This is a genomic window from Flavobacterium piscis (assembly GCF_001686925.1).
GTDB classification, from domain to species: domain Bacteria; phylum Bacteroidota; class Bacteroidia; order Flavobacteriales; family Flavobacteriaceae; genus Flavobacterium; species Flavobacterium piscis.
This window is the reverse complement of sequence record NZ_LVEN01000046.1, coordinates 230,686-346,028: the sequence shown is the minus strand read 5'-3', so window position 1 is coordinate 346,028 and position 115,343 is coordinate 230,686. Positions and strand designations below refer to the sequence as shown.

Sequence of the window (115,343 nt, the reverse complement as noted above, 5' to 3'; positions counted from 1 at the left end):
AACAATTGCTTCGGCAGGAATGGATTTACGTGCCAATTTAACAGAATCAATCACACTAAAACCGTTAGAAAGAACCATTGTAAAAACGGGTCTTTTTATTGAATTACCAATTGGTTACGAAGCACAAGTTCGACCAAGAAGCGGATTAGCAGCAAAAAGAGGAGTTACAGTTTTAAATTCTCCTGGAACGGTTGATGCCGATTATAGAGGTGAAATAGGTGTAATTTTAGTAAATTTATCTAATGAAGAATTCGTAATCGAAAATGGAGAACGAATCGCACAATTAATTATTGCCAAACACGAAAGAGCAGAATGGATAGAAGTTGCAGAACTTTCTGAAACATCAAGAGGCGAAGGCGGTTTTGGAAGCACTGGAGTGAAGTAGTTTTAGTCGCAGTTTTCAGTTTCAGTAATCAGTTTCTGTACTTTGCGACCTTAAAAATGAAATAAATAAACCTGGCGATCTTCGCGAATAACCTTTTGCGAACTTTGTGGTTAAATAGTTTTCAGTTGCAGTTTTTAGTCACAGTAATTAGTTTCTGTACTTTGCGATCTTAAAAAATGAAATGAATAAACCTGGCGAACTTTGCGAATAACCTTTGCGAACTTTGCGGTTAAATAGTTTTCAGTCGCAGTTTTTAGTCACAGTAATTAGTTTCTGTACTTTGCGATCTTAAAAAATGAAATGAATAAACCTGGCGAACTTTGCGAATAACCTTTTGCGAACTTTGTGGTTAAATAGTTTTCAGTTTCAGTTTTCAGTCACAGTAATCAGTTTCTGTACTTTGCGATCTTAAAAAATGAAATGAATAAACCTGGCGATCTTCGCGAACAACCTTTGCGAACTTTGCGGTTAAATAGTTTTTAGTCACAGTAATCAGTTTCTGTACTTTAAAACAAAACAAATAACCTTTGCGGTTAAAATTAAGAACCAAACTAAGAGGATTTTTATAAATCTTCCCATTAAAAATAAAGATATAATGAAAATAATCGTTCCAATGGCTGGTCGAGGATCAAGACTTAGGCCACATACTTTAACTGTTCCAAAACCATTAATTCCTGTTGCAGGTAAATCTATTGTGCATCGTTTAGTCGAAGACATTGCTAAAATATTAAAAGAACCTATTGAAGAAGTGGCTTTTATTTTAGGAGACCCTGCTTTTTTTGGAGATGATCTTGTGGCAAGTTTAGAAGAATTGGCTGGAAGTTTAGGAGCAAAAGCATCTATCTATCGTCAGGATTTAGCATTAGGAACCGGTCATGCTATTATGTGTGCAAAAGAATCTTTATCGGGACCTGCAGTTATCGCTTACGCGGATACTTTAATCAGAGCAGATTTCGAACTAGATCCTGCTGCAGATGCTGTAATTTGGGTAAAACAAGTAGAACAGCCAGAAGCTTTTGGTGTTGTAAAACTGAATCAGAATAACGAAATTATAGAATTGGTTGAAAAGCCAAAAGAGTTTGTAAGCGATTTAGCCGTTATCGGAATTTACTATTTTAAAGAAGTTGGAGATCTAAAAAAAGAACTTCAGGGCGTTTTGGATAATAATATACAGAATGGTGGAGAATATCAAATTAATGACGGAATAAAAGCGATGATGGCCAACGGAAAAGTTTTTAAAACCGGAAGCGTTGACGAATGGATGGATTGCGGAAACAAAGATGTTACGGTTGAAACCAATTCAAGAATGTTAGGTTTTTTACATAACGATGGTGAACATCTGGTAGATTATGATGTAACGTTAGAAAATTCAACCATTATTCCTCCTTGTTATATTGGCGAAAATGTAGTGCTAAAAAATGCAACAGTAGGACCAAATGTTTCTTTAGGAAAAGGATGTCATGTTACTGATAGTTCTATCAAAAATAGTTTAGTGCAAACCTATTCTCAAATAAAAAATGCTAACTTAGACAATGCTATGATAGGAAATCATGTTGTTTATGATGGTAAGTTTACCAGTATCAGCATTGGCGATTATTCGGTTTTAGAATAATTTTAAGCTTAATAGTTTCGTTTTTGTTTAAAGATTAAATTTTAGAGATGATACAAAAAGGAGTTATAGTCATTTTATTTTTCGTTTTGTTTGGCAATCCAATTTCGGTTATGGCACAAACAGAACCGGAAGATATTGCTATGGCAACCGATGAATATCAGGATGCTTTTTATGAATCATTAAAACAAAAAGGAATTGAAAATTATGATAAAGCAATAGCATCGCTGGATAAATGCGTAAAACTAAAACCAAATGATGCCGTAGCTTATTTTGAATTAGGCAAAAATTATTTATCTCTTAAAGATTATAGAAACGCGCAGGATTCGTTTGAGAAAGCAACACAGTTAGATCCCAAAAATAAATGGTATTGGTTAGGAATTTACGATGTAAGTTACGAAACCAAAAATTATCCTTTGGCGATTGAAACAATTCAGAAAATTGCTGTTTTTGATGAAGAGTATAAAGATGATTTGATTTCGTTGTATATGATTACCAGTCAGTTTGATAAGGCGCTTGTAACGATCAATGAAATGAATGATAAATTCGGAAAATCAGAAGATCGCGATCGATACAAAATGCAGATTTTGTCTCAGGGAAAATATCAAAATGCTGAAATTTCAAACCTGATTGATCAGATAAAAAAGAATCCGAAAGAAGAATCGAATTACATCAACCTGATTTTTTTATATTCGAAAGCTGAAGAAACAGACAAAGCATTAGAAGTTGCGAAACAATTAGCAAAAGAAGTGCCAACATCAGAGTGGGCACAAGTAAGTTTGTTTAAAGTTTATATAGACGGAAACCAGGCAGATAAGGCTATTAAGACGATGAATGTAATTTTATCAAGTTCAAAAATTGATTCAAAAATAAAGCATCGTACCTTAAATGAGTTTTTGATCTATGTCAATAAAAATCCACAATATGCTCCGGAGTTAGAAAAAGCAATTGCTTATTTTGATAATGATAAAGAAATTGATGTTGCAAAAGAAATAGGAAAATTTTACCACAGTAAAGGTCAGTTTGAGAATGCAATTAAGTATTATGAAAAAGATTTAAAATCAAATTCAGATACAGATCGTGAAACCAATTTGTTGCTGCTTGAGGCTTACACACAAGCGAAACAATTTGAACCAATGACAAAAAGAGCAATGAATATGATTGAAGTGTATCCTAGTCAGCCGCAATTTTATTATTATGCCGGCTTAGGAAACAATCAGTTACAACAATTTAAAAACGCAAAAACCGTTTTAGAAATGGGACTCGATTATGTAGTTGATGATAAAACGCTCGAAGCAAATTTTAATATTCAATTAGGAGAAGCACATAATGGTTTGGGAGATGCTAAGAAAAAAGAGGAATACTTTTTGAAGGCAAATGAATTATTAAAGAAAAAAAAGTAAAAGATTAAATTCAGATGAAAAAATATATAGCACTAATATTAGTGACCGCTTTTATGATTTCTTGTAAATCAAAGGCAGTCGCGGTACAAAATAATAACGGCAGCACAGAAGTTGTTGCAAAAGAAGATAAGAAAGCAATCGAGAAACATTACGATAATAAGTTAGATTTCTCTACTTTATACATAAAAGCCAGCGCTAGATATGTTGACGAAAAACAAAGTCAAAATGTTACAGCCGACATTAGAATCGAAAAAGACAAACAGATCTTAGTAAGTGTTCGTTTTTTAGGAATTACAATGGCAAAAGCTCTGATAACATCAACAACGGTAAGTTATTATGAGAAAATAAACAGTACCTATTACGAAGGCGATTTTACCAGCTTAAGCAAATGGTTGGGAACTGAATTGGATTACAGCAAAGTTCAGAATTTATTAGTAGGAGAAGCACTTGACGATTTAAGGAAAGGAAAATATACCCAGACAATTGTAGAAAATCTTTTTAAGTTAGAAGATCTAAAGGAAACTAACATAAAGAAAGCTTTCTATCTGGATGCAGAGAAATATTTATTGCAAAAAGAAGAGATTTCGCAGCCTGCAGAAAACAGAATGTTGCAAATTTCGTATGGTGACAGTAAAGTTTTTAATCAGGGAACGGTTCCTACTAGTATCGAAATCAATGCAATGCAGCCCAAAGGCAAAACCAATATTAATTTGAATTACAATAATATTTCATTTAATGAAGAACTTTCTTTTCCATATAGCGTACCAAGTGGTTATAAAAAAGTTATAATTAAGTAAATTTGCAAAAAGAAAACATAAACATGCCAAAATTTCTCCTAAGCCTAATTTTTATATGTGCCACGACATTTATGTGGGCGCAAGATGATTCGCAACAAGAAAAACTTGAACAGCGTAAAGCGCAGATTCAACAGGAAATTAGAGACAACGAAAAAATGTTGCAGTCTGTAAAGAAAAAAGAAAAATCAGCAGTAAATGTTTTTTTGATTCAGGCGAATAAAATTAAACTGAAAGAGAAACTGATTAATACTACAGCAAAACAGGAAAAACTTTTAAGTAATGATATGTATATTAATCAGGTTAAGGTTAATAAATTAAAAAAAGAACTTGAAGTTTTAAAAGCAGATTATGCAAAAATGATCTTAAAATCATATAAAAGCCGATCTGAGCAAAGTAGAGCCATGTTTATTTTATCATCAGAAAGCTTTTTGCAAGCGTATAAAAGAGCACAATATTTAAAACAATATACAAATTTCAGAAAGAATCAAGGTTTAGAAATTCAATCAAAAACTGCTCAATTAGTTGATTACAATGCTAAATTGGACGGGCAGAGGCAGGTTAAGAAAAAAATTATTGCCGAAAATCAGAAAGAAAAGCAAAGCTTAGAAGTTGAAAAGCAAGAACAGCAAAAATTAGTTAACTCAATTAAAAAAGATAAAAGTAAAATTATTGCCGATACAAAAGCGAAACAACAGGAATCTAGAAAAATCGATGCTAAAATTAAGGAGCTTATCCGTGAACAAATTAGATTAGCGAATAAAAGAGCCGAAGAAGAAAGACGTAAAAGAATCGCAGAAGGTAAAGCCAGCGAAGCAGAGAAAGCAGAAGCGTCATCACCTAAAACTTATTCATCTGATAGAATTACATTAACACCGGAAGGTAAAATTCTGGCTGCCGATTTTAAAGCCAACAGAGGAAAACTGCCTTGGCCGGTAGAAAAAGGATTTATATCTCTTGGTTACGGAGATCAGCCGCATCCCTTATATCCAACACTTACAGTTCATAATTCCGGAGTAGAGATTACTACAGAACAAGGAGCAAGTGCACGTGCTGTATTTGAGGGAGTAGTATCAAAAGTGATAGCCTTGTCGCCTGTAAACAGAGCTGTTTTTATTCAGCATGGAGATTACTTTACAGTATATCAAAACCTAAGTTCGGTATCTGTTGAGCAAGGTGATAAAGTAAAAGTGAAACAAGTTCTTGGAAAAGTAAGAACAAGTGGAGACACCGGAAAAACAATTATTAAGTTTTTGATTATTCAAAATACATCAAACAACAATCCTGAGGGATGGTTGCAAAACAGATAATAAAAAAGGGAGCTCAATTAGCTCCCTTTTTCGTGGGTTGGTTTATTGGTTAATCATATTGTTCTAAAAAATACCTTAAAATATCAGTTGTAGTAACGATACCTTTAAGCTCACCATTATCAACTACCGGAAGAGCGTGAAATTCTTCTTTCACAAAAATTTCTGCTGAATCTCTAATGATCGTATCAGATGATATTGTTTTTGGTTTCGATGTCATTACCTGAGCAATGGTAAGCATATCCAGGATTGCTTCATCGGCACCTTCTTGTCCTTCAAACAAAGCTCCAAAAGTCAATCGATTAATATCTGTTCTGCTAATAATGCCAACTACATCTTTACCACGAACAATTGGAATATGACGAATGGCGTGTTTTTTTAACTTTTCAACTACTTTTTTAAGGTCGTCCTTTTCATTTACGGTTACGACACTCTTAGTCATTATATGACTTATAGGTTCTCTTTTTTTCATAATTGATATGTTTTAAGGTTACATCAAATATGTCTCAATTTTCTCATAAATAATATGATTTTTGTCAGCTATGAAATATCGTTTCATTTAATTTTAAACACCTCATTTTTTATATTTTTATAGAAAATGACATTCGAAATTGTAACTTTATAAAGGATTAAATAAATTAGAAGATAAAAATCATTCTATTGTTCATTTGAAATTGTATCGATTGAAATTTAAAATAGTATTTTTGCACTATGGAAACAAATAGACAGAAAAAAATAGGCGGTGTCATCCAGAAAGATTTGGTTGATATTTTGCAAGGTGAAGTGAGAAAAAACGGAATTAGTAATTTGGTAATTTCGGTATCCAAAGTTAGTGTTACCTCAGATTTATCTGTAGCAACAGTGTATTTAAGCATTTTTCCTCAGGATAAAGCCAAAGAAACTTTAGAAGGTATAAAATCAAATTCAACTCTAATTAAGCACGATTTGTCACAACGTGTTCGTTTGCAATTGCGTCGTGTACCAAACTTGGTATTCTTTATTGATGACTCTCTTGATTATATCGAAAAAATCGATAATGCTTTATCAAACAGAGAAAATCCAATTGAAAATCGTGATCTTTTAGAAAAAAGAAGAAAATCATAAATTGAATTTCCCCCTTTACATAGCCAAACGTTATATTTTTAGCAGAAGTAAAAACAATGCTATCAATATTATTAATCGCATTGCCAGCATGGGAATTATTGTTGGCACAATGGCTTTGTTTGTGGTTTTATCTGTTTTTAGCGGATTAAAGGTTTTTAGCCTTTCGTTTACAAACGAAATAGATCCCGATCTTAAAATTACCAGTACTTACGGAAAAACATTTTTGATTACGCCGGATCAGGAAAGTCAAATTAAAAAAATTGACGGTGTTGTTTTGTATACCAAAATTATCGAAGAACGCGTTTTATTTTTATTTAAAGACAAACAGCAGGTTACCTACTTAAAAGGTGTCGATCGAAATTATCCTGTTGTTAATGACATTAAGAAAAAACTCTTTAACGGAGATTGGCTAAAACCGGATACCTATCAGGTTGTTATTGGTTACGGAATTGCTCAGGATTTTTCGATGGGAATTCTTGATTTCGAAAATCCTCTTCAAATATTTGCACCAAAACCAGGAAAAGGAGCAATCGAAAATCCGGAAGAAGCATTTAATAAAACAGATGTTTTACCAGTTGGAATTTATTCGATCAGTGAAGATTTAGATTCAAAATATGTATTTGCAGATTTAGGTTTAGCGCAGGAATTATTGATGTACAAGCCGAATCAAATTTCTGGAATCGAATTTAATCTGAAAGATGGTGCTAATGAAAATGCAATAAGTGCCAAACTGAATACCATTTTCAATAATAAAATTACCATAAAAAACAGGGCACAACTTAATGAGTCTTTGTATAAAATGCTCAATACAGAAAACATTGTAGTTTACCTTATTTTTACCTTGGTAATTATTGTAGCGCTTTTTAATTTAGTTGGCGCATTGATTATGATGATTTTAGAGAAGAAAGGAAATCTTAAAACCCTTTTTAATCTGGGAACAGAAATTAATAGTCTGCGAAAAATATTTCTGCTTCAGGGAACTTTGTTAAGTATTTTTGGAGGTGTAATTGGTCTCGTTCTCGGTATCATTTTAGTACTATTGCAACAACAATACGAACTCATTATGATCACGCCAACTCTGGCATATCCCGTAGTTTTCAATCTTGAAAATGTACTTATAGTTATGGGAACTATCGTATCACTTGGTTTTGTGGCTTCTTTAATTGCCAGCAGCCGTGTAAGCAAAAAGTTATTGGATTAGTATATCGTACTAAAAAATATTACTTATATTTATCCTCTTAAAAAACTACAGTTTATGATTGTTTCTGCCTAATCCTATTTTATTTTCTTGAATAATTAGGATACTTACGTTTATTTTTCTTCAGTTCAGATCATTGCATCTGGACTAATTTTATCATTTATCCTAACACATCATGACAGAAACAACAATACAGAAAAGTTTATTTTCTAAAGTTTTCACCACATTAAAACAAGCAATCAAAGGAGACGAATCTTTTGATTATACCGTAGGCAGCATCAAAAAAGCCGTTATTCTATTGGCCATTCCTATGGTTTTAGAAATGATGATGGAATCTGTTTTTGCCTTGGTCGATCTCTATTTCGTAGGACATTTAGAGCACAGCAGTTTTGCCATTCAAACCGTTGGCTTAACAGAGTCTGTACTTGCTATTATATATTCAGTCGCAATTGGTATGAGTATGGCTGCAACAGCAGTTGTAGCTCGACGTATTGGCGAAAAAGATCCTGTTGCTGCGGCAAAGGCAGGAATGCAGGCGATCATAGTGGCATTTGTAATTAATACCATAATTAGTATTCTGGGCGTTATTTATGCCAAAGAAATTCTGATTTTGATGGGTGCATCAGAAGACGCGGCTGAGCATGGTTACATTTTTACACAAATTATGATTGGCGGAAGTTTATGCATTATGCTTTTATTTCTGATTAACGGAATCTTTCGTGGGGCTGGAAATGCTGCAATTGCCATGAAAAGTCTTTGGTTGGCCAATATCTGTAATATCATTTTATGTCCCATATTAATTAACGGTTTTGGTCCGGTTCCGGCTTTCGGATTAACAGGAGCTGCTATTGCTACAACATTAGGAAGAAGCATTGGAGTATTATATCAATTGTATCATTTATTCTTTGGTAACGGAGCTTTAAAAATTAAAGTTTCATACTTCATTCCAGATTTTTATCAGATAAAAGCATTGGTAAAAATTGCTGCTCCGGGAGTTTTACAGTTTGTTATTGCTTCTTGCAGCTGGATTTTTCTGGCGCAATTGGTAGCCACAACAGGAGGTGATCACGGATCAGCAGGATATCAGACAGCACTTAGAATTATGATGTTTTTTATTCTGCCGGCTTGGGGATTAAGTAATGCCGCAGCTACTTTGGTTGGACAAAATTTAGGTGCCAAACAAATCGATCGTGCCGAAAAATCAGTTTATACCACAGCAAAATACAATGTCATTTTTATGGCAACAATCATGGTAATTACACTATGTTTCGGAAAGTATATTATTTCGTTTTTTACTAATGATGAATTGGTAAAAACAATAGCCGTCGAAGCCTTACAAATTATGAGCATCGGATTTATCTTTTACGGAATAGGAATGGTTTTAATAAACACTTTCAACGGAGCAGGAGATACCTGGACACCAACCGGAATTAATTTCTTTGGATTTTGGTTGTTTCAGATTCCGTTAGCATATGTATTGGCGAAACATTTTAATATGGGGCCAACAGGTGTTTTCATCGCGATTCCGGTTGCAGAAACTGCGATAACACTTGCAGGGATTTTCTTTTATAAAAGAGGGAAGTGGAAACGTATTGAGGTTTAGGCTTTTGTGCAATATTTCTTAAAGTTATTCGTTTGAAATCTATAACCCAAAAACAAATTTAATATGAAAACCAAGTTTAAAGTTTTGATGCTTTTAGGAGCCGCAGTTTTTTTAATAGGATGTTTTGCATTTAAACCAGTAGAAGCGAAGAAGATTGTCGTAATTGATGCTGGCCACGGAGGACACGATTTAGGAGCAAAAATATATGATTTTGACGAAAAGACAATTGTAGAAGCGATTAGCAAAAAAATTAAAGAGTCAAATAAAAATGAGAATATAGAAATTGTTTTGCTTCGTGAAGGTGACCATTTTATGGAATTGAGCGAAAGAGTTTCTATCATTAATAATCTAAAACCGAACTTAGTTATTTCTTTGCATGTTAGTTCTACTTTAAATGATGGGAAAAAGGATCAAATGGATGCTTATGTTTCGAGTAAAAATGAAAAATTTAAACAAGAGTCAATAGAATCTGCAGAAAAATTGTTAAGTAATATTTCAAATGAAAGTTTGACAAAAGGGAAAGTTAAAGAAGCTCCTTTTTATATCATGAAAAATTCAGAGTGCCCATCTGTATTACTTGAATTAGGATATTTAACAAACGAAAAAAATAGAGATTATATAACTAGCGCAAAGGGACAAAAGGAAATTGCTTCAAAAATCTTAGAAGCTGTAAAGTAAAAAAACTTATATAAAAACGAAAGACCTTCAAATTTTGAAGGTCTTTTTTTTGTATCAGCATCTTTGTCAAAGCTTTAAAATTTGACAAAGATCATTATATTCTAAACAAATTCATATCCCGCATAAACCTGTTCGATTTCTTTCATAATTGCAAAAAGATTTTCAGGTTCATCAGTCGTAACTAATTTTTGTTTGTATTCTTTAAACGAATGAATTCCTTTAAAATAATTGGTATAATGACGTCGCATTTCAACAATTCCTAAACGTTCACCTTTCCATTCCATCGACCACATAAGATGGTTTCTGGCGGCTTCTACACGATCCGCGACAGTTGGAGCAGGCAAGTGCTCCCCCGTTTTAAAGTAATGCTTGATTTCGTTAAAAATCCACGGATAACCAATTGCGGCACGACCAATCATGATTCCGTCAATACCGTATTCGTTTTTATATTTTAGTGCTTTTTCAGGACTGTCGATATCGCCATTTCCAAAAATAGGCATTGTAATTCTGGGATTATTTTTTACACGTGCAATGTGTGACCAGTCGGCGTGACCTTTATACATTTGTGAGCGGGTTCTGGCATGAATCGTCAAAGCCTGAACACCAATATCCTGAAGTCTTTCAGCAACTTCATCAATGTTGATCGAGTTATCATCCCAGCCTAAACGTGTTTTTACCGTTACAGGCAAATCAGTACTTCTGATAACCGCTTTAGTCAAACGAACCATCAAATCTACATCTTTTAGAACTCCGGCTCCTGCACCTTTGCAAACTACTTTTTTTACCGGACATCCAAAATTAATATCCACTAAATCAGGTTTTACAGTAGAAACAATTTTAGACGAAAGTGCCATTGCTTCTTCATCACCACCAAAAATCTGAATTCCAACCGGACGTTCGTAATCAAAAATATCCAGCTTCATTCTGCTTTTGATAGCATCACGAATCAATCCTTCAGACGAAATAAATTCAGAATACATCATGTCAGCACCGTGCGTTTTGCATAATCTGCGAAACGGCGGATCACTAACATCTTCCATCGGTGCGAGTAATAAAGGAAATTCGGGTAATTCTATGTTGCCAATCTTGACCATCTTCAATATTTTGTGCAAAATTACAACATTTAGTTTAATTCACAGCAAAACATTCATAGTGAGGTTCAAAGGGTTGAAATTAAACCATATAAGTTATATAAGTTCATTTAAATAAAATGAGATTAATAAAAACTTTATGATGATGAAAAATAAGTCATATAAGTTTGTTTAATAAAATCATATAATACATAACCACAATATGAACTTATATTTTCCTCTAATAAAAAATGCGATCAACACAAACTTTAATATGTACTTATATGACTTATATGGTGAAAAAAAAATTATATGGTAGTTTTCCTGTAATCAAAAAAGCGAATAGGTTTTCGACTCATTGGATTAAAAACCAAAGGATTTAAAGTTTCTTTTGAGGCAAATTCTATTTTTGGAGTTACTCTTAATTTGGCTCTGAAGTGATCTTTTATTTCTTGTAAAAATTCAGCAGATTGATTTTTTGCGGCAATTTTTATCAGGATTTCATCTGTTCCTAAATCGTTGGTCGAGATTTCGATAATATGATTTTCGATATTGTCAAAACCACTCAAAACATCGTTCATCGCTGGTGGATAAAGCGTTGTACCTTTGTATTTGATCATTTGTTTTTTACGACCCACAACCGGACCAACACGCAATGTATTTCTTCCGCAGGCACAAGGACTAGTGTGTAACTGCACAATATCTCCGGTTTTAAAACGCAATAATGGCATGGCTTCAATCCCTAACGTAGTAAAAGTCAGTTCGCCAATTTCTCCGTCTTTTACAGGAATATTATTTTCGTCGAGAACTTCAACAATAATCAATTCCGGATGATGATGACCACCAACTCCATGCTCACATTCTGTAAAAGCAGTGCTCATTTCTGTGGAAGCATAAGTCGAAAACAACTTGATATTCCACTTTTCGGTGATTTTATTGGATAAAATGTTCATCGAAAAATCCTGATTTCTTAGCGATTCTCCAATGCAAATTGCCCCTTTTATGCTCGAATTATTATAATCAATTCCGTGTGCTTCAGCGTATTCAATTAACTTTAATAAAAACGAAGGAACGGTAATTAAATAAGAAGGTTTATATTTTAAAATAGAATCCCATTGCAATTCCGGAATTCCGGCGCCAACGCGAATAACACCCACTTTTAGTTTTCGTAATCCCAGAAAATAAGCCAGTCCGGCCATAAATTTTCTGTCGATTGTTGTCATTAATTGTACCACATCACCTTCAGCAATTCCCGCGCAGGCAAACGAAATCGCTTCATTATAAGCCAATCGATCCAGATCAGAATCGGTTAAACCAAACGTTACCGGATCTCCTAAAGTTCCTGAAGTCGAAGCATAATCAATGATTTTGTTTTGCGGAACACACAAAAAATCATCGTTGTATTCCTGTAAATTTTCTTTTGTGGTTACAGGCAAATATTGTAAATCTTCGAGTGTGTTAATTTTCGAAATATCAATATTTTGTCCTGCAAAAAGACGTTTGTAAAAAGGAGAATTTTGACTGATATATTGTAAAAGTTCGACTAATTTCTGCTCTTGAAAATTTTTAATTTCTTCTAAAGAATCTTTTTCTATTAATGGAATCATTGTAATTTTCTTTTGATTTTTTTTAAATATTTTTCAATTGCTGTTTTATCAGGAACTGTAGTAATTTCTTTGGTTAATGCTTTTTCAAAATGAGCCTGAGAAAGCTTGTATTCTTTTTTTTGATAAAAGTACAACCCTGCTTTGTAATACACAACCCAATAATCAGGGTTTAAGGATTGATATTGTTGAATAAATTCAGGACTAATAACTTGTTTGTTTTTCAGATATAAATCTATTTTATCGTCTTCAATTCTAAATTTCTGATAGTTTTTGTATTGAATGGTTTCCAGAAAAGGATCTTTGGGAATGTCTAAGTTTTTTTGTTGAAAAGAAGAAACGATCGGATTCATTTTTCTTTCTTTAAAAACAGAATCCAGATTATAACAAACAAATTCTCCCAATTGATACGGATTTGCCGAAACCCAAACCAGTTTTTCTTTCGGTTTAAAAATAACACCATGATGCGCCATCAGTTGATTCAGTGCTTTTTCGTTGCCATAACCCAAAGGAATGTTTTTTAAACCGTCTTTATTTCGTAGAATTTCGGAAGCAATTTTAGGATTGATTTTCGGGTTTTCTGCAAAAAGTTCCTGCATTCTTTCAAAACGATATTCCGAATGACTGTTGGCAATTTGCAACTCATTTCGCTTTTCATTTTTTAAATTTTCTCCCTGAAAATGATTCGCACAAAATAGCTGATCACTATTTGGAACGTCGTAAACATCCATTTTTTTGGGTGAAACTTCAATCAAAATTGCTTTGTTATCATGTGCACTTCCCACCATAATAGATTCTGAAACAAAAACTTCTCTTTTTTTTGCAATGGCGATCGCTTCGTCAATGTTTTTGGCGTGTTGTAAAATTTCGCGTGTCAGGATCGAAATCGGCGTTTTGGCAATCAACGGAATTTTAGATTTCGAAGCATTTATTGTAACGGTTAGACCTTCGATATTCATTCCGGAAACGGCACCAACCATTCCGGGCCAGGTGACCATCATAAATTGGTGACCCTCTTTCGGATTTATAAACGCGACGATTTTATTTTCCGCGAAAGCGTCATTCACATAAAAATCAAAATTACGCCCAAGGATTAAATTTCCATCTTCAGATTTTTCTCCCCAGGCTGCAAAAGAGGAGCAGCCCACCAGAGCCAAATCCTGCAAAGCGTGACCAATATCGTGTGCAGCATGCAAATACAAACTGCGCTGATATTGTGGTGCAATGTTGTCAAAATCATGAGAGGTATATTGCGAAACGCCAAAAATCTCCGTTTGATATTCTTCAGGAACATTCGTATATAATTTCCTGTTGTACCATTTTAAAAAATTTCGAAGAAGTCGCTGCTGAAATTTTGACGGAACTATATCTTTTATTTTAGAGAAAAAAATATGTTCCTGATTTTTTAAAAGAGAATCAGATAAAGCTCCTGTGTTTAGGCCAATTTCAAGAGGATCGCCTTCAACGTATAATTCCCAAAGACCTTGTTTGTTTTTTAAAAGTGAATTTTTTCCGGAAGCAAAAACACTATCCGATTGTTTGGCTACAATTGGTTTTGTATTATTATATTGAGAAGTTTCAGGAAGATGATGCATGGATTTTGATGTTCCGCAAGACGCCAACATCAACAAAAAAACAACGAAAAAAAATAAATTAATCCGGCTTTTCATATTTATACCTATCCAAGAATAATGAACTCATTCATTGCTATCTTTCTCATAACCTTCATAGTAATATGATTGTTCGATTCCTTTAAAAATAACTTCTCTATTGTTAACTTCGTCAGTTAAATTTTCCTTTAATAAAGTTCTTAATTCCAAATCGTTAATAGGACTTCTTTCCATTGACTGCAAATAAAGAGTTTTGTCAACGAATTGCCAGTTGACAACTTTATTGAGTTGTTTTTTTAGAATCATATCCAGCCATATTCTCATAGATCTGCCATTTCCTTCCATAAAAGGATGAGCAATATTCATCTCAACATATTTAGCAATGATTTCTTCAAAAGTGTTTTCTGGCATTTGCTCAATCTTCACTAGAATTTCATTAAGATATAATGCATTTGCAAATCTAAAACCGCCTTTTGAAATATTGAGTTTTCTTATTTCTCCGGCAAAATGATATAAAGGATGAAATAAATAATGGTGAATTGCCTTAAGACCTTTGGTTGTACCTACTTCTATTTTGTCTATATCATTCGATTCAAATAATCGATAGGCATTTTCTAAACTGTTCTTGTCAATATTTTTCATAGAGATTTTGTACCAAATTTAAGTCGAAATCAAAATTACAATTTAATTCCTAAAATTCGGAATTTAAAGTTTTCGTTTCGGAGTCATGTTCTGATGAATTACATATCAGATGCTTCATTAATTTTAGTTACTAAATATTCTTTTCCAAGAATTTCTGAGCAGGTTACAACCGCGCCAATTGTCACGCCAAGAACACCATGCATATTAATACTTTGGCCCGTAAGATATAAATTATCCAGCTTGGTTTTTGACGGAATCAGGGTTTTCATCGGATTATTCGAATCTTTAACATATCCGTACATATTTCCGTTGTCCCCGCCTATATAATCGCGATACGAAAGTGGAGTAGAGGTGTGAACAGATCGAATACAATCTCTGATACCGGGGAATTTTATCTCGATTTCATCCAAAAATTTAGCTGCTTTTCTGGATTTAAATTCTTCATAACTTTCTCCGCGGTCATTTTCATTAACCGTTGTATTAAAAGTTTCGATCCAGGGGGCAACATCGTCATATTTCATGTAGGTGATGAAAGTCATTCCTTCCGCCCATTCTTCTTGTTTTTTTGAGGCATTCATAGAAGCCATAAAAGCTTTTGGCCAGGAATTTTCATCATAATCATGAGCGGTCCAGACTTCGCTGCTTTTCTTAAAATGATAATGATTGTGATTGATGTATTTAAAGGTTTCCGGTTTAAAAACAATGTATAAACTGAAAGCCGAAATGACGCCTTCGAGACTTTGAACTCTGCTGTAAAATGATTTTCTGAAGTTTTCTTCGCCAGCCAGTTTCAAAGTAGTTTTGGGTTCAATGTTCGAAATAAAATAAGAGCCTGAAACCTGAGTTCCGTCTTTCATTTCTACGAAAGTAACCCTGTTGTTTTCTACATTAAATTTCGTAACTTCTTTGTATTTATAAAATTCACCACCGTATTTTTTAAGCTGTTTCAAAAGCTGCTTCGTGATTTGACTTCCGCCATTGATACAACGCCATGAACTTTGAATATAAGAGTTTACAGAAAGCGCATGAACGTAAAAAGGCGATTTGTCAGCAATACCCGCATACAAAAAATTAGAACCCGATAAAACGGCTTTTAGCTTTTCATTTTGGGTACATCCCTCGATTGTTTCTTTGGCGTTAAGCCCTAAAATTTCGTTGTCATATTTGCCTTCCCATTCTAAATTATAAAGCGGAAAACATTCGCAAATAGCTTTTATTTTTTTACAATATTCTTCGATATTGGTTTTTTCATCAGGGAAAAATTTCACTAACTGATTGGCGAAATTATCGTAACCCTGGGCATGCGGATATTCGTTTTCATCATCTTCAAAAGAGATAATATCAAAACCATTTTCATCTAATTTTTTAAGATTGAGATGATCTATGATTCCCAAATACTTAAAATATTTGTATAGATTTTGCCCTTCCTGCAAACCTCCTATGTAATGAATTCCGGTATCAAAAATGGTTTTATCGCGCACAAAAGTTTGAAGATTTCCGCCGTATTGATTATTTTTTTCAAGCACACAAACGCTGTATCCTTCTTTTGCCAGAATAATTGCCGAGACCAATCCGCCTAAACCGCTGCCTACAATTACTACATCGTATTGCTCTTTCATGCTAATTTTTCTTTAATACGATTATAGAATTTTCTTCTGCAACTGATTGAAAACCAAATTTAATTAAAGTGTTTTTTAAACCTGAACTATTGATTAAAATAACACAAGAAGTGATAGAAATGATTTTCTCCAGATCCTCTTTATAATTTTCATCAGAAATTAAAACAACGTCATATTGATTTTCTAAAGACAATTCGAGATGGTCCAAATAAGAGATTTTTCTCTTTTTAAGGAAATAATTGGTTTTGGCAACCGCTATTTTTTCTTCGTCAGCAATAAAAGAAACTACTTTTCGCTGTGGTTCCTGCAAGGTTAATAAAACGTCTAGTTGTCCGTAATCATTGGCTAAGTGCAATATTTTGGCTTTCGCCGAAAGGTGCTTGTTGAGACGATAATAGGTTTCTAAATTATGTTTTAAATCGCTTTTGACACTGTTGGTGATTTCAATTTCTTTGTAATCATAACTGTGAATGACCATTTTTTTGAAATAATCAGGACCTTCTAATTCCTGACGCACTTTATGAAATTCTGCTTTAAAATAAGCGCTTAATAGTTTCGTTCTTTCGGCATAATTTTTCCCAAAAGAAAGATTATCAGGAGTAATTCTCTCTAAAATAGATAGCGTAACATGACTATGATGAATGACAAAATCGCCTTTTGGAATCGCTTCTGAAGCACCATGAATTAAAACAGGAAGAATATCCAGATTAAATTCTTCTGCCAAATAAAAAGCACCTTTATGAAAACGATTGATCTGATTGCTTGTAGAACGTGTTCCTTCCGGGAAAATCATAAGCGAATATCCTTCGTTTACTTTTTGGCGCAAATGTTCAACGCCACCTTCAAGACCTTCAGAAACCGGATAAAAACCTGCTTTTCTAACTGTTCCGCCAAAAATAGGAGAATTGTAAACCCAGTCGTTTACCAGAAATATAATTTTTGGACTCAACATTCCCATTGCCAGAATATCGATAAACGACGAGTGATTGGCAATAATTATCGCTGGTTTTTCGAAGTTTTCATTCAACTTATTAATGACTTTTTTATGCAAAAACGGATTCGAATACAATACGGAATTCATGAATCTTGAAATGCAATAGCGGAATGCTTTCATTTTCGTTTTTTCCTTAATCGGAAGAATCGGCATGATGGTGATACTGAAAAGAGACATCAAAATACCGCCAAGTCCGTAGTAAGTAAACGAAATAATACCGTGTATAAAAGTGCGCAATACAAAAGGAGGATTTCCTTTTTTCGCACGATTGGATATAAAGAGTTTAAACAGAATCGGGTAGAAGATAAACGTGATAATCAACGCGGCAAAAACCCCAATTAATGAAACAGACGAGATAGAGCGCAACGCCGGATGACGTGCAAAAATCATGGCACCAATTCCTAAAATGGTCGTGATAACCGCCAGGATTATTGAAGTTCTGTAAATCGCAATTTCGTTTTTTCCGTTGGTATATTCTTTTTGAAGTGCGCTTGTTATGAAAATACTAAAATCGACACCGTGCCCAAAAATCAGCGTACAAACAATCATGCTAAAAATGTTCATTTGAATGCCAAAGATGCCCATAATTCCGGCCGTTACAATTCCGGTTAAAGCAATCGGAATACAACTTACAATGACCAATTCGACTCTGCGGAAAAAGAAAAACAAAATCAGGATTACAGCAACAAACGAATAATTAACCAGCGAATTAAAGTCGGTTTTTAAAGTACTAAAAAACGTCTCGTTCATTTGCTGACGATCAATTGCAATCAGATTATTCTTGGCGGAAGCCGATTTTACAAAAGCATCTCGTTGTTCCGGCGTTACTTTTACCAAAGTAGAAATCGTGAAGAATCCATTTTTTTCGGTTACAAATTCTTTCAATTGCAAAGCCTGAATTTTCAGATATTCTAAAGCTGAAATAGGTTTGAAATTAAAATTTAAATGATCAAAAAAGGCAGAATAAGTGGTCGGTTTGAATCCAAGTTTTGAACCTTCGGCAATCAATTCAGATTGTAAAAGTTGTTTTTTATTATTGTCCCAAAAAGAATTCCATTTTTCTATTTTTTGTTGTTGTGCCGCCTGCGAAAGCATAATGCCGCCAACGGAACTGAAATTCAATATTTTGTTGGTTTGCTTTTCCTTTGATAAATCGGCAAAAAGCTGAGAGTTGTTTTGCAAAACTTCTTCCATACTTTTTCCGTATGAAGCCACATAAATGGTTTTGGATGTTAAACTCGTGCTTTCTTCCAGATCTTTTTCGGCTGCTTTGATTTCCTTCGGAACAAAATTCAATTGCGATAAATCGTTGTTGAAACCCACATTATTATAGGTAAAACAGCAAATAATGGTAATTATAACACAAAAACCAATGAGATATTTATTGTTGTGAAAAGAGAAATGTGCCAGTTTATCGATGACATTTTTCTTGTGTTCGAAATTGTTTTCTTTTGGTTTATATAAATGCGGAACGATCAAAAGAGAAAAAACACCCGTTACCATAACAATTACGGCGGCGAAAATTCCCAGGTCATTTAGCGCATCTGACTTTACAAAAAGCAAACATAAAAATGCAACAGCAGTTGTAGAGCTGCTCATAATAACCGGCATTGTAATGTCTTTGTATAACGTTTTTACATCGCTGTTATGTTTGTAATGCGTGAGAATATGTATCGAATAATCGATCGTGATTCCTAATAAAATAGAACCAATTCCGAGAGAAATGGCTGATATTTGCTCTTTTACAAAATATAAAAAGGCCACCGCAAACAAAGCACCAAAAATCGTTGGAAGAAAAATAATCAGCGGAATCAACACTTTTCGGTAGAATAAAATCAAAATCAACATGAGCGTAATCATCGCAATTGTTGTGGTTAAGATGATATCGCTTTTGATTTGATTGGCATTGGCAACCGCAATCAAAGCCGAACCAAAATAACTTATCGAGGTTTTGCCTTTGAATTTTGTATTTAGATTCTCCTGAATTGATTTTAGTTTTTCGGCAAAAATCGTATTCTTTTCCGTTTCGCTAGACGGAAGATTTGAGGTAATAAAAAGCAACAATTTCGTTTTGTCTTTGGTCATAACAAAACCATTGTTGAGCGTAAAATCGTCACCAATATTTAATTGCTGTAATTTTTTTAAAGCGATAAAAGAAATCCCTAACGGATCTTGCAGAATAAAATCTTTGGTTACAAATCCCGATGGAGAAATTATCGATTTGTAATTTCCCTGAACCGTTGCTGCAATACTGTCTTTTTGAAGCTTGTTCTGAATCGCCGCATAATCTTTATTCTCCAGAAAAAGCGGTAAATTATTGTAGACAAAATCTATGGTTTCCTGAATGTTTTCTTCATCAATTTTTCCCTGAATTCCGGTAACGTAAGATTTACAGGATTTGGCAACACTGTCTGAAAAAATAGTGGCCATTTCTTTTAAATCTTCTTCAGTACCGTTTTTATCAAGCTTGAAAATGACGGTGATTTTATCGGCAAAGTTGAGTTGTTTCAACACTTTTGCCGTAACATCTGCCTTATCGTTTGTTGGAATCAATTTGGTAATGTCTTCTTCAAATTTAATTCGGGAAGCAAAAAATCCAAATGCCAAAAGCATCAAAATAGCCAATAACACCGATAATTTTTTTCGTCGGTTTACAAACAAGTGAATGGCGTAGAAGTATTGATGCATAATTATTTATTGTTGTTTTTGCCTATTGTTTTTTTCGCCACGAATTTCACGAATTTTCACTAATTACTTCGTGTCTAATTTTAAATGTTTAAATCATTTTAATCCTTTAATCTGTGGCATTTTTTTCGTTGCGTTTCCGTAATCTATTAAAAATTAATTCGTGCTAATTCGTGAAATTCGTGGCAACCCGACACAGATTATAAAATTATTTTAATCCCTTTAATCTTTGGGACAACCCTTTAATCATTGTTTTTCTTAGAACTAAAAGCGGTTAAAAGTAAATAACTGATAAAGCCAAAAGTCAGTGCCAAAACGGATGCTAAAATAAGACTTCCCACGATATATTGTGTAGCATTTTTTTGAATATCATCGAGCGTAACCGAACTGTCTAAAATTAAAGGCGCATCATTAGAAACAAAGTAACTTCCCATTTTTAGCGAACCGTAAATAACAAAAGGAATAAACGGCGGAAAACTTACATTCGAAGCCAGATAAGCTATGACTTTATTGAGCCTGAATAAAGCTGCGAAAGTAAAAAGCAAAACGGTTTGAAATCCCCAAAAAGGAGAAATTCCAATAAAAATACCCAAAGCAATTGCAGCTGATTTTTTGAAATTAGAATCAGAACTTTCTAAAATATCTTCAAGAAAGAATTTTTTAAAACCTTTTTTTTTTGCTCTTCTAAAAAAATCTCTTGGCTTTATGTACAACAACGCGTTGAGAACCAAAACGGTATTTAGAATACTGATTCGGGTAAAATCTTTAAATGGTCGAAAATGCGAAACACGTTCTGCGGGATCATACAAAATCTGGATCGGAATATTTTTTACTACAATACCTTTCCAGGCAGAACGCACAATAACCTCAATTTCGAACTCAAATTTATTGGTATAAAATTGTTTCGGAATAAGCTTTAACGGATATAATCTAAATCCGGATTGTGTGTCTTCAAGAGCAATTCCGGTTTCGAACTTGAACCAGAAATTAGAAAATTTATTACCAAAACTACTTTTCTTTGGTACATTTTCCTGAGTCATATTCCGGCTTCCAATCAATAAAGAATTGGGTTCGTTTTGAATGGCAGCAATAAAGTTGGGAATATCAGAGGCAAAATGCTGACCATCAGAATCGATCGTGATGGCATATTCGAAATTCATTTCAATCGCTTTTCTAAAACCATTTCGGAGCGCTCTTCCTTTTCCTATATTTCGAGGATGATGAATTTGAGTAAGCTCCGAATATTGTTTTAAAATTTCGTTTGTTGTATCTGTCGAACCGTCATTGACGATGATAATTTTAGAAGTAAAATCTAAAATAGAATCCAGCACTTTTTTCAACGTTTTGTGATTATTGTACGTGGGCACAATAACACAAAAATTGGTCGAATTAAGTAATTCCTGCTGAGATAAAGTTGGTTGCATTGGGATTTTTTTCTTGACCTACTTTACAAATTGCTTCTCTTTTTCAGAGAAACTTTTCGATTGTAAAACAAAGTTTTTTAGGTATTCCTTTAAAACACCACTTTGTTCAGTGTAATGTTCTGTAATGAACTTTTTATCTTCTTTAATGTTTTTTTTATAACCCGTAATTCCTGGAACATCTTCCTGAATACTCAATCGAATCATTCTGATTTCGATATTGTTTGGGTCACTTTTTAAAGTAGCTTCAAGAAGTTTTGCACCTTCTTTAAAACGGGAAATTTTACTTCCTATTAAGTTTTCAAATTTAGAATCTACCAAAATTGAAGCTGCTTTATAAGCCACTAAAATTTTCTCATCGTTGTTTGAAATTCCGGAAAGTTTTTCTGTAAATTCTTTAGCGTTTGCTTCTGATTTTGCAACATCAGGATATACCTTTCGAATGGATGCCAAATCTGGATTTCCTGCAAAATTTATCCATAGAATTATTGATAATAGTAATTTCATAATTATAGTTTTTTATACACATTGCTTAATTTTAAAGCAACGGTATCATTAAAATATGTGGTATTTTTCACCTTTACCAAATCATCCTCTGTGGTTGTTATATCAAGTTCTAAACGCAATTCCGGATTTGTTTCCGGATTGATCAATGCCATAAATTTTACATTCGTAAGCGTCTGAATCATCAAAGTACTTTTGGTAATCGATTCTGTAAGTTCTTTAATGATCTGAATCATGCAAACGCCTGGCATAATTGGGTTTCCTGGAAAATGACCTTTAAAAACCTCATGATTGGCATTAACTAATATACGAATATTAAATTTAGCATCTCCTGTTTTTTCTTCTGAAAGCACTTTATAAAAGTCTTTTAAAACCATATTTGTATTTTTTTATTTCGTTTCAAAAGAGTAAGAAATACCTATTTGAAAATTCATATTAGTATTATAACTGCCAAACAAGTAATGACTATTAGAATTATTATGATAGTAATCGCTGTCTAAAACATCTGAAAGACCTTTTTTAAATCGAAACTCAAAACCAATGCCTGAAGACATCTTATAGGCAATACCTGCAAGAAGCGAAAGATCATTATATGTTTTTGTAACGGCTAAATTATCGCTTAAAAGAACATCTAAAGTTGGCCCAAACAGTACTTGAAACTGATTAAATTTTAATTTATTAAGCAGGCCAATCGACAAATAATTCATTTTTAAATCCTGAGAAATTGTTCTTTCTGTTTGCGTATCCTGATCAAAAAAATTACGGGAAACATTATTAGATCCTTGTCTGATGTAATTTATTTCGGGCTGTAATGCATATCGTTTCGTGAAATTTATTTCTCCAAAACCTCCAATATAAAAATCAGGTCTGTAGTTCGCATGCATTTCTGAAATTGTTGAAAGAGACAAACCTGCTCTTAAACCTGGTTGAAAGCTCATTTGCGCCTGTACTTTTGCAAAGGCAAAAAAAACGAATACGGCAACCGCTAATTTCTTTGTATACATTTATTTTACTTTAAAAGTGTAACTAATACCAATTTGGAAAACCTGATTCAGGATAAGATCATTATAGCGATAACCATTATCGTCATACTCAACTCCGTCGTATCCATAAATATCAACTAAACCTTGTTTTAATCTTGCTTCAAACGTTAATCCGTTTGGCAATGTATATCCAACTCCTCCAACAATGGCAAGATCAAAACTTTCAGGATTACTGTTGATATAATTATCAGAAATTTTAAAATCTACAGACGGACCTCCTAAAATATGAAAAGCTTTACCACCAATATTAAATTTTGCCACCGCACCAAGTGTTAAGTAGTTCAATTCATAATTTATAGAACGATAATTATTATAGCCGTTTCCAAAATATTCTCTTCCTTCATCGCCTTGTCTTGAATACGTTAACTCAGGCTGTAACGAAAAATATTTATTAAATTTAATGTTCACTAATCCGCCAACATAAAAATCTGCTTTAGATCTATTATCATCAATATTAGTTAATGTTGATAAATTTAAACCGCCTCTAAGCCCGGGACTAACTCTTACTTGTGCCTGAGAAGATTGAATTCCAAGAAATAAAACAAAAGCAATTACGGTTAATTTTTTCATTTTGGTTTGATTTAAAGTTTATGAATAGTTTAAATTTTTTATTCTGATTTAAAATAATTCAGTTCAATTTTCAATTTAATATTCTGATGAATAATCTGAATCTTTTCGGCAAAAATATTGTTTTCTGAAGTAAATGTCAGCGTAAATTTTTCTTTTGTTTGGGATGAATGAACGACTTTCTCTAATCGATGATCTTTTTTTGAGATGAAAAGATAATTGTCGCGTTTTCCATCTTTCGATTTATAAATATTATCCGAGTCATTTTCAAATTGTTCCTGAATCAGATATTCTTTTTTGAGCAATAATCTAAAATCTTCTTTTAAAGTATTGATGAGTATTTTTCGATCTAATTCTGAAACAATTGAGTTAACTTTGAAAGTGTTATCAGAGATTTCAAAATCTAATAATTTGTTCCCAAATTCAGTTGTGAAAACGATGCGATGAACAGTGTCATTTATTTTTTTGGCAATAAAAATTCCGCTGATTTCATTTCCGTAAACCGTGATGTTTGTTTTGTAAACATAATCGGTTTTTGAATCTGAAAAATAGGGAACTTCATAAGACGTTTTGTCTAATTTTTTAGGCGTATAATTTTTGGTGACCGAGCCACACGAAACTAAAATAATTGCCAGAAAGCAATTAATTAGTAAAAACTGAATCGTCGATTTTTGCATTGATCACTTTATTTTTAAGTACAATTCGGGTATAATCTTCAGATGATTCTAATAATTTTACCTGAACAACGGTGGCTTCTTCTTTATCAAAAGTCAGTTCGATTTGCTTAATGTATTTTTTCAGCGTAGCATCTTTCGGAACAAATTTTGCCAGATTCTGACCTTTTACTTTAAAGTACGAAATCGTAAATTCTTTGTCGTCAAACATATTTCCGCTTACGCTGCCCACGATTAATTTATTGATGCGGCCAAAGATTTTGCTGTTGCCAATATCAACCGCGCTTTTCTTGCCTTCGTCATTAATGAGGATTTTTCCGTTTTTAAAAACAATACTATAATTGTACGGTTTTTTATATTGCCATTGCAAAAGACTGGGTTCTTTAAAAATCATTTTGCCAGAAGTTTCAATGTCTTTCGATAAAAAATCCAAATGTTTGTATTGCACGAAATCAGTACTTAAGGTTTTGATTTTTTTCGAAACTACATTTACATCTTCTTTAAAAGAAGCAATTTCTGCAGCAGTCATTTTTTGTTCCTGAGCAAACAAATTGCTCGAAATAAATAGAATAAGTAGAGCTATTTTAGTTTTCATATTTTGTAAAAATTGTGCTTAAAATTTTTTGCCACTCCCGATAGCTATCGGGATAAATGAGTAACACTGATTATCATTAAATTGAATAAAATCCGTTTTCATCAGCGTTTTCGCTTTAGCGAATCTGCTTTATTCGCGTTCCATATTATAAGCTTTAAGATTCAAAAGTTCTTCGGTCGAAATCACTTTATAATTGTTTTGCTGTAAAAATTGCAAAAACCGTTCCAGTACCAAAACAGAGTGTGATGCCGTGTCGTGCAAAAGTACAATTCCGCCGGGAGAAACCCGTTTTATAATGCGATTGAAAATCAATTCCTTATTTTTTGTTCCGCCATCAAGCGATCGAATGTTCCAGCCAATCACTTTATGTCCGGTTTGTTGCAAAGCTCTTCTAATCGAAGGCGTTGTAACTCCGTAAGGCGGACGAAAAAAGTTTGTTTTTTTGGAAGTATATTTTTCTAAAAGAAGATCAGTTTTCTCAATTTCTTCCCGAATCTTTCCAGCATTATAAAAATCAAAAAATTTAGAATGAGAGTACGAATGATTTCCCACCAAATGTCCGTCAGCAATAATTTGTTGGAGAATTTCAGGATGTGCTTCGATATTTTTCCCAATGCAAAAGAAAGTCGCTTTTACATTGTATTTTTTCAGTAGTTCTAAAACTTCTAAAGTAAAAATACCAGGTCCGTCATCAAACGTAATCGCAATTTTTTTCTCTGTTTCTAACGGATTATTGCAGAACGCTTTTACATGATAATTAGATGCAATTCGGGCAGAACCAATAGCGTTTATTCCCAGCCAAATTAAAATAACCACAACAAACCACCATATGTTTATTGCCGTATAAAAATTCAGAAGAAATAATAAAAGCAATAAAAAGAGAAAAAATAGTGATATGTTTTTGTGCGTTATCATTTTGTGATTAACGTAAAACTGTGGTTTTTTCCATTTAATTGGTTGTACAATAAAATGGTATTGTAAACTGATTTTTCTACCGAATTTACTTTTATGATTTCAGGAATTTCCTGAGTTTTAATAATTTTTGCTGCCATCCAAAAAGCAAAAGCTGAAGCCGTGTCGTATTCTCCGCACAAATGTTTATAATACAAAACAGGCGTTTCTGCGAAAGCATTTTCAGTAAGATTTCTATAATAATTTTCGAAATCTACATTTCCGTCAAAACCTAAAACTAAAGCGTCAATGTCTGAAATCTCTAAATTATTCGATTTCAGGAAAGATTTAATTTCGGCTTCAATTTCGTTTTCTTCCAGCGTATTTACAATTGCAATATCCAGAACTTCAGCATAAGTCGTTTCTTTTCGTTCATTTTCTAAAACAAAAAAACTTGCACCTTCGCCATAAACTGCTCCGCTGGTATCAGAATCTAAAAGATTATAAGGTTGTTGATTGTCTGGTTTTATACGTCCTGACAATTTAAAAAGTGCGGTTGTGTATTCGCCATTTTCATCCACTCCGCCCACTAAAACAGATTGTGCTTCCTCTTCTTCAATTTGCATTTTAGCATCTAAAAGAGCCGACTCAAAAGAAACAGCGCCATTTACATACGTAAAATTATAGCCTTTACATTGCTGCAACAAAGCGATTTGCGCCCCAACAGTATTATGAGTCGATTGAATAAATGAAGTTGGTGTTAAAAATTCTTCGTTATTATCCAGAATGCTTTTCAGGAATTTCTCAGAATCTTCGATGCATCCTAAACCGGTTCCGGTAATGATAGCATCAACTTTTTCGACATTTGCATCCTTCATCGCTAAGGCCGAAGCAACGATTCCGTTTTTCACACCTTTTGCCATTCGTCTGCTGGCGGCAGGCGAAATGTAGTCTTTGTAAACCGGCGGAACGATTGCCAGTACATTTTCGTCATGATTGACAATAGCTTCTTCTAAAAAAACAGTATCAAATGTTTTTTGAGTCGAAATACAGCCTACTCCATTTATATATGTTTTTTTCATTTTAGCTTTTTGAAAATATAAGAGTGGAACAATTTCCTCCAAACCCAAAAGAGTTGGATAAAACGTGTTCGATAGTTTTATTTTTTAAAGTAGTCTGTGGCGTTAAATCAAATTCTTCCATCTGATTTTCGAAATTCAAATTTGGATACACCACATTATTCTGAATTGCCAAAACACTGTAAACCGCTTCAATCGCAGCGGCTGCTGCCAAAGTATGTCCGGTAAAAGGTTTTGTTGAACTGAAATCCGGCACTTTCTCGTCCTGATAAATTCTCTTTATAGCTCTTCCTTCAGACAGATCGTTGTTGGGAGTTGCTGTTCCGTGTACGTTGATATAATCAATTTCAGAAGGTTTTAAACCCGAAACTTCAAAGGCTTTTTTCATCGCTAGATAAGCGCCATCACCATTTTCTGAAGAAGCAGTTTGGTGAAAAGCATCATTTGCATTTCCGTAACCCGAAACTCTTGCCAAAACTTTCTTGTTTTGTTTCTCTACAATTTCATCTGACTCTAAAACCAAATAAGCAGCGGCTTCACCAAGGTTTAACCCTTTTCGTTCGTTGTCGAAAGGTTTGTTGAAATCGTCTGATAAAATCATCAAAGTTTTGAATCCGTTAATCGTAAATTTAGCCAAACCATCGGCTCCGCCTACAATTACGCGATCTAATTTTCCGGTTTTTATCAATCTTGCGCCCAGCATAATTGCGTTGGCAGCAGACGAACAAGCGGTACTAATAGTGGTAACGATGCCTTTTAAACCTAGTTCTTCGGCAATTTTCTCCGCAACATCGCCGCCATCGTGACAAGCAATATATTTAACCAGTTCAGGGTGTTTGAAATAATCGTAATAATGTCTTTCAGTCATGTCCATTCCGCCCACACTTGTAGCCGAAATAAGCCCGGTTCTGAATTCGTTTATCGAAGTAATTCCGGCATTTTCAACAGCTTGTTTGGCCGCCAAAGTACCGATCATTGCCGTTCTCGAAAAGTTATTATCGCTGTCTAATCCCAATTCAGCAATCAACTCTTCATTGGTTTTTTTGATTTCGCCCACTTTAATAACATCCGCATGAACTGTCGAAATATTAGTGATCCGAGAAATGCCAATTTTATTTTCGATCAGTGAAATATAATTTTCCCCGACTGAATTTCCAATCGAAGAGATAATTCCCATTCCGGTTATTGCAACACCTTTCATTTTTAGACTTGCTTAGATTATTAGATTTTTAGACTTGCTTAGATTATTAGATATTAGACTTCTTAGATTTTGTAATTTCTAGATTTAGACATTTTTGTCTAAGTTGTCTAAAAATCTAAGCAAGTCTAAGCAGTCTTATTTTGTTCTGTTCGCGCTAATATACGCTGCCATAGTTTCGATCGACTGAAAAATGGTTTTTCCTTCTTTTGGGTCTACTAATTTAATTCCGTAATCTTTATCTAAAATCACGATCAATTCAAGCGCATCAATCGAGTCCAAACCCAAACCGTCTCCAAACAAAGGATCGTTATCAGCAATATCTTCGATTGTGATATCTTCAAGATTAAGAGTCGTAATGATTTTATTTTTTAATTCTTCTTTTAATGCTTCCATGATTATTTATTATATAATGTATTGATATTTTCGTTTTTATATTTTTCGTTTTCTTCTTTACTAATGGTGCAAAGAAAGGCTTTGTAATTGTCATTAAAAAATTCTACCCAGCCACAAAGAACCATATCGGCTTTATTTGTGTTTAACAGAATCTCTGAATAGTTAAACAGAAATTCAGTATTGAAAGCATCAAATATAAAGAAAGAATTCTCACTTTTAAGCTGATGACGAATACTTATTTCACCCAGACAAATATTTGGCAGCGTATAAACAAAAACCGCAGGACTCGGAAAGTAATTTTCTTTATCCGAAATAGATTCCTGATACTTGACATCTGTATCTAAACTCGATGATTTATTGGCCAAAACCAAAGCGATATTGTTTTCTTGTTCAGTACAATTTATAGGACTCAAAAGCAATTCAGATCCTAAAAAAGCCAATTTGCTCAAAGCATCCATTTTGAAAAACTTTGGATATTGAATGTCAAAATTGCGATACGCTTGTTTAGAAAAATCACCAAAATCGGTTGGTTCTATTTTGAATATAGAGGTTCCGTTCAAAACAATTTCGTTGTTTTGGATGGTGATGTAGGATTGTATGTTAGTTTTTTGAGTCATTATTTTTTGTAACTTTGTCAAGTTATGAAATTCTACGAAAAATATCCACAGTTAAAACAGAAAAGCTTTTTGTCAAAAGTACTTACGGATACTGTATTTTCTACAATGTCTTTAGAAGACCAACAGGTTTCGAAGAGTAAAGTTGTTAAAATTGTCGATGCCATTTTAAAAGAGAAAGAATTAAAAGGAAACCAGTTCTTCACTAATTAATTGGGTTATTAATTTATAATCTCCATTGTCAGCAGCCTTCATCGCATTGATATAAAATTTCCTGCTTTCTCCTTCTCTATAGTATAATTCTAAAGGTTGATATCCAAATTTTAAAGCAATAAGATTCATTAAAATCCTTCCCGTTCTACCATTACCATTATTAAAAGGATGAATTTTTATAAATTCATAATGAGCATAAACTAAGCAATCAATGTGATCATCAATACTTTTAGAAATTGAAATCTTAAAATTTAGATTATTCAAAAATTGGTACATTGCTTGTAGAATCATTACAGGTTTTGGAGGGATTAGTTGTCCAACAGAAACTTCTGTGATTCTCCATTTTCCAGCCCAATCGTAAAGTTGTTCAAATGCAATTTTATGAATTTCCAATACAAGCGATGTTGAAATCTCAACATCAGTTTCTAATTCAAAAGTATAAAGCTCGGCTTTTGCAATTCCGGACGCTTCAAACTCATTGATTTGATTTTTATCTGTTAAGCCAAGTAAATCATCGTCTGGGAACGGTGTCCAATTAGTTTGATTTTCCATTTCATTTCATCTTTTCAAAAACCACAGCCGTATTACAACCTCCAAATCCAGAAGCCGTTTTCAAAAAATACTCAATATTAGCCTCTTCATTTTTCTCAATAACATTTATAGATTCACTAACCCCCATTTCATCAAAACCTTTCGATTCAAAAAGCATATTTTGATTTACTGATTCTATCCCAATTACGGTTTCTAATAATCCCGAAGCGCCTAAGGTGTGACCGTAAAAACCTTTTAAACTATTTATAGGAACGTTTTGTAAACCCAAACGATTCAATGCAATGGCTTCCATTTCGTCGTTGAATGGAGTTGCTGTTCCGTGTGCTGAAATATAATCGATTTTGTCCGCTTCAATTTGAGCTTCTTTCAAAGCATTCTGAATACTTCTAAACAAACCTTCACCCGTTCTTGATGGACCCGAAATATGGTTCGCATCATTTATCGAACTATCCCCAATCACTTTTATTTTTGCGGTTGCCGGATTCGCCGAAATTAAAACAGCAGCCGTTGCTTCTCCTAAACTTACGCCGGTTCTGTTTTTAGAATACGGTTTACAAGGCAATTCACTCATCGCCTGAAAAGAATTAAAACCGGACAAAACAAATTCTGAAACTTCATCTCCGGCTACAACAAATACATTATCGTACAACTCAGACTGAATCATTCTTTTAGCAACTGAAACTGCTAAAATTCCAGAAACACAAGCGTTTGAAACGACAATTGGTTGTGTTTGGAAGTTGAAGAAATCCGCAACATTTTTTGCCAAAACATCTAAATGTGCACTATTGAAACTTTCCTCTGAATCATTTTTTAAAGCTGTAACATTTCCTTTTGTAGTCGAAAGTATAAAGGCAGTTTTTGAATTTAATTCAATTCCTGATTTTTTGATAATTGGCTCTAAAGCCAAAATCATCATTTTCTCTAAACGGGAATATTTATTTTCAGTGCTGATTTTTTCAAAAGCACTATTTATTTTTTCAGTACTAATAATCGAAGCGTAAAACGGAATTGGCATTAAAGCAATATCCTGATGCAATTGAATACCAGAATCGCCGCGAACAATTGCTTCAATGTTTGATGCAACATCAAAACCTAAAGGCGTAATACAATTCGTTTCGTTGATATATACTTCTCTTATCATTTTATCTTTTTTTCTGGCTGCTAAATGGGCCACAGATTGTACGGATTAAACGGATTAACGCGGATTTTTATTAATTTTTAATTCGTGAAAATTCGTGTTTGTCTTTTATTTTAATAACCCCACTTTTCGTTTCCATTCTTCGTAAAAAGGAGGATTGGTCAACATTAAATTTCCGTCGCCGTCTAAAAATACCTGAACGGTTTCTCCGGTGCAGGCCACTTCGCCTTTTGCATCTATAATTCTAAAACGATAGATCATTTTGGCAGCGGGAGTATCTACAACCGTTGTTTCTATGGTTACGACATCGCCGTAGCGTAAAGACAATTTATGCTCACATTTCGATTTTACGATTGGCGTTGTATAACCGGTATTACCAATATCCAAATAGGTAAGTCCGTGTTGGCGGCCAAACGCTTCTCGTCCATCTTCAAAATAGGTGATATAGTTTCCGTGCCAAACGATTCCAAGCGGATCAGTTTCGTTAAAACGAATTCTGATTTCGTGAGAAACGGTTAGTTCAGTGGCTTCGTTATACTGTTCTTTTCTTTTTGTCATAAAATAAGGCAATGGATGTTGTGATAATAAAGAACAAAAATAACAAACTTATTTTTGGGATGATTTCGAGGAAAGAAACGTTGCGTAATAAAACATCATAGAAAGCTTCTAATCCCCAGTTCATGGGTGACGATTTGGCGATATATTGCATGATCGTTGGCATGGCAAAAACAGGTACCCAAACACCACCAACGGCAGCGAGAATAAGTACACTTGTTGCGCCAAAAGGTGCTGATTGTTCTTGTGTGTTAGCTACAGTTCCTAATAAAATTCCGAAACCTATGGCAGCGAAACCAGAAAATAAAGCCACGACACTCATTAAAAATAAATGTCCTTCGATATTTAGGGAAGGCAAACCAATATGCGGGAATAAAAACACCGCCACAGCCACCATCATATAAAACTGAATCATACAAATGGCGGAATAGGTAATGGTTTTACCAATAATCACCACTAAATTAGAAACCGGATTGGTCAATAAACGAACGAATGTTCCTTGTGATTTTTCTTTTACTATATTAATAGACAACGGAATCACGATAAAAAATATCGCAAAAAGTGTCCAGGCCGGAACATTGTGTTGTACCGAGTTGGGACGGACTTCTTTGTTGTTTATTTTCGGGATTATTTCTTTGAAAGTAATGAAACTTTTTTGCTCAAATTCTGTAGTTCCTTCTCCTAATTGATTTTCGAAAGTGGTGTAAATAGATTTGCTTTCGATTTGAGAAATCATTTTGTCAATCGAACTCATTACGGCATTTTTGAAACTCATCTGAACCGCAGGATCAAAATACAATTTCACTTCTTTTTCCTTTATTACTTTGGGTTTTTCAGTCTGTGCAGTACTATCGGTTTCGGTTAAGCCCATTTTACTAATAATGTTCTGAACATTCTGATCGATTTTAGCTTGTAAATCAACGCTTAAATCTTTCGGAATTACAATTGCCAACTGAAATTTTCCTTTGTAAACAGCTTCTTTGGCAACTTCTTCGGTAATGGGTTTGTTGTCGATTTGTGTGACAACGCTAAATAAATTGCTTTTTACAAGATTGTCAAAAACAGTTTTCGATACAGAACCGTTGTCTTTATCGACCAATAAAATCGGAATTTTATTATCGCTAATGGTTTTAAAAGTACTGTCCTGAATTAAAGTTACCGTGATTACCAAAACCAATGGCATGATAAACAGAATAATCAATCCGCCTAAATCTCGTTTAAGCAGGAGAAATTCTTTTACAACCGACATCCAAATTTTATTGACCATCTCTAAAATCTTTACCGGTTAATGAAATAAAAACTTCTTCAAGATTGCGTGCTTCAGTTGTAGCATCAATTAAACTTGACGGCGTTCCCTGCGCATAAATTCTGCCTCGGTCCAGAATGGCGATATTGGTACAAAAATCTTCGGCTTCAGCCAAATGATGCGACGTATATATAATCGTAGTTCCGTTTTGGTTTAAAACTTTTAAGTAATCGATAATGGCATTTTTAGACTGAACATCAACACCAACGGTTGGTTCGTCCAGAAATAAAACTTTAGGTTTGTGCAGAATTCCGGCAATCAAATTGACTCTTCGTTTCATTCCGCCTGAAAAAGTTTCGATACGTTTGTCGGCGAATTTTAGTAAACCCAAAAGATCTAAAGTTTCAACAACTTTATCTTTTAAGTAAGTACCTTTCAATCCGTACATACTTCCAAAATAATGGAGATTTTCTCTCGCGGTCAAAGTGGGATATAAAGCATATTCTTGCGGAACAACGCCAATAATTTTTTTGATTTTTGAAGAATGATTCGTGTAATTCAGTCCATCAATCGTAAAATGTCCTGAGGTTGGTTTGATCAATCCGCAAAGCATGGAGATTAAAGTGGTTTTCCCGGCACCGTTCGGGCCCAATAAACCAAAAATCTGTCCTTCGTTGATATCCAGCGAAACGTTGTTCAAAGAATACTGGTCTGCATCTTTGTACTTTTTCGAAAGGGATTCTATTTTTATAATTGGTTGCAAAATATATTAGCTAATGGCTTTTTTTAGTTTTTTGAAAAAGATTTCTTCTCTGTTGGCGATGCTCAAAAGTTCATCGGCAATGGAATTGTAAGCATCTTCTTTGGCACTTCGGTTTTTGTAAATTCTGGAAGCTTCTACAGCAAAATCACGCCATGAATCTCCAATCAAGGTCATTTCTTTCGAAAGAATTTTCAATTCTTCGTTACCTAAAATAACTGAAGCTTCTTGTAAAAAAGCGGCATATATAAAACGAAAACCTCCGCCGCCGGTTCCTATTTCTTCCTGCATACGAACCATTTGTGCCAGATAATGATTGGCTTTTTTGGTGCCGTGTTTTACAGGCCATTTACGGATTTGTTTCGATACGAATTTTATTCCGCGTACACCAATAATAGGCATTGGTGCCAACATATCACGACAGGTATTTTTGATTCCTTTGATGATCGCACTTTTTAAATCAACCTCTTTCGGAATCTGAATCGGGTAATACATTTGTCCTCTTGGAGCAAAAGCACCTTTGGCAAAACGCACTTTGTCTAATTCGTCATGCGTTAAAGTCGTAACGGTTTCCATCACAGGATCGCTGACCAAATAATCGGTTTCGGTTTTTCCGTAAATGACCAAATTGTGTGCGTTGAAATGAAAGCGGTATTCATCAGGAAAATAACTCAAATGATACACGCCAACTTGTAATCCGGTTGGAATGTTATTTTTTAAATTTTCATCCAAAGCTTTATTTGCATTTGCGGGAGAAGAAAATTTTTGTCTTTTTATTTTTAAATTTAAACGATTGGCCAGTTTATTAAAAATTTGTCCCGGCAAAGTTCTATAGCTAATTGCAGGCGCGTGATTTACTTTTATAAAAGGCAAATACACGAAAAAAAGTCCAGAGCCAATACCAAAAACCATCGGTTCGCTGATGTTCAGTCCGTTGTTTTTTAACAAATTGGAAGCTACTCCGTTCTCACAATGAGCAGATTGATGATGTGTGAAATTGATTTGCATTAGTCTTTTTTAATGTTTTTTAATTCTGCTATTGAAATTTCAAAAGCATCGGCATATTTCTTTAAAATGGAATCGCTTAATTTGGCAAAAACGGTAGGTTTAAAATGCCTTTTTACACGCCATTTCCATATTCCAACATAACTGGATAAAATAGTAAGATCCATTTTATTGACTTCCATATAGTAAACAATAGGGCTTACTTCGCCAATTTCGACTTGCATTTTTGCTTCGGCGATTCGCTCGTTTATTTCATCAATAGAATTCGAAAGTGCGATAGTTTTGGGTTCCCAGCCGGTACTTAGAGTTGTAGTATAATCTCCGTTTTCATCGGTTGCGTACAAAAGTTCTTTAACGTTGTTTTTTGTTAAGTTGCTTTTATCTTGTGGTACTTTTTCTTTTTCCATTTCATTATTAATTTATTAGATATATAAAGCTAATGCGATACATAAACTAATTATTAAAAACCCCAGATTTGCGAAGCCTAAATTTTGTTTTTCTTTCACAAATAAATAAATCATTTCTATTACAAGTCCAAAATAAAAAAACAGGACTGCCATAAATTCCATAATAAAAAATCCTAAACCAGTATCAAAATGTTTGTGGTCATCTCCATGGCAATGTGAATGACGATCAAAGGTAAGATACCAAATTAAAAAAACAGATCCAACCATAAGAACTAAAATCCCAATCCGGATTAATAGGTGTAAAATGATCTTCTTAGTATTCATTTACACTGAAACTATCTTCTGAATGAACAAATTAATTTCGCATTCTAAAAGTAATTTATGCCCCCATATACTTGCGCAGCGCATGGTACATAATGTATAATCGTCGCCTTCGAATTTTGAAACCAAAGTTGCTTTGGTAATAATCGTATCACCCACTTTTGGCAGCAAATGTATTTTAAGGTTTTTTATCGCGCTGATAAAACCCAATACATTTACGTTTTCATTTTCGGTACCGTCTTCGTCAAAAAAATACTTTTTGCCTACAATAGACGAACAGGTCTGTGCGGTGTTTTCGATTAAGCCCGCTTCGATAAAAACGTTATTATCGATAAAAACATTATCCTCTTTTATCAGAAAGGTGGTTTCTACGAAGTTGGCATCTATATCCAAAATTAAATCCACCATAAGCATTGGTGCTCGGTGCGGTAAGTAATTTTGTATATCAACTCCGGTTTTCATTGCTGCTATCATTTCGCTAAAACAGTTTTCATTTGTCCGTTAGCAATTTCTTCATTATTCAAATATGTTACCACATCTACCAAAGTAATTCCTGCAAATTCCTGCAAAATAGTTATCGTAGATTGAATCGTATCATTAATTTTTGGCAACTTTTTAATCTCAATTTCCTTAATAGAACCAATATATCCTGTTGGCGCTGTTTCGTTTTTCAAGAAAAATTGATAACCTGTATGCAAAGCCACAGATTGCGCCATATGTTCGATTAAACCTGCTTCAAGAAAAGTATCATTATCAAAAAATATGTTGTCGTTTTTAATTTCTAAACCGGCAATTAAGGAGGTTTCGGTATACGAGTACATTTTATCGACCATCACAAAAGGAAACTTTTGCGGCAGTAAATTTTCGACAGCTTCTTTTTCTAAAAGTAATATCGTCTCCATTAGCAAACGGTTAAATAAGCATAAGCAAACGAGAATCTTCCGCTTTCAGGAACAGAAAGAAGAATGCGATCTCCCTTTTTTAAATTTCCTGAATTCATTAATTCTTCCAAAGCAAGATAAATAGAGGCAGAACCTACATTACCCACTCTTGAAAGATTCATGAACCATTTTTCATCCGCCATTCCGATTCCTTTTTCCGTTAATCCTTTCTTTAAACCTTCGACAAAAAAGTTAGAAGAAACGTGAGGAATAAAATAATCGACCTGGTCTGCACCAATATTATTTTTAGACATGGCATCGCTCATACTTTCCGCTCCTTTAGCAAGTATAAATTCATCCAATAATTTTACATCTTGTTTAATGGCAAAAACCGATTCGTTTAACCATTGTTCCGGAGGATAATCGCTCCATGATTTAATTTCGCCATTTTCTAATTTATCTCCGCCGGCATACATGCAGGTTTCTAATTCGTAGGCATACGAAAAAGCTTCCATCCATTCGATTTTTAGAGAAATTGGACCTCTTGGTTTATTTTCTAATAAAAAAGCTCCTGCTCCGTCAGACAGCATCCAACGTAGAAAATCTTTTTTGAAAGCGATAATAGGTTGCTCTTCAAGGCTTTTTAGGTTTGCTGCTTCATGATTGTACATTTGAGCATTTAACCATGATGACACTTTTTCTGATCCTGTGCAAATGGCATTTTTTGAATTTCCCGATCTTATCGACAGAAAACCAAATTTTAATGAATTCATTCCGGCGCAACAAACACCAGTTGAAGAATTTAATTCTACCGATTTATTTTTTAATAATCCGTGGACCATTGCAGCATGCGAAGGCAGGAAAACATCAGGTGTTGAGGTTCCGCATGAAAGTACTTCAAGATCCTGAGCTGTAAAGTTTTCATCAAATAATTGTACAACGGCATTTCGGGTTAATTCGGCATTGTTATGCGTGCTTTTCCCTGTTTTATCTATGGCGTAATAACGACTTGTAATTTTATTATTGCGCAAAATAATGCGTCTTGCTTTAGAAGCGGCATCATTGATGAGTCCTAAATATTCTTCCATTTCATCATTAGAAACAGCTTCATTTGGCAAATACTTTGCGGCCTTTGTAATATATACTTCAAACATAATCTAATTTCGTCTTCTAAACTCCTTGATAATATCGAGTTTCTTTTTTTATAGTTTTTAACTTAAAAGGGTAGGTAATAAGGTGCAATATATAGACTATTGGTGAGATTAACCATATTGCGAGGAATAAATAAACATTAAATACTTTAAGAAGCTGTTTTCTGTTTTTTTGATGTTTATAAATCAAATTCGACCATTTATCGAAAATTTTATTCGCGGTTTTGTCTACAGTTACCAGATACGGACTGATTTTTACGGCACCAATTGCGAGCAATTTTGGCTGTAATTCTTCAAAATTATTTTGGTTTAATGCCGAAACAATAACTTCTCCAAATTTATCTGACTCCTGAATATCTTTATCTGAAACTCCAGGTAAAGGAAAGATCCCAAGATATTTTTTCTTCACTCCGGAGAACATCCATTCTACAATCGTAATTACACTTATTAAATTTCCAACGCGATCTACCAATGCTACATTTCCTACCAATTGCGCATTGGCTTCTTTAAGCAATGTTTTTACTTTTTCCTGCGCCATAATCCACATATTTCGTGAACCGCTTATGGTAACAACAGGTGTATTGTTGAGTATCTTTTTGGCATCATCACTTTTCAAAAATGAATTGATAGGAATCGATGGCGATAAATACCAAACCTGATAATGAAACAATACCAAATCGAATTTTGTATTTAAAATATCTTCTGCAACGGGTTTTAATTCAGTTGGAATTTGAAGGAAAGATTCCGGGAAAGCATCAAAAAAAGAATCTTTATCCCAAGGAAAGGGGAAAGGTTTTTCTAATTGTATTTCGTGAAACTTTACATTTATTTCTTCTGAATTAAGAAAAGGTTTTGCAATATTTCGTGCAATTTCTCCTAATTGTCCAGATTGTGAATAATAAATAACAAGAACATTTTTCATTTGGGTTAATGGCTTAGGTGGTTGCGCAAAAATAAGTATTTTTTTTAAACGAATTTCCGCATTTTATCGGATCGCTTTGTATGAACCCAATCTGGCCATGTAGTAGAATCTTCGGCATCATAGATTCTTATTTTTTGATTTTCGTCTTCAATTAATAAATCATCAGAAGTACAGCCCAAAATTGCAGCCGCTGCGGCAAGACCGGAATAAGTCGCTCCCGCAACGCCGTGAGACAGTGTACAAGCACCACAAAGAAACAGGTTTTCTATTTCGGTTTTGTTTTTATATGAGAAAGGACCAACCTGATTTAATGTTTTTTCGGTTCCGTACACATTTCCTTTTGTCGAATTGATGTAAAATTCATTGGTTTTTGGAGTTCCTAATTCGGCCTGAATAATATGTTGCTTCGCATTTGGGATTATTTTTTCGAGATTGTTCATCAGTTTATTGACGATTTTTTCTTTGAAAATTTTGTATTCTTCGTTGTGATAATCCTCTAAACCATTAAAATCTTTTAAGTGATCATAATTAACGTAGGTTACAATTTCAAAATTATGATAACGTCCATTAAAACTTGCCGGATCTTTAAGCGTTGTACAACTTATAAAGACCGAAGGAAATGAATCTCCGGAATCAATATTGGTGCCCATTAAATCTTCAAAATTAGCATCGTCGTTTTCATCTTTCATCATCCAGAAATTTCCCGAATCGATATTATATAAAGTAACATCAATGTCAAGCGTCAAGAATAAAATCAAAGAAGTAACGGAATATTTTGTCTTCTCTAATTTCTTAAGAAGAGATTTGCTTAAATGTTCTTTATCAATTAAATTGAGATAAGTAATAGATGGATCCGCATTCGAAACAATATTTTTGGCTCGTATTTCTTCACCATTTTCAAGCTGAATGCCTATTGCTTTTTTATTTTCGATAATGATTTTGTGAACATTTTGTTTTACGCGGATTTCTCCGTTATGTCTTTTTACACCGTTTGTCATGGCTTTTACGATGCCTCCGCCTCCGCCCATGGGATAAAATCCACCATCAAAATAATGACTCATTACAGAACAATGTACAGGAAAACAAGCCCGACTTGGCGGAAGCCCGTGATCGCCACACTGAATGTTAAGGACGGCCTTTAATTTGGGATCTTTTACATGCCAGCCAATTACTTTTTTTAAAGGAAAGAGCGCAAATTTGCCAAAATGTTTGGTGCGAAACGGAACGGTAATATTTTGCCAGAAACCTTTGAGTGTTGGAATCAGTTGCAATTCGTAACTCACTTTTTGTACTAATGAAAGATATTCGTTGATATTTTTTTCTTCGTGTGGAAAATGATTGGAAAGTGTTTTCTTGAGATTTTCGGCTCCTGCGGGCAAATCGAAAGTTTCATCACCAATCAAACAATGTTCGTAAGCGTTTTTGTTCATTCTAAAGAAAACCATGTCATTGGCAATTCCTAAACCGCGATACAATTCATTGGTAGATTGTCCTTCTTCAAGCTGACCTACATAATGCACGCCCGGACTAAAACGCTGTCCTTTTAAGGTAAAACTATGACTCCAGCCACCGGGAACATAGTGTTGCTCGAGTACCAAAACTTTTTGTCCGGCTCTTGCAAGACATATCGCCGTAGATAATCCTCCGACTCCTGAACCAATAATTATTGTGTCAAATTCCTGCATATTTTGCTTTAAGAATTGTAAGGTATAAAAGAACGACATTTAATTAAATGATTTTTACTTTTTGCCACGAATTCACGAATTATTTTTTCACGCAGATTTAAAAAGATTTCAGCTGATAAGCGCAGATTAATTTAATAAAATCTGAAATTGGCTTCGATTTTAACCGCAAAGTTCGCAAAGTTTTTATGCACATCAGATTTTATAAAAACACAAAGTTCGCAAAGCTAAATCAATACAAAGCTTTGCGAACTTTGTGTTTTCTAAACATAACATGATATAAAAAACTTTGCGGACTTTGCGGTTAAATCTGCCTTATAATTGTTTATTTTGATTTCAATTGATTCCAAAAATCAAAGTAGTTGAACCATTGCAAAGGATATTTTGCCAGCATAGATTCCAGGCTTTCAATATACGCTTTCAATAATCCTTTTTCGTCACGATGTTTTACTACAGTTTCACGTGCATACAAGTGATAATGCAGGTTTTGCTCTTTCATGACATACACAAATACTACAGGGGCTTTTAATCTTGAAGCAATTAAAAACGGACCTGCGGGAAAGTTGGCTTCCTGACCAAGTATTTTTTCAGAAAGTGATTTGGTACCTTCAAAATAACGATCGCCGGTAAAACAAACCAGTTCGTTTTTCGAAAGTGCTGCATTGATCTCAAAAATATGAGACAAATCTTCTCTGATAATAATAAACTTAACGGTAGGTTTTTGAGTAACACTTTCCAGATAATTCTTAATAGCAGAATGTTCGAGATCTGTCGTAACCAGATTAATTTGAAAATCGATGTCGATATCGCCTAAAAAATGTTCGGCAATTTCAAAATTTCCAATATGTGCACTGATTAATACGCCTCCTTTTTTTTCTGCCAAAAGATTTTTCAGCGTTTCAATTCCGTCAAATTCATAGGTGAATTTATTTCGCATTCCTGCCGAAATGGAAATTTTATCAATAATGGTCTGTCCAAAAGTGTAATAACTTTTGAAAACCATTTTTTTAGATTTTAACCAGGAATACCCAAGTCTTTCTTTAAAATAATAAGAAATGGCTTTGTTACTTTTCTTTAGAAATAAAAAATAGTAAGAAGCGACAAAATAAAGTAAAACATAAGCAGCTTTAATACCCGCTTTTTTTATAAGAAAAACGAATATTTTATATCCTAAAACAGTTCCTTTTGATTTGCCATCCCATTTGCTCATTAAGCAGTTTTGGCTTTTAATTTGTTTTCGATAAGATCATAAAAACTTTGGAAAGAATCAATTCCAACGAAATCAACTTCAACCAGTTTTACACCAAAGTTGGCTTCGATCGAAACGACTAAATCAACATAGTCCAAACTATCTAACCCAAGTGTATCTTTTAAATTAGCATCTGGTTCAATATCATCATTATCTACTTCAAACTCCTCAACTAAAAAACCATTTATTTTTGCTATAATCTCTTCTTTATTCATCGTTTAATTTAAACTTTTTAACCACCAACGCAGAGTTGGTTCCTCCGAACCCGAAGGAATTGGACAAAAATATGTCAAATTTTTTGTTTAAAGTAGTTTTGACCAAATTTAATTTGGCAGCATCTTCATCAGGATTGTCTAAATTGATGTTTGGAGCAATGAAATCGTGCTGCATCATTAAGATCGAATAAATTACTTCGCTCGCGCCGGCCATCCAACATTCATGTCCTGTCATTGATTTTGTCGAACTTACATACGGGTTTTTCTCGCCAAAAACTTCAAAGATGGCTTTGGCTTCATTACCGTCTCCAACAGGTGTTGAGGTTGCATGGGCATTTATATAATCAATATCAGTTGCTTTCAATTGGGCGTCGTCAAGCGCTCGTTGCATGGCTATAGATGGACCTTCGACATTGGGAGTCGAGATGTGTCCTCCGTTTGATGAAAATCCGTAACCGACAACTTCGGCAATAATGTTAGCGCCACGAGCTATTGCAGATTCGTAACTTTCGAGAATTAAAGTTGCACCACCGCCACTAGGAATTAATCCGTCGCGATCGGCATCAAAAGGGCGGGAAGCTTTTTCAGGTTCATTTTCTCTGTTCGAAAAAACACCTAATCCATCAAAACTGCTCATCGCAAATTTGTTGATTTCCTGAGCTCCTCCGGTAATAATAATATCCTGAAATCCACTTTTTATTAAAAAATAAGCCAAACCTATAGAATGTGATCCACTTGCGCAGGCTGCACTTATGGTAAGATTGATGCCGCGCAGTTTGAAAATTGTAGATAAATTCATCGTTACCGTAGAATTCATCGATTTAAAAATGGCTCCGGAACCTATCAATGCGGTATCTTTTTTCTCACGGACAATATCTGTAGCTTCGATAATAGCTTTTGAAACACTATCATTTCCGTACATAATACCTACTTCGCGATTGTCAAAAAAATCATCATCAATATTAGCATTTCTCAATGCTTCGATTGTAGCCATATAAGCATACTCGGTTTCTTCACCAATGCTCATACGTTGTCTTCGGGTCAATAAATTTTTCAGATCAGCTTTTGGAACCACTCCCGTAAGGGCTGATTGAAAACCAAATTCTTTTCTTTCAGGATCAAACTGAATACCCGATTTTCCGTTGTATAAAGATTCTTTTACTTCCTCTAAAGAAGTTCCGATACAAGAATAAATTCCCATTCCAGTAATTACAACTCTCTTATTCATCGTCTTTTAAAGTAATATTTTTAAAGTGTAATTTTTTGAATCTCGCAATCCCTATAGCTATCGGGAGCAGAGTCGCAAAGTTCTTCTTTTTGTTTTTGTTTTTTTGAATAAAACTTTGCGACTCTTCGCTTTTGCGAGCAATTTTCGAAGTTTAAAAAAACTTAAAATAATCTCGCAAACATAGAACTATTAAGAATATATCCCTCCGTTTATATTGATAATTTCTCCTGTAATGTAGCTTGCTTTTTTTGAAATCAAAAAGCTTACCAAATCTGCTACTTCTTCGGCTTCGCCAAAACGATTTACCGGAATTAGCTTTAATAATTCTTTTTCGTCTAACTGGCTTGTCATATCGGTTCTTATAAAACCTGGAGCTACAGCATTTACGGTAATATTTCTTTTGGCAACTTCTTGAGCCAGAGCTTTTGTAGCCGCAACAATTGCACCTTTTGCAGCCGAATAATTGGTTTGTCCGGCCGTTCCTTTTACGCCCGAAACCGAAACCATATTTACGATTCGGCCATATTTGTTGCGCAACATTTTTTGAATAAAAAATTGCGTTACATTAAAAAATCCGTTCAAACTTGTATTTACAACTCCGTTCCAGTCTTCGGGAGTCATCCACATAAAAAGACCATCTTTGGTAATTCCGGCATTGTTTACAATTGCTTCTACAATCGCTTCAGGATTTAATTCCTGCCATTGCGTTAATGTTTTTTGCACTTCTTCATAATTAGAAACATCAAAACCTAAGATTTCTCCGGTTGCTCCTAATCTTTGTATTTCCTGAAGTGTTTCTTCGGCAGCAGTTTTGTTCGAATGATAATTTATCAGAATATGATAACTAGATTCAACGGCTAATTTTTTACAAATAGCACTTCCAATTCCTCGTGAACCACCAGTTACTAATACACATTTCATATGCAGAATTTATTTTTATTGGTCAAAATAGGGTATCGCTTTTTTACACGCGATACCCTATTCTTGTTTTATTAGCTATTATTTTTTCTTTTTGGCTACAGGTTTCGCTGTCGGTTTTGTAGCAGGTTTCGTTTCTGCCTTTGCTGTCGGTTTTATTTCTGTCTTAGGTTTTTCAGCAGGAGCGTCACTTACGCTGTTTCTTTCTTTTGATTTCGAAAAAAGTTCAGCGTTTTCAAACCATTGGTTGCTTAATACAGTTCCGTCTGGTCTAAGAAATCCCCATTTGCCTTCATTTTTTACTCTTGCAATTCCATCAATAAAACCTTTGTCCTGTTGTACAAACAAAGCAATAACGAAGCCGTTTGCTGTAATGCCGTATTGAGTTGGAATTACCAATTTTCCTGATTCATTGATAAATCCCCAATTTTTTTCTTTTACAGGAGCCAGTCCGTTTGAGCTAAAAACTTCTGCATCACTGTATGTTGGCGGAATAACGAATTCAGCTTTAGGATTGATGTATCCCCATTTAGAACCGATACAAACCGGAGCTAAATTTTTAGAGAACGCTTTTGCTTTGTCGTAAATAGGCAAAATAGTCCAGTTTCCTTTCATGTCAATAAAACCAATTTTACCGCCTTTTCTGGCATACGTTAAATCCTGAATTTCAAAATCCCAGATTTTATCCGCACCATCAACTACAATAAAGTTTCCGGAACTTACTAGTCCAAAAGTTTTGTCCTTTCTTGCCCAGGTTGTGTTTTTGAAATAATTCCCTATTTCATCATAAACAGGTTCTACTACTTCTTTCCCGGAAGTATTAATAATTCCCCATTTTTTATTGTTCTCTACTCTTGCATAACCATTTTCGAAAGATTTGATCTGATCGTATTTTGGTTCCAGAACAACGGCCATTTTTGAATTGATTAATCCCACTTTTTTTCCTTGTCTTATAAAAGCAACACCGTCATTAAAATCAAATAATTTTTCAGTAGGCGGAGGTGTCTGAACTTCTCCTTTTGTATTGATATAAACCCAATCCTTATCTTTTTGTACTACTGCAATGCCGCTATTAAATTCTTTTGTGTCTTTAAAAGTAGCCGGAATTACCCATGTTCCTTTAGTATCAATGAATCCCCATTTTCCGTTATCTTCAACAGCGGCTAAACCTTCAGAAAAACTTTTTGCTAATTTGTATTGAGGTTCAATTTTAAAATTTCCATCTTTAGAAATGTATCCAATTTTACCGTTCTTTTTAACTAAAGCCAATTCCTGACTATTAACAAATTGAATAAATAATACGAATAAAAAAATAAGTGGTTTTTTCATGATTTTTAAGGTTCAATTAATAATGTAAGATAAAGTTTTAACTGTTGATCAGGTAATCTTTTACTTTTTGAACAAAAGGATACATCACCTGATCTTCTTTAAATGTAGGAATTATATTTCGAATATCGTCGTACCATTTTTTGGTTACCGATGAAATTTGATCTTTTTGAACTAAATAATCAATTGCCTGAACAATTGTAATGAGTTCGATCGCTAAAACTTCGAACGAATTTTCGATTACTTTTGAGGTAATAACCGCCGCATTCGTCCCCATACTTACAATATCCTGATTGTCGTTGTTGTTCGGGATACTGTGCACATACATTGGGTTAGACAACATTTGGCTTTCGGCAGTTGTTGAGGTTGCAGTAAACTGAACGCCCTGCATCCCGAAATTAAATCCTAATGTTCCTAAGTTGACAAATGGAGGAAGAATTTCGTTGATTTTTGAATTTAATAAATAATTCAACTGACGTTCTGCCAACATTGTTAATTTGGTAATTACAATTTTCAGTTTATCCATTTCAAGCGAAATATAATCGCCGTGAAAATTTCCTCCGTGATAAACGTGTTTGTTTTTTACATCTATAATAGGATTGTCGTTTGCCGAGTTAAATTCGTCCTCTAAAATAGAGGCGACATTATTTATTGTTTCTAAAACCGGTCCAAGAATTTGAGGAACACATCTTAATGAATAATATTCCTGAACTTTTTCCTTGAAAATTTCCTCGGTATTTTCTCCTGAATATAAATGGTCTTCTCTTTTACGGATCAAAGTACTGTCAGAAAGATTTTGTCTCATTCTCGCCGCCACTTCCTGTTGTCCTTTATGACGTTTGGTTTGGTTTAATTCTTCAGAGAAATGATCGTCATACGCCTGAACCAATTCGTTGATCGCACAAGAAGCTTTTAATGACCAGTCTAATAATTTATTGGCGTGGTGTACATTTACAACTCCAATTCCGGTCATTACAGATGTACCGTTTATTAACGCCAGACCTTCTCTAATTTCTACCTGAATGGGTTTTAAACCTTCAATTTCGAAAACTTCAGGAGTTGGTCTTCTGTCACCTTTATAAAAAACTTCGCCTTCACCAATTAAAACCAAAGCCAAGTGTGATAATTGTACTAAATCTCCGCTCGCGCCAACGCCACCATGCTCAAAAATAAGAGGCGTAATGTCTCTGTTGATTAATTCTGCCATTAAGTGAATTACTGACGGATGAACTCCGGAGTTACCTAATGATAAAGTATTTAAACGCGCTAAAATTGCTGCTTTTGCACAAACCGGGCTCAAAGGTTTTCCTGTTCCTGAAGAGTGGCTTCTGATTAAATTGTATTGCAGCTGAATTTGGTCAGACTCTTTAATACGGTATTGGGCCATTGGTCCAAAACCAGTGTTTACGCCATATATTACTTTGTTTCCTGAAAATTCTTTCAGGAAATTGAAGCTTTCGTTTACTCGGTTTAAAACAGCATCGCTTATCGAAACTTTGTTATTTCCAAAAATAATGGATTCGAATTCTGCTAAACTTAAATATTCATTAATTGTGTTCATTAAACTGGTTTTGATTGTGCTAATTTAATTTTATTTATCAAAATAAATGTAGTTATTTTGATGATGGCAAATGTAGGCTAATAATTGATAATATTTTTAATATGATAAAGGAGTTTGTAGATGTTTTAGTGATTGGTGCGGGACCTTCTGGATGTGTGTCAGCATCTTATCTTCATAAAAACAATGTTAAGATAAAAGTTGTTGAAAAAACAAAGTTTCCAAGACTGGTCGTTGGCGAAAGCCTTATACCGCGAGTAATGGATCATTTTGCAGAGGCTGAGCTTTTTGAAAGTCTCGATGCAATGAATTTTGAGAAAAAATTAGGTGCCCGTTTTATAAGAGGAGAAGAAATTTGCGTTTTTGATTTCAGTAAAAAATTTGGTGAAGGCTGGGACTGGACCTGGCAAGTGCCAAGAGCTGATTTCGACAATACAATGGCGCAGGAAGTGATTAGAAAAGGGATTGATCTTGAATTTGAAACAGAAGTATTGGAAGTTTCTTTTGAAGGAAAAAAATCTAAAACCATCGTAAAAGATAAGGACGGAAATCTAAAAGAGATTCATGCCAATTTCATCATCGATTCCAGCGGATACGGACGCGTTTTACCAAGACTTTTAGATCTTGATACACCATCTCAATTAGATCCTCACTCTTCGATATTTACGCACGTAAAAGATATTAACAGAACCGAAGGCGAAGAGGGAACTCAGATTTCATTTGATATTCTGGAAACCGAAGTTTGGTTGTGGGTAATTCCTTTCTCAAACGGCAATACAAGTTTAGGAGTTGTTGGTCCAACGGATTTCATTAATTCACTATCTGAAAATAAAAACAATGCCGAGGCTTTGCGCAATGCAATTCAAAAATCAGATTATTATATCAAAAGATTTAAAGGAACGGAGTTTTTATTCGAACCAGTTAAATTAGAAAATTATTCAAGAGCCGTAAAAAGAATGTACGGAGATGGTTTTGCGTTAACAGGAAATAGTTCTGAATTCTTAGATCCTGTTTTTTCATCAGGAGTTGCGTTTGCGACAGAATCCGGAATGCTGGCAGCAAAATTATATCTTAAAGAATCACAGGGAATCGAAGTAGACTGGGAAGTTGAATTTACAGAATATATGAAAAAAGGGATTGCTGTTTTTACCACTTACGTGAAAGAATGGTACACCGGCAACCTTCAGACTTTATTTTTTCATCAGCCTGAAAATCCGGATGTAAAAGAAAAAATCTGTGCTGTTTTGGCAGGGTATGTCTGGAATGAAGAAAATCCGTTTGTGAAGAAACATGATCACGTTATAGCAAATATGGCGTATTTACTCAATATGCAAAAAGAACAAAGCCCTGAATAATCAGGGCTTTTTTTTATAAAAAATATTCTGTAGGAATATTTTATTTGAATGCTTTTTTTAATAAAAGCTTAGACAGTGATTTTGCTGTTTTGGCGTAACCTTCTCCAATTCGGGTTTCATTATTAAAATTACTTCCCCATTGATCTCCAGGTGCTTCTTCACTTGTGATTTCTAATAGAACATTAGATTTGTTGGCAGTTTCAACAAATTTTAAGTTAGTTGTAACTTTTGCAGGCTGTTTCATAATTCCTGCATCCCAGCCTGGGTAAATCCATACTGTTTGTACAATTAAAGTATAAGGAGTATTTAATTCTTCCTGAAAATTTACTTCTTTTCCGGCTTTTGTCATTACAATATTTCCTATCTCTAAAAATTTTGGCGTCCAGATTTGCTCTTTTGCAACGGCCCATCTTTTGTACCAAAGATTTCCGTTTCCTTTTGCTTTTTTATCTAAATCAGCTTTGTGCTCTTCAACATATTGTGCTTCGGGTTTATTTTCTTTCATCATAGTAAAATTACTATAATCAAATTCGGTGTTGATTTGTTTTTGGTCTTTCAGAAAATCAAAATTTCCCTGAACGATTTTCATGTCTTGAGAAAATACAACTCCAGAGATAAGGAACAATGCAAATGCTAGTTTTTTCATTTTTTTTAATTAATTTTTTAACAATTAAAGCGGTTAAATATAGATAAAAATAAACAACTAAAAACAATATTTTTCCTGTTAATTATTAATAATAATAAACTTGATAATATTAGAACCAAAAAAAAGATCATCCTTTACAGACGGTCTTTCATTCTTCAAAAAATAAATATTAAGTAAAAACTATACTTCTAAATTATAAAAACTCAAGGCGTTATTTCCCCAAAAAGCATTTTGATCCATAACAGAAAACGATGAAAAATAGTTTTCCATTAAGGCAATTACTTCAGGATAATTTGCAGACAATAAACAAACAGGCCAATCGCTTCCAAACATTAAACGGTTTATCGAGAAGTTTTCTGTAACAATGTCCAGCGCGGTTTTAAAATCTTCGGGTTTCCAGTTGTGCCAATGCGCTTCTGTAACTAAGCCCGAAACTTTGCAAAATACGTTTGGGTTTTTCGCAATAACGCGAACCATTTTTTCAAATGCGGTGAAATCACTTTTCTTAAAATCCGGTTTTGCCAAATGATCAATTACAAAATGTTGTTCTGGAAACTTATTTATAAATTCTGCTACAAATGGCCATTGCTGAGAACCAATTAAAATATCATATGTAAAATTATACTTTGTTAATTTGTCGATTCCGTTGCAAAAATCTTTTTGCAGCATAAATTCAGGATTTGTTTCTGCCTGAAAAATATGCCGGAATCCTTTTAGTTTTTTAAAACCTGAAAAATATTCTAAACGTTCTTCAATATTAGGATCTTTAAAATCTACCCAGCCAACAACAGCTTTTATGAACTCATTTTCACTGGTCAATTGGAGCAGAAAATGAGTTTCTTTTTCGCTTTGATCTGCCTGAACCGCAATACAACCGTCAAAGTTGTTTTGGCTTAAAAGAGGTTCTACATCCTGAGGCAGGAAATCCTTTTGTATAACCGCCATTTCAGGAGTAATCCAGGCTTCTTTTACAGGGTCATATTTCCAAAAATGTTGGTGGCTGTCGATTTTCATTTTTACAGATTAATTTGTAAAAAGCAATTTTTTAATAAGCTACGGCAACTTGTTTACTTGTGCCTAATCCTTCAATACTTAATTCGATTACGTCTCCCGCTTTGATGTAAACAGGGTCTGGTTTTATACCCAGACCAACACCAGGAGGCGTTCCCGTACTTACAACATCGCCCGGTAAAAGTGTCATGAACTGACTTAAATAATGAATCAAAAACGGAATTTTAAAAATCAAATTAGAAGTATTACTGTTCTGGAATTTTTTACCATTTACAGTAAGCCACATGGATAAATTGTTGACATCTTCAATTTCATCCGCAGTTGCCAAAATTGGTCCAAGGGGAGCAAATGTATCACATCCTTTTCCTTTCGCCCATTGTCCACCGCGCTCGATCTGAAAAGCTCTTTCGCTATAATCATTCAATAAACAATAACCGGCAAGATAATCCAGCGCATCTTCTTCGGCAACATAACTGGCTTTTTTACCTACAACAAAAGCAAGTTCTACTTCCCAGTCGGTTTTGTCGCTGTTTTTAGGAATGATTAAATTATCATTTGGTCCGCATAGCGAAGTTGTCGATTTAAAGAAAATAATTGGTTCTTCCGGAATTGCAGCGCCAGTTTCTTCGCAATGATCTACATAATTCAATCCAATACATATAATTTTTGATGGTCGTGCCACTGGCGAACCCAATCGGATATCGTTGCTTACTTCAGGAAATGAAGTGCTGTTTTTTAAGGCTTCTTGTAATTTTGCAAGACCGTCATTTTCAAAAAAAGCTTCGTTATAATCAGTTACTATAGACGAAACATCTATTCGTTTGTCATTTATTAAGACTCCTGGTTTTTCCTGACCAGCTTCTCCAAATCGTATTAGTTTCATGTTCTCTTTTTTTTAATCGTATTATATTTTTATAACTATAAAAGTCGTTTTTTAATTGTTCAGTTTGATAAAACCGCCATCAATAGGGTAATCAGAGCCGGTAATAAAGGAAGATTCATCGCTGCAAAGAAACAAAGCAAGCATTGCTATTTCTTCCGGTTTCCCCATACGGCCAATAGGTTGTGACTGGGATAATTTTTCGAATATTTCGGTTTCTTGTCCCGGATAATTTTTCGAAATAAATCCGTCAACAAATGGTGTATGTACTCTTGCGGGAGATATCGAATTGCATCTGATATTTTCTTTTAAGTAATCTTTTGCTACAGATAATGTCATGGCCATAACTGCGCCTTTTGCTGTAGAATAGGCAAATCTATCCGGAATTCCGACCCAGCAGGCAATAGAAGCCAGGTTTAAAATAACTCCTCCGCCAGCATTTTTTAGTGCCGGGATTGATGCATGCAGACAATTGTAAACGCCTTTTAAATTAACATTCATGATGCGGTCAAAATCAGATTCAGAGGTGGTGTCTACTTTACCAACGTGAGCAATTCCTGCATTGTTTACTAAAATATGAACAGCTCCTATTTTTTCGAAAGTAGCTTTTACTTCCTGATGATTGGCAACATCACAGGCATGAGCAAAAACAATTCCTCCGTTTGATTCTATTTCTTCGACGGTATTTTTTGCACTTTCCAGAGTCAGTTCTAAAACATGAACTTCGGCTCCTTGCTTGGCAAACAAAACAGAAATGGCTCTTCCAATTCCGCTTCCGCCTCCAGTGATAATTGCTTTTTTATTTTTTAATGAAAACATTTGACTTAAATTAAAAGTTATTTTTTTGATTGGATTTTATAAAGATACGCCTCGTTTCCACGGAATAAAATCATCCTGATTCAATTGTACCGCTTTCGGAATAATTTCTCCACTGGCTGCTTTGATGCAATAGTCCAGAATTTCTTCGCCCATTTCTTCTATCGATTTTTCACCACTGATAATTGGGCCGCAATCAATATCGATAATATCGCTCATTTTTGTTGCCAGAACGGAGTTCGTTGCTACTTTTATTACAGGACAAACCGGGTTTCCTGTTGGGGTTCCTAATCCTGTGGTAAATAAAATCAAGGTAGCGCCTGAAGCTGCTTTTCCGGTTGTAGCTTCTACATCATTTCCGGGCGTGCAAACCAGACTTAATCCTGATTTGGTTACTAATTCAGTATAATCTAAAACATCAACAACGGGCGATGTCCCTCCTTTTTTGGCAGCACCGGCACTTTTTATAGCATCTGTTATTAAGCCATCTTTTATATTTCCCGGAGAAGGATTCATATGAAAACCGGAACCTACTTTATGTGCCAAAGCATCATAGGATTCCATTAAATCAATAAATTTTTCGGCAGTTTCTTTAGTAATGCAACGGTCAATTAAATTCTGTTCGGCACCGCATAATTCGGGAAATTCGGCTAAAAGAATTTTTCCGCCCAAAGCGACAACCAAATCAGAAGTGTAACCAACAGCTGGATTTGCTGATACTCCGCTGAAACCGTCACTTCCACCGCATTTTACACCAATGCATAATTCGCTTAAAGGAGCATCTGTTCTTTCGTATTTGTTAATTTCTATTAAACCTTCAAATGTTTTTTTGATGGCGTTTGTAATTAAAGCTTCTTCGCTTTCGGCTTGCTGTTGTTCGAAAATCAATAAAGGTTTGTCGAATTGAGGATTTTGTTTTTTTACATCATTTACAAAATCCTGCACTTGCAAATGCTGACATCCTAAACTCAATAACGTTATTCCGCCTACGTTTGGATGGTTGGCGTATGAGGCCAGTAAAGCACTCAAAGTGGCAGAGTCCTGACGTGTACCGCCACAACCACCCTGATGATTTAAAAATTTTATTCCGTCGACATTTTCAAAAACACGATTGTTTTTTGGTGTTGGATTGAGTTCAATATTGATGCTTTCAATATCTTCTCCGTTGAGGTAACCCTGTAATAATTCCTGTGTATACTGATTGTATTTGTCACTCACGGCATAACCTAGCTGATTATGAAGCGCTTCTTTAATGACATCTAAATTTCTGTTTTCACAAAAAACAGTTGGAACAAAAAGCCAGTAATTGGCAGTTCCAACCCGACCGTCATTTCGTTTATAACCTTTAAACGTTTTGATTTTATATTTAGAAACATCCGGAGCCTGCCATTCGTAAGAGGCATTTCTGTAAGCGTAAGGATCGGCTGCGTGTTTTAAATTTTCGGTGGTCATCAGGCTTCCTTTGCTGATGTCATTTTGTACTTTTCCTACCAGAACGCCATACATAATTACTTCTTGCCCCTTGATCATATCCTGGGTGTAGAATTTATGTTTTGCTTTGATGAGGTCTTGCAGAACGAATGTTTCAGCTTCAAAAGTGATGCTTTCTCCTTTTTGCAAGTCAGATAAAGCGACCAGTACATTATCGTCTGGATGCAGTTTTACGACTTGCTTTTTTGTTTTATTCTCGGGCATGATATTGTTTTATTGTCTGGTTTGTTGTTGTCCTTTGTAAGCAAAAAGGGCAATTATTAAAAATGAAATTAAAGGAACAATGTATCCGTTCTGAATGCTTCCGGTATGATCTGAGATGGCACCTAAAATTGGTGGCAGGATTGCGCCGCCCACAATAGACATTACGATTAAGGAAGATCCTATTTTTGTGTTATGGGCAAGTCCGTCGATTCCCATCGAGAAAATAGTAGGGAACATGATACTCATAAAAAATGCGATAGCTATTAGAGTATAAACCACTAACATTCCGCTGCCTAAAATGGCTATGATGCAAAGGATGACATTAATAAAAGAATACAGAAATAATAGTTTTTTTGGTTCGACAAATTTCATGAAATAGGTTCCTGCAAAACGTCCAATCATGAAAAACAATCCAAAAAGTCCCAAATATTTAGCTGCGGATGATTCCGATAAATTAGCCGATGTTGTGGCCATTTTTATAAAAAAGCTACCTACGCAAACCTGAGCGCCAACATAGAAAAACTGCGCTAAAATTCCCCATTTTAATTTTATGGATTTAAAAGCTTCTTTAAAACTGCTGGTTTCTGTTGTTGATTTTTCTTTTACATCGGGCATGGGTGTAAAATAGAAAATGACTGTTATGACTAAAATAATTAATCCTAAAGTTAAGTACGGCATTTTTACACTGGCGGCTTCGGCTACTACATAAGCATGCATTTGGGCATCTGACATTGCGTTTGCTTCTGCAGCCGATAAGGTTTTGTTGGATAAAATTAGCGGACCAATATACGCGGGTGCAATATACGCGGCAAGACCATTAAAGGATTGTGCAAAATTAAGTCGTTGTGTAGCGGTTTCCGGCGGTCCTAAAATGGTAACATACGGATTTGCTGCGGTTTCTAAAAAGGTCAATCCGCAGGCAATGATAAATAATGCTCCCAGAAAATAACTGTATTCGAGTGAGTTTGCTGCGGGAACAAATAAAACAGAACCAATCCCGAAAAAAAGCAGCCCAACAAGAATGCCTGATTTGTAGCCGTATTTTCTCATGATATAACCCGCGGGCAATGCCATGGCGAAATAAGCGATAAAAACAGAGGAGTCTACAAGCGAAGATTCAAAGTCTGTTAGATTGAACGCTTTTCGCAAATGCGGAATTAAAATAGGATCCAGATTATGAACAAATCCCCAAAAGAAAAACAAGCTTGTTACTAAAATATAGGGCAATAACCATTTTTTTGAAGTTTTGACCTTTACATTAGAATCAGACTCTGTAAAAACGGCTTCTTTCATAATTTTTTGGGATTATTTTTGTGTTTAATAAAATTTAAAATTATAATTTTTAAAGCTTATTTAATAATCCGATATTATCCTTGTTTAATCTTTAATTATCTTTGTCTTCATGAAATTAGAGCAAACTAAAATAACATCTTACACCAATTCGACCGTTTCGGTTCTTAACCGTGAGGAATCGTTTTTTCAATCGCCGTTTCATTCACATCCTGAACTGGAATTGGTTTATGTAAAAGAGAGTTTTGGAAAGCGTATCATTGGTAATTCGGTTATGCCTTTTGAGCCGGGCGATATGGTTTTTCTGGGATCAGATCTTCCGCATGTTTGGCTGAATGATGAAATGTATTATCAGGGAATTTCGACTTTAAAAGCAAATGCAATTGTGGTCTATTTTAGCAAAGATATTTTTGGACCTGCTTTTTACGAATTAAAAGAAACACAAAAAATAAACGAGTTGTTTTTTCAGGCAGGAAAGGGAATTTCGATTATTGGAAAAACAAATAAACAGATCGCTAAAAAATTAGAAAAGCTTATCCTGAAAAAAGATTTTGAAGTGATTATTGGTCTTTTCGAAATTTTATCAATGCTTTCAGAAAGTCAGGATCGGGTTTATATCAATAATGAAGCTTATTCTACGGCACATAAAGATTCTAAGAAAGACAGACTTTCGGAAGTTTTTCAGTATGTAAATGAAAATTATAAAAAAGATATTGTCCTGATTGAAATTGCCGCAATTGCTAATATGACACCCACTTCTTTCTGTAGAATGTTTAAACTAAAAACAAAGAAAAGTTTTGTAGAATATTTAAACGAAATCAGGGTTTCAAAGGCTTGCAAGTTTTTATTAGAAACCGATTTGAGCATGTCTGAGATCGCCTATGAATGCGGCTATAAAACGGCCTCTAACTTTAATAAACTGTTTAAAAAATTTATGGGAATGACACCCAGCGAATTTAAAAAGAGCGCTAGTGTTTAGGTAAATTAATTTTTATTGGCTCCAAAAAAAATAACCACAAATTCCACAAATTTTCACGAATTAGTTTGTGTGAATTTGCGCAATTTGTGGTTGAAATTATGTTTTCTAACCTAACGGACTTTAAGTCTCTAATAAAACCTATGGACTTCAAATCTATAGTGATTTGGTTTAAATCGAACGGTCTAAATGAGTGTAACCTCCATCAACATAAATAATTTGTCCTGTAGTGTGACTCGATCTTTCGGATAAAAGAAAAACCACCATATTGGCAATTTCATCTACCGTTGTCATTCTGTTTTCGAAAGGAATATTTTTTGTGATAGCGGCCAGTTTTTCTTCTTTATTTTCGAAAGTATTAATCCAGGTTTCATAAAGAGGCGTGAAGCATTCTGCTACTACAACCGCATTTACACGAATACTATATTTTAATAATTCGACAGCCCATTCTCTGGTTAAGGCATTTCGTCCTCCGTTTGAAGCCGCATAAGCAGAAGTTCCTCCTTGTCCGGTTTCGGCAGTTTTTGAGCCAATATTCACTATCGCTCCTTTAGATTCAATTAAATAAGGCAAAGCATGTTGTGCCATTAGATAATAATGAATTAAATTTTTATGCAAAGAGGCAACAAAGTCTTCATAGTTTCCTTTTTCCAAACCAACTCCGTCATTTACGCCGGCATTGTTGACTAATCCGTCAATTCTGCCGCATTGTTTGATAACAGCTTCAATTGCTTTTTTACAGTCTTCCGGTTTTGTTAAGTCGGCAACAACCTGAAACGCTTCTTTCCCTGAAGCTTTAATTTCGTTTACTGCTTTATTATTGTCTTCTTCATTTCGGCCAACAATAAAAGGGGTGGCGCCTTCGCCTGCTAATACATTACAAATGCCAAGCCCAATTCCTTTTGCACCGCCTGTTACTATGATAATTTTATTGGTAAGGGATAGTTGCATGTTGTTTTTATTTAAAGATGAAAAATACAAACTAGTTTATAATTTTATAGCTGTTGCCTTTACGACAACAGCTATAAAAATAGAGAGAATTAAAACGTTCTATTTTACCAGAACTTAACGTATAAAGCTACAATCACTAATAATGTAATTACGATTAAAACTGTAGTTTGTGGTTTTACTTTAAACATTTCAGCATCGATTTCAAACGCTTTAGGATTTACTTTTGGACCTGCAAAACTGATTGCAATCATCGCTAACATTGTAAAGAAGAATGATAATCCCATACAAATATGGAAAGGAATTTCGAATGCACCTTTTCCGTTAGGATAAGCTGTGTATAGTAAAGTTTCGTTTCCAAATAACATTGGAGCATATTCGTTGAATAATACAGATAAAACAAATCCTAAAATTACACCTACAATTGCTGCAGTTCCAGTTGTTCTTTTCCAGAACATACCAAGGAAGAACATCGCAAATACACCTGGGCTAATGAATCCTGTATATTTTTGGATGTAGGTAAATCCACCAACTCCGCCAATTCCTAAGATATCATTCCATGTAAATAAAACAGCTAAAAGCATTGCGGCAAAAACGGCAATTCTACCAATGTTTACTTGTTGTTTTTCGCCAGCATCTTTCTGGATGTATTTTTTATGAATATCTAAAGTATAAATAGTCGAGATACTGTTTACTTTTCCGGCTAATGAAGCTACGATTGCAGCAGTTAAAGCCGCTACAGAAAGTCCTTTTAATCCTGTTGGCAAGAAAGTCAATACAGCAGAATAAGCTCCGTCTTTTCCTCCAACTAATTGAGGTAAATGCCCGTTTACGTAAAGTACATAAGCAGCAATACCAGGTAACATTACGATTAATGGCATTAATAATTTTAGCATACCTGCAAATAAAATACCTGTACGAGCCGTTTGTAAATCAGCACCAAGAGCTCTTTGTGTGATGTATTGGTTACAACCCCAGTAGTTTAAGTTAATGATCCAGATACCGGCAAGGTAAGACATCAAACCAGGGAAAGTTAAATATTTATCAATTTCAAGCTGAGAAGAATTTGCAGTTGGTTTTGGAATAATCATTTTGAAATGCTCAGGAGCTTCTCTCATTAAAACTTTGAAACCGGCAATAGCATTTTCACCTACTCCAAAATATTGTCCAACAGTTGTAAGGGCGATATATGAAGTTACCAAACCACCAATGATCAAAACTGCAACCTGAATAACATCTGTATAAGCAACCACTTTCATACCTCCTAAAGAAATGAATAATGCGAATACTGCTAAACCTATCATGATCACGTGCAGGTATTCTCCACCGGCTAAACCATTAATAGCAACAGCTCCTAAATAAAGGATAGAAGTTAAGTTTACAAATACATATAAAAACAACCAGAAAACCGCCATAATCAATGCAGTAGATTCGTTGTAACGTGTTTTTAAGAATTGAGGCATCGTGTAAATCTTATTTTTAAGATATACAGGAATGAACCAAACTGCTACAATAATCAAAGCAATAGCAGCAAGCCACTCGTAAGCTGCAACAGCGATTCCTAAAAAGAAACCTTCACCGCTCATCCCGATGAACTGTTCAGCTGAAATATTTGAGGCAATTAAAGATGCTCCAATAGCCCACCAGGTTAAGTTTCCTTCGGCCAAAAAGTAAGCCTTAGCATCTTGTTCGTCTTGTTTACGTTTGCGGTAAACCGTATAACCGTAGGCAGAAACTACGATAAAATAAATAATAAAAACCGCATAATCTGCGAAAGCGAGGTTCTGGTTCATTGTTAGTAGTATTTTAAAAATTAGTATAGGTGATTGTTTGTTTAATTTGGTTTAAAATGTGATATGTGTTTTTATTCTGTTATTTTTTTATTAAAATAAGAACGAAGCCAAAAGTAAAATAAATAATTATAAATACAGCATTTACAAATGTGTTTTTTACATTTATAAATTAATTATTGTGTTAAATTTTAAAATGACTTTATTATAAATGGACTTTTAGACCTTATTTGCCAGCCGATTTATAATGCACATCAGATTGTTGTCTTAAAATTTCGGCACTTTTTTCAGGTGTAATATCACGCTGCGATTCGCCTAACATTTCATATCCAACCATGAATTTTTTAACTGTTGCCGAACGCAATAATGGCGGATAAAAATGCATGTGGAAATGCCATTCAGGATGGTCTAAACCATCTGTTGGTGACTGGTGAATTCCTGATGAATAGGGGAATGAAGTACTAAATAAATTGTCGTACTTAATCGTTAATTGTTTTAAAATTGTAGCGAACGCCTTCACTTCTTCAGCTGTAAAATCAGTAATTTTATTAAGAGCTCTTTTGCTGATGATCATAGTTTCGTAAGGCCAGATTGCCCAAAACGGAACTAACGCCACGAAGTGATCATTCTCGATTACAATACGTTCTCCGCTTTTCAATTCGGCTTGCAGGTAATCTTCAAGAAGTGTTCTGTTGTTTTTATCGAAATAAGATTTCAGGCTGTTTTGTGTTTTTTCCACCTGAGTTGGCAATGACGATTGCGCCCAGATTTGTCCATGCGGGTGTGGGTTACTGCAGCCCATCACGCTTCCTTTATTTTCAAAAATCTGAACGTGATTGATGTATTTTATGTTTCCTAAATCAGTGTATTCTTTTTGCCAGGTTCTGATAATATTTTCGATCCCGTCAATTTCCATTTCCGGTAACGTAAGATCGTGTCGTGGTGAAAAACAAACCACTCTCGAAATTCCCTGTTCCGGTTTTGCTTTAAAGAAAGTATGTTTGATATCTTCTTCAAAAATAATTTCGTCCTGCTTCATGGCAGCAAAATCATTTTCGAATACAAAACTGCTTTCGTAATTCGGGTTATTTAATCCGTTAGCACGAACATTTCCCGGACACAAATAACAAGTTGGGTCATATTTAGGTAATGCTTCAGTTGAAATAGTTTCATTTTGTCCTTGCCACGGGCGTTTTGCACGATGAGGTGATACTAAAACCCATTCATTAATTAAGGGATTAAAACGTCTGTGTGGATCTTCGTTAATGTCAAAATTTTTCATTGTAATTCTTGTGGTATTAAAGTAGTGTTGTTCCGTTTGAGATTTTTACATCATAAAATTTTAATTCAATCCCAAATGTATCTAAATAAAGATTTGAAAACTTACTTTTTACCTCATTTTCATGACCTTTTTTAATCAAATTGATAGTGCAGCCGCCAAAACCGCCGCCCATTAATCGGGAACCAATAATTGCATCATCAGCTTTTGCAGTATCTACAAGCATATCCAGCTCGGCACAACTTACCTCATATTCTTGCGATAAACCATAATGGGTTTCAAAAAGCAATTGTCCTAAAAGTTCTATATTTCCGTTATCCAAAGCTTCACAAGCTTTAATTACGCGGTTAATTTCTTTTACAACAAAGTGCACTCTTTTAAAAACAGTTTCACTTATTTTATCCTGAATGCTCAAAAGCTGTTCTTCAGTACAATCTCTGAAGCTTTTTATTGCAGGGAAATTTTCTTTAATAATAGCCAATCCTTGTTCGCACTCAATTCTTCGGTTATTGTATTCAGATGTAAAAAGCGAGTGTTTTACATTACTATCAAATAACACTAAAGAGTAATCTTTAAAATCAGCATTGTGATATTCAAAATCAAGTGTATTACAATCTAGTTTAATCACTTTATTTTCAAGACCGTGAACGCTCGAAAACTGATCCATGATACCACAATTGATACCTACCCAGTGTTCTGCTTTTTGTCCTAATAAAGAAATGTCAACTTTTTCAATTTTTAGATCGAAAAGTGCCGCGATTCCGAAAATCGTTCCGCATTCTAAAGCCGCAGAAGAAGATAAACCGGAACCCACAGGAATATTACTGCTAAAAACACAGTTGAAACCTTCAAACACAAATCCGTTATCCTGCAATTGTTTGATAACGCCTCGGATGTAATTGGTCCAGACCACATCGCTTAATGTGATTTTCTGAGTCAGATCAATTTCAAAATCCTCGTCTAAATCGATGGCAACTATTCGCGATTTTTTGGTATCGTTTTTCGCAAAAGCAAAACAAATTACTTTGTCTATGGCAGCGGGTAAAACATAACCGTCATTATAATCAATATGTTCCCCAATGATGTTGATTCTTCCTGGAGAAAGTACTACTTTTTGAGGAGCTGATCCAAAAGATTTCTCAAAAAAAGCAGTGGTGTTCTGTACTAAAATGTCATTCATTATGATGTAATTGAAAGGGTATTATCTTGTAATTTTTGAACTTTTCTTTAAATAATATTAGTTTATAGTTTCGAATTTATAAACCGTTGTTTGATGGTATTCTTCGCCTTTTTTCAAAACCGAATTTGGAAAATGTTGCTGATTGGGTGCATCCGGAAAATTTTGAGTTTCAAAACAAATTCCGCTTGACGCATGATATTTTGTATTTTCTTTCCCTGTTAAGGCATCAGAACATTTGCCGCCAACATATACATGTACGCTTGGCTGATCCGTATAAACACTCATTTGCAAGTTGTTTTTAGCACTGTATAATTTTGCAGCAGCATTATTTGTAGCTTCAATTACAAACGAATTGTCAATAATAGCAGGACATTTTTTTGTAGTTCTAAAATCGAAATCATGATCAGCAAGAGCCGTAAAATTTCCGCTAGGAATATTATCTGAATCTGTTTCTAACATTTTTTCGGCATCAATAAACATAGTCTGATCCAGAACATTCCCGTCATGACCATCAAGGTTAAAATAACTATGATGCGTTAAGTTGATAACCGTATCTTCTGTAGTGGTTGCTTTGTATTCCAGCTTCAGTTCGTTTTCTTCGGTCAAAGTATAAGTCAAATCAACGTGTAATTCTCCCGGAAAATTTTCATCTAAATCTTCACTCAAAAGACTCAATGTAATCGACGGATTATTGCCGGAAGTAACATTGGTAACATTCCATACTTTTTGTCCAAAACCAACATTTCCGCCATGCAATGCATTTCCGTTGTTGTTAATGTTGAGCTGATAGGTTTTATCATTTAACTTGAAAACACCTTTACTAATTCGTCCTGCATAACGGCCAACAGTCGTTCCAAAATAAGGAGCACCTGATAAAGTATACGAAGCTAGGTACGATTCTAAAGTATCAAAACCCAAAACAACATCAACAAGCTGACCATTTGAAACCGGAATTTGTAATGAAGTTACAGTAGCACCATAATTAATGACCTGAACTTTCATTCCGTTTTTATTTGATAATTCAAAAGAAAGAATTTCTTCCTTATCAGGCATTAAACCAAATGATTTAGATACAGATCCGTTTTGAAAATGCGATATTTGTTTTATTTCCATACTATTTTTGCCAAAAGTGAAATCCAAAAATAGAAACATTATTTACGTTTGCATACCAGTACCTACCAGTTTTTTGTATATTGCACCAAAATTTCCTTTTTTATGAATATTATTTCGATTCAGAATAACATTGGTTTGCCAAAATATAAGCAGATAATTCTGTCAATAGAAAAAGCAATCGAAGAAGAAAAACTTGTAAAAGGCGACCGGCTTCCCTCTGTAAATAAAGTTTGTCTGGCTTTTTCATTATCGCGTGATACTGTTTTATTAGGATACGACGAACTCAAAAAAAGAGGGATTATTTACGCCATTCCTGGCAAAGGATATTATGTAAAAAGCGTTGAAACCACTATAAAACAAAAGGTTTTTTTATTATTTGATGAATTAAATAGTTTTAAGGAAGACATTTATAATTCGTTTTTGCAACACATTGGAAAAAATGCTCAGGTCGATATTTTCTTTCATCATTTTAATGTTCCGGTTTTTCAAAAGCTTATAAACGACAGTAACGGAAATTATACAAAATACATCATTATGCCCACCAACTTAAACGATGTAGCCAGATTGATAAAAACCCTACCAGTAGGCGAAGTAATCATACTGGATCAGACCAATCCTGATTTGAAATTGTATCCCGCAATTTATCAAAATCATGAAAAAGATATTTTTGAAGGACTGCTTAAAGGAAAGTCGAGACTGGGTAAATACGAAAAGTTGATTCTTATTTTTCCCGGTTTCAGAGAACCACTCGGAATGAAAATTGGGTTTGAAGCTTTTTGTACCAAATATGATTTTGAATATGAAATCATCACTGAATTTACTGATCGCGAAATTATTCTGGGCGATTTATATATTATCCCAAATGATCGTGATTTAGTGCGCGTAATCGAAAAAGCAAGAGAAAAAAACCTGAAATTAGGAATTGATTTTGGCATTATATCCTATAACGAAACCCCGCTAAAAAAGATTGTCGCCAACGGAATTACCACAATTTCGACTCACTTTGAAACAATGGGAAAAATTTTAGCCGATATGGTCCTTAAAGGAAAGAAAGAACAAATAGAAAACAAATCATCTCTCACGATGCGCAATTCTTTGTAAAAAGAGAAAATGTTATTTTAATTGATTGGTTTATTCCCTACGGGACATCTTGGAATGTGGAGGATATTGTATTTCTACCGACATATAATCTCTACGAGATATTTCTTTTCGCATAATTATAAGAATTGTTTCCGCCAATTATTTAGATTTCTATTGGATAACTCCTCTAGGAGTTAAAGGTTGGTCGTCTTTGGTAGCCGTTGGTATAAAATTTATTCAATATTATTTTCCACGATTATTTCATCCTAATTGAATAACTCCGTTAGGAGTTAAAGGTCGGTAGCAGATTAAATTATCACACCACGCAAATGCCCCGTAGGGACATCTCTATCCAATTTCCAATCTCCCAATATGGTTTGTTTTTTATGTAACAAATCAATATCTCACAATTAGAACACTTAATATATTAAATCCCTAATTTTTTAATTAAAAAAATAAGGAAACAATTTTTTTGTTTTTGTAGAGTTATTTTATATACATTTGTAAATGTAAATTTTACACTTATTATTTGTTTTGTTTTTACTTTTAAAAATAGCATACGTTCTATTTTAAAATTCTGTAAAAAACAATACAAAACTGCTATTAAATAAACCAACCAACTTGAAATTACACTTAGAAATGAATAACAAAATAGACCAATTATCAGCAGATAATATAAGAGCTTTGGCTATTTCGATGGTCGAAAAAGCAAATTCCGGTCATCCCGGAGGATCTATGGGAGGCGCAGATTTCATGCACATTCTCTATTCTGAATATTTAAAATACGATCCTAGTGATATGAACTGGATTTTTAGAGATCGTTTTTTTATGGATGCGGGACATCTTTCGGCTTTAATGTATGCACAATATCATTTACTTGGCAATTACGAAAAATCGGATCTTGAAAATTTCAGGCAATGGGGTTCTGTAACTCCGGGACATCCTGAAATTGATGTAAAAAGAGGAATCGAAAATACATCAGGACCATTAGGTCAGGGTCATGCAATGGGCGTTGGAGCTGCCATTGCGGCTAAATTTTTATCGGCAAGATTCGAAAATTTATTCGATCATAAAATATACGGTTTTATTACAGATGGCGGCGTTCAGGAAGAAATCTCGCAAGGAGCAGGAAGAATTGCAGGACATTTAGGACTGAACAATTTCATCATGTTTTATGATTCGAATGATGTACAGCTTTCATCGATGACAGATGAGGTTACAACCGAAAATACGGCCATGAAATACGAATCATGGGGTTGGAAAGTAATTACTATCGATGGTCATAATCATACTCACATTCGTTCTGCCTTAAATGCCGCTCACGCCGAATTAGAAAGACCAACTCTAATTATTGGGCGTACCATAATGGGAAAAGGATGCGTAACGGCCGACGGAACAATGTACGAAGGACAATGCGAATTGCACGGAAAACCTATTGGAGCTACAAAAGCCAATTTCGAAAAAACATTAGTCAATTTAGGTGCAAATCCTGAAGATTCATTTGCTGTTTATAAAGAAGTTGAATCGCATTATGAAGCAATTTTAAAAAATAAAACAGCAGAAGCGGCGAACAGAAAAATACAAATTTCAGCTTGGGAAAAACAAAACCCAACACTAGCCGAAAAGATAAAACAGTTTTTTAACGGAGATTTACCTGCATTAGATTTTAGTACAATTGCTCAAAAAGCAAATGCGGCAACCCGCGATGCATCGGCGGCAGTTTTAGGATATCTGGCCGAGAATGTAGAGAACATGATCGTGTCTTCTGCCGATTTATCGAACAGCGATAAAACAGATGGTTTCCTTAAAAAATCATCGGTTTTACAAAAGAATAATTTTAGCGGAGGATTTCTTCAAGCTGGTGTTGCAGAATTAACGATGGCAGCAATCGCCAACGGAATCGCGCTTCATGGAGGAGTTATTCCTGTTGTGGCAACGTTTTTTGTGTTTTCAGATTATATGAAACCGGCAATTCGTTTGGCTGCGATTCAGGAATTACCGGTAAAATATGTCTGGACACATGATTCTTTCCGCGTAGGCGAAGATGGACCAACGCACCAGCCCATTGAGCAGGAAGCGCAAATTCGATTGTTAGAGAAAATTAAAAACCATTCCGGAGATCAGAGTTTATTGGCTTTACGCCCTGCAGATGCTGTAGAAACTTCTGTGGCCTGGCAAATGGCATTAGAAAATAAAAAAACACCAACAGGTTTAATTCTTTCGAGACAAGATATTAAGGATCTTCCAACCAACGGAAACACAAGATTTGAAGAAGCTTCTCAAGCAAAAAAAGGAGGTTATCTGGTAAAAGCAAATCAAAATCCTGATATTACTTTAATAGCAAACGGATCAGAAGTAGCAACACTTATCGAGGCAGCTAATGAACTGGAACAAAATTTTAAATTAAAAATAAATGTAGCTTCTATTATTTCAGAAGGACTTTTCAGGTCTCAGTCTTCAGAATATCAGGAAAGCGTTATCCCTAAAAATGCATTGGTTTTTGGGCTTACGGCCGGACTTCCTGTTAACTTAGAAAATCTTGTTGGCAATAACGGACAAGTATTTGGTTTAGACCATTTCGGATATTCGGCCCCGGCATCTGTTTTAGATCAGAAATTTGGATTTACAAGTGAAAATGCCCGTAAAGAAATCCTGAAATATTTAGAAAATAACAATTACAACTTATTAAAATAAAAGAAAGACATGAAATTTTTTATTGATACAGCAAACTTAAAAGATATTAAAGAAGCCAATGATTTAGGTGTTTTAGATGGTGTAACCACAAATCCTTCGTTAATGGCAAAAGAAGGAATTACCGGAGCTCAGAATATTTTAGATCATTATATAAAAATTTGCGAATTGGTAGATGGCGATGTAAGTGCCGAAGTAATCTCGACCAATTTTGAAGGTATGATTGCCGAAGGTGAAAAACTGGCGGCTTTGCATCCGCAAATTGTGGTAAAAATCCCGATGATAAAAGATGGTGTAAAAGCGATCAGGTATTTTTCGAATAAAGGAATCAGAACCAATTGTACTTTGGTATTTTCTGCAGGTCAGGCTTTATTGGCTGCAAAAGCCGGAGCAACTTATGTGTCGCCGTTTATTGGCCGCTTAGATGATGTATCGACTGACGGAATGGTGCTGATTGAAGATATCAGGCTGATTTATGATAATTTCGGTTACGAAACACAGATTTTAGCTGCTTCTGTTCGTAATGTAATGCACATTATCAATTGTGCAAAAATAGGATCAGATGTTATTACGGGACCATTAAGTGCCATCGAAGGTTTATTGAAACATCCTTTAACGGATATTGGTCTGGCCACTTTCCTTGCTGATTATCAAAAAGGAAATAGTTAATTAGAAGACTTTTTTGGCCCACGGATTAAACGGATTAAATGGGTTGTAGCAGATTTAAATTTAATGGATAGCTCAATTAAAATTTATCATACCAGTTCAATTGATAAATAAAATAACTGCAAAGATCTGTTTGTCTAAAATCCGTGACCAAAACTTAAAATAATAATTTGTTAGTTTTTAATAGTAGTTTTTTTGAAGAAAAAACCCTGAAAGTTTGTGGCTTTCAGGGTTTTGTTTTTTATAATATTATAAGCCCACGGATGGTGCGGATGATACGGATTTACACAGATTTTTTAATTTTAATTCGTCCTATTTCTGAACGAAACTAAGTAATAATTTTTCATCTTTTTTATCTCGCAGATTTAGCAGATTTTTTTTCTAAGTTTTAATCTGCCCAATCTGCTAAATCTGCGAGAGAATTTTTAGAGTTCTCCATAAAAAAAATCAGTGAAAATCAGTTTAATCCGTTAAAACCCGTGACCCAACCAATTTTTACAAATTCAATACAAAATCGTTGAGTAATTTTTCTTCGTATTTTTCTTTATTAAAAGTATACAAGTAAGATCCTTTTCGGGAAGACTGCATATCTTTTTCATCTAGTTTATTCAGAATTTCTAAAGAATTAATCTTGCTGATAAAATTACGTTTGTCCAATTCTTTACTTAAAATAGCTTCATATAATTCTAACAACTGACGCATCGTAAATTTTTCCGGCAGCAATTCAAAACCAATTGGTTTTATCGAAGTTCTGTAACGCAATCTTCTTATGGCTTGCTGTACCATTTCGTTGTGGTCAAAAATTAAATTTGGAGCGTCTGCAATACTAAACCATTGTGCGTGATAATTTTTAATAAGCTCGGCATTATGATTTTCGATATTAATCAAAGCATAATACGAAACAGAAATGGTTCTTTCTACAGGATCACGATCAATTTCGCTGTAGGCGTATAGTTGCTCCATATAAATATCGTTCAAACCCGTATACTTATTTAAGATTCTGATCGCAGCATCATCCAACACTTCATCTCGTTTTAAAAAACCTCCAATCAAAGACCATTTTCCCTTTTCAGGTTCAAAATCTCTCTTGATCAAAAGGATTTTCAGCCCTTCATTGTCGAATCCAAAAATGATACAATCTACTGCTAATAAGACTTTATCTGCAGAACTATAACTGTTTAGCATATTCAATTTTTTATTGGTAAATATATAAACTTCCTAATACGTTTCATAATTTATTAATGTGGTTTTTACACTTAATAAATTAGTCTTTCAAGAGGTTTACTAATAAGTTTTTAAGGTCAAATTTAGATTACAATTTATCTTTTTCAATCGTTTTCGAAGCCAAAAAGATCATATTTTCCTGAAAATTGAACTCGTTGTCCAAATTTAAAAGAACCTAAACAGGATTTTATTTACAAAAATAACAAAATTTTATGCTTTAAATAGCTATTAAATAACTCATTTATAAAATTTTGCGGTAACTCCTTTTTTTGAGTAAAAAGTTGCTTTTTTATAAAAAGTGTTGATTTTACACAAATTACAGTTCAAAAACGCTCTTTTTTTGAAATAATATCAATTTTTAAATGTTGATTTCACACTTAATTTGTGATATGTATTTTTTTTACGTCTTTTTTTTGCCATATTAATTTGTTTTTGAGGTTTTTTTTTAGTTAAATTTACAAATGTAAAATTAACACTTATAATTACACACTAACCAACTTAAACTAACCAGTATGATAACAAACCAAAAATTACTTTTTTACTGCAATTTTTTATTGCCAAAAAAAGAATGGCTTTTAGCATTACTTATGCTATTATTTTCCGTTAATCAAATGTCGGCTCAAGGCAAAGTGATTACCGGAATTGTTACTTCGGCGCAGGACAAACTGCCTTTGCCGGGAGTAAATATTTTGATAAAAGGAACCAAAACCGTAGCAACAACAGGTTTTGATGGAGAATTCTCGATTAAAGCATCTCCAAATGATGTTTTAGTTTTTTCATTTATAGGATTTCAAAATCAGGAATTAACAGTAGGAAACCAATCTAAAGTAAATACTGCATTGGTTGAAGACACCAACAAATTAAACGAAGTAGTCGTAATTGGGTACGGAACACAAAAGAAATCGGACTTAACAGGATCTGTAAGTGTTGTAAATATGGAATCGGCCAAAAAAACGATGACTTACGATGCTGCAAAAATGCTTCAGGGACAGGTTCCGGGAGTAACGGTACAATCATCAGGCGAGCCGGGTGGTTTTGTAAATGTAAAAATTAGAGGGATAACTTCATTCACAAACAACAATCCTCTTTTTGTTATTGATGGTATTATGGTCGATGCTCCAAATGATTTTGCACCGGGAGAAATTGAATCAATGCAGGTGCTTAAAGATGCATCATCGGCAGCTATTTATGGTGTTCGTGGAGCAAATGGAGTAGTGATTATTACAACTAAAAAAGGTAAAGCAGGTAAAACAGACGTTAAATTCAAATCTATTGTAGGACTTCAGAATGTTTCTAAAAGATGGGATGTAACAGATCGTTTGGGTTACCAACAAATTACCAGTGAAGCCGAAAGAAACAGAGATATTAGAGCAGGAGTTCCTGTAAATATTGCTCCGGGAAATAATCCGGCAAGTTCATCATACATTTCAAATGTTGATACAGACTGGCAAAAAGAATCCATGAAAACGGGTGTGATACAAAATCAGGCACTTACATTTTCAGGAGGAGCAGAAAATATTGCGTACAGCTTTAATGTTGATTATTTCAAAAACACTAGCTACTTAAAAACGCCGCAAGATTATGAAAGGCTGTCAACGAATTTGAATTTAAGTGGTAAAAAAGGAAAATTCAAATACGGGGCAAAAATTGCCTACACACAATCGGATAAGGAAATTTTTAACGAATATAACGCAGGACAAACCTTTATCAGTGATATGTTAGGTGCTGTACCAACAATGCCTGTTTACGATGCCAACAGATTAGGTGGCTACGGAGGAACAGATAACTTAACGCAAAGAGCAATCTCAATGAACCCTATTGGATATAATAATCTGATCACTAATAATGGTAAAAGAAACCGTTTTATTGGCGATATCTGGGGAGAAATTGAAATTGTTAAAGGTCTTAAATACAAATTGGATGTAAGTTATGACAGAACAGATTGGGAAAACAGAAAATTTATACCGCCAAGTGATTTAGGATGGTATTACATTACGACAAATGATGAAGCTTCTTTAGATACAGAAACGGGTAATGAGCTAAGAACGTTCTGGAATAATTTATTGACTTACGAAATTACACTAGGAAAACACAAAATTGATGCTCTTGCGGGATTGATTCAGGAAAAAAGAGACTATCACAGATATAATTCAAGAGGTGTTGGTTATACTCCGGGAGAAATTCCAATGCTTCAGTTTGCAGATGCAAGAAATGCGAGTGAATATAAATTTACCATTACAGGAATATCATACATCAGCAGATTAAATTATTCTTATGATGACAGGTATTTGTTACAGGCTAATTTCAGACAAGACAAGACATCTCTTTTTAGCGAGATCAATAATTCTGCAAACTTCTACTCTTTTTCAGGAGGCTGGAAAATTAGTAACGAAAAGTTTTTGCATTTACCAACATGGGTGAGCAATATTAAACTTAGAGGAGGTTATGGTACAATAGGAAATAATACAATTCCGCAATACTTCTTTGCTTCAACAGTAAACAATTTTGCAGGTTATGATTTCAACAACGAGCTTGCTCCCGGAACAACTGTGGTTGCAGCACTTGACCCTAATGTACACTGGGAAAAAACAACCAGTAAAAACATTGCATTAGAATTAGGATTTTTTGATAATGACTTACAATTTACAGGAGAGTATTTTATAAAAAAAGTTACAGACATGTTGGTGAATGTTCCTTTACCTTATTCTAATGGTGCTTTCCCGGCGAGTATTTTTACTAATGCGGGAGACATGCAAAATAAAGGTTTTGAGTTTGCAGCATCATACAGTAATCATCATCGTAAATTTAAATACGATATCTCAGCCAATTTTGGAACTTTAAAAAATGAAGTAACCAAAATTGGAGTAAACGGAAATCCTCTTTACGGAGCCGTATCAAAAACAGAAGTAGGAAGATCGGTGGGAGAAATTTATGCTTGGGAAGCTGTTGGTATTTTTCAAAATGCAGCCGAAGTTGCTGCTTCACCAACACAAACAGGTGCAGCTCCCGGAGATGTGAAATTTAGAGATGTAAATGGCGACGGAATCATTACAGATGCTGACAGAACTTTTCAGGGAGTATCGATTCCTAAATATGGTTTTGGATTGAATTTTAGCGCATCTTATGAAAATTTCGATTTCTCGATGTTCTGGCAAGGTAGCGGAGGTAACAAAGTTTTCAATGCAATGTACCGTAACTTAATGACAGGACAATACGGAAACCATAGTACAGATGAATTGAATTATTGGACAACAACTAATACAAATACGAATGTTCCGGCACCGGTAATTGGTGATCCAAATGGAAATAACAGAGATTCTAACAGATTCATTCAAAGTGGTGATTATGTTAGATTGCAAACAATGGAGTTGGGTTTCAATATTCCGTTGAAAGACAAATTTATCCAAAAAGCAAGAGTATATGTTAATGGTCAGAACTTATGGACTATTACCAAATATACAGGATATGACGCTGATTTTACTAGCGACGGATTGCTTTCAAGAGGATATGATGCAGGATCTTTCCCAAATCCAAGAACTATTTCTTTAGGAGTAGAGGTAAATTTCTAAACCGGTTTAACCAATTAAAAACGTATTAAAATGAAATATAAAATATATAACTATATAGCGATTTTCTTTTCACTGGCTGTTGTAACAACAAGCTGTGTTGAAAATGAAGATTTGACCCAAATTGACCCAAATAATAATGCAGTAGATTCATTTTGGAAAACAGATCAGGACGCCATTGAAGGTGTAAATGCTGCTTACGGAAGTTTATTAACAGACGGGACGTACATGAGAAGTACACCATTATTATTAGATGCCAGATCAGATGATGCCCGTACCAATAGCCCTTGGGGTTCAATGTACAATGCAGGCCACTTTAACTCTAATGTTGCCGATGCATCCATTTACGGATGGGCCTTTGAAACCTATTATCAGGGAATTTATCGTGCCAATCAGGTTTTAACGCATGTTCCGGAAATAGGTTTTCAGGATCAGGCTCTTAAAAACAGAATTTTAGGACAAGCTTATTTTTTGAGAGGATTATTTTTATTTCATGCTGTGAATTTGTTCAAAAATGTACCTGTACCAACAGAACTGGCAGTATATTATCCGCAAAAAACAGAAGCAGAAGGCTGGGCTCAGGTTATTGCCGACTTTCAGGCTGCTGCCGATTTATTACCGGTTTCTTATGATAATATTTCAGGAATAGACGGAGGTCAAAAAGGACGTGCTACAAAAGGTGCTGCCTTAGGATATTTAGGAAAAGCTTATTTATTTAATAAAGATTTTGCGAATGCTAAAACGGCTTTCAGACAAGTTATCGATTTAGGAGTATATTCGTTAGTAGCAAACTATCGCGATAACTTTACAACTGCAAACGAAAACAATTCTGAATCACTTTTCGAAGTACAATTTAGCAGAGATGCTGGCGGTGTTGATCTAGGTTGGGGCGGAGCTCCGGCTTCGGGTTGGGGAAAAACTTCAGCTCGTGCTATTACTTATGCACCAAGAGGTTTTGGTTTTACAGATGTGCAGCCTTCATGGGCATTATTTAATGAATTTCACGATGAGAAAACAAAAACAGGAGAACTTGATCCTCGTTTAGATGCCACTATATTTTATAACAAACCAGGCGGAATGAAATTGTACGGAAAAGATTTTTACACATTTTACTTTGATCCGGATCCTAAAAATACCGTACAAGCAGACTTAAATGATATATTTTGTAAAAAATACCAAAATTCTGATGGAGAATTTGCAAACGAAATGGACTGGCGTTCCGGTATCAATGAGCGTTTATTAAGATATGCAGATATTCTTTTGATGTATGCCGAGACCTTAAACGAAACAGGTGATACTCCCGGAGCATATGGATATATTCAGATGGTAAGAAACAGAGTGGGTCTTCCGGATTTAGCAACAGTAAAACCAAATATGTCGCAAGCTCAAATGAGAGAACAAATAGGTCACGAAAGATTCCTGGAGTTTCCTCTTGAAGGACACCGTTTTGATGACATTCGTCGTTGGGGATGGTTGCAGGATGCAACAAAACTAGCATGGTTAAAATCAAGAGACGCTGAGTTTAATTCGTACACAGCAGGAAGAGAATTTTATCCAATTCCGCAATTAGAAATGGATAATAATCCGGGAACAAAACAGAATGACAGTTATTAAGTTTTAAGTTTTCAGTCGCAGTCTCAGTTTAAACTGAAAACTGAGACTGCGAACTGAGACTAAAAAAAGAATTTATTTTGAATTAGTTAGAATACTTAATATCATGTAAGGGCCTAAAAATCTTTACATGATATTATCTTAAAAACAAAAATTGAGATTGCAGAGATATAATAATTACACCTTAACTAAAATTATAACCAATGAAAACAATTACAAGTTTAGTTTTATTAGCAGTATTATTAGCAAGTTGCCAAAATGAAGATCTTATAAATTCTTCAAATGAGGATGCAGCAGCGGTTGTAGACACTCAGAATTCTCAAGTAAAAAATATAACAGCCAAAACCGTTACAGGAACAGTTCCGTCACACGATCCAAGTACCATTGTAAAAAGTGGCGTAAACTATTATGTATTTACAACAGGAGATAATATACCCATGACGTATTCAACAAATTTAGCAAGTTGGACTTGGGGAGCATCAGTATTTACTTCGACTCCAAATTGGATCACAGGATATGTACCCGGTTTTGTAAAAACATTTTGGGCACCAGATGTTGCCTGGTTCAATAACCGATGGAATATGTATTATTCATGCTCCACTTTTGGTGCTGCAACATCAGCGATAGGGTTGGTAACTGCTCCCGCAATAAGTGCTTCGGCAGGAACAACCTGGACAGATAGAGGTGTTGTGGTTTCATCCTCATCATCTTCAGATGTGAATGCAATTGATCCTTCAATTTTAGTAGACGGAAGCAATGTTTATATGGCGTATGGTTCCTGGCATGCCGGAATTGGAGTCATCCAGATTAATCCTTCAACAGGAAAAACGACAGGAAGCAAAACAATTGTTGCCGGCGGAAACAGTGCAAGTTGGGAAGCGCCTTGTTTAATAAAAGAAGGGAGTTATTACTATATGTTCGTAAACCGGGGTAGCTGCTGTAACGGCGTAAACAGTACGTACTATATTGTAGTAGGTCGCTCAACAAGTCCGTTTGGGCCATATGTTGATAAAAACGGAGTCAATTTAAAAAATGGCGGCGGAACAACAGTTTTAGCAACTCAAGGAAATTATATCGGGCCAGGTCATTTATCCAGAATTGTTGGAACTCAAAAAGGATCAGTTCATTATTATGATGGAGCGGACAGTGGAAATCCAAAACTCGAAATTGTATATTTTACATGGTCATCAGGATGGCCATCACTTTCTTATTAAAAATACTATTTAGAGGAAAGTTTCATCAAGCTTTCCTCTTTATAACTTATAAAAACACATTATGAAAAAAATACTTTTAAGCACATTTCTTTTTACCCTTTTCAGTCAGGTTAATTTTGCTCAAAATCAAACTACAGTTGTTACTATAAAAAACAATGCAGATGCACCTACAATCGACAAAAACATTTACGGGCATTTTGCAGAACATTTAGGACGCTCTATTTATGGAGGTTTTTTTGTGGGCGACACATCAAAAATTCCAAATACAAAAGGAGTTAGAAATGACATTGTTAAAGCTTTAAAAGAATTAAAAATTCCAAATTTAAGATGGCCAGGCGGATGTTTTGCTGATACGTACCACTGGAAAGACGGAATAGGACCACAACAAGAGAGACCAACTATTGTAAACAAATGGTGGGGTGGCGTGACTGAAGATAATAGTTTCGGGACACACGATTTCCTTAATATGTGCGAATTGCTGGGAGCAGAGCCTTATTTGTCAGGAAACGTTGGAAGCGGAACCGTTCAGGAATTGTCTGATTGGGTTCAATACACCAACTTCAGCGGCAAAAGTCCGATGAGTGATTTGCGTAAAAAAAACGGAAGAACAGAACCTTGGAAAGTAAAATTTTGGGGAATTGGAAATGAAGCCTGGGGTTGTGGAGGAAATATGACAGCAGAATATTATGCTAATGAATACCGCAAATACGCCACTTTCATGTCAGATTGGGAAAACACGGGCGGAATTACCAGAATTGCATCAGGATCAAACAGCGCCGATTATAACTGGACAGAAGTTTTAATGAAAAACATTCCGATCAATATGTTGGGCGGAGTAGGAGTACATCATTATGCCGTTATCGATTGGGCTAAAAAAGGCGATGGAGTAAATTTTACAGAAGACGGCTATTTCCATACCATGCAATCTGCTTTAAAAATGGAAGAATTGGTGACCAAACATGCTGCGATAATGGACAAATACGATCCGGAGAAAAAAGTAGCCATGATTGTAGACGAATGGGGAGCCTGGTACGAAGTAGAAAAAGGATCAAATCCTGGATTTTTATACCAGCAAAATACAATGAGAGATGCGGTTTTGGCCGGAGCAACTCTTAACATCTTCAACAATCATGCAGACAGGGTTCGTATGGCAAACTTAGCACAATGTGTAAACGTTTTGCAAGCGGTAATCCTTACTGATAAAGCAAAAATGATTACAACGCCAACGTACCATGTTATGAAATTGTACAGCGTTCATCAGGATGCTAAATTATTGCCAGTCAATTTTCAATCACCATTATACACGTTCAACGGAGAATCACTTCCGGCAGTTTCTGCATCGGCATCAAAAGACAAAAGCGGATTGGTTCATATTTCTTTAGTAAATGTAGATGCTAAGAATAAAAATAAAATAGAAATAGATGTGAATAATCTGGGCGTGAAAAATTTTACAGGAACTATTATAACATCAGCTAAGTTACAGGATTATAATTCATTCGATACTCCAAACAAAATTGTACCAACAGTTTTTAAAGGTTTCGAAAATAAAAAAGGAAAATTAGAAATCACAATTCCTCCTTTCTCAGTAGTAGTGTTAGAAGGAAAATAACAAGCTAAAAGATGAAAAAATCAAAATACATAATAAAAACAGCCTCGTATTTAGGGCTGCTTTTATTTGTTTTTGCTGCAGTGAGCTGTTCAAAAGATGATCCTGCAACAAATGAAAATCCTGATCCGCCTGTTGTGGTTGATCCGCCCGTAGTGACGCCGGCTTTTCCCGGGCCAACTTATGCTGATAATTACACCTCGTTATCAGGTTGGGGAAGCAGAGCACAATGGAACTTAGCCAACGTTCACGATCCATCTGTAGAAAAATCGGGTGATTACTATTATATGTACCAAACAGATGCTTCTTACGGGAATGCAACGGATGGTCACGGACATTTTTTTTACAGAAGATCGAAAGATTTAATCAACTGGGAATTTATGGGATCGTCAATGACCGAAGCCCCGGCCTGGGTAAAAGATTCGTTAAACAATAAAAGAGCAAGAATGTCTCCGGCATTGCCGCCCATTACAAATCCTAATTATGGATATTGGGCACCTTGCGTTCGAAAAGTAGGCAATATTTACAGAATGTATTACAGCATAGTAGTGACGAATCCTATTGTAGGGACAGACACGAACACTTCCTGGACAGAACGCGCTTTCATTGGCTTAGCCGAAACAACTGATTTAGCGTCTAACAATTGGGTAGATAAAGGAATGGTCGTTTGCTCTGAACCTGATGGCGTAAAAAGTTACGTTCGAAACGGAGGAAACGATTGGGATGCTTATTTTAAATTCAATGCGATCGATCCAAGTTTTATTCAGACTCCAGAAGGAGATCAGTATTTAATTTACGGTTCATGGCATTCCGGAATCGCAGCTTTAAAACTGAATCCGGCAACAGGAAAACCAGATAAATTAAAAACAATCGACGATTACGGAGTACGAATTGCAGGACGCGGTAATGTAAACTCTAATCGTTGGCAAGCACTCGAAGGACCAGAAATTATTTATAATCCGGATACTCAATATTATTATTTATTTCTGGCTTATGATGAATTATCAGTTGCTTACAATACACGTGTAGCACGTTCAAAAAATATCATGGGACCATATCAAACCATTAGCGGAACCAGTATTACATCCGGAGCCGATTGTTATCCAATGTTAACGCATCCATACTCTTTTAAAAATCATACAGGCTGGGTTGGAATTTCACATTGCGGAATTTTTCAAAACCCCGAAACCAAACAATGGTATTACGCATCACAAGCACGTTTGCCTGAAGGAGTTCCGGGAATTGCAGTTTCGAATGCCGTGATGATGGGACAAGTTCGTGGTATTCAATGGACAGAAGATGGCTGGCCGGTTGTAGAAGCAGAACGTTATGCTGGTGTACCGGCAACAACGATTTCTGATGCTAGTTTTATTGGAACATGGGAACAAATAACCATGAATTATCAATACAAAACCATTCAAAAATCAGTTACTGTTTACTTAACCGCAGATAAAAAAGTAAGCGGAGATGTTACAGGTGTCTGGTCGTATGATAGTGCAAAAAAAATCTTGACTGTAAACGGAGTAAAATGCAACGTAACCGATGCCTGGGATTGGGAATCAGCAACCAGAAAAGTAACCTTGAGTTACTCAGGTTTAACAGCAACGGGATTACCGGTTTGGGGTAAAAAGATAAATTAGGAAATTCCAATTTTTTTAAATTCCAAGTTCCAACAATAGCCCAGATTTCAAGAAAGTAGTTTAGGGCATTAAAAGCTCCAGCGGACCGTAATATTTATAGCGAATATAATAGGTTGTTTCGATTAGCTCCAGCGGAGCGATATATAAGTTTTTCTTAAGATTGCAAATATGTCACCCCGATGGGGTTTTACTAAAGAACAAAAAAACACTATAAATATGACGTCCCGTTGGGACTTATTTATCATGACTTAAAAAATAAAAATCTGCGTGAAAAAAAATAATGTGTAAATAAACCATAATGAAGAATATAATTACAAGCCTTTCACTTTTAGTTTTATTAGCTAACTGTCCAATAGTTCAGGCACAGTCTGGTAAAACTCAAATTGACCCCGCAAAATTCAATAACCCAATTATAAAAGATCAATATACAGGAGATCCTGCAGCATTGGTTTACAAGGATAAAGTGTATTTATATGCAGGTCATGACGAAGCACCTAAAGATTTTCATTTTTATAAAATGAACGAATGGGTAGTATATTCTTCTTCGGATATGAAAAAATGGGAATCACATCCGGTGCCCTTAAAAGCTAGTGATTTTACATGGGCGAAAGGTGACGCATGGGCGTCGCAGGTAATTGAAAGAAACGGAAAATTTTATTGGTATGTGACCGTCGAACATGGCTCAGTGCACGGCAAAGCTATTGGAATTGCAGTTTCTGAAAGTCCAACAGGACCTTTTAAAGATGCGCTTGGAAAAGCTTTGATTACAAACGACATGACCAAATTTACCGATATAAGCTGGGACGATATCGATCCTACAGTTTATATCGATACAGATGGACAAGCCTATTTATTTTGGGGAAATACAGCCTGTCATTATGCCAAATTAAAAGAAAATATGATCGAATTAGATGGCCCGATTCATCACATAAAAGAGTTGCCGCATTTTACAGAAGCCCCCTGGATTCACAAACATAAAGACTGGTATTATTTATCTTATGCGTATGAGTTTCCGGAGAAAATTGCCTACGCCATGAGTAAATCAATTACAGGTCCGTGGGAGTTCAAAGGAATTCTGAATGAAATCGCCGGAAATAGTAATACAAACCATCAGGCGATAATAGATTTTAAAGGACAGTCGTATTTTATATATCACAACGGAGCATCTATTCCAGACGGAGGAAGTTTCAGAAGATCTGTTTGTGTCGATAAATTGTATTACAACAAAGACGGAACGATGAAACGAGTGGTCATGACATCTGAGGGTATTCAGTAAATAGTTTACAGCCTCAGTCTCGGTTTTCAGTTTTAGCTTATATGATGTAGAAAGTCACAGTTTTCAGCAAAAGCTTAAATTATCTTATATCACTTATATGGTGAAAAAAAATATCCAATTATGAAGTTTTACAAAAACATAAAATATTCACTTTCTGTTCTTATGATGCTGATAGCTTCAGTTTCATTTGCGCAGGATATTGTAGTGCACGATCCGGTTGTCATCAAACAAAAAGACACTTATTATTTGTATTGTACAGGGAACGGAATCAGTGTTTTTAGTTCTAAAGATTTAAAAAAATGGGACAAACAGCCTCCCGTTTTTGCAGAAAAACCCGTTTGGGCAGATGGTGTTGCTGCTGATTTTAAAAATCATATCTGGGCACCGGATATTTCGTTTCATAACAATACGTATTATCTTTATTATTCCGTTTCGGCTTTCGCCAAAAATACTTCGGCAATTGGCGTTGCGACCAATACAACATTAGATCCAAAAGATAAAAAATACAAATGGGTCGATCAGGGAATCGTGATTCAATCACAACCCAATCGCGATATGTGGAATGCCATTGATCCGAATTTAATTTTTGACGAAAACAATACGCCATGGTTATCCTTTGGTTCTTTTTGGGAAGGATTGAAATTGGTGAAACTAAATCCCGATTTAAAATCGATTGCACAGCCTCAGGAATGGCACACGATTTCGAAGCGCAAAAGAACTTTTGAATTACCAGATTCAGATCCGGGAGACGGTGCATTAGAAGCTCCATTTATCTTCAAGAAAAACGGTTATTACTACCAATTTCTTTCCTGGGATTTATGCTGCCGCGGCGAAAAAAGCACTTATAAAGTTGTGGTTGGAAGAGCCAAAAATGTAACCGGACCTTATGTTGATAAAGACGGAAAATCATTAAATGAAGGCGGGGGCAGTTTAGTAGTGCAAGGCGACGAAAATTACTTTGGCGCAGGCCATAACAGCGCTTACACCTTTGATGGGAAAGATTACATTTTCTATCATGCTTACGAAAAGAAAACTAATGGAGTGCCGAGATTAATAGTTAAAGAAATGCTTTGGGATGCAGATTTATGGCCCGTTTTAAAATAGAATACAACAACAATGAAAAAATATAATTTTCCTATAATAACAATTTTCTTATCACTTTTAATTTTGATTTCTTGTAAAGAAAACAAAAACAATGTGGTGCAAAAAAGCGATAAAACTTCCGTCTTAAAAGCGGGTTACGAAATTGAGCCGGTCAATATTCAGAACGTAAAACTTACCGATTCTTTTTGGCTGCCCATTATCAAAAGAGTACAGGAAATTACGATAGCTTACGCGATTCAAAAATGCAATGAAGAAGGGCGTTTTGAAAACTTTTTAATTGCAGGAAAACAAAAAACAGGAAAAGTTCGCGGCGATATGCCTTTTGACGACACTGATGTGTATAAAATCATTGAAGGAGCCTCAAATACTTTGATCAGTGCTCCAAATCCCAAGCTGGAAAGGGTTCTGGATTCGATGATTGCCATTGTAAAAATAGGTCAGGAAGCAGACGGATACATTACAACCTGGAGAACGATAAATCCGGCAAAACCACCTGCAACCTGGGTTCCCGTGATCGAAGGAAAACGTTGGGAATCTTTGCAGATTAGTCATGAATTATATAATCCGGGACATTTAATAGAAGCCGCAATCGTGCATTATGAAGCAACCGGAAAAACCAATTTTCTAGAGATTGCCATAAAAGCAGCCGATATGCTGGTAAGAACTTTTGGAGATAATCCAGGTCAGGTAAAAGGAGTTCCGGGACATCAGATTGTAGAAACAGGATTACTAAAATTGTATCAAATTACAGGAAAGAAAGATTATTTGAAACTGGCCAAATATTATCTGGACAATCGCGGGAATCCAAATAATCACAAATTATACGGAGAATATGCACAGGATCATATACCAGTTACAGAGCAAAAAGAAGTAGTAGGACATGCTGTTCGTGCCGTTTATATGTATGCGGGAATGACCGATATTGTCGCACTGACAAAAGACAAAGCCTATGAAAATGCCGTAAATAATTTATGGGATAACATGGTCAATAAAAAAATGTACATCACCGGCGGGATAGGTTCGCGACATGACGGAGAAGCATTTGGAGATAATTATGAATTACCTAATTTAACCGCTTACAACGAAACCTGCGCTGCAATTGGCGATGTGTATTGGAACCACAGACTGCACAGTTTATACGGGAAATCTCAATATTTTGATGTTATCGAAAGAACCATGTACAACGGATTAATTTCGGGCATTTCGCTTGACGGAAAACAATTTTTTTATCCAAATGCCTTAGAAGCTGATGGCATTTACAAATCGAACAGAGGTTCGTGTACGCGTCAGGCTTGGTTTGATTGTTCCTGCTGTCCGACTAATTTGATTCGTTTTATCCCATCAATTCCCGGTTTAATTTATTCCAAAACAAAGAATGATTTATATGTGAATTTGTATGCTTCAAATGATGCTTCTTTTACATTAGGAAAAACCGATTTACAGATTGCACAGCAAACTTCTTATCCTTGGAACGGAAAAGTTGGAATTTCTGTAAATCCGAAAAAAGAGAGTAAATTCACAATTAAACTTAGAGTTCCGGGCTGGGCAAGAAATGAAGTTTTGCCAGGAGATTTATATACGTATAGAAAAGCTGCAACTCAAAAACCAACGATTACCGTAAACGGGGAAACATTGGCAATTCAGCCTGAAAATGGTTATTTCAACGTAACCAGAAATTGGAAAAAAGGAGATAAAATCGCTCTTAATTTCCCAATGGAAGTTCAGGAAGTTGAAACCAATTCAAAAGTTGCAACCAATAAAAGCAAAGTTTCTTTAGAATACGGTCCAATTGTTTACGCAGTTGAAGAAATTGATAACAAAAGCAATTTCGATAAAATCAATATAAGTTCTTCAGATACTTTCAAAGTAAAAAAAGAAGCTAATTTATTGCAGGGCGTAAATGTAATTGAGAATTCAAAATTCAAAGCCATTCCTTATTATTCGTGGTCGAATCGTGGCGTTGGAAAAATGAAAGTTTGGTTGGATTATAAATAGAATAAAGAACATAGAATATAGAATATAGAAAATAGAGGAAAGAAGAAAGAATCAAGAAAATGCCATAGATTAAAGGATTAAAAAGATTACAAAAAAATCTGCTCGATCTCCGAAATCTGCGTGAGAAAATTTAAACACATAGATACTATAGAATTAAAACTAATAAAAAAGAGTACAAAACAAATCTAGATTTGCACACATAGCTATGTTTTTTTAAATAAATGAAATGCCTTTTTAGCACCAAAAAACTATGTTTCTATGTGTTTTAAATTTAAGCCACAGTTAAATAAATAAAAATAAAAACCCGTTTTAACCCACGTCATCCGCGTGCTAAAAACACATTAAATATAATAAAAAATGAAGTCCAATTTAATTACCAAAATTACCCTTTGCGGTTTATTGCTGAACGGCCTTTTTGCTTCGGCACAAAAAAATAATCTTCAGGTTAATGTTGCCCAAACAGTAACCAAAATTCAGCCGACTATGTACGGAGTATTTTTCGAAGACATCAATTTTGCAGCCGATGGAGGTTTGTATGCTGAAATGATTAAAAACAGATCGTTCGAATTTCTTTTTCCAATGATGGGTTGGCAAGAACCCAACAGCGATCGTCATAAACTAAATCAGCAATCCGGAATTGCCACTGTAGTTCAGTATTCAAACCAAGGAACCAATCATAATTATTGCAGAGTTACTCTTAATGATGCAAGCGGTTATCAATTGATCAATGAAGGTTTTAGGGGAATGGGAATTAAGAAAGGCCTCAAATACAATCTGTCTTTAAAAGCTTCAAAATTATCAGGAAACATTACCAAGATCAAGTTTCAATTTATAGATAAGGACGATAAAGTTTTAGGCGAAACTTCGATTGTTCCAACATCAAAAGACTGGACAGATTATACCGCTCAATTAACGTCTACAGCAACAGAAGCTAAGGCAAAACTGAAAATTACTTTTGAAGGAAACGGAGTTATCGATTTGGATAATATTTCGTTGTTTCCAGAAGATACCTGGAAAGGAAGAAAAAATGGGATGCGTAGTGATTTAGTACAATTATTATACGATTTGAAACCAGGATTTTTACGTTTTCCAGGCGGCTGTATTGTAGAAGGAAGAACTTTGGCAGAACGTTACCAATGGAAAAAATCAGTTGGAAAAGTGGAAGACAGAGAAACTGCCGTAAACCGTTGGAACATGGAATTTGCACATCGTCCTGCTCCAGACTATTTTCAGAGTTTTGGTTTAGGATTCTTTGAATATTTCCAACTTTCAGAAGATATTGGAGCTTCTCCGCTTCCTATTTTAAGCTGTGGAATGGCGTGTCAATTCAACACCGGAGAATTGGTTCCAATGGATCAAATCGATCCTTATGTACAAGATGCTTTAGATTTAATTGAATTTGCAAACGGCGATCAAACGACAGCTTGGGGAAAAGTGAGAGCCGATATGGGACATCCAAAACCATTCAATTTAAAATTCATTGGAGTTGGAAACGAGCAATGGGGACCAGATTATATTGAACGTTTTAAAGTTTTCGAAAAAGCTATCAAAGCTAAATATCCAAATATTACAATTGTTTCAGGAACCGGACCATTTCCTGACGGAGATTATTTTGATTATGGTATGAAAGAACTTAAAAAACTAAACGCAGAAATTGTAGACGAGCATTACTATAAAAACCCGGAATGGTTTAGAAAAAATGCAACCCGTTACGATAATTACGACCGTAAAGGACCAAAGATTTTTGCCGGAGAATATGCAGCACAAAGTGTAGCAATTGCAAGTCCTGATAATAAAAACAATTGGGAATGTGCTTTTTCTGAAGCGGCTTTCATGACCGGAATGGAGCGTAATGCTGAGGTTGTTCACCTGACTTCTTACGCACCTTTATTGGCGCATGTTGAAGGCTGGCAATGGACGCCGGATATGATTTGGTTCAACAATTTACAATCGTATGGAACGCCAAATTATTATGTGCAAAAGTTATTTTCAAACAATAAAGGAACCGATTTAATCAACATTACAAAAGACGGAAAAGCTGTTACAGGTCAAAACGATTTGTTTGCATCTGCAGTAAAAGATGTGAATTCTAAAGAAGTAATTCTGAAAATTGTGAACACTTCTGCAGCATCTCAAAATGTTTCCGTTGATTTAAAAGGCGCCAAATTAGATTCAAAAGGAACGGCGATTACTTTGAACGGAGACGGATTAAATGATGAAAATTCATTTGCTGCTCCAACTAAAATTAGTCCAAAAGAAAGTCAGTTTAAAGTAAATGGAAACAAAGTTCAATATGATTTTCCAGCGTACTCTGTGACTGTTTTGAAAATTAAGATGAAATAATCGCAACATATTAAATGTAAAACCGACATTTATTTTTTGTTTGTGGTTGAAAACATTGCTTTGGTGCATTTTTTGTAAAAATTAAAGACGTTAATTTTATTAAGTGTTTTTTGTACACTTATGAATTATTTATAATTATATTTGTCAATATTTTAAAATTAAAATTAGAATGAAAAATTACGTAATAGGATTGGACTACGGAACAGATTCTGTTCGAGCGGTGCTTATTGACACAGAAAATGGGCAGGAGCTGGCATCGAATGTTTCTCATTACAAAAGATGGAAAAACAAACAATATTGTGACGCATCTATAAATCAGTTTCGTCAGCATCCTTTGGATCATATAGAAGGATTGGAAATTACAATTCAAACCGTTATAAAAGAAAGTAAAGTAGATCCTTCATTAATAAAAGGGATTTGTATTGATACAACTGGTTCTTCTCCAGTACCGGTTACAAAAGAGGGAATTCCTTTGGCTTTGACAAAAGGTTTTGAGGAAAATCCGAATGCGATGATGGTATTGTGGAAAGATCATACTTCGATTAACGAAGCAAACGAAATCAACGAATTGGCAGTAAGCTGGGGCGGAGAAAACGTAACAAAATATGTAGGTGGAATTTATTCATCAGAATGGTTTTGGGCTAAAATTCTGCACATTGCAAGAGAAGATGAAGCCGTTCGAAATGCAGCGCATACCTGGATGGAGCACTGCGATCTAATGACGTATTTGTTAATTGAAGATAAAGATTTAAAAACTTTTAAAAGAAGCCGTTGCGCAGCGGGTCACAAAGCAATGTGGCATGCAGACTGGAACGGACTTCCGCCAGTTGAATTCTTAGAAAAATTACATCCGTATTTAGCACAACTTCGCGGAAATCTATATGATGAAACCTATACATCTGATTTAGTTGCCGGAAATTTAAGCAAAGAATGGGCAGACCGTTTAGGACTTTCAACAGACACAGTTATTGCTGTTGGAACATTCGATGCGCACTCTGGAGCTGTTGGAGCAAAAATTGGAGAAAACACTTTGGTTCGCGTTATGGGAACTTCAACCTGTGATATTTTGGTTGGTTCTTATGATGAAGTGGGAACAAAAACGGTTCGCGGAATCTGCGGACAAGTGGATGGATCTGTGATTCCGGGCTTTATTGGTTTAGAAGCTGGACAATCTGCTTTTGGAGATTTGTTGGCCTGGTACAAAGAATTATTAATGTGGCCAACAGAACATTTATTGACTGCTTCAACAGTTTTAAATGACGCTCAAAAAGAACAATTAAGAGAAGAATTCAGCGATAAATTAATTGTTGAATTAACGAAAGAAGCAGAGAAAATTCCAGTTTCTGAAAGTCTTCCAATTGCTTTGGACTGGATCAACGGAAGAAGAACTCCAGACGCCAATCAGGAGTTAAAAAGCGCGATTTCGAATTTATCTTTAGGAACAAAAGCACCACATATTTTTAAATCTTTAGTAAACGCCATTTGTTTTGGAGCGAAGAAAATTGTAGATCGTTTTGAAGAAGAAGGAGTAAAAATTGACAGCGTTATCGGAATCGGTGGTGTTGCCAGAAAATCACCTTTCATCATGCAGACTTTGGCTAACGTTTTAAACAAGCCAATCAAAATTGCAGCTTCAGATCAGACTCCGGCTTTAGGAGCAGCGATTTATGCAGCGGTTGCAGCCGGAATTTATCCGAATGTAATCGAAGCAAGCCAAAAAATAGGAAGCGATTTTGACGGAGAATATTCCCCTCAATTAGACAAAGTAGCAGCGTATAATAAACTGTTAATCGCTTACGATCAGTTAAGTGCTTTTGAAGATCCAACTATTAAATTATCTCAACATGAGTTCTCTTTATAAAGATTTAAAACAAGAATGCTACGAAGCCAACATGCAGTTAAATGCATTGAATTTGGTAGTATACACTTTTGGAAATGTTAGTGCGGTGGACAGAAAAAATGGTGTTTTTGCTATTAAACCAAGCGGCGTTCCATACGAAGATTTAAAACCGGAAGATATTGTTATTGTAGATTTTGATAACAATATTATTGAAGGAACCATGCGTCCGTCATCGGATACAAAAACACATGCCTACTTATATAAAAACTGGCCAAATATTGGTGGTGTTGCGCATACACACGCGACTTATTCGGTTGCCTGGGCACAGTCGCAACAGGATATTCCAATTTTCGGAACAACACACGCAGACCATTTAACTGCTGATATTCCTTGCGCGCCTCCAATGGCAGATTCGCTTATAGAAGGAAACTACGAACACAATACCGGAATTCAGATTTTGGATTGCTTCAAAGAAAAAAATCTTTCTTACGAAGAAGTAGAAATGATTCTGATTGGAAATCATGGTCCATTCGCCTGGGGAAAAAATGCAGCAAAAGCAGTGTATAACAGCAAGGTTTTAGAAGTCGTAGCTGAAATGGCCTATTTAACTTTACAAATAAACCCGAACGCACCAAGATTAAAAGATTCCCTAATAAAGAAACATTACAACCGCAAGCACGGAAAAGATTCGTATTACGGACAGTAGAAAGTTTTGTTTCAGGTTTTCTTTGTTTCAAGTTTCAAGTTGTTGGAACGTGAAACAAAGAAAACCTGAAACAAACAAAAACAAAACTAAAAATTAACAATTCAAGATTTTCAGATTCCAACAAACTTGAAACCTGAAACTTGAAACAAAATAAACAAAATGATAAATATCTCTCAAAAAGAAGTATGGTTTGTAGTAGGAAGCCAGGAATTATACGGTGAAGAAACTTTAAGAAAAGTAGCGGAACATTCTCAAATAATTGCAAAAGGATTAGATGGAGCGTCTACTATTCCAGTAAAAGTGGTTTATAAAGATGTGGTAAAATCACCTTCACAAATTTTAGATGTATGTTTAGCGGCTAACTCTGCTAAAAACTGTATCGGAATTATTGCCTGGATGCACACTTTCTCGCCAGCAAAAATGTGGATCGGCGGATTAAGTATTCTGAAAAAGCCATTATGTCATTTACATACACAATACAATGCTGAAATTCCGTGGGGAACTATCGACATGGATTTCATGAACTTAAATCAATCTGCTCACGGAGATCGTGAGTTTGGTTTTATCATGTCAAGAATGCGTAAAAAACGCAAAGTTGTTGTTGGACATTGGGAAGACGAAAGAGTTCAGAAAAAATTAGGTATCTGGACAAGAGTAGCTTTAGGATGGGACGAACTTCAAAACTTAAAAGTAGCCCGTATTGGAGACAATATGCGTGAAGTTGCCGTTACAGAAGGAGATAAAGTAGAAGCTCAAATTCGTTTCGGAATGTCAGTTAATGGTTTTGATTCTTCAGATGTTACCAAATATATTGAGAAAGTTACAGACAAAGAATTAAATGATTTATTGGCTGTTTACGAACAATCTTATACTTTGACCGATGCTTTAAAAGAAGGCGGAGCGCAAAGAAGTTCATTAGCGGAAGCGGCAAAAATTGAATTAGGTTTAAGAGCTTTCCTTGAAGAAGGAGGTTTTGGCGCTTTTACAGATACGTTTGAAAATCTTGGTGTTTGGAAACAATTACCAGGAATTGCAACACAAAGATTAATGGCCGACGGTTACGGTTTTGGTGGAGAAGGAGACTGGAAAACAGCTGCAATGGTTCGTGCATTGAAAGTTATGAATGTGGGTCTTGAAGGAGGAACTTCTTTCATGGAAGATTACACGTACCACTTTACACCTCAAAAATCATATGTTTTAGGATCACATATGTTGGAAATTTGCCCATCAATTGCTGACGGAAAACCTTCTTGCGAAGTGCATCCTTTAGGAATTGGCGGAAAAGAAGATCCTGCCCGTTTGGTGTTTAATTCGCCAGCCGGAGATGCAATCAATGTTTCTTTGGTAGATATGGGAACCCGTTTCCGTTTGATCGTGAACGAAGTTACAGCGATTAAACCAATGGCTGAATTACCAAAATTACCGGTTGCAAGAGTTTTATGGGATTGTAAACCAAACCTTGATATTGCTGCAACAGCCTGGATTTTAGCTGGAGGAGCGCATCACACTGTTTACAGCCAGTCGTTAACGACAGAATACATGGAAGATTTTGCTGATATCGCCGGAATCGAATTATTAGTAATTGATGAAAGAACTACCGTAAGAGACTTTAAAGATAAGATCAATGCAAACGAAGCTTATTATCATTTGTTTCAACACGGCCTTTAAGGCAGTAAAAATGTAATTTGTAAGATGTAAAATGTGAAAAAACTTAAAAAGGTGATTTTTACATTTATAAAATGATTAAATTTCACATCTAACATTTTAGTTCTAACATTTAACCTTTACAAACCAAAAAAATATCAATTATGAATGTATTAAAACGTTGTATTTTTGGAATAAGCCTAATGAGTTTGGCCGCAGTTTCAGTTCAATGCAAAAGCGATAAAAAAATGGATGCTACCACAGTTTCGTCAGACGAAAAAGCTACAGTTACAATCGAAAAATCTTCTTACGGAAAAACTGCAAAAGGAGAACAGGTCGATAGTTATAAACTGAAAAACCAAAATGGGATGGAAGTTGATATCATCACTTTTGGAGGAAGAATTACAGATTTGAAAGTACCTAATAAAGAGGGTGTTTCTGAAAATGTAGTTATCGGATTTGATAATTTGGCACAATACGAAAAAGAAAATCCATTTTTTGGAGCTTTGATCGGAAGATACGGAAACCGAATCGCTAAAGGAAAATTTACTTTAGACGAAAAAGAATATAAATTGGCAGTCAACAATGCTCCAAATGCTTTGCACGGCGGACCGCAAGGATATTTTAATGTGGTTTGGAAAGCGGATGAAGTAAAATCTGGAGATTCAGCAACTTTGAAATTATCTTACTTAAGTAAAGATATGGAAGAAGGATATCCTGGAAATCTTAAAGTTTTTGTGACTTATACATTGACCAATGATAATCAATTAGAAGTTTTATACGAAGCGACTACAGATAAGAAAACGATAGTAAACTTAACACAACATTCTTATTTCAATTTATCCGGAGATTTCACAAAAACAATCTTAGATCACGAATTGACTTTAAATGCTGATAAATTGGTTCCGGTTGATGCGACTTTAATTCCAACAGGAAAATTAGATGACGTTGCTAATACACCGTTCGATTTCAGAACACCAAAATTAATTGAAAAAGACATCGACGCTAAAAACGAACAATTAGAAAGAGGAAAAGGGTATGATCACTGCTGGGTATTGAACAATCCTGAAAAAGGAAAAACAGTTATTGCAAAAGTATATCATGCAGCAAGCGGAAGAGTTTTAGAAGTAACAACAGATGAACCTGGAATTCAGTTTTACTCTGGAAATTTCCTTGACGGAACCTTGCCAAATCCTAAAGGCGGAACATACGCACACAGAACAGGTTTATGTTTAGAAACAGAACATTATCCTGATTCTCCAAATCAAAAAAACTTCCCAACAACGGTTTTAAACCCGGGAGAAAATTATAAAACTAAAACTACTTTTAAATTCTCTGTAAAAAAATAGTTTTGGAATTATGTTAATTAGTTAGTAATTCTCTAAGAAACCTCGAAAGTAATCCTTTCGAGGTTTTTTTTGATTAAAGGTTGCCACGAATTTCACTAATTAGCGCGAATTTATTTAGATTAAATTCAAGCATTAGTTAGTGGAAATTAGTGAAATTCGTGGCAAAAAAAACTTTGTATCTCTGCTCCCGATAGCTATCGGGATTTCGCGATTAATTCATTTGCAACTCTTTAAAAAGCTTAATTTTGCAAGGTAAAACGAAAACAAAATGAAACATCATTTTAAAGCAGAAGTAAAATGGACTTTAAACCAAATTCAGGAAGATTCAACAAAAAGATTTTACAGTAAAAGTCATAAAATCAAAATCGAAGGCAAACCTGTCTTAAATGTTTCAGCAGCGAAAGCTTTCAAAGGTGATCCGGAATTATACAATCCTGAAGATTTGTTGTTGAGCAGCTTAGTTTCCTGTCACATGATGTCCTATTTATATGTATGTTCTCAAAACGGAATAGAAGTTTTAGAATATTCAGATAATGCCGAAGCAACGCTCGAAGTTGCTGCAGATGGAAGCGGACGTTTTACAGAAGTCATACTAAATCCGAAAGTAAAAATTTCTAATTCGGATAAAATTGAGTTAGCAAATGAGCTTCATACAAAAGCCAATCAGCTTTGTTTCATCGCCAACTCTTGCAATTTTCCTGTTTTGCATAATGCGAGTTGTGAAGTTTCTACAATAGATTAAATTCCAAATAAAAAAATCCAAATTCCAATAGACCGCGAACAGTATTGGAATTTGGAATTTAAAAAATATTAGAATTTAAAATTTATATTTTAACTACAAATCCACCATTAGGTTTCATTTTTACAGTTAATTTTTGGCTTTTTGAAATCGATTCTTGTTTAAAACCCTTTTCATCTTCGAGAATAATAAATCCTTTTTGATTTTTTACAAAAGACAAATCAAGCTCAATTTCGTTAGGCGTATTTTCTCCATTAATTCCAACAATATGCCAGATGTTGTTGCTTTTTCTTGCCATTACGATATATTTTCCCGGGAAACCGGCAATGAATTTTGAGTCATCCCAATTGGTCGGAATATCTTTTAAATAATCCACAACATAAGCTGGCATTTTCGCCATTCCTTCCGGAATTTCGGCAATATGCTGAATCCCTGACAAGAATAAAACAGGTAAAGCCAATTCGAAAGCCGGAGTTGTTTTTCTATCAATATTCGGAATTTTATCTAGAGCCATAGGAGTGAAATCCATTGGGTCAAAAGCATTTCTGGAAAAAGGCAACATGGCACAATGGCTAGGTTCCAGATTGGCAATATTTTGATCGAAAGTAATATATTCATATCCTTTTACAGCTTCGGTAGTTAGTAAATTAGGATACGTACGTTGCCATCCACGAGGTAAAGTGGCACCGTGAAGATTGATCATCAATTTATAGTCGGCAGCATCTTTTAGCATATCATGATAATACGCAATCATCGATTGTCCGTCGCCTCCAAAGAAATCAACCTTGATTCCGGCAATGCCTAAATCATTCATTCTTTTAAATTCAATAGCTCTCGTTTCCGGTGTTAATAATTTATTCTTCGGATGATATTCAGTACCATTCCAGGATCCGGATGAATTGTACCAAACCAATAATTTTACGCTTTTGGTTTTGGCAAAAGCCACTAATTCCTTCATTTTTTCATCACCAATTTTTGTATCCCAATCCGCATCAATTAAACAGTATGGCCAATTCATTTTAGAGGCGTATTCAATAAACTGATGGGTTGTTTCATAATTTACAGAATCATCTTTTAATAAAACCCAGCTCCATGACGAAAGTCCGCTTTTAATAAAAGAAGTATCCATTTTTATGGCAGGATCGGCAAGATCAGTTCCTAAAGTACTTTCGGTAATTGTATTCAAAGAACCAATTGTAATAATACGCCAAGGTGTAATCCATGGCAATTGAGATTCAGGATTCAAAGCGCCATTCGGGAAAATTTCTTCCTTTTGAGGAAAAGTAACCTGCATTGCTTTTGTGTTTTCATTGTACACCAATCGGGTTCCGCAATATTTGTTGTGCAAACCGGTTTCAGAAATCAAAACCCAGTTATTATTGGTTTCAAAAAGTGCCGGATAAACCCAACCCTCGCCAAATGCAGGTTTTGTATTCAAAGGAACGCCCATTGCATAATGTTCTTCATAAGCCGGATTCGTTTCTTTCCATCCCGTTTTAGCTTTCGACATGGGTTGTAACCAGGCTTTCGCCGAAGTGTCAAAATTATAAGCCGTTTTTTCTTCAACGATTCTTTTTAGTTCTTTTGATGTTGAAGGAAAGTTATATCGAAGCGCCACTCCATCTTTCGAAAGCTGAAAAATGATTTCCATAGCTTCACCTTTAGAATTCTGAAGACTCACAATATATTGATTAGCAGCGTATGAAATATCTTTTCGTTTTCCCTGAAGCATCGAGTAGTGGTCAGTTACTTTTTTGGCATTAGAAATTTTAATTAACTTTAAATCAGAGTAGAAATTGCCGTCTTCGCGTAAAATTCCCAATTCAGAAGTATTAAGTATAACTTTATCGTGATATAATATAGTATAAGTTGGTGTGTTTTTCGCATTCATTTCGAAGCCTACTTTTATAGTCTTCTCAGAATTTGTAAAAAATGAATTTGGTTTTTTTTGAGCAAACGAATTGAGAAAAATCCCAAAAAAGATTAGTAATAATAGCTTTTTCATGGTTAAGTGTTAGTTGTACACTTACAAACATAGCAAAATTATTTTAATATAAACTGCTTGTTGCGAATTATTTAATGGGCTGGAAATGGCAAAGTTGAGTTTAAAAAAGATTCTTCTAATCAGATTTAATTCTGTACATAAAAGCGTACATTTGTAAAAATATTAATTATGAAAACAGTTAGCGTTACAGAATTTAGAGGTAATATTAAAAAATATCTTGACATTGCTGAAAATGAAAAATTAGTAATACATAGAGGTAAAGGAAGTTCTTTTGTTATTGTTCCTTTGCATGAAAAAGATGATGAATCTCTGTTGAGTAATGCTCAGAAAGCATCCATAGATGAAGCCTTAGAAGATATTACACATGGAAGAATTCATTCTCATGAAGATGTCATGGATGAAACTAAAAAACGTTTTCCTCATTTATTCAATCGATAATTCATGGTGCAAATAATTTGGACCACGATTGCTAAGAATGATTATTGGAATAATATCGAATATCTGGAAAGTGAATGGACTTTGAAAGATGTCTATAACTTTATGGATAAAACGGATGACTTAATTGAATTGTTAACAAAACAAAATTTGATATTTAAGCCTGCAAAATACAAAGACGTGTATCACGTTCCAGTAACAAAACAGATTACACTGTATTATAGGGTATTGGAAAACGAAAAAATTGAGCTTTTAAGATTTTGGAATACTTATCAAAATCCTAAAAAACTAAAATTATAAAATTGCATAAAACCAAAAAAAAGCCTCTTCGAAAGAAGAGGCTTTTGTACCCGGAGCCGGAGTCGAACCGGCACGGTTTCCCACAGGTGTTTGAGACCAGCGCGTCTACCAATTCCGCCATCCGGGCTTAGCAGACGAAAAAAAAGTGAAATAAATCCAACTCTTTTAACGCAATAGAATAAGTAATTATGTTGTCATAACTGTGCTTATTCCTTTAACACGGTGCAAATGTAAAAAATAAAATTAAATGATCTACTAAAAATACTTAAATTTTTCCTTTCAGTGTCCAATAAATTTTCTAAATTTGCACCTCGTTAAAACGAAGCACACACAACTAACTACACCCGAGGCATTTATACAGGTTCGGCTTTACGAAAATAATAAAGCCAAATTGTGCAGAGCGCAGCGGAGCAAAAACAACAAATTATAATGTCGCACCTAGAACCAGAAGCTAAAATTTTTGCTTGTTCACAAAGTGTTTATCTTGCAGAAAAAATTGCAGAACAATACGGAATTCCGTTAGGAAAAGTAACGATGTCAACGTATAGCGATGGAGAATTTCAGCCATCATACGAAGAGTCAATAAGAGGATTACGCGTTTTTATCGTGTGCTCAACATTTCCAACTGCTGATAATTTGATGGAATTGTTGCTAATGATCGATGCAGCAAAACGTGCATCAGCAAGACACATTACAGCTGTTATGCCTTATTTTGGTTGGGCAAGACAAGATAGAAAAGATAAACCAAGAGTTCCGATTGGAGCAAAATTAGTAGCTAATTTATTAGATGCTGCCGGAGCGACAAGAGTAATGACAATGGATTTGCACGCAGATCAAATTCAGGGGTTTTTCGAAAAACCGGTAGATCATTTATTTGCATCAACCATCTTTTTACCATACGTAAAAAGTTTAAATTTAGACAATTTAACCATTGCATCTCCGGATATGGGAGGTTCAAAAAGAGCATATGCTTACTCTAAGTTTCTGGAATCAGATGTAGTAATCTGTTACAAACAAAGAAAAGCAGCCAACGTTATCGACACTATGGAGCTAATTGGTGAAGTAAAAGGACGTAACGTAATATTAGTAGACGACATGATCGATACTGGTGGAACATTAGCGAAAGCAGCAGATTTAATGATCGAAAAAGGAGCATTAAGTGTTAGAGCAATTTGTACACACGCCATTTTATCAGGTGACGCATACGAAAAAATCGAAAACTCAAAATTAAGCGAGTTAATAGTTACCGATTCTATTCCGTTAAAGAAAGAATCAAAGAAAATAAGAGTAGTGAGTTGTGCGCCTCTTTTTGCTGAAGTTATGCACATGGTGCACCACAACAATTCCATCAGTGGAAAATTTATAATGTAAAACCGCCTCGAAAGAAGCACCTACATTATATATAAAGTAGAATATTATTTAATAACTATATTTTTTTTACAATGAAATCGATTACAATTAAAGGATCAGAAAGAGAAAGCGTGGGCAAAGTGTCAACTAAAGCCTTACGTAATGCTGGAGCGGTTCCTTGCGTGTTATACGGAGGAAATCAGGCAGTACACTTCTCAGCAGACGCTGCAGCGTTCAAAAACTTGGTTTACACTCCAAACGCACACACAGTTGTGATTGAGCTTGGAAAAGGAAAATCATTCAATGCAATTTTACAAGATATCCAGGTTCACCCGGTATCTGACAAGATCTTACACATTGACTTCTTTCAATTATTTGATGACAAAGAAATCACTATGGAAGTTCCTGTAAAAGTTGTAGGTACATCAAAAGGTGTTCTTGCAGGTGGTGTTTTACGTTTGAACACTCGTAAATTAAAAGTGAAAGCTTTACCTAAAAATCTTCCTGATTTTGTTGAAGCTGACATTACTCCACTTGAAATGGGTAACAAATTGTACGTTACTAAAGTTGGTACTCCTGACTACAAAGTAATGCACCCGGAAAACACTGTTGTTGCTCAAGTAAGAATTTCTCGTGCTGCTATGAAAGCTGCTCAAGAAGCTGCAAAAGCTGCAAAAGCTCCTGCAAAAGGAAAGAAAAAATAATTTTTTTCAAATCAATACAAAAAGCATCAATCGAAAGATTGGTGCTTTTTTTTTGTTTTAAAGGTTCTGAGGTTCTAAGATGCTGAGGTTCTGAGAAAAGGTCCAAAGTTTCAAAGGTGCAAAGTAAAATGAATCAGTAGAGATCTGTTTAAATCCGTGCCATCCGCGTGCCATTCTTCGCGTACCTTGCGTAAACCCCTTGCGCACCTTGCGGTTAAAGACAATACAAAATCAAATTATCTAATCAACCAATTGGCACATTCCCTAATTAAGTTTATTTTTGTATCATGATAAAATGGATAAACAAACTGTTTTCATCAATACCAAAAGAAGAGAACACAGACAATATGAAACCGGAGGTTCACGAACACCCAAAAAACAATATAAAAAGCGTGAGTAAAAAATATTTAATCGTAGGACTTGGTAATATTGGAGCCGAATACGTAAATACAAGACATAATATAGGATTCAAAGTCCTTGATTTTTTAGCCAAAAAAGAAGGCCTTTCATTCGAAACCGTAAAACTGGGCGCTTTGGCCGAATACAAATTCAAAGGCAGAACCTTTTTTCTGCTTAAGCCTAATACCTACATGAATTTAAGCGGCAAGGCTGTGAAATACTGGATGGACAAGGAAAATATATCTTTAGAGAATATTTTGGTCATTACAGACGATTTAAACCTGTCATTCGGAACCATCCGTATTAAACCAAAAGGAAGTGACGGAGGTCATAATGGCTTAAAGAATATCAACCTGGTTTTGAACACTCAAAATTACACCCGTTTTAGATTTGGAATCAGTGATCAGTTCAAAAAAGGACAGCAAATCGATTACGTTTTAGGAGAATGGGATGAAGAAGAAAAAGCAAAATTACCGGAACGTTTAGAAATTTCTTCAGAAATTATTAAAAAATTTGGAACCGCCGGTTTAGAAAATACAATGACTACGTTTAACGGAAAGTAAAGAATTTCAGTTATTTAACTGTTAAATAATCAAATTATCAGTTAATTATATTCAATTATAACGAAATAGTATTTTCTATTCCAAACTTAAATGTCTAAATTTGAAATAAATTATTATAAATCATAAAATCATAATATCATGGCTTTTGAATTACCACAATTACCTTATGCATATGATGCATTAGAACCACATATTGATGCTCGTACAATGGAAATCCATCATACAAAGCACCACAATGCTTACACTACAAATCTAAACGCTGCAATTGCAGGAACAGATTTAGAAGGTAAGACAATCGAAAATATCTTAATCAACTTAGATAAAAAAAACGCAGCAGTTCGTAACAATGGTGGAGGTTTCTACAACCACAATTTATTCTGGACTGTAATGTCTCCAGACGGTGGCGGATTACCAACAGGTGATTTGTTGGCAGCTATCGAAGCTTCTTTTGGAACTTTCGAAGAATTTAAAGCAAAATTTGCCAAAGCCGGAGCAACACAATTTGGTTCAGGATGGGCTTGGTTAACAGTACAAAAAGGGGGTAAACTAGAGGTTGTAGGTACTCCAAATCAAGATAATCCATTAATGCCGGAAGTTGCTGGTAATGGTGGAACTCCAATTTTAGGAATGGATGTTTGGGAGCATGCTTACTACTTGAACTACCAAAACAGAAGACCAGATTATATTGAAGCTTTCTTCAGTGTAATTAACTGGACAGAAGTAGCAAGAAGATTCGCTTTAGATAAATAGTCTAAGAAAGAGAATAGAATAAAGATTAAAGAAAAAAGACGGATGGCTTGATGGCTACCCGTCTTTTTTTGTTGTTATTTAATATTACAACTATGCTCAGCAATCTTTACTCTTTGCTCTATTTTCTTTCTTCTATATGTAAAATAAAAAAGGCGGAATCTCTTCCGCCTTTTTTGCCCCAAATCTACCATAAACTTAACCTACTAATGTTATGGTTTAGTAAATGTATGGCAGCTATTCTTATGAAAAAAACTTTTCTGATGAATGGTAAATATATCCGATTAAGTAAGAAGAGAATAGAGTAAAGAGAATAGAGTAAAGAGAATAGAGTAAAGAGAATAGAATAAAGAGAATAGAATAAAGAGAATAGAATAAGAGAATGTAATAAAGAGAATGTAGTAAAGAGAGAAAATTAGAGGAGGAGTTCTCTGCTGAAAAGCTGTGTTTTTGCTTTTAGTCGATTCTCTATAATCTTTATTCTTTGCTCTATATTCTTTGTTCTTTAAAAAAAATAAAAAAGGCGGAATCTCTTCCACCTTTTTTGCCCCAAATCTACCATAAATTTAACCTACTAATGTTATGGTTTAGTAAATGTATGATAGCTATTCTTGTTTAAAAAACTTTTCAGATGAATGGTCAATATATCCGACCAAAAGAAGATAATGCTTTACAATTGAAACACTTGAGTTTATTCCAATAAAAAAGGTGGAATTGCTTCCACCCTTTTTGCCCCAAATCTACCATAAACTTAACCTACTAATGTTATGGTATCTCAAAAGTATTGTAGCTTTTCAATTTTACCAAACATATGGGATGAACGGCAAAAAAAACCGATGAAATGCACAAATTAACCTTTTGTTAGTATTTTTTTAATACGCTCTTGCGTCTTTTCCTTCATAGAAATTCATAAAGGCCCTGTTTACAACACGATTACCTCCTGGTGTAGGATAATCTCCCGTAAAGTACCAGTCACCTAAATTTTTAGGGCAAGCAATGTGCAAATCTTCTACTTTCTGGAAAATGATTTTCACTTCGGCATTGATTTCCGGAGAACTCAACATTTCGGCAATTTTATCTGAAATTTCCTCAGGAGTAAACTGATCGTAAATAGCAGTAACATAATTCACAACATCACTATCAATATAGTTTTCCTGTGCTTTACATTTTGTATATACTTCGTCTACAATATGGTATAGATTTCTTTCTTTTAATAAAGCCAAAGCTGCTCTAAAAGCAACAAGACCTTCAAGTTTTGCCATGTCGATTCCATAACAATCAGGATAACGAATTTGTGGTGCCGATGAAACGATTACAATACGTTTAGGATTTAAACGATCCATCATTTTTATGATACTCATTTTAAGAGTAGTACCTCGAACAATACTGTCGTCGATGATGACAAGGTTATCCGTTGGCTTGATCACTCCGTAAGTCACATCGTAAACGTGTGCAACAAGATCATCACGGCTGCTGTCCTCAGTAATAAAGGTTCTAAGTTTAGCATCTTTAATCGCAACTTTCTCAGTACGAATTTTTACAGCCAATAATTCTTGTAAAGTTTCGGCTGTAAGTGTATTTCTGTTGGCTAAAATATAATTGTTTTTTCTTTGATTAAGGAAATCCTGAGCTGCTTCGACTAAACCGTAAAACGAAGTTTCGGCAGTATTTGGGATGTAAGAGAAAACAGTATTATCTGTATCGCTGTCAATTGATTCAAGAACAGCAGGTAAAATTAATTTACCTAAGTTTTTACGTTCCTGATAAATTTCGGCATCACTTCCTCTAGAGAAGTAGATTCTTTCAAAAGAACATGCTTTCTTAACGGTTGGTTCAAGGATTTGCTCCATGGAAACTTTTCCGCTTTTTTTGATGATTAAAGCATTTCCGGGTTCGATTTCCTGAACACTTTCAAACGGCACATTAAATACAGTCTGAATAACGGGTCTTTCTGAAGCTACAACTACAACTTCATCGTCCTGGTAAAAATATGCCGGACGAATTCCCGCCGGATCTCTAAATACGAAAGCATCACCATGACCTAATAATCCGGCCATTGCGTAACCTCCATCTAAGTTTTTGGCAGAACGGGCTAATATTTTTGCAATATCCAATCGGTCTGCAATTACCGGAGAAGCTTCTCTTTTAGAATAACCTTCGGTTTTACAGTCCTGGTAAAGCTGCATTACTTCTTTGTCAAGAAAATGCCCAATTTTTTCCATTACGGTAACAGTATCCGCCATTTCTTTTGGATGTTGTCCAAGTTCAACTAAATTTTCGAAAAGCTCTTTAACATTTGTCATGTTAAAGTTTCCTGCCAAAATTAAGTTACGGTGCATCCAGTTACTCTGACGTAAAAATGGGTGTACGCTTTCGATACTGTTTTTTCCGAAAGTTCCGTAACGAACGTGACCTAAAAATAATTCTCCTATATAAGGTATGTTTGCTTTTTGTTTGGCAACATCATTTGCGTATTCAGGATGAGAAGTCATCTCTTCGTTGATACGCTCATTGATTTGTTTAAAAACGTCCTGAATAGGCTGCGCATGGTTCGAACGAACTCTGCTTATATAGCGCTCGCCTGGTTCAACGTCTAATTTAATGCTGGCAAAACCTGCTCCGTCTTGCCCACGGTTGTGTTGCTTCTCCATCATCAGGTACATTTTTTGTATCCCGTAAAAAGCAGTTCCGTATTTTTCTTTGTAATATTCAAGCGGTTTAAGAAGTCTAACTAAGGCTATACCACATTCGTGTTTTAAAGCGTCGCTCATTGTTTTTTGTATTTGTGTTGTTGTTGTAAGTTGTGCGTAATAACGTAATAAAAAAGCCCCGTGTTATCGAGGCTTCAGGGCATTATATTTCTATGTCAAACTGAGTTAACGACTTAAACTGTTGTAATCGAATCGCTACTTCTGCTTTGCTTAATGTTTGCATCCTTTCGGTTCCAAATTTCTCTACACAAAATGAAGCTAAATTAGATCCGTAAATAATCGCGTTTTTCATATTGCCAAACGAGATGTTTTCGCTTTGCGCAATGAATCCTGAAAAACCACCTGCAAAAGTGTCTCCGGCTCCTGTTGGATCAAAAACATCTTCTAATGGTAATGCCGGTGCAAAGAATACTTCTCTGTTATGGAATAAAAGTGCTCCGTGTTCTCCTTTTTTGATCACCACATATTTTGGTCCCAATTCCTGGATTTTGTTAGCTGCTTTTACTAATGAATATTCTCCTGAAAGTTGTCTTGCTTCTTCGTCATTGATTGTGATCACGTCTACACGTTTAATTACATCAAGTAATTCCGGTAAAGCGCAGTCCATCCAAAAGTTCATAGTATCTAAAACTACTAATTTTGGTTTTTTCTCCATTTGGTCCAAAACACTACTTTGTACTAACGGATGTAAGTTTCCTAACATCACAACATCAGCATCTTTGTAATCTTGAGGAACTTTTGGTTGAAAATCAGCCAAAACGTTTAGTTCAGTTACAAGAGTGTCTCTTGAGTTTAGATCGTTGTGGTATAAACCGCTCCAGAAAAAGGTTTTTCCGCCTTTTACAATTTCGATACCAGAGATATCAATATTTCTTGAAGTTAAAAGATCTAAATGTTCTTGAGGAAAATCGTCGCCAACTACAGAAACAATGGCCGATTGTAAGTTAAAAAATGACGCTGATAAACCAATGTACGTTGCAGCACCACCTAATATTTTATCTGTTTTTCCGAAAGGAGTTTCGATAGCGTCGAAAGCAACCGTTCCAACAATCAATAATTTATTCATTTTATGAATTTCGAATTAGGGTGCAAAGATACTTCATAAGTTGCAATATTGCAACGGTTTAAGTTCTCAAAATTTTCATAAAAAAAGAATATCGTTTGCGGGGCTAAAACTATTGTAAATGAATGAATTAAATTAGGTTGCTTAGAGAGCTTAAAATATGTTTTTTCGATTTAAAATACAATAATTATTTTCGAAAAAAGGCTGGAAGATTTTAGTTAGATTTGTTTAAATATCAAATTTCATTCATGAAGAAAATTCTAACCTTATTAATGCTGTTTTGTTTTTTGATTTCTTGTGAAACAAAAGAACCTGATTTTTCTAAGGAAATGATTGAGAAGTTGGCTGATCGGGGTGAAATAAGAAACGATAGTTTAGCATTACCGCCTCCTCTAATATCGTTTTCAAATGCATTTCTATTGACAAATAATGGTGAGGTTGTTTTTTTTAACGAAAATGAATTATTTTTCTTTTATAAAGAGGATTATTCTAAAAAATTCAAATTCTTCAAAGAGTTTTTAAATGCAGTTTTAAATGATGGCTTTGTTTTGGATCAAAAACTATTTAAAAATCCAAGGTATCCAAAAAGATTTAAATTAGATCAAAAAATAGAAAAAGAATATTCTGATTTAGGATTTAATAAATTTTTGAAAAAATATTCAAAACCGTCAAAAAGAAAAAATGAAATTGAACTCAATAAATCAAATCTAAAAACTAATGAATATCTCACAATAGTATATTTACTATTTATAAACAGATATGATGTAAGCGAAGATTGTTATCTTGGAATTGACTATATTATAAAAAGAGAGGATTCTTTCAAATAATTCTACAACTCATACTTCTTATCAAAATAATTCTTCAAAACCCCAATTTGAATCAAAATCATAAAAGGAACCACTAATAAAGCGTAAAGTACATTTTTAGAAATATGAATCCCGGAAAATAGAGCAGAAGCTTTATCAGAATATGTTTTGGTAATTTCAAAATTAGCAACATCATTATTGGAGAAAACAGCATAAGCAGTCAAAGCAACTAAACTGATCCCAATAAAAATCCACGTAGATTTAGAAATCAAAGGTTTGTAAGCTTTGATTTTGCTTTTTTCGGCCACTAAAACCTGAGACATTATTTTTGAAGTAAAGTCAATAGATGGTGACTCCAAAGTATTTTCGGCCATCATTCTTTCAATCAGATTTTCTATTTCTTTATCATTTTCTTTCATAACATTCTATTATTTCTGGTTCTAATTGCTTTTTCAAAATTACGGCTAATTTTTGTCGGCTTCTAAATAATTTCACCTTAACATTATTAGCATTAATATTCATGACCTTTCCAATTTCTTCTAAACTCTGATCTTCAAAATAAAATAAAGTTAGCAAGAAATTTTCTTCACTCGGTAATAAATTCAAACAATTCTGAATGGTTTGCTTTCGTTCTTTATCTTCTAAAGCGCTCAAAGCGTTATCCATTGTTTTAATTAAATGAGCCGAAAATTCATCTATCGATATGTTATTGTCTTGTTTTTTATTTTTCTTCAAACGATCTAAACACGTATTATAAGCGACTTTATAAATCCAGGTCGAAAATTTAGAATCACCTTTAAACTTGCTTAAAGAATTATACGCTTTAATAAAAGTATCCTGAGCAACTTCTTCGGCTTCTTCTCTGTTTTTAATCATTTTTAGAGCCAATGTAAAGATCATATCTTTATAACGATCAACCAGCACGGCAAAAGAATTGGTCTCGCCCTGCAGCACTTTATCTATATAATGTTGATCACTTATTGTACTCATATTAGGTAAGACGACACGTTCTGTGTTTAGGTTACAACAATTTTTAAATAAATTTTAATTTTTAAATTCTAAATTCCAACTTCAGAAGAGGAAATATGGTTTATATTCTAATCTATATATTGATAGAACTTTGTCAAAGTTTAACCCCAATATTGTCATCCCGAGGAACGAGGGATCTCCATAAGAAACTCCGCAATCAAAATTGCCAATCTTTGTCGAGCTACTTGTGGAGATCCCTCGTTCCTCGGGATGACAAGATTACGGTTACTATATATAAAGATTTATTGTTTCTCGAAAACAATTTCAAACTCAAAATTAACTCATAATCAGCAAGTTTTGGAATTTGGAATTTAAATTTTGAATTTTTTTATAGAAAGTTGTAACCTCAATTCAAAACATGTCGTCATATGGGGTATCAATCAATTATAAAAACATAAAAAATTATGGGAGCACAAATTTTAGTACCAATCAGTCTTTTCTTAATGATCTTCGGAATCGTTTATCTTATTTATTCAACAAGAAACAGAGAACGTTTAGCACTTATAGAAAAAGGAGTCGATGCCAGTATCTTTTTAAAAGGAAGAACCAATGGAGTTCCAGCCTGGAAAATCCTTATTCTAAACACCGCTTTTCTTTTAATAGGTATTGGACTTGGATTTTTTATTGCTTTATTTCTTTCTACTTATACAGCAATGAATTCAGATGTGGTGTATCCGGCAACAATCATCACAATGTCAGGAGTAGGTTTGCTGGTAGGATTTCACAGAGCCAAAGATTTAGATAAAGAATAAAAATCGTTTAAGTTAGTATCTTTAATAACGAGAAAACGCGTCGGAAACAATTGTTTTTTGACGCGTTATTTTTTTATGATTTTGAGCCGATGGTTTCGTAATAAACATCAACCGAAAGGTTTTTTTGCATTGAGGCCATAACGGCCAATTCGTCGCAACGTTCGTTTTGAGGATGATTGTTGTGGCCTTTAATCCATTTAAAATCGACCTGATGTTTGCGGTAAATAATTAAAAACCGTTTCCATAAATCAGGATTTTTTTTGCCGGTGTAGTTCTTTTTCTCCCAGCCAAAAACCCATTTTTTTACTACAGAATCAATTACATATTTAGAATCTGAAACAACTAAAACCTTCATGTTTGGATTTTTTAGTTTTTCAAGACCTACAATTACCGCCAAAAGTTCCATTCTGTTATTGGTAGTCAAACGGAAACCTTCGTAGAATTCTTTTTTGTGAGGTGTTCCCACCAATTCCATCACTACGCCATATCCTCCGTTTCCGGGATTTCCTTTTGCAGCGCCATCAGTATATATATGTACTTCGTGATTCATTTTTTTTAGACTTCTTAGATTTTAGATTGTTAGACTTCTTAGATTTTTTGTTTTTTGGACTTCCTAGAATTTGATATTGCGGACTTCTTGGATTTTAATTTTAAATAATCAAAATCTAAGAAGTCTTATGTCTAAGAAATCTAAAATCTAATCCTCCAATAATCTTGAAATAATTTCCGGAAAATACTTTTGTTCCAGTTCATGGATCTTTTCGGCCACAGTTTCTGGCGTATCATCATCTTTTAGGGCTACGTTTTTCTGGAAAATAATACCACCTTCATCATAATGTTCGTTTACATAATGAATGGAAATTCCGGTTTCTTTCTCCTTATTATTCACTATAGCGCGGTGTATGTGCATGCCGTACATTCCTTTACCTCCGTAATTTGGTAAAAGTGCCGGATGTATGTTGATTATTTTATTAGGATATTTCTCGATTATATGATCCGGGAATTTCAATAAGAAACCTGCCAGAACTATCATATCCGGGTCGATTTCTTGTATTTTTTGTAAGAGGTTACTTTCTAAAAGTTCGCTTTTTGAGAAGATTTCGGTTGGAATTTGATGATTTTTTGCTCTTTCGATGACTTTTGCCGCAGCATTATTTGTAAAAACAGAAACGACTTTGGCAATTTTGGTTTTTGCAAAATATTTTATGATGTTTTCAGCATTAGTCCCTGATCCTGAGGCAAAAACAATAATTTTTTTCATAATTGAATATAATTTGAGAATGCAAAAAACGGAATAAAAATCGAAAATAAATAGTATTAAAAAAGCTTTCTTGAAATTAATTTTATAAATTAGTGTTACATTTATAAACTAAATCGTGGTTTTAAAATAAAGTTTTTTATTTTTGCCAACAAATTAAATTCTAAAATTAAAGATTATGTCAGACATTGCATCAAGAGTAAAAGCGATTATCGTAGACAAATTAGGTGTTGACGAAAACGAAGTTGTAACAGAAGCAAGCTTCACTAATGATTTGGGAGCTGACTCATTAGACACTGTTGAGCTTATTATGGAATTCGAAAAAGAATTTGATATTCAAATTCCAGACGATCAAGCAGAAAACATTGCTACTGTTGGTCAAGCTATTTCTTATATCGAAGAAGCTAAAAAATAATAATACTGCACCCGAATTTTTTTAAAATTCCAACTTTGAATACCCAAATTCCAAAATTGGGATTTGTTTTTTAAAAAATTGGAATTTTAAGAAAGTCGGGTGTTATTATTTTTTTTAAAATTTAAATTTCGATTGTTTTCAATCAAAAAGATATATTTATATTGTAATACCCATGGCTCTTAAGTAAACATTACAGTTAAGAAAGCATGGGTTTTATTTGTTTAAAGTACAAAATACATATTTATGACGTTAAAGCGAGTTGTTGTAACAGGATTAGGTGCCCTTACTCCGATCGGGAATAATATTCAGGATTATTGGGAGGCACTTGTGAATGGGGTTAGCGGAGCCGCTCCTATCACATATTATGATACAGAGAAGCATAAAACGAAATTTGCCTGTGAAGTAAAAAACTTCAATATTGAAGATTACATGGATCGCAAGGAATCTCGTAGATTAGATAAATTCGCTCAATATGCTGTTGCTGCAAGTGATGAAGCTATTAAAGATGCCGGACTTACTGATGATAATATCGACAAAACAAGAGTGGGTGTTATCTGGGGAGCCGGAATTGGGGGTTTAGAGACTTTTCAGGATGAAGTTATTTATTATGCAAAAGGAGACGGAACACCAAAATTCAATCCGTTTTTTATTCCTAAAATGATTGCCGATATTGCTCCAGCACACATTTCGATGCGTAATGGCTATATGGGACCAAATTATACTACTGTTTCTGCATGTGCATCTTCTGCAAATGCATTAATTGATGCTTTCAACTACATTCGTTTAGGAATGTGTGATGTAATTGTATCAGGTGGTTCAGAAGCTGCCATTACTATTGCAGGTATGGGAGGTTTTAACTCAATGCACGCTTTATCTACAAGAAACGAAAGTCCGGAAACGGCTTCAAGACCTTTTGATGCAACCAGAGATGGTTTTGTTTTAGGAGAAGGAGCAGGAGCTTTGGTTCTTGAAGAATACGAACATGCTAAAGCCAGAGGCGCAAAAATTTATTGCGAAGTTGGCGGTGGCGGAATGTCATCAGATGCTTACCACTTAACTGCACCACATCCGGAAGGAATTGGAGTTATTGCAGTAATGAAAAATACATTAAGAGATGCTGGATTAAAACCGGAAGATATTGATCATATCAATACTCACGGAACTTCTACTCCATTAGGAGATGTTGCCGAATTGAAAGCGATCAGCGCTGTTTTTGGTGATCATGCAAAAACAATCAATATCAACTCTACCAAATCAATGACCGGTCACTTACTTGGTGCTGCCGGAGCTATTGAGGCAATTGCTTCGATTTTAGCAATGAAACATGGTATTGTTCCTCCTACTATTAATCATACTGTAGTGGATGAAAACATTGATCCATCATTGAATCTTACCTTAAACAAACCTCAAAAAAGAGAAGTAAATGTTGCTATGAGTAACACTTTTGGTTTTGGTGGACACAATGCTTGTGTATTGTTTAAAAAATTAGTTGACTAATTTCTGTATATGAATTTTATCAAAAAAATATTTTCTAAATCCCGTTCTCTAGAAGACGGGATTTTTTTTGACACTATTCAGAAAATACTTGGTTTTCAGCCTACTACGATCGAATTTTATAAGAAAGCTTTTACGCATAGGTCTTCGAATAAACTAGACGAATCAGGACATCCAATAAATTATGAACGATTAGAGTTTTTAGGAGATGCTATGTTAAGTGCCGTAATTGCAGCACATTTATTTGATAAAGCACCAAATGGCGACGAAGGTTATCTGACCAAAATGCGATCAAAAATTGTGAGTCGCGAACATTTGAATGAGCTGGGTAAAGATTTAAATTTAGTTCGTTTTGTAGAAAGCAAAGTGCCTATACAGCATTTTGGAGAAAATATTCATGGTAATATTTTTGAATCACTTGTAGGCGCAATTTATCTGGATAAAGGATATGCGTTTTGTGAAAAATTTATTCAAAAACGAGTTGTTGCACCGTATGTTGATATTGCACGATTGGAAGGCAAAGTAATAAGTTATAAAAGTTTGGTTATCGAGTGGTGTCAGAAAGAAAAGAGAGTTTTTCATTATGACATTTTTGAGGATAACGGTATAGACGGTCAGCGCTTATTTGGCGTGAAATTAAGTATAGACGATAAAGTAATCGCACGAGCGCGGGCAACTTCAAAAAAGAAAGCAGAAGAGAAAGCTTCACAAAGGGCATATTTTGCATTTCAGGAAAAAATAGACAAGAAATAGCTACAAATTTGCTGTAACTATCTTAAAACTATAACGTTTTCGTTTATAAATTAATAAAAACAAGCACATCTTAACTATTTAAGCTCCGCTAGAAATAGTATATTTACACCTTGATTTTTCATGACATGGCTATTCATAGATTGGATTTAGACGAATTTGACGAAATTGATTATTATTTAATGGCAATTCATACTTCATTAGAAGATTATAGATTGGCCTATTTTATCAATAAAAACCTTCCGATAAACTTAAGTAAGAGCAAAAACGAGATCCATGCTCAGACTAAAGAAGGCGAGGCAAATTTTTCGAGATTCTATTATTATGATGCTGAGAAAACAGTTTCATGGAATTTAATTCAGAATAAAAATGAAATCATTTCAACGAGTAGAAATGATTCTCAGGATTTGTTTTCCAATGAAACAAGTGAGGTTTCAACAACAATTCATTTACTTCCTGAATTCAAAAAGGTAGATTTTTTCCTGAAAATAGAGAATAGCGAAGAGGCTCTTGATTTTTCAGAAATTCAACAACAATTAAATACCATCGAGAGTATTGCAGCTATTTATGCTGTAGATACTGATAAAATAAAATCAAAAAACAATCTAATTTTTTAAAAAAAATGTTAACAAACAAAAAAACCAAAATTGTCGCTACACTTGGTCCTGCATGTGGTACGAGAGAGATTATCAAAGATATGATCGATGCAGGGGTTAATGTGTTTAGAGTTAATTTTTCGCATGCTGATTACGAAGGTGTAAAAGAGAAAATTAATATTATTAGAGGTCTAAATGAAGAGTTTGGTTACACAACTGCAATCCTTGGAGATTTGCAGGGACCAAAACTTAGAGTGGGTGTGATGGAAGAAGGAACTGTTGTTCACGATGGTGATTTAATCACTTTCACAACAGCAGAAGATATTCTGGGAACTGCTTCTAAAGTGTTCATGAAATACCAAAATTTTCCAAATGATGTAAATCCGGGAGAGCGTATTTTGCTTGATGACGGTAAATTGATTTTCGAAATTATTTCTACTGATAAAAAGACAGAAGTTGTTGCTAAAGTAATTCAGGGTGGAGAATTAAAATCTAAAAAAGGAGTTAATCTTCCAAACACTAAGATTTCTTTACCGGCTTTGACTGAAAAAGATATTGCAGATGCTATCTTTGCTATTGAGCAAAAAGTAGACTGGATCGCACTTTCGTTTGTAAAAACACCTCGCGATTTACAAGACTTACAAGAATTGATCGCTAAACATTCAGAATATAAAATTCCGATTGTAGCTAAAATTGAAATGCCGGAAGCTCTTGAGAACATGGACAAAATTGTAGCTTATTGCGACGCTTTAATGGTTGCCCGTGGAGATTTAGGAGTTGAACTTCCTGCACACGAAGTACCTTTGGTTCAAAAAGATTTGATCCGCAGAGCTAAAATTGCCAGAATTCCTGTTATTGTTGCTACACAAATGATGGAGACAATGATTACTAGTCTTACACCAACAAGAGCTGAAGTAAATGACGTTGCAAACTCTGTAATGGACGGTGCTGATGCTGTAATGTTATCTGGAGAAACTGCTACAGGAAACTATCCGGTACAGGTTATTCAAAAAATGACTCAAATTTGTGAGGCTGTAGAGGATTCTCCGCTAATTCAGGTTCCACAAAATACTCCGCAAATTAAAACAAAACGTTTTGTTACTAAAACAGTTTGTCATCAGGCAGCTTTATTGGCTAACGAAATCAAAGCAAAAGCAATTTGTACCTTAACAAATAGCGGATATACTGCTTTTCAGGTTTCGGCATGGAGACCATCTGCACACATTTTAGTATTTACTTCAAACAGAAGAATCTTAACACAATTGAATTTATTATGGGGAGTTAAATCATACTTCTATGATAAAGATGTAAGTACAGATGATACCGTTACAGATGTAAATAAAATTGCAGTTGAAAAAGGATATGCTACAAAAGGAGATTATTTAATCAACCTTGCAGCTATGCCAATTAAAGATAAGGGAATGGTAAATACCATGAGAGTTTCTGAAATAGAATAGTTTTCTTTTTTATAGATACAAAAGCCATCAAATATTTGATGGCTTTTTTTTTGGTTTTAATTTTCAGACTAAAATCATTTAAGACTTGTGGTGTAAATCATGAGTCTTTTTTTGTTGTTATGCTAGCAATAAATAGATCATGTAAAGATATATTTTGAAAAATAAATTCTATTTCTAAAAATGCTAAACCATCTTATCAGATAAATTTTGGATGCTGCAATGTGCAAAAGGAAATACAATTGCGCAAAATATAGTGTTTTTATTGTTTCATTTTATAAAATGAAACAATCTCATGTCATCTAAATACTATAATTCGATTATTTATTATCTAATTTTGAGATACTTAAAAAAAAGTTAAGAAAATTCTTGATTCAAATTTGCCCATTATATAAAATGAAAAATTTGAAACATGTTCCACATTAATGAATTTTCTTATTGGAAAAATAAAATAATACTTTTTTAGATTTTATACGCACATCATTTATAACACAAGAACTATTAACAAATTTTATTACCATGAAACAAGTTAGACTTAAATGTGTTTTTAAAAACACAATGATGCTTTTAGCATTAGCATGCTTCAGTAGTATGCAAATGAACGGTCAAAGTGCGAAAAAGCCCAATGTTTTAATAATTTGGGGAGATGATATTGGTATAAGCAATATTAGTGCTTATAGCGATGGATTAATGGGATATACAACTCCTAATATTGATCGCGTTGCCAATGAAGGAATTCGATTTTTACAATATTATGGAGAACAAAGCTGTACTGCGGGACGTGCTGCATTACTTACAGGGCAGCATGGTATTCGAAGCGGGTTAACCAAAGTAGGATTTCCAGGTGCTCCAATGGGTATGAGCCAGTTAGATCCTTCTATTGGGGGTATTATGAAAAATTTGGGCTACGCTACAGGTCAGTTTGGTAAAAATCACGTGGGTGACCGTAACGAAAGTTTACCGACCGTAAATGGGTTTGATGAATTTTTCGGAAACCTGTATCACTTAAATGCTGAAGAAGAGCCAGAATTGCCGGATTATCCTAAAGACCCTTCTTACTTGAAAAAATTCGGGCCAAGAGGAGTTTTAAAATGTACTGCAACAAATGTTGATGATGGAAGTATTCCGGATCCTCGTTTTGGAAAAATTGGAAAACAAAGAATCGAAGATACAGGTCCTCTTACTAAAAAAAGAATGGAAACTATCGACGACGAAACATCTGCGGCAGCAATCGATTTTATTAAAAGACAGCATGCAGCAGGAAAACCATTTTTTGTATGGTGGAATGGTACCCGTATGCACTTACGTACTCACGTAAGACCAGAACACAGAGGTAAATATACTCATGGAGACAGTGAATATATTGACGGTATGATTGAGCACGACTTAACAGTTGGAGATCTTTTAAAAGTATTAGATGATTTAGGTATTGCTGATAATACGCTAGTGGTTTATTCTACAGATAATGGCCCTCACATGAATACATGGCCTGATGGCGCTATGACACCGTTTCGTTCTGAAAAGAACACAAACTGGGAAGGTGCTTTTAGAGTTCCTTGTTTAGTGCGTTGGCCAGGCGTAATCAAACCAGGACAAATTACAAATGAAATGATGAGTCATAATGACTGGATGCCAACATTGGCTTCAATTGCAGGTGAACCAGATTTAGCAAAAAAATTATTGAACGGGTATAGTGCAAATGGTAAAAACTATAATGTTCACTTAGATGGATTTGATCAGTCAGCAATTCTTCGCGGTACAGGGCCAAGTGCAAGAGATAAATTCTTTTATTCAGATGATGATGGTTTATTGGTAGGGTTGCGTCAGGGAGATTATAAATATGTTTTTGCTGAACAGCGTATGCAGGGTACGATGGGACTTTGGGCTGAACCTTTTACAAAACTTCGTATGCAAAAAATATTCAATTTAATGCAAGATCCTTATGAAAGGGCAGATATAACTTCGAATACCTATTGGGATTGGATTATCAATCACGTTCCATCTGTATATGGTCTTATGGAGCAGGTATTTATTTTCGCTGAAACATTTGATAAATATCCTCCGCGTTCGGTGCCTCCAAGTTTTAACCCAACAACTATATTGGAGCAAAAATTATTGCAAATAAAAGCGAAGGCATTTATAGAAAAAGAAAGAAAAATACTTCCAGGTAATGCAAACGAAAGTGTCGATGATGCAAATGCAAAAACAGATAAAAAGAAAAAATAAAGAAATTAGGATTAATAGAGCTTGAGCCAGTAATGGCTCAAGCTTTTCAATAACTTAAAAATCAATATTATGTATAGAAAAATATATATAGTACCCCTGTTTTTATTGTTACTGGGTTCTTGTAAAAAATCAGATACGATTACCGCCACCAACCCGAAAGATAGTACTCAAACTATCGCAACAAGTGGCGATCCACTGCCAAGCTGGAATGATGGAGCTTTGAAAAAAGATATAATTGCTTATGTTACTAAAGTTACAAAAGAAGGAAGTCCTGATTTTATTCCGATAGAAAACCGTATTGCCACTTTTGATAATGATGGAACGCTTTGGGCTGAAAAACCCTATGTTCAGGAATTATTTGCTTTCTACAGAGTGAAGAAAATGATTGAAAAAAATCCTGCTTTAGCTCAAAAACAACCTTTTAAAGCGGTTGTAGAAAAAGACAAAACCTTTTTCGAAAAAGGAGGAGATAAAGCCTTAATCGAATTGATTGCAGCCACACATACCGGTATGACCGAGGATGAATTTGAAGCTTCTACAAAAGAGTTTTTTGCAAGTGCTCAGTATCCCGGTAAAAATGTTCCCCTAAAACAAATCAGATACCAGCCACAATTGGAGCTTTTGAATTATTTGCGTGCAAATGGTTTCAAAACTTTCATTGTAACGGGTGGAACGATCGAATTAGTACGAGCAATATCAGCTGATTTTTACGGAATTCCAAAAGAACAAGTTGTTGGAACTTCTTTCAAATACACTTTTGACGATGCAACAAATTCCATTAAAAGAGAACCTGCCTTAGATCTTTTAGATGATAAAGTAGGAAAACCTGTGGGTATACAGCTTCATATAGGTCAAAGACCTGTTTTTGCCTGCGGAAACGAAGGTGGAGCTGGCGATCTTGCTATGTTACGATATTCTTCGGGAAGCAAATATCCTTCTTTTCAACTGATTGTAAACCATAACGATTCCATAAGAGAATACAATTATCAGGAAAAAGATAATTTGTCTCTAAGTACTGCTGTCAAATACAAATATCATGTAGTTAGTATGAAGGACGATTGGAAAACCATATTTCCAACTCGATAATTTTGAATTAGTTAGGATTAAGATGGAACAATTTTTAGTAGTAAAGATTGTTTCATTTTGATTTTGAGAACAAATATTTTAAATCAAATGTATTATGGAACAGAGCAACTCCTTTACAAATGTCAAATTCTTTTTGAGCGTAGTTTATTTTCTCATTGGTCTTTCAGCTTTTGCACAAGAAGAGCCGAAAGCCGGAGCAAGTGCTCAGGAACTGGCAGATAAATTAGCCAATCCGGTTGCGAGTTTGATCAGTGTTCCTTTGCAGAACAATTTAACGTATGGCATTGGTCCGTACAATGGAGCAAAATACCAAATAAATATTCAGCCAGTCATTCCTTTTAAATTAAGTGAAAATCTAAATTTAATTACTCGTTATATTCTTCCAGTGGTAGATCAGCAGGATGTTATTGCAGAAAATAGCCATGAATTTGGTTTAAGCGATGCAACCGTAACAGCATTTTTTGCCCCTAAAACCAAAGGAATTATTTTGGGAGTTGGTCCTGCTTTTTTAGTGCCAACGGCTACAGAAAAATTTCTGGGGACAGAAAAATTTGGAGTCGGACCAAGTGTTTTGGTCATGCATCAGGGGAAAGGCCTTTCTATAGGCTTCATTGCTAATCAGATATGGTCTGTAGCAGGAAACGAAAACAGAGCCGATTTTAATCAATTTTACACCCAGATATTTTTAACTCATAGTTACAAAAGTGGTGCGAGTTTAGGTATTACTTCAGAGATTACACAAAATTGGGAAGGAAATACAACATTAATTACACTTAGTCCAAATGTTGGAGCTATTACAAAATTAGGCGGTCAAACGATGCAATTTGCTGTTATGCCCTTGATACCAATTGTGGGGCATTCGGATATAAGACCAGATTGGGGATTGAGAGCGGTTGTGGCTTTTGTATTTCCGGGTTCTTAAGATATAGTACTTTTTTCATCCTTAAAAGTAAAATTTATGAAATCAAAAATGTTATTAATTGCATTCATTGGCACGTTGTGGTCTTGTACTAATTCTACAAAAAAAAATGAAACGACGATTGTTGCAGATACTACTCAGACAGCGGTATTTAAACCCGCCAATTTTGAAGAACAGCTCATTTATAATCGTGCAGTTCAAGCAGTAATTTGGGGAATGCCGGCAGTAAATTCAGAATTGTTTCATGAAAGTCTTATCAAAGCAAAAGGCGATTACAATCAAGTTGTTTTTTGGTCGGGTCTTATTAGTTCTAAAAACCAAACTCTGACACCAAATCCAGATGTGATTTACATAAATCCATTTTATGATATCAGACAAGGTCCGGTTGTTTTAGAAATCCCAGCAGTTGAAGGAGCTTCTTCATTAACAGGGAGTTTAGATGATGGCTGGCAGACTGCAATTGAAGATATTGGCCCGGCTGGAGTAGATAAAGGAAAGGGAGGTAAGTATCTTATTTTACCGCCTAATTATAAAGATGCTGTTCCGTTAGGTTATATTCCGATGCCGTCATCAACTTATACGGGATTTGCAATACTGCGATCCAATCTTACCGATGGAAGTCCAAATGACTTGAAAAGAGCTATAGAATATGGAAAAAAAGTAAAAATATATCCGCTTTCTCAGGCTGATAATCCGCCAGTGACGACTTTTGTTGATTTGCTTAATACTGATTTTACCAACACCATTCCGTATAATTTTCATTTTTTTGAAATCCTAAATCAGTTCGTGCAAAGAGAACCCTGGTTGGAACGAGATCTTGTAATGGTCGATCAGCTAAAATCAATTGGAATAGAAAAAGGAAAAACTTTTCACGCCGATGCCAGAAAACAGGAAATTCTAAATGCGGCAATTACAGACGCACACAAGTGGATTGATTCAAAGTATGAAAAAATATTTACACCTCCTTTTTATGATGGAACAAACTGGGCATTACCAGCTTCGCCAGATGTGGTGAAAGCTATAATGTCAAATTATTCAGTTCCTGGACTTTATCCTGTTGATGAAAGAGCGATAAGTTATTCAATGGCTTATTTCAGTGCAAAAAAACTGGGGACAGGGCAATTTTATTTAATGTCAATTAAAGATAATAACGGGCAGCAATTTGATGGTTCAAAATTGTATAAACTTCATCTGCCAGCCAAAGTTCCAGTAAAATTATATTGGTCTATAACAGCTTATGATCGTGAAACACACGCATTGATTCTCGGTATGAAATATTCGAGCCGTGCTTCGACAACACCCGGACTTCAGAAAAATGCCGACGGTTCTGTAGATCTTTATTTTGGTGCAAAAGCTCCAGAAGGAAAAGAAGCAAATTGGGTTCCTACAGATCCTAAAAGAAAATTTGAATTACTGGCTCGTTTTTATGGACCAGAAAAAGGATTTTTTGATAAAACATGGAAAATGGGAGATGTTGAAGAGGTGAAATAAATACAAATCGGAATTCAGGAAATTTAAGTTTCAGCATTTAATTATACAGCATTATGAAAAACAGATGTCTCATTATTATCGTATTTTCATCTCTTCTTTTAAATTTTGGATGTAAAAAAGCAACAACAGAAAATGTTGCTTCAGCATCAGTTTCAACTTCTGGAACTGAAATAAAAATGGATGGAGAATTACCTTCAAAAGAATCTATTCCAAAATTATTTGACGAAATGGATTTTCAACAGGCAACTCAATGTTATTTGTGGGGATTACCAATTGTGGCTTTCGCCGAATGGCAGCAGCAGCAATACAAAACATTTAACGCTACAAGTAATGATTTGATTCTTTATAATAATTATAACGATCGTTTAGGAATTCTTACAGCAAATGCTACAACGCCTTATATTGTTTCGTTTATAGATCTTGCTGCTAATGGCCCGACTGTTATCGAAATGCCCGCAGGACATACAGCTGGTGGATTAGCAGATTTCTGGCAACGCGAGCAGGCTGTAATTGGAGAAATGGGACCAGATAAAGGAAAAGGTGGTAAATATATTTTAGTGCCGCCAACAATGAAAGATTTCAAAGCAGCAGGTTATTTTATAGTTCCATGTAATACTGTTAACGTGTTTTTTGGTTTTAGAACATTAGATCCGGATCCGAAAGTGACCGAAACATTATTGAAGCAGGTAAAAATATATCCTTATGACAAACGGGCAAATCCAACAGCTACGAGAGTAATTAGTCCGCCAGCCGGCAAAAAGTGGTTAGGGATTCAGCCATCAGGAATTGCCTATTGGGAACGTCTTCATGCCATTTTACAAAATGAACCTGTAGAAGATCGTGATCGCTTTTTTATGGCGTGGCTTATAAATTTGGGTATTGAAAAAGGAAAACCGTTTAATC

General features: G+C 34.8%; 103 protein-coding genes and 1 tRNA gene (2 of these 104 only partly in view). 47 read left to right on the top strand and 57 right to left on the bottom strand.

Features of this window, described 5'->3' with window-relative positions; all coding sequences use genetic code 11:
* The 5 genes from dut to FLP_RS22600 form a co-directional block, all read left to right on the top strand.
* Positions 1-385, top strand: the 3' portion of a protein-coding gene (gene dut, locus FLP_RS22620; protein WP_056243741.1) for a dUTP diphosphatase. The gene continues 50 nt to the left of window position 1, outside the view; 385 of the gene's 435 nt are visible here — the last part of the coding sequence; its start codon lies beyond the left edge, outside the window; it ends in the stop codon at positions 383-385.
* A 595-nt stretch (positions 386-980) separates the two neighbouring features.
* Positions 981-1,997, top strand: a complete 1,017-nt coding sequence (locus tag FLP_RS22615) for a sugar phosphate nucleotidyltransferase (protein ID WP_065451754.1) — start codon at positions 981-983, stop codon at positions 1,995-1,997.
* Between the two features lie 47 nt (positions 1,998-2,044).
* On the top strand, positions 2,045-3,397 hold the full coding sequence (locus FLP_RS22610) for a tetratricopeptide repeat protein (RefSeq protein ID WP_065451753.1): 1,353 nt from the start codon (positions 2,045-2,047) through the stop codon (positions 3,395-3,397).
* 14 nt (positions 3,398-3,411) lie between these two features.
* Complete coding sequence (gene lolB1 / locus FLP_RS22605) at positions 3,412-4,194, top strand: lipoprotein insertase outer membrane protein LolB1 (protein ID WP_065451752.1); 783 nt, start codon at positions 3,412-3,414, stop codon at positions 4,192-4,194.
* A gap of 23 nt (positions 4,195-4,217) precedes the next feature.
* Positions 4,218-5,501 carry a murein hydrolase activator EnvC family protein gene (locus FLP_RS22600; protein WP_065451751.1) on the top strand — a complete coding sequence of 428 codons (1,284 nt, stop codon included), beginning with the start codon at positions 4,218-4,220 and terminating at the stop codon, positions 5,499-5,501.
* A gap of 49 nt (positions 5,502-5,550) precedes the next feature.
* Here the strand turns inward: FLP_RS22600 and FLP_RS22595 are convergent, their stop codons facing one another.
* The gene (locus FLP_RS22595; RefSeq protein ID WP_065451750.1) at positions 5,551-5,970 is read right to left on the bottom strand and encodes a CBS domain-containing protein; all 420 of its coding nucleotides are present in this window, start codon (positions 5,968-5,970) and stop codon (positions 5,551-5,553) included.
* A gap of 239 nt (positions 5,971-6,209) precedes the next feature.
* On the opposite strand from FLP_RS22595, the gene rbfA reads away from it, so the two are divergent.
* The 4 genes from rbfA to FLP_RS22575 all read left to right on the top strand — a co-directional run bounded on the left by rbfA (position 6,210) and on the right by FLP_RS22575 (position 10,081).
* Entirely contained in the window at positions 6,210-6,602 is a 393-nt protein-coding gene (gene rbfA, locus FLP_RS22590; RefSeq protein WP_055097718.1) for a 30S ribosome-binding factor RbfA, read from the top strand.
* 1 nt (position 6,603) lies between these two features.
* Positions 6,604-7,803, top strand: a complete 1,200-nt coding sequence (locus tag FLP_RS22585) for an ABC transporter permease (protein WP_065451749.1) — start codon at positions 6,604-6,606, stop codon at positions 7,801-7,803.
* A gap of 172 nt (positions 7,804-7,975) precedes the next feature.
* Positions 7,976-9,403 carry an MATE family efflux transporter gene (locus tag FLP_RS22580; RefSeq protein ID WP_065451748.1) on the top strand — a complete coding sequence of 476 codons (1,428 nt, stop codon included), beginning with the start codon at positions 7,976-7,978 and terminating at the stop codon, positions 9,401-9,403.
* Positions 9,404-9,466: 63 nt separating this feature from the next.
* Positions 9,467-10,081 (top strand): N-acetylmuramoyl-L-alanine amidase family protein, encoded by a 615-nt coding sequence (locus tag FLP_RS22575; protein WP_065451747.1) that lies wholly within the window; start codon positions 9,467-9,469, stop codon positions 10,079-10,081.
* A 101-nt stretch (positions 10,082-10,182) separates the two neighbouring features.
* Here FLP_RS22575 and dusB read toward each other — a convergent pair whose 3' ends face one another.
* The 18 genes from dusB to FLP_RS22485 form a co-directional block, all read right to left on the bottom strand.
* Positions 10,183-11,175: a tRNA dihydrouridine synthase DusB gene (dusB, locus tag FLP_RS22570; protein WP_065451746.1), complete on the bottom strand. Its 993-nt coding sequence runs from the start codon at positions 11,173-11,175 to the stop codon at positions 10,183-10,185.
* Positions 11,176-11,459: 284 nt separating this feature from the next.
* Positions 11,460-12,758, bottom strand: a complete 1,299-nt coding sequence (gene flxY, locus FLP_RS22565; RefSeq protein ID WP_065451745.1) for a flexirubin biosynthesis putative acyl-CoA ligase FlxY — start codon at positions 12,756-12,758, stop codon at positions 11,460-11,462.
* On the bottom strand, positions 12,755-14,425 hold the full coding sequence (locus FLP_RS22560) for a C45 family autoproteolytic acyltransferase/hydrolase (protein WP_065451744.1): 1,671 nt from the start codon (positions 14,423-14,425) through the stop codon (positions 12,755-12,757). The genes flxY and FLP_RS22560 overlap by 4 nt, the downstream gene beginning before the upstream one ends.
* A 27-nt stretch (positions 14,426-14,452) precedes the next feature.
* Complete coding sequence (fic, locus tag FLP_RS22555) at positions 14,453-15,007, bottom strand: protein adenylyltransferase Fic (protein WP_065451743.1); 555 nt, start codon at positions 15,005-15,007, stop codon at positions 14,453-14,455.
* A 98-nt stretch (positions 15,008-15,105) separates the two neighbouring features.
* On the bottom strand, positions 15,106-16,626 hold the full coding sequence (locus FLP_RS22550; RefSeq protein ID WP_065451742.1) for a phytoene desaturase family protein: 1,521 nt from the start codon (positions 16,624-16,626) through the stop codon (positions 15,106-15,108).
* Between the two features lies 1 nt (position 16,627).
* Positions 16,628-20,308, bottom strand: coding sequence for an MMPL family transporter (locus FLP_RS22545; RefSeq protein WP_065451741.1), 3,681 nt, complete (start codon positions 20,306-20,308; stop codon positions 16,628-16,630).
* A 239-nt stretch (positions 20,309-20,547) separates the two neighbouring features.
* The gene (locus FLP_RS22540; RefSeq protein ID WP_065451740.1) at positions 20,548-21,729 is read right to left on the bottom strand and encodes a DUF2062 domain-containing protein; all 1,182 of its coding nucleotides are present in this window, start codon (positions 21,727-21,729) and stop codon (positions 20,548-20,550) included.
* 18 nt (positions 21,730-21,747) lie between these two features.
* Positions 21,748-22,233, bottom strand: coding sequence for a hypothetical protein (locus tag FLP_RS22535; protein ID WP_065451739.1), 486 nt, complete (start codon positions 22,231-22,233; stop codon positions 21,748-21,750).
* A 2-nt stretch (positions 22,234-22,235) separates the two neighbouring features.
* Positions 22,236-22,607, bottom strand: a complete 372-nt coding sequence (locus FLP_RS22530) for an ApeI family dehydratase (RefSeq protein ID WP_065451738.1) — start codon at positions 22,605-22,607, stop codon at positions 22,236-22,238.
* A gap of 12 nt (positions 22,608-22,619) precedes the next feature.
* Entirely contained in the window at positions 22,620-23,234 is a 615-nt protein-coding gene (locus FLP_RS22525; protein ID WP_065451737.1) for an outer membrane beta-barrel protein, read from the bottom strand.
* A complete protein-coding gene (locus tag FLP_RS22520) occupies positions 23,235-23,843 on the bottom strand; it encodes a porin family protein (protein WP_065451736.1) in 609 nt (202 codons plus the stop codon).
* A gap of 38 nt (positions 23,844-23,881) precedes the next feature.
* Complete coding sequence (lolB2, locus tag FLP_RS22515) at positions 23,882-24,517, bottom strand: flexirubin biosynthesis protein LolB2 (RefSeq protein WP_065451735.1); 636 nt, start codon at positions 24,515-24,517, stop codon at positions 23,882-23,884.
* Positions 24,483-25,109, bottom strand: coding sequence for a flexirubin biosynthesis/transport protein LolA2 (lolA2, locus tag FLP_RS22510; RefSeq protein WP_065451734.1), 627 nt, complete (start codon positions 25,107-25,109; stop codon positions 24,483-24,485). The genes lolB2 and lolA2 overlap by 35 nt, the downstream gene beginning before the upstream one ends.
* Positions 25,110-25,238: 129 nt before the next feature.
* The gene (locus tag FLP_RS22505) at positions 25,239-25,925 is read right to left on the bottom strand and encodes a polysaccharide deacetylase family protein (protein ID WP_243397579.1); all 687 of its coding nucleotides are present in this window, start codon (positions 25,923-25,925) and stop codon (positions 25,239-25,241) included.
* Between the two features lie 95 nt (positions 25,926-26,020).
* Positions 26,021-27,082, bottom strand: coding sequence for a beta-ketoacyl synthase N-terminal-like domain-containing protein (locus FLP_RS22500; protein ID WP_065451732.1), 1,062 nt, complete (start codon positions 27,080-27,082; stop codon positions 26,021-26,023).
* Position 27,083: 1 nt separating this feature from the next.
* Positions 27,084-28,280, bottom strand: coding sequence for a beta-ketoacyl-[acyl-carrier-protein] synthase family protein (locus FLP_RS22495; RefSeq protein WP_065451731.1), 1,197 nt, complete (start codon positions 28,278-28,280; stop codon positions 27,084-27,086).
* A gap of 135 nt (positions 28,281-28,415) precedes the next feature.
* Positions 28,416-28,673 carry a phosphopantetheine-binding protein gene (locus FLP_RS22490; RefSeq protein ID WP_012023174.1) on the bottom strand — a complete coding sequence of 86 codons (258 nt, stop codon included), beginning with the start codon at positions 28,671-28,673 and terminating at the stop codon, positions 28,416-28,418.
* A 2-nt stretch (positions 28,674-28,675) separates the two neighbouring features.
* On the bottom strand, positions 28,676-29,290 hold the full coding sequence (locus FLP_RS22485; protein ID WP_065451730.1) for a beta-ketoacyl-[acyl-carrier-protein] synthase family protein: 615 nt from the start codon (positions 29,288-29,290) through the stop codon (positions 28,676-28,678).
* Positions 29,291-29,359: 69 nt separating this feature from the next.
* On the opposite strand from FLP_RS22485, the gene FLP_RS22480 reads away from it, so the two are divergent.
* Positions 29,360-29,500: a hypothetical protein gene (locus FLP_RS22480; protein WP_165606704.1), complete on the top strand. Its 141-nt coding sequence runs from the start codon at positions 29,360-29,362 to the stop codon at positions 29,498-29,500.
* Here FLP_RS22480 and FLP_RS22475 read toward each other — a convergent pair.
* From FLP_RS22475 to flxA, 18 genes are all read right to left on the bottom strand, one after another.
* A complete protein-coding gene (locus FLP_RS22475; protein ID WP_065451728.1) occupies positions 29,471-30,052 on the bottom strand; it encodes a Fic family protein in 582 nt (193 codons plus the stop codon). The two genes, FLP_RS22480 and FLP_RS22475, sit on opposite strands and share 30 nt — an antisense overlap.
* 1 nt (position 30,053) lies before the next feature.
* Entirely contained in the window at positions 30,054-31,193 is a 1,140-nt protein-coding gene (locus FLP_RS22470) for a beta-ketoacyl synthase N-terminal-like domain-containing protein (protein WP_065452012.1), read from the bottom strand.
* Between the two features lie 105 nt (positions 31,194-31,298).
* Positions 31,299-31,748, bottom strand: coding sequence for an acyl-CoA thioesterase (locus FLP_RS22465; RefSeq protein ID WP_065451727.1), 450 nt, complete (start codon positions 31,746-31,748; stop codon positions 31,299-31,301).
* Positions 31,723-33,012, bottom strand: a complete 1,290-nt coding sequence (locus FLP_RS22460) for an ABC transporter permease (protein ID WP_065451726.1) — start codon at positions 33,010-33,012, stop codon at positions 31,723-31,725. Before FLP_RS22460 ends, FLP_RS22465 begins: the two co-directional genes overlap by 26 nt.
* Positions 33,002-33,754: an ABC transporter ATP-binding protein gene (locus FLP_RS22455; RefSeq protein WP_065451725.1), complete on the bottom strand. Its 753-nt coding sequence runs from the start codon at positions 33,752-33,754 to the stop codon at positions 33,002-33,004. Before FLP_RS22455 ends, FLP_RS22460 begins: the two co-directional genes overlap by 11 nt.
* A 6-nt stretch (positions 33,755-33,760) precedes the next feature.
* Positions 33,761-34,759, bottom strand: a complete 999-nt coding sequence (gene darH, locus FLP_RS22450; protein WP_065451724.1) for a BtrH-related acyltransferase DarH — start codon at positions 34,757-34,759, stop codon at positions 33,761-33,763.
* On the bottom strand, positions 34,759-35,163 hold the full coding sequence (gene DarG, locus FLP_RS22445) for a flexirubin biosynthesis protein DarG (RefSeq protein ID WP_065451723.1): 405 nt from the start codon (positions 35,161-35,163) through the stop codon (positions 34,759-34,761). Before DarG ends, darH begins: the two co-directional genes overlap by 1 nt.
* 324 nt (positions 35,164-35,487) lie before the next feature.
* Positions 35,488-35,946, bottom strand: coding sequence for a hotdog family protein (locus tag FLP_RS22435; RefSeq protein ID WP_065452011.1), 459 nt, complete (start codon positions 35,944-35,946; stop codon positions 35,488-35,490).
* Between the two features lie 8 nt (positions 35,947-35,954).
* The gene (locus tag FLP_RS22430; RefSeq protein ID WP_065451721.1) at positions 35,955-36,386 is read right to left on the bottom strand and encodes a hotdog family protein; all 432 of its coding nucleotides are present in this window, start codon (positions 36,384-36,386) and stop codon (positions 35,955-35,957) included.
* Positions 36,386-37,519 carry a dialkylresorcinol biosynthesis protein DarB gene (gene darB / locus FLP_RS22425; RefSeq protein ID WP_065451720.1) on the bottom strand — a complete coding sequence of 378 codons (1,134 nt, stop codon included), beginning with the start codon at positions 37,517-37,519 and terminating at the stop codon, positions 36,386-36,388. Before darB ends, FLP_RS22430 begins: the two co-directional genes overlap by 1 nt.
* 16 nt (positions 37,520-37,535) lie before the next feature.
* A complete protein-coding gene (locus FLP_RS22420; protein ID WP_065451719.1) occupies positions 37,536-38,438 on the bottom strand; it encodes an NADPH-dependent FMN reductase family protein in 903 nt (300 codons plus the stop codon).
* Between the two features lie 44 nt (positions 38,439-38,482).
* Positions 38,483-40,162, bottom strand: a complete 1,680-nt coding sequence (locus FLP_RS22415) for a phytoene desaturase family protein (RefSeq protein ID WP_244894302.1) — start codon at positions 40,160-40,162, stop codon at positions 38,483-38,485.
* 283 nt (positions 40,163-40,445) lie between these two features.
* Positions 40,446-41,330: a lysophospholipid acyltransferase family protein gene (locus FLP_RS22410; protein WP_065451717.1), complete on the bottom strand. Its 885-nt coding sequence runs from the start codon at positions 41,328-41,330 to the stop codon at positions 40,446-40,448.
* The gene (locus FLP_RS22405) at positions 41,330-41,584 is read right to left on the bottom strand and encodes an acyl carrier protein (protein WP_065451716.1); all 255 of its coding nucleotides are present in this window, start codon (positions 41,582-41,584) and stop codon (positions 41,330-41,332) included. Before FLP_RS22405 ends, FLP_RS22410 begins: the two co-directional genes overlap by 1 nt.
* A complete protein-coding gene (locus tag FLP_RS22400) occupies positions 41,577-42,812 on the bottom strand; it encodes a beta-ketoacyl-[acyl-carrier-protein] synthase family protein (protein WP_065451715.1) in 1,236 nt (411 codons plus the stop codon). Before FLP_RS22400 ends, FLP_RS22405 begins: the two co-directional genes overlap by 8 nt.
* 189 nt (positions 42,813-43,001) lie before the next feature.
* Positions 43,002-43,733 (bottom strand): flexirubin biosynthesis SDR family reductase FlxB, encoded by a 732-nt coding sequence (gene flxB, locus FLP_RS22395; protein ID WP_065451714.1) that lies wholly within the window; start codon positions 43,731-43,733, stop codon positions 43,002-43,004.
* Between the two features lie 78 nt (positions 43,734-43,811).
* Positions 43,812-45,059 carry a WG repeat-containing protein gene (locus tag FLP_RS22390; RefSeq protein ID WP_065451713.1) on the bottom strand — a complete coding sequence of 416 codons (1,248 nt, stop codon included), beginning with the start codon at positions 45,057-45,059 and terminating at the stop codon, positions 43,812-43,814.
* Between the two features lie 37 nt (positions 45,060-45,096).
* Positions 45,097-46,617 (bottom strand): flexirubin biosynthesis tyrosine ammonia-lyase FlxA, encoded by a 1,521-nt coding sequence (gene flxA / locus FLP_RS22385; protein ID WP_065451712.1) that lies wholly within the window; start codon positions 46,615-46,617, stop codon positions 45,097-45,099.
* A 101-nt stretch (positions 46,618-46,718) separates the two neighbouring features.
* On the opposite strand from flxA, the gene FLP_RS22380 reads away from it, so the two are divergent.
* The gene (locus FLP_RS22380) at positions 46,719-47,969 is read left to right on the top strand and encodes an NAD(P)/FAD-dependent oxidoreductase (protein ID WP_065451711.1); all 1,251 of its coding nucleotides are present in this window, start codon (positions 46,719-46,721) and stop codon (positions 47,967-47,969) included.
* A gap of 40 nt (positions 47,970-48,009) precedes the next feature.
* Here the strand turns inward: FLP_RS22380 and FLP_RS22375 are convergent, their stop codons facing one another.
* The 6 genes from FLP_RS22375 to fucP form a co-directional block, all read right to left on the bottom strand.
* Complete coding sequence (locus FLP_RS22375) at positions 48,010-48,615, bottom strand: hypothetical protein (protein WP_065451710.1); 606 nt, start codon at positions 48,613-48,615, stop codon at positions 48,010-48,012.
* A gap of 180 nt (positions 48,616-48,795) precedes the next feature.
* On the bottom strand, positions 48,796-49,629 hold the full coding sequence (locus tag FLP_RS22370; RefSeq protein WP_065451709.1) for an amidohydrolase family protein: 834 nt from the start codon (positions 49,627-49,629) through the stop codon (positions 48,796-48,798).
* Between the two features lie 31 nt (positions 49,630-49,660).
* Positions 49,661-50,509, bottom strand: a complete 849-nt coding sequence (locus FLP_RS22365) for a fumarylacetoacetate hydrolase family protein (RefSeq protein ID WP_065451708.1) — start codon at positions 50,507-50,509, stop codon at positions 49,661-49,663.
* A gap of 51 nt (positions 50,510-50,560) precedes the next feature.
* On the bottom strand, positions 50,561-51,325 hold the full coding sequence (locus FLP_RS22360; RefSeq protein ID WP_065451707.1) for an SDR family NAD(P)-dependent oxidoreductase: 765 nt from the start codon (positions 51,323-51,325) through the stop codon (positions 50,561-50,563).
* Between the two features lie 36 nt (positions 51,326-51,361).
* Positions 51,362-53,017, bottom strand: coding sequence for a UxaA family hydrolase (locus tag FLP_RS22355; protein WP_065451706.1), 1,656 nt, complete (start codon positions 53,015-53,017; stop codon positions 51,362-51,364).
* Between the two features lie 9 nt (positions 53,018-53,026).
* Positions 53,027-54,310: an L-fucose:H+ symporter permease gene (gene fucP / locus FLP_RS22350; RefSeq protein ID WP_065451705.1), complete on the bottom strand. Its 1,284-nt coding sequence runs from the start codon at positions 54,308-54,310 to the stop codon at positions 53,027-53,029.
* 109 nt (positions 54,311-54,419) lie between these two features.
* Between fucP and FLP_RS22345 the strand changes: the two genes are divergently transcribed.
* Entirely contained in the window at positions 54,420-55,286 is an 867-nt protein-coding gene (locus FLP_RS22345; RefSeq protein WP_065451704.1) for an AraC family transcriptional regulator, read from the top strand.
* A 168-nt stretch (positions 55,287-55,454) separates the two neighbouring features.
* Here FLP_RS22345 and FLP_RS22340 read toward each other — a convergent pair whose 3' ends face one another.
* From FLP_RS22340 to FLP_RS22320, 5 genes are all read right to left on the bottom strand, one after another.
* Positions 55,455-56,234 carry an L-fucose dehydrogenase gene (locus tag FLP_RS22340; RefSeq protein WP_065451703.1) on the bottom strand — a complete coding sequence of 260 codons (780 nt, stop codon included), beginning with the start codon at positions 56,232-56,234 and terminating at the stop codon, positions 55,455-55,457.
* Positions 56,235-56,338: 104 nt separating this feature from the next.
* Positions 56,339-58,024 (bottom strand): sodium/sugar symporter, encoded by a 1,686-nt coding sequence (locus FLP_RS22335; RefSeq protein ID WP_065451702.1) that lies wholly within the window; start codon positions 58,022-58,024, stop codon positions 56,339-56,341.
* A gap of 223 nt (positions 58,025-58,247) precedes the next feature.
* A complete protein-coding gene (locus FLP_RS22330) occupies positions 58,248-59,303 on the bottom strand; it encodes a UDP-glucose--hexose-1-phosphate uridylyltransferase (protein WP_065451701.1) in 1,056 nt (351 codons plus the stop codon).
* 16 nt (positions 59,304-59,319) lie between these two features.
* Entirely contained in the window at positions 59,320-60,480 is a 1,161-nt protein-coding gene (gene galK, locus FLP_RS22325) for a galactokinase (RefSeq protein WP_065451700.1), read from the bottom strand.
* A gap of 57 nt (positions 60,481-60,537) precedes the next feature.
* Entirely contained in the window at positions 60,538-61,593 is a 1,056-nt protein-coding gene (locus FLP_RS22320) for an aldose epimerase family protein (protein ID WP_065451699.1), read from the bottom strand.
* Between the two features lie 102 nt (positions 61,594-61,695).
* Here FLP_RS22320 and FLP_RS22315 point away from each other — a divergent pair, with 102 nt between their 5' ends.
* From FLP_RS22315 to fsa, 3 genes are all read left to right on the top strand, one after another.
* Positions 61,696-62,694, top strand: coding sequence for a GntR family transcriptional regulator (locus FLP_RS22315; RefSeq protein WP_065451698.1), 999 nt, complete (start codon positions 61,696-61,698; stop codon positions 62,692-62,694).
* Between the two features lie 618 nt (positions 62,695-63,312).
* The gene (locus FLP_RS22310; protein WP_065451697.1) at positions 63,313-65,367 is read left to right on the top strand and encodes a transketolase family protein; all 2,055 of its coding nucleotides are present in this window, start codon (positions 63,313-63,315) and stop codon (positions 65,365-65,367) included.
* Positions 65,368-65,376: 9 nt separating this feature from the next.
* The gene (fsa, locus tag FLP_RS22305; RefSeq protein WP_065451696.1) at positions 65,377-66,033 is read left to right on the top strand and encodes a fructose-6-phosphate aldolase; all 657 of its coding nucleotides are present in this window, start codon (positions 65,377-65,379) and stop codon (positions 66,031-66,033) included.
* 492 nt (positions 66,034-66,525) lie between these two features.
* On the opposite strand, the gene FLP_RS22300 is transcribed toward fsa, so the two are convergent.
* Entirely contained in the window at positions 66,526-67,215 is a 690-nt protein-coding gene (locus tag FLP_RS22300; protein ID WP_065451695.1) for an NUDIX hydrolase, read from the bottom strand.
* 551 nt (positions 67,216-67,766) lie between these two features.
* On the opposite strand from FLP_RS22300, the gene FLP_RS22295 reads away from it, so the two are divergent.
* From FLP_RS22295 to FLP_RS22230, 14 genes are all read left to right on the top strand, one after another.
* Positions 67,767-70,823 (top strand): SusC/RagA family TonB-linked outer membrane protein, encoded by a 3,057-nt coding sequence (locus tag FLP_RS22295; protein WP_065451694.1) that lies wholly within the window; start codon positions 67,767-67,769, stop codon positions 70,821-70,823.
* A 30-nt stretch (positions 70,824-70,853) separates the two neighbouring features.
* Entirely contained in the window at positions 70,854-72,434 is a 1,581-nt protein-coding gene (locus FLP_RS22290; protein ID WP_065451693.1) for a RagB/SusD family nutrient uptake outer membrane protein, read from the top strand.
* Between the two features lie 200 nt (positions 72,435-72,634).
* On the top strand, positions 72,635-73,645 hold the full coding sequence (locus tag FLP_RS22285) for an arabinan endo-1,5-alpha-L-arabinosidase (RefSeq protein WP_083195929.1): 1,011 nt from the start codon (positions 72,635-72,637) through the stop codon (positions 73,643-73,645).
* A gap of 61 nt (positions 73,646-73,706) precedes the next feature.
* Entirely contained in the window at positions 73,707-75,254 is a 1,548-nt protein-coding gene (locus FLP_RS22280; RefSeq protein WP_065451692.1) for an alpha-N-arabinofuranosidase, read from the top strand.
* Positions 75,255-75,265: 11 nt separating this feature from the next.
* Positions 75,266-76,891, top strand: coding sequence for an arabinan endo-1,5-alpha-L-arabinosidase (locus tag FLP_RS22275; protein WP_065451691.1), 1,626 nt, complete (start codon positions 75,266-75,268; stop codon positions 76,889-76,891).
* A gap of 298 nt (positions 76,892-77,189) precedes the next feature.
* Complete coding sequence (locus FLP_RS22270; RefSeq protein WP_065451690.1) at positions 77,190-78,167, top strand: glycoside hydrolase family 43 protein; 978 nt, start codon at positions 77,190-77,192, stop codon at positions 78,165-78,167.
* A 120-nt stretch (positions 78,168-78,287) separates the two neighbouring features.
* Complete coding sequence (locus FLP_RS22265) at positions 78,288-79,271, top strand: arabinan endo-1,5-alpha-L-arabinosidase (RefSeq protein ID WP_065451689.1); 984 nt, start codon at positions 78,288-78,290, stop codon at positions 79,269-79,271.
* A 12-nt stretch (positions 79,272-79,283) separates the two neighbouring features.
* A complete protein-coding gene (locus FLP_RS22260) occupies positions 79,284-81,266 on the top strand; it encodes a glycoside hydrolase family 127 protein (RefSeq protein ID WP_065451688.1) in 1,983 nt (660 codons plus the stop codon).
* A gap of 357 nt (positions 81,267-81,623) precedes the next feature.
* Entirely contained in the window at positions 81,624-83,609 is a 1,986-nt protein-coding gene (locus FLP_RS22255; RefSeq protein WP_065451687.1) for an alpha-L-arabinofuranosidase C-terminal domain-containing protein, read from the top strand.
* Between the two features lie 169 nt (positions 83,610-83,778).
* Entirely contained in the window at positions 83,779-85,470 is a 1,692-nt protein-coding gene (locus FLP_RS22250) for a ribulokinase (protein WP_065451686.1), read from the top strand.
* Complete coding sequence (locus tag FLP_RS22245) at positions 85,454-86,155, top strand: L-ribulose-5-phosphate 4-epimerase (protein WP_065451685.1); 702 nt, start codon at positions 85,454-85,456, stop codon at positions 86,153-86,155. Before FLP_RS22250 ends, FLP_RS22245 begins: the two co-directional genes overlap by 17 nt.
* 159 nt (positions 86,156-86,314) lie before the next feature.
* Positions 86,315-87,823, top strand: coding sequence for an L-arabinose isomerase (araA, locus tag FLP_RS22240; RefSeq protein WP_065451684.1), 1,509 nt, complete (start codon positions 86,315-86,317; stop codon positions 87,821-87,823).
* A 140-nt stretch (positions 87,824-87,963) separates the two neighbouring features.
* Positions 87,964-89,148, top strand: coding sequence for an aldose epimerase family protein (locus FLP_RS22235; RefSeq protein ID WP_065451683.1), 1,185 nt, complete (start codon positions 87,964-87,966; stop codon positions 89,146-89,148).
* Positions 89,149-89,416: 268 nt separating this feature from the next.
* Complete coding sequence (locus FLP_RS22230; protein WP_065451682.1) at positions 89,417-89,890, top strand: OsmC family protein; 474 nt, start codon at positions 89,417-89,419, stop codon at positions 89,888-89,890.
* 82 nt (positions 89,891-89,972) lie between these two features.
* Here FLP_RS22230 and FLP_RS22225 read toward each other — a convergent pair whose 3' ends face one another.
* Positions 89,973-91,892 (bottom strand): glycoside hydrolase family 97 protein, encoded by a 1,920-nt coding sequence (locus tag FLP_RS22225; RefSeq protein ID WP_065451681.1) that lies wholly within the window; start codon positions 91,890-91,892, stop codon positions 89,973-89,975.
* 168 nt (positions 91,893-92,060) lie between these two features.
* Between FLP_RS22225 and FLP_RS22220 the strand changes: the two genes are divergently transcribed.
* On the top strand, positions 92,061-92,330 hold the full coding sequence (locus FLP_RS22220; RefSeq protein WP_065451680.1) for a type II toxin-antitoxin system Phd/YefM family antitoxin: 270 nt from the start codon (positions 92,061-92,063) through the stop codon (positions 92,328-92,330).
* Between the two features lie 3 nt (positions 92,331-92,333).
* On the top strand, positions 92,334-92,627 hold the full coding sequence (locus tag FLP_RS22215; protein WP_065451679.1) for a type II toxin-antitoxin system RelE/ParE family toxin: 294 nt from the start codon (positions 92,334-92,336) through the stop codon (positions 92,625-92,627).
* 47 nt (positions 92,628-92,674) lie between these two features.
* Here the strand turns inward: FLP_RS22215 and FLP_RS22210 are convergent.
* Positions 92,675-92,754 (bottom strand) — tRNA-Leu (locus tag FLP_RS22210).
* Between the two features lie 302 nt (positions 92,755-93,056).
* Here FLP_RS22210 and FLP_RS22205 point away from each other — a divergent pair.
* From FLP_RS22205 to FLP_RS22190, 4 genes are all read left to right on the top strand, one after another.
* Positions 93,057-93,998, top strand: a complete 942-nt coding sequence (locus FLP_RS22205) for a ribose-phosphate pyrophosphokinase (protein WP_065451678.1) — start codon at positions 93,057-93,059, stop codon at positions 93,996-93,998.
* Between the two features lie 71 nt (positions 93,999-94,069).
* On the top strand, positions 94,070-94,681 hold the full coding sequence (locus tag FLP_RS22200) for a 50S ribosomal protein L25/general stress protein Ctc (protein WP_065451677.1): 612 nt from the start codon (positions 94,070-94,072) through the stop codon (positions 94,679-94,681).
* 287 nt (positions 94,682-94,968) lie between these two features.
* Positions 94,969-95,643, top strand: a complete 675-nt coding sequence (gene pth / locus FLP_RS22195) for an aminoacyl-tRNA hydrolase (RefSeq protein WP_065451676.1) — start codon at positions 94,969-94,971, stop codon at positions 95,641-95,643.
* Between the two features lie 138 nt (positions 95,644-95,781).
* A complete protein-coding gene (locus FLP_RS22190; protein WP_065451675.1) occupies positions 95,782-96,393 on the top strand; it encodes a superoxide dismutase in 612 nt (203 codons plus the stop codon).
* An 869-nt stretch (positions 96,394-97,262) separates the two neighbouring features.
* Here FLP_RS22190 and FLP_RS22180 read toward each other — a convergent pair.
* Together FLP_RS22180 and FLP_RS22175 are read right to left on the bottom strand one after the other, a co-directional pair.
* The gene (locus tag FLP_RS22180; protein ID WP_065451673.1) at positions 97,263-99,161 is read right to left on the bottom strand and encodes an amidophosphoribosyltransferase; all 1,899 of its coding nucleotides are present in this window, start codon (positions 99,159-99,161) and stop codon (positions 97,263-97,265) included.
* An 82-nt stretch (positions 99,162-99,243) separates the two neighbouring features.
* Complete coding sequence (locus FLP_RS22175; RefSeq protein WP_065451672.1) at positions 99,244-100,167, bottom strand: PfkB family carbohydrate kinase; 924 nt, start codon at positions 100,165-100,167, stop codon at positions 99,244-99,246.
* Between the two features lie 245 nt (positions 100,168-100,412).
* Between FLP_RS22175 and FLP_RS22170 the strand changes: the two genes are divergently transcribed.
* Positions 100,413-100,991, top strand: coding sequence for a hypothetical protein (locus FLP_RS22170; protein ID WP_065451671.1), 579 nt, complete (start codon positions 100,413-100,415; stop codon positions 100,989-100,991).
* 2 nt (positions 100,992-100,993) lie between these two features.
* On the opposite strand, the gene FLP_RS22165 is transcribed toward FLP_RS22170, so the two are convergent.
* Positions 100,994-101,389 carry a hypothetical protein gene (locus tag FLP_RS22165; protein ID WP_065451670.1) on the bottom strand — a complete coding sequence of 132 codons (396 nt, stop codon included), beginning with the start codon at positions 101,387-101,389 and terminating at the stop codon, positions 100,994-100,996.
* A complete protein-coding gene (locus tag FLP_RS22160; RefSeq protein ID WP_065451669.1) occupies positions 101,376-101,960 on the bottom strand; it encodes an RNA polymerase sigma factor in 585 nt (194 codons plus the stop codon). Before FLP_RS22160 ends, FLP_RS22165 begins: the two co-directional genes overlap by 14 nt.
* Positions 101,961-102,403: 443 nt before the next feature.
* On the opposite strand from FLP_RS22160, the gene FLP_RS22155 reads away from it, so the two are divergent.
* The gene (locus tag FLP_RS22155) at positions 102,404-102,751 is read left to right on the top strand and encodes a DUF6249 domain-containing protein (RefSeq protein ID WP_065451668.1); all 348 of its coding nucleotides are present in this window, start codon (positions 102,404-102,406) and stop codon (positions 102,749-102,751) included.
* A 73-nt stretch (positions 102,752-102,824) separates the two neighbouring features.
* Here the strand turns inward: FLP_RS22155 and rnhA are convergent, their stop codons facing one another.
* Together rnhA and purN are read right to left on the bottom strand one after the other, a co-directional pair.
* The gene (gene rnhA, locus FLP_RS22150; RefSeq protein ID WP_056243976.1) at positions 102,825-103,301 is read right to left on the bottom strand and encodes a ribonuclease HI; all 477 of its coding nucleotides are present in this window, start codon (positions 103,299-103,301) and stop codon (positions 102,825-102,827) included.
* A 147-nt stretch (positions 103,302-103,448) separates the two neighbouring features.
* On the bottom strand, positions 103,449-104,012 hold the full coding sequence (purN, locus tag FLP_RS22145) for a phosphoribosylglycinamide formyltransferase (RefSeq protein ID WP_065451667.1): 564 nt from the start codon (positions 104,010-104,012) through the stop codon (positions 103,449-103,451).
* Between the two features lie 175 nt (positions 104,013-104,187).
* Here purN and FLP_RS22140 point away from each other — a divergent pair, with 175 nt between their 5' ends.
* The 10 genes from FLP_RS22140 to FLP_RS22095 form a co-directional block, all read left to right on the top strand.
* Positions 104,188-104,424, top strand: a complete 237-nt coding sequence (locus tag FLP_RS22140; protein WP_007137004.1) for an acyl carrier protein — start codon at positions 104,188-104,190, stop codon at positions 104,422-104,424.
* Positions 104,425-104,667: 243 nt separating this feature from the next.
* Positions 104,668-105,921 carry a beta-ketoacyl-ACP synthase II gene (fabF, locus tag FLP_RS22135; RefSeq protein WP_065451666.1) on the top strand — a complete coding sequence of 418 codons (1,254 nt, stop codon included), beginning with the start codon at positions 104,668-104,670 and terminating at the stop codon, positions 105,919-105,921.
* 9 nt (positions 105,922-105,930) lie between these two features.
* Positions 105,931-106,671 (top strand): ribonuclease III, encoded by a 741-nt coding sequence (gene rnc, locus FLP_RS22130; RefSeq protein ID WP_065451665.1) that lies wholly within the window; start codon positions 105,931-105,933, stop codon positions 106,669-106,671.
* 125 nt (positions 106,672-106,796) lie between these two features.
* A complete protein-coding gene (locus FLP_RS22125) occupies positions 106,797-107,285 on the top strand; it encodes an IPExxxVDY family protein (RefSeq protein ID WP_065451664.1) in 489 nt (162 codons plus the stop codon).
* Between the two features lie 5 nt (positions 107,286-107,290).
* Positions 107,291-108,721 (top strand): pyruvate kinase, encoded by a 1,431-nt coding sequence (gene pyk, locus FLP_RS22120; RefSeq protein WP_065451663.1) that lies wholly within the window; start codon positions 107,291-107,293, stop codon positions 108,719-108,721.
* Positions 108,722-109,237: 516 nt separating this feature from the next.
* Positions 109,238-110,944, top strand: coding sequence for an arylsulfatase (locus FLP_RS22115; protein ID WP_065451662.1), 1,707 nt, complete (start codon positions 109,238-109,240; stop codon positions 110,942-110,944).
* Positions 110,945-111,013: 69 nt separating this feature from the next.
* Positions 111,014-112,030 carry an HAD family hydrolase gene (locus FLP_RS22110; protein WP_083195928.1) on the top strand — a complete coding sequence of 339 codons (1,017 nt, stop codon included), beginning with the start codon at positions 111,014-111,016 and terminating at the stop codon, positions 112,028-112,030.
* A gap of 94 nt (positions 112,031-112,124) precedes the next feature.
* On the top strand, positions 112,125-112,952 hold the full coding sequence (locus FLP_RS22105) for a hypothetical protein (RefSeq protein ID WP_065451661.1): 828 nt from the start codon (positions 112,125-112,127) through the stop codon (positions 112,950-112,952).
* A 36-nt stretch (positions 112,953-112,988) separates the two neighbouring features.
* Complete coding sequence (locus FLP_RS22100; protein WP_083195927.1) at positions 112,989-114,440, top strand: DUF1254 domain-containing protein; 1,452 nt, start codon at positions 112,989-112,991, stop codon at positions 114,438-114,440.
* A 53-nt stretch (positions 114,441-114,493) separates the two neighbouring features.
* Positions 114,494-115,343 carry the 5' portion of a DUF1254 domain-containing protein gene (locus FLP_RS22095; RefSeq protein WP_083195926.1) on the top strand. The gene runs 623 nt beyond the window's last position, so 850 of the gene's 1,473 nt are visible here — the first part of the coding sequence; the start codon lies at positions 114,494-114,496; the stop codon falls past the right edge of the window.

Coding starts and splice junctions, on each gene's coding strand:
- pyk (WP_065451663.1), top strand. CDS start 107,291: ATGTTAACAAACAAAAAAACCAAAATTGTCGCTACACTTGGTCCTGCA.
- FLP_RS22295 (WP_065451694.1), top strand. CDS start 67,767: ATGATAACAAACCAAAAATTACTTTTTTACTGCAATTTTTTATTGCCA.
- fucP (WP_065451705.1), bottom strand. CDS start 54,310: ATGAAAGAAGCCGTTTTTACAGAGTCTGATTCTAATGTAAAGGTCAAA.
- FLP_RS22610 (WP_065451753.1), top strand. CDS start 2,045: ATGATACAAAAAGGAGTTATAGTCATTTTATTTTTCGTTTTGTTTGGC.
- fic (WP_065451743.1), bottom strand. CDS start 15,007: ATGAAAAATATTGACAAGAACAGTTTAGAAAATGCCTATCGATTATTT.
- fsa (WP_065451696.1), top strand. CDS start 65,377: ATGAAATTTTTTATTGATACAGCAAACTTAAAAGATATTAAAGAAGCC.
- lolA2 (WP_065451734.1), bottom strand. CDS start 25,109: ATGAAAACTAAAATAGCTCTACTTATTCTATTTATTTCGAGCAATTTG.
- FLP_RS22335 (WP_065451702.1), bottom strand. CDS start 58,024: ATGAACCAGAACCTCGCTTTCGCAGATTATGCGGTTTTTATTATTTAT.
- lolB2 (WP_065451735.1), bottom strand. CDS start 24,517: ATGCAAAAATCGACGATTCAGTTTTTACTAATTAATTGCTTTCTGGCA.
- FLP_RS22155 (WP_065451668.1), top strand. CDS start 102,404: ATGGGAGCACAAATTTTAGTACCAATCAGTCTTTTCTTAATGATCTTC.
- FLP_RS22175 (WP_065451672.1), bottom strand. CDS start 100,167: ATGAATAAATTATTGATTGTTGGAACGGTTGCTTTCGACGCTATCGAA.
- FLP_RS22415 (WP_244894302.1), bottom strand. CDS start 40,162: ATGTCGTTCTTTTATACCTTACAATTCTTAAAGCAAAATATGCAGGAA.
- FLP_RS22170 (WP_065451671.1), top strand. CDS start 100,413: ATGAAGAAAATTCTAACCTTATTAATGCTGTTTTGTTTTTTGATTTCT.
- FLP_RS22595 (WP_065451750.1), bottom strand. CDS start 5,970: ATGAAAAAAAGAGAACCTATAAGTCATATAATGACTAAGAGTGTCGTA.
- FLP_RS22460 (WP_065451726.1), bottom strand. CDS start 33,012: ATGGTCAATAAAATTTGGATGTCGGTTGTAAAAGAATTTCTCCTGCTT.
- FLP_RS22600 (WP_065451751.1), top strand. CDS start 4,218: ATGCCAAAATTTCTCCTAAGCCTAATTTTTATATGTGCCACGACATTT.
- FLP_RS22100 (WP_083195927.1), top strand. CDS start 112,989: ATGAAATCAAAAATGTTATTAATTGCATTCATTGGCACGTTGTGGTCT.
- FLP_RS22370 (WP_065451709.1), bottom strand. CDS start 49,629: ATGAAAATCGACAGCCACCAACATTTTTGGAAATATGACCCTGTAAAA.
- FLP_RS22495 (WP_065451731.1), bottom strand. CDS start 28,280: ATGAAAGGTGTTGCAATAACCGGAATGGGAATTATCTCTTCGATTGGA.
- pth (WP_065451676.1), top strand. CDS start 94,969: ATGATAAAATGGATAAACAAACTGTTTTCATCAATACCAAAAGAAGAG.
- galK (WP_065451700.1), bottom strand. CDS start 60,480: ATGAATGACATTTTAGTACAGAACACCACTGCTTTTTTTGAGAAATCT.
- FLP_RS22255 (WP_065451687.1), top strand. CDS start 81,624: ATGAAGTCCAATTTAATTACCAAAATTACCCTTTGCGGTTTATTGCTG.
- FLP_RS22265 (WP_065451689.1), top strand. CDS start 78,288: ATGAAGTTTTACAAAAACATAAAATATTCACTTTCTGTTCTTATGATG.
- FLP_RS22110 (WP_083195928.1), top strand. CDS start 111,014: ATGTATAGAAAAATATATATAGTACCCCTGTTTTTATTGTTACTGGGT.
- FLP_RS22190 (WP_065451675.1), top strand. CDS start 95,782: ATGGCTTTTGAATTACCACAATTACCTTATGCATATGATGCATTAGAA.
- dusB (WP_065451746.1), bottom strand. CDS start 11,175: ATGGTCAAGATTGGCAACATAGAATTACCCGAATTTCCTTTATTACTC.
- FLP_RS22360 (WP_065451707.1), bottom strand. CDS start 51,325: ATGTTTTCATTAAAAAATAAAAAAGCAATTATCACTGGAGGCGGAAGC.
- FLP_RS22220 (WP_065451680.1), top strand. CDS start 92,061: ATGAAAACAGTTAGCGTTACAGAATTTAGAGGTAATATTAAAAAATAT.
- FLP_RS22290 (WP_065451693.1), top strand. CDS start 70,854: ATGAAATATAAAATATATAACTATATAGCGATTTTCTTTTCACTGGCT.
- FLP_RS22235 (WP_065451683.1), top strand. CDS start 87,964: ATGAATGTATTAAAACGTTGTATTTTTGGAATAAGCCTAATGAGTTTG.
- FLP_RS22345 (WP_065451704.1), top strand. CDS start 54,420: ATGAAATTAGAGCAAACTAAAATAACATCTTACACCAATTCGACCGTT.
- FLP_RS22105 (WP_065451661.1), top strand. CDS start 112,125: ATGGAACAGAGCAACTCCTTTACAAATGTCAAATTCTTTTTGAGCGTA.
- FLP_RS22330 (WP_065451701.1), bottom strand. CDS start 59,303: ATGAAAAATTTTGACATTAACGAAGATCCACACAGACGTTTTAATCCC.
- FLP_RS22520 (WP_065451736.1), bottom strand. CDS start 23,843: ATGAAAAAATTAACCGTAATTGCTTTTGTTTTATTTCTTGGAATTCAA.
- flxA (WP_065451712.1), bottom strand. CDS start 46,617: ATGAACACAATTAATGAATATTTAAGTTTAGCAGAATTCGAATCCATT.
- FLP_RS22125 (WP_065451664.1), top strand. CDS start 106,797: ATGGCTATTCATAGATTGGATTTAGACGAATTTGACGAAATTGATTAT.
- lolB1 (WP_065451752.1), top strand. CDS start 3,412: ATGAAAAAATATATAGCACTAATATTAGTGACCGCTTTTATGATTTCT.
- FLP_RS22550 (WP_065451742.1), bottom strand. CDS start 16,626: ATGAAAGAGCAATACGATGTAGTAATTGTAGGCAGCGGTTTAGGCGGA.
- FLP_RS22285 (WP_083195929.1), top strand. CDS start 72,635: ATGAAAACAATTACAAGTTTAGTTTTATTAGCAGTATTATTAGCAAGT.
- FLP_RS22245 (WP_065451685.1), top strand. CDS start 85,454: ATGAGTTCTCTTTATAAAGATTTAAAACAAGAATGCTACGAAGCCAAC.
- rnhA (WP_056243976.1), bottom strand. CDS start 103,301: ATGAATCACGAAGTACATATATATACTGATGGCGCTGCAAAAGGAAAT.
- FLP_RS22165 (WP_065451670.1), bottom strand. CDS start 101,389: ATGAAAGAAAATGATAAAGAAATAGAAAATCTGATTGAAAGAATGATG.
- FLP_RS22160 (WP_065451669.1), bottom strand. CDS start 101,960: ATGAGTACAATAAGTGATCAACATTATATAGATAAAGTGCTGCAGGGC.
- FLP_RS22485 (WP_065451730.1), bottom strand. CDS start 29,290: ATGACTCAAAAAACTAACATACAATCCTACATCACCATCCAAAACAAC.
- FLP_RS22465 (WP_065451727.1), bottom strand. CDS start 31,748: ATGACAAAAAGAAAAGAACAGTATAACGAAGCCACTGAACTAACCGTT.
- FLP_RS22200 (WP_065451677.1), top strand. CDS start 94,070: ATGAAATCGATTACAATTAAAGGATCAGAAAGAGAAAGCGTGGGCAAA.
- FLP_RS22205 (WP_065451678.1), top strand. CDS start 93,057: ATGTCGCACCTAGAACCAGAAGCTAAAATTTTTGCTTGTTCACAAAGT.
- FLP_RS22275 (WP_065451691.1), top strand. CDS start 75,266: ATGAAAAAATCAAAATACATAATAAAAACAGCCTCGTATTTAGGGCTG.
- FLP_RS22535 (WP_065451739.1), bottom strand. CDS start 22,233: ATGAAATTACTATTATCAATAATTCTATGGATAAATTTTGCAGGAAAT.
- FLP_RS22430 (WP_065451721.1), bottom strand. CDS start 36,386: ATGGAGACGATATTACTTTTAGAAAAAGAAGCTGTCGAAAATTTACTG.
- FLP_RS22140 (WP_007137004.1), top strand. CDS start 104,188: ATGTCAGACATTGCATCAAGAGTAAAAGCGATTATCGTAGACAAATTA.
- FLP_RS22310 (WP_065451697.1), top strand. CDS start 63,313: ATGAATAACAAAATAGACCAATTATCAGCAGATAATATAAGAGCTTTG.
- FLP_RS22410 (WP_065451717.1), bottom strand. CDS start 41,330: ATGAGCAAATGGGATGGCAAATCAAAAGGAACTGTTTTAGGATATAAA.
- FLP_RS22400 (WP_065451715.1), bottom strand. CDS start 42,812: ATGAATAAGAGAGTTGTAATTACTGGAATGGGAATTTATTCTTGTATC.
- FLP_RS22530 (WP_065451738.1), bottom strand. CDS start 22,607: ATGGTTTTAAAAGACTTTTATAAAGTGCTTTCAGAAGAAAAAACAGGA.
- FLP_RS22545 (WP_065451741.1), bottom strand. CDS start 20,308: ATGCATCAATACTTCTACGCCATTCACTTGTTTGTAAACCGACGAAAA.
- FLP_RS22390 (WP_065451713.1), bottom strand. CDS start 45,059: ATGAAAAAACCACTTATTTTTTTATTCGTATTATTTATTCAATTTGTT.
- FLP_RS22525 (WP_065451737.1), bottom strand. CDS start 23,234: ATGTATACAAAGAAATTAGCGGTTGCCGTATTCGTTTTTTTTGCCTTT.
- FLP_RS22615 (WP_065451754.1), top strand. CDS start 981: ATGAAAATAATCGTTCCAATGGCTGGTCGAGGATCAAGACTTAGGCCA.
- FLP_RS22215 (WP_065451679.1), top strand. CDS start 92,334: ATGGTGCAAATAATTTGGACCACGATTGCTAAGAATGATTATTGGAAT.
- FLP_RS22280 (WP_065451692.1), top strand. CDS start 73,707: ATGAAAAAAATACTTTTAAGCACATTTCTTTTTACCCTTTTCAGTCAG.
- FLP_RS22315 (WP_065451698.1), top strand. CDS start 61,696: ATGAATATTATTTCGATTCAGAATAACATTGGTTTGCCAAAATATAAG.
- FLP_RS22375 (WP_065451710.1), bottom strand. CDS start 48,615: ATGAAAAAACTAGCATTTGCATTGTTCCTTATCTCTGGAGTTGTATTT.
- FLP_RS22500 (WP_065451732.1), bottom strand. CDS start 27,082: ATGAAAAAAACATATATAAATGGAGTAGGCTGTATTTCGACTCAAAAA.
- darB (WP_065451720.1), bottom strand. CDS start 37,519: ATGTTTGAAGTATATATTACAAAGGCCGCAAAGTATTTGCCAAATGAA.
- FLP_RS22580 (WP_065451748.1), top strand. CDS start 7,976: ATGACAGAAACAACAATACAGAAAAGTTTATTTTCTAAAGTTTTCACC.
- FLP_RS22560 (WP_065451744.1), bottom strand. CDS start 14,425: ATGAAAAGCCGGATTAATTTATTTTTTTTCGTTGTTTTTTTGTTGATG.
- purN (WP_065451667.1), bottom strand. CDS start 104,012: ATGAAAAAAATTATTGTTTTTGCCTCAGGATCAGGGACTAATGCTGAA.
- FLP_RS22380 (WP_065451711.1), top strand. CDS start 46,719: ATGATAAAGGAGTTTGTAGATGTTTTAGTGATTGGTGCGGGACCTTCT.
- FLP_RS22340 (WP_065451703.1), bottom strand. CDS start 56,234: ATGCAACTATCCCTTACCAATAAAATTATCATAGTAACAGGCGGTGCA.
- FLP_RS22355 (WP_065451706.1), bottom strand. CDS start 53,017: ATGCCCGAGAATAAAACAAAAAAGCAAGTCGTAAAACTGCATCCAGAC.
- FLP_RS22475 (WP_065451728.1), bottom strand. CDS start 30,052: ATGGAAAATCAAACTAATTGGACACCGTTCCCAGACGATGATTTACTT.
- FLP_RS22225 (WP_065451681.1), bottom strand. CDS start 91,892: ATGAAAAAGCTATTATTACTAATCTTTTTTGGGATTTTTCTCAATTCG.
- fabF (WP_065451666.1), top strand. CDS start 104,668: ATGACGTTAAAGCGAGTTGTTGTAACAGGATTAGGTGCCCTTACTCCG.
- araA (WP_065451684.1), top strand. CDS start 86,315: ATGATAAATATCTCTCAAAAAGAAGTATGGTTTGTAGTAGGAAGCCAG.
- FLP_RS22250 (WP_065451686.1), top strand. CDS start 83,779: ATGAAAAATTACGTAATAGGATTGGACTACGGAACAGATTCTGTTCGA.
- flxY (WP_065451745.1), bottom strand. CDS start 12,758: ATGATTCCATTAATAGAAAAAGATTCTTTAGAAGAAATTAAAAATTTT.
- FLP_RS22230 (WP_065451682.1), top strand. CDS start 89,417: ATGAAACATCATTTTAAAGCAGAAGTAAAATGGACTTTAAACCAAATT.
- FLP_RS22575 (WP_065451747.1), top strand. CDS start 9,467: ATGAAAACCAAGTTTAAAGTTTTGATGCTTTTAGGAGCCGCAGTTTTT.
- FLP_RS22540 (WP_065451740.1), bottom strand. CDS start 21,729: ATGCAACCAACTTTATCTCAGCAGGAATTACTTAATTCGACCAATTTT.
- FLP_RS22420 (WP_065451719.1), bottom strand. CDS start 38,438: ATGAAAAATGTTCTTGTTATTTATTATTCACAATCTGGACAATTAGGA.
- FLP_RS22470 (WP_065452012.1), bottom strand. CDS start 31,193: ATGATAAGAGAAGTATATATCAACGAAACGAATTGTATTACGCCTTTA.
- FLP_RS22300 (WP_065451695.1), bottom strand. CDS start 67,215: ATGCTAAACAGTTATAGTTCTGCAGATAAAGTCTTATTAGCAGTAGAT.
- FLP_RS22180 (WP_065451673.1), bottom strand. CDS start 99,161: ATGAGCGACGCTTTAAAACACGAATGTGGTATAGCCTTAGTTAGACTT.
- rbfA (WP_055097718.1), top strand. CDS start 6,210: ATGGAAACAAATAGACAGAAAAAAATAGGCGGTGTCATCCAGAAAGAT.
- FLP_RS22115 (WP_065451662.1), top strand. CDS start 109,238: ATGAAACAAGTTAGACTTAAATGTGTTTTTAAAAACACAATGATGCTT.
- FLP_RS22270 (WP_065451690.1), top strand. CDS start 77,190: ATGAAGAATATAATTACAAGCCTTTCACTTTTAGTTTTATTAGCTAAC.
- rnc (WP_065451665.1), top strand. CDS start 105,931: ATGAATTTTATCAAAAAAATATTTTCTAAATCCCGTTCTCTAGAAGAC.
- FLP_RS22435 (WP_065452011.1), bottom strand. CDS start 35,946: ATGAAAACCGGAGTTGATATACAAAATTACTTACCGCACCGAGCACCA.
- FLP_RS22490 (WP_012023174.1), bottom strand. CDS start 28,673: ATGGAAGCATTAAAAGAAGAATTAAAAAATAAAATCATTACGACTCTT.
- FLP_RS22320 (WP_065451699.1), bottom strand. CDS start 61,593: ATGGAAATAAAACAAATATCGCATTTTCAAAACGGATCTGTATCTAAA.
- FLP_RS22365 (WP_065451708.1), bottom strand. CDS start 50,509: ATGAAACTAATACGATTTGGAGAAGCTGGTCAGGAAAAACCAGGAGTC.
- FLP_RS22405 (WP_065451716.1), bottom strand. CDS start 41,584: ATGAATAAAGAAGAGATTATAGCAAAAATAAATGGTTTTTTAGTTGAG.
- FLP_RS22260 (WP_065451688.1), top strand. CDS start 79,284: ATGAAAAAATATAATTTTCCTATAATAACAATTTTCTTATCACTTTTA.
- flxB (WP_065451714.1), bottom strand. CDS start 43,733: ATGAAATGTGTATTAGTAACTGGTGGTTCACGAGGAATTGGAAGTGCT.
- DarG (WP_065451723.1), bottom strand. CDS start 35,163: ATGGAAAAAGAAAAAGTACCACAAGATAAAAGCAACTTAACAAAAAAC.
- darH (WP_065451724.1), bottom strand. CDS start 34,759: ATGCAAATCAATTTCACACATCATCAATCTGCTCATTGTGAGAACGGA.